Source organism: Actinobacillus lignieresii, assembly GCF_900444945.1.
GTDB lineage: Bacteria > Pseudomonadota > Gammaproteobacteria > Enterobacterales > Pasteurellaceae > Actinobacillus > Actinobacillus lignieresii.
Window position 1 is genome coordinate 1,340,954 of sequence record NZ_UFRM01000001.1, and the last position, 115,343, is coordinate 1,456,296.

Below are 115,343 nucleotides of genomic sequence, written 5' to 3' on the forward strand. Positions count from 1 at the left end.
CCAAAATAACCAAGACAAACATTCGGTACGTTCGCTGAAATCGGTCGGTAAGAACGCGTTAAATTTTTCCGCTAAATAAAGCAAAATCGCACCGCTTTCAAATACCGGCTGCGGTTTTTCACGGCTGTAATCGAGTAATGCCGGAATTTTTGAATTCGGGTTAATCGCCACAAAATCCGAACCGAATTGATCGCCCTGTCTAATATCGATCAGAAACAGATCATAAGCGGCTTTTTCGATGCCAAGTTCTAACAATTCCTCAAGCATAACGGTAACTTTTACGCCGTTTGGTGTACCGAGAGAATAAAGTTGTAAATCGTGTTCGCCTTTCGGTAAATGCTGTTCAAATAAAGCGCCTGAAGTCGGGCGATTGATATTAGCAAATTGTCCGCCGTTTGGTGCTTCCCATTGCCATACTTTTGGCGGTTGATATTCGATTGTCATTGCTTTTCTCCATTGAATTTGCAAAAAATTGTGTAAATTTTACCGCTTGTTAAGTTATAAAGGCTAATCACTTTTTCTGATGTTTAATATAAAACGGATTGATGTCTGGTTATATAGATCGAAGATAAAAATAGGCAGAGTTTCTGCCCATTTTGCTGATGAGAATGTGATTACTCTTGGAATGGATTAAACACTCGCACACCGGTTTTTGCAAAATCCGCCACATTGCGAGTGACTAAAATCAGATTGTGTTGAATTGCAGTCGCTGCAATCCACGCATCATTTTCAGGAGCATGATCGGGAATATGCAATTTGGCACAAATGCGAGCGGTTTCTTCATCAATGGTCAAGACTTTGCCTGCAAACGTCGGTTTAACCAGCTCATCAAACCAACGACGTAATACTTTACCTTGAGCAATATCTTTACGCTCCATTGATAAAATCCCTCGTTCAATTTCCATCATTACAATCGCATTGGTTTTTATCAATTCTGATGATGTACTCTCAACCCATTCCGCTACGCCCGCATTGCATTTACCTTGCTTCATCTTGCGAATTTCACTGATTAAATTAGTATCAAGTAAATACATTTTTCCCCCTAAAATTCTACCGGACGGCGTTGTCCACGGCTACGAGGTTGCAATTCAAGCTCAACATCGGCAGCTTCGGGATTAGGATCAGCTAATGCTTCCCCAATACTGCGAAAGGTTTTGGGTTGATATTGCTGTTCATAGTTTTTGTATGTCATCAACACAAACGCCGGCTCGCCTCGGTTGGTGATAATTACAGGGGCGGTAAGTGCGGCTTTTTGAGCTTTGCCAAGATTTTGATTAAATTCACGGCTGGTTATAATTTTCATATTATTTCTCCTTTTGTAGCTAAGTTGCTACAAAAATAATAGTCTATTTTATGAACATTCGCAAGCCTGTTAAAAAATGGTAGGGAAATTTTGAGAGAAGAAATTCGATAGGAAAAACAAAAGGGGCTTACGCCCCTTATATTATTAAATTAGAAATGAATCACCGTGCGGATTGATTTACCTTCGTGCATTAAATCGAAGGCTTTGTTGATGTCTTCCAATGGCATAGTGTGAGTGATGAAATCACGCAATTTAAATTCGCCTTTCATAAATTGGTCGATAATGCCCGGTAATTCGGTACGTCCTTTCACGCCGCCGAATGCCGAACCACGCCATACACGACCTGTCACTAATTGGAACGGACGAGTACGGATTTCCGCACCTGCCGGTGCGACACCGATGATGATACTTTCACCCCAACCTTTGTGGCAACATTCTAACGCTGAACGCATTAAATCCACGTTACCCACACATTCAAATGAGAAATCCACACCGCCATCGGTCATCTCGATAATCACATTTTGGATTGGCTTATCGTAATCTTTCGGGTTGATACAATCCGTTGCACCAAGTTCTTTAGCTTTCTCAAATTTAGCCGGATTAATGTCGATCGCAATAATACGGCCTGCGCCCGCCATTCTTGCCCCGATAATTGCCGCTAAGCCGATACCGCCTAAACCAAAGACTGCGACCGTATCGCCTTTTTTCACTTTTGCAGTACGGGTTACCGCACCGATACCGGTGGTAACACCGCAACCAAGTAAACACACTTCATCAAGCGGTGCATTTTCCTGAATTTTTGCTAATGAGTATTCGGAAACCACCGTATATTCAGAGAAAGTTGAAGTCCCCATATAGTGGAAAATCGGCTGACCGTCTTTAAAGAAACGCACCGTACCGTCCGGCATTAAGCCTTTACCTTGGGTTTCACGTACTGCCGAACAAAGGTTGGTTTTGCCCGATAAACAGAATTTACATTTACGACATTCTGCAGTGTAAAGCGGAATAACGTGATCACCCACTTTAAAATCGGTAACACCTTCACCGACTGCTTCCACAATCCCTGCACCTTCGTGACCAAGTACGCACGGAAACACACCTTCGCTATCTTGACCGGAAAGGGTATAAGCATCGGTATGACACACACCGGTTGCCACTAAACGGACTAATACTTCGCCTTTTTGCGGCGGCATTAAATCCAATTCTTCAATTTTTAACGGTTCATTCGGCGCCCAAGCGACCGCCGCACGAGTTTTGATAAATTCCATGATTGCTTTCCTATTATCGTAAAAAGTCTATTTTATTATTTTATCCTATACTGAGATATAAAATATAATCATCTTTTCTTATAAGGATTATAACTGTAAATGATGTCTAAACTTACTAAAAAATCAGCAAATTTGACCGCTTACGTTTACCGATCTACTCCGCCAATTCGGTCGGTTCATGTGACATTAACTCTTGACCGACATCGCGTAACAAGCTGAGATAACGCTCATAATGTTTCAGAATATCGGCAATGATTTCATTATGCGTCATATATTGCACGTCGTAGCCGTTACGTCCGTCAAAGAAATAACTTAACGGCTCGTAAGTGGTTTCGTTTTGAATATGCGGTAAATGCTCGTCATTGATTAATTGCTCGGAAACTTGATGACCGACCGAACGAATCCCATACATAAAGTCTTGTAACGATTCGGTATGAATCACAAACTCGACCGCCGGTTCGTCTTCATCGAATTTAGTAATCACATCCACATTCAGATCGTATTCCGCAATCAGTTCTCGGCGTAATTCTCGCATTGCCGGCAAAGCGGTATGTTTTAGGAATTTTAAAATATCCTTATCTTCAGTCTGGTTCAGCATTTGATTGAGGCGAGTTTTCCAATTTTCGCCGGACCATAATACCGTAGTCGGATTAAATTTCGCCTCGAAATATTTTTTATCCACCGCTAAGGCTTTCATTAAACTTACACATACGATTACCATCAATATTGCAAAAGGTAATGCGGTAATTAATGTCATTGTTTGTAAGGTCGCTAAGCCTCCCGAACCAAGTAAGGTAATAGCAACCACCGCCATTAATATGCCCCACATCATTGCTTGCCAACGTGGCGAAGCTAAACTTTTATCACGAGAGGCAATATTGTTCAGCACATAAATCCCCGAATCCGCTGATGTGATAAAAAATAACGCAATACTAACCAACGCAATAAAACTGGTTAAACCTGAAAACGGTAAATACTCAAGGAACTTAAACAGTAAGGTTTCCGGCGTTGAAATCAAACCGGATAACATACCCTGTGCGACATTGTTATCCAGCCAAATCGCACTGTTACCAAATACGGTAAACCATAAAATGCCGAATAAGCTCGGAATGGCTAACACGCCGAATACAAATTCGCGAATGGTTCTACCGCGCGAAATTCGAGCGATAAACAGTCCGACAAACGGCGCCCATGAACACCACCAAGCCCAATAAAGAATTGTCCAAGCATTAAACCATCCCGTTTGCTTACTCTCATAGGCATAAGTCTTAAAACTCAGTTGAACTAACTGGCTAAAATAAGTACCGATGTTCTCGCTAAACGCTGATAATAAATATAGTGTCGGACCGCTAATTAACACAAATAACAATAAGAATCCGGCTAATCCTAAATTGGTTTCGCTTAAAATTTTTACGCCTTTTCCTACGCCTGAAATCGCTGACAAAATCGCAAGAGTCATCACGGTGATAATTACACCGATTTGCAGCCCAAAACCGCTTTCGTTTAACCAACCCAGCGCAACCAAACCTGATCCTAACTGTGCCGCACCAAAACCAAGTGTAGTAATAATACCGAAGAGCGTAGCAACCAATGCCATAATATCGATCACATCACCTAAACGTCCGTTAATACGATCTTTTAACAGCGGATAAAAACAAGAACGTAATGCTAACGGTAATTTATAACGGAAACCGAAATAGGCAAGAGCCAGTGCAATCACACCGTAAATCGCCCAAGCGTGCATTCCCCAGTGAAATACCGTGTGTAATAAGGCTTGTTGCGCCTGCTGCTCGGTACTACCGCTACTGATACCGGACACATAATGCGAAAGCGGTTCGGCAACCCCGAAAAACATTAATCCCACCCCCATTCCGGCGGCAAATAACATTGCCATCCAAGACATAAAGTGAAATTCCGGTTCTTCTTCATTCGTACCTAACTTGATATTGCCGAAACTGCTCAACGACACAAAAATCAAGAAAAATAAAAATAACGATCCGACTAAAATATAAAACCAACTGAAATGTTGGAAAATTGTCGCTTTTAACCAATCCAATACCGTTTGGGTTTGGCCGGGTAAGAGCAAAGTAAAGGCAACAAGTAAAATAACAATGAATAAAGTGATACTCGTTACAAACGGATTAAATGATGATTTATCACGTAAAAATGCCGTGAGTTTCATAAATACTCCTTTGTCGATTTAAGATTAAAACAGTGTTCTATAACAGATGAAGAAGGTTCGAACGGAACCGAAAGAAAAGGCACAGACACCCTTAATTGACGAACAAGGATTGTTCAGACTGATTAAAACTGATATACCTTAGCACAAAATCTCATTTTTATGCAAATCTTTAGCATTTTAATTTATTTTTAGGGTTATTATCCGCGTTTAAATAGCGGTTAAATTCCTAAAACTTTTTGTAAAGCCAGTTATTTAGCTTTAGAATCGTCTTACTTTAGTTTTGCAAGGAACAACCGATGAGATATAACAAATTTAAGCAACCGATTGGTGATTCGATGGTTCACTTTACTGAGGGACAATCTCCACAAATTAAACAATTAATCGGACAATATGCCGTTGTCAAAAAATTGGATACGGAAATACTGAAAAATCCTCAATATCTTGAAGTCCTCTGGCAACTTTATGGTAGCGAAAGCCCCCTACAATACTGGACTTATCTTCCGATTGAACCCTTCTCAAATAAACAAACATTATACTCATACCTCACCGATATGGCTCAATCGCAAGATCCGTATTATTTCGCCATTTTCGATAAACAAACGGATAAATTGCTCGGCACTTTCGCTTTAATGCGTGTTGATAGACAAAATCGAGTCATTGAAATGGGTTGGGTAATCTATTCCGAACAGTTACAACGTAGCAGAATTGCAACGGAAGCTCAATTTTTAGTAATGCAATATGTATTTGAAACGCTGCAATATCGCCGTTATGAATGGAAATGCGATTCTCTTAATCAACCGTCTTATCGCTGTGCCGAACGTTTGGGCTTTCGTCACGAAGGCACATTCCGCCAATTAGTCGTCTATAAACAACGCAGTCGAGATACCGCTTGGTTTTCATTACTTGATTGCGAATGGCAAGCGAATAAACAAAGATTAGAAAAATGGTTAAATCCGAATAATTTCGATGAAAACGGACAACAAATTTTAGCTTTAGGAAAATGTTAATGCCGAAAATTTATCTCGGTACGGGCGGATATAGCGATACCGATCTGATCGGCACGCTTTATCCGCACGGTACGTCTAAAACCGATTTTTTAAATATTTATAGCCGCCATTATGACACTATTGAGATCAATAGTACTTTTCATGCGCCTATCGGCGAAAAAGCCTTACAAGGAATGACTGAGAAAGCGGAAGATAGATTAAAATTTTCGGCAAAATTGCATCAAGATTTCAGTCATCAACGCACGGCAAACGAAGCACAAGCAAAGCTGTTTTTAAATGCGTTACAGCCATTAATCGAACGAAATTGCTTGGCAAATCTGTTCGTGCAATTTCCACATACCTTTGAACGTACCACCGCCAATCGCTTATATTTGGCACAACTGACCAAATGGTTTAACGGTTTTCCGCTTGCCATTGAATTTCGACACAATAGTTGGCATATCTCGACAGTAAAACAAGCCTTTGCCAAACAGCCGAATTTAATTTGGTGTAATGTTGATTACCCGGCAAATATCGGACTACCGCCGTTCCATTTTTATAGTAATCAAAAAATTGCCTATTTGCGTTTACATGGACGTAACCCGAATTGGTGGAAAGCGGAAACTGCTCAACAACGACATGACTACCGCTATTCCGACCCGGAACTGCAACAATTGGCAAACTTACTTCATCAGCATCATTCATCATTTGAACAGCTGTATATCTATTTTCAAAACACGACGAACAACCACTCGTTTTACAATATCGCCACCTTAAAAGGCTATTTAGCCGAACTGAATTTTGAAGTAAAAACTGAAATTGATAAAACGGCGGGAGAACAGGGCGTACTATTTTGACGTAACAAAATAAACAAGCGGTTAAATTCGCAAATTTCTTTGCAAATCCGACCGCTTGTAAGCCAACTAAACACAATCCTATTTCAGTAAAAATCTGTTTGTGGCAATGAGCCGTAACGTCATTAAAGCTAACGCTAAAATTACTGTCGAGCCGATAATAAACATTACCATTCCTAGCACTGCAATCGGTTTAGCCGATAATTCGCGATAGAAATGTAGTCCTACGCCCGCCATTGAAGCGGCGCCGAACGAGAAAGACCAAAGCCCCATGGATATGCCGTTTTGCATAATCCACGGTAGTAATTTGGCTAACAATAGGAATTGTAAAAGCCCATAGCCGATAAGCAAATAAACGAAATTATCTATTTTACCGCCATTTAAGCTAAAGTACGCCGAGCAGCAGACGAAAGCCGGTGCGAACTGAATACCGAACACCGAACGGACTGCCGGCGGAACGGGTTCTAAATTACGTAAACGTTGTTGTACCGCCGGTTCTAAGCAGAACCAAGAAAATACGCCGGCACCGAGGAAAATCATCCCGAATTCATTTTGCCCCGCCATACCTAACGCATTGGCACTGACAAAATTCGCCGCCACCAACGGCAAATAAAGTACCGGTGTAGTAGCTTCGGTCGGATGATTACCTTGCCACAGCTTACCGATACGCAACATTGCAAAACCTACCTGCCCGATAATGCCGCCGACTAATAAAATACGACTGATTAATAAACTATAGGGCTGAATTGCAATCGCTATGAGTAATGAAGTAATCATCGTCAGACTGACAAAACAACCCATAATCGGGTGAGCCAGTTCCGCTTTGGCTAACTCGGGATACTTCAGCCATTTATAGAGATAAACGCTAATCAAACTTGCCCAAACTAAGCTTGCAACCGCTAAAATCGATTCGCCGATAAATGTCGGAATTGCCAAAATTGTCGCCGCATAACGCCACGCTAAACCGAGTCCGGCAAGCCCGAGCACCATTCCTAAGTAATTGACCGGAATGGGAAACGTTTTTGTCATCATGATTCCTTTTTAATCTCTCTGTTTTTCAAACCGAATAAATGCGCAAGCGGTCGTAAATTTTGCCAGATTTACGACCGCTTGCGACAAAATGTAAATTAAAGTTGCGCTAAAAATTGCTGATTGATTTCATTCATTTTCGCTAATTTAAAATCGGCTAACGCCCAATAATTTTCGTGAAAATCTAATTCATTAGGGATCACGATACAGCTCATCGAAGCGGCTTTCACTGAAATCATACCCGGTTTAGAATCTTCAATGCCGACACATTCGGCAGGCTCGATACCTAAACCTTTCGCCGCCTGTAAATAGACCGCCGGATGCGGTTTACTGTATGGCAATTCCGCACCGGAGGCGATATAGCTAAAATAGTCCGCAATACTGCAGCTTTCGATAATATTTTCCAACATATAGCGCGGCGATGCGGAAGCAATCGCGATTTTAATATCATTCTGTGCAAGCAATTCTAGGGTTTCCGCTACGCCGCTCATCAATGGTTTAGCTTTTAAAATATTGCTAATTGCCGCATCTAACAGCTCTTGAGCCACTTTTTCAATATCTAACGGTTTTTGGTATAACTCACTTGCATAACGTAATACCAGTACGGACGGCATGCCTCGTGTTCGAGCCAATTCCTGTTCGGTAATCGGAATACCGTAACCGTGTAAAAGCTCCAACTCCGTTTGTTGCCATAACGGCTCGGAATCAATTAATACCCCGTCCATATCAAAAATAAATGCCTTTTTCATCTCTTTCCCCTCACTGTAAATATCGCAAATGAAATATTGTACGAGATCCGACTCTTAAGGTTATAGCAATTATTTCGTATCTCTTGGCTACGATCAAAAAGCGGTCTGATTTATCGGATTTTTTGCAAAAAAATACCTTGCGATATACAAGGTATAAAATAAACAGAATCCGGCAGATTATTGCTTCATACAGCATTTTTGGTATTTTTTACCACTGCCGCACGGATAATATAAATATTACTTAACATCTAAACTTTCGCCAATCAGATAAAACTGTCCGCCGGCAACATAATGTAACGAGCGTAAGTCATTTGTCGCTTGATCAAAAATCCAATGATTATCTTTAAACACGCGATCATCAGCATAAGCCGCTAATACTTTTCCGATAAAAAGATCGTGATCTTGTTGGTTCTCCGGATTACGGATCAATTCGCATAAAATCCAACCGGCGCAACCTTTTACTAACGGAATATCAAAACCGTCTTGATAAAAAATCTCTACATTATCCAATTTATGCGGATCAGTACGGCGTGAAGTCGAACCGAGTTTCAGTACTAATTCCGCCTGATTTGCCACCGGAATTTGAATTGCAAATAAACCGCTTTTCTCTACTAATCCACGAGTAAATGCCTGCTTATCTAACACGGTCGTTACCTTAGAAAGCGGACCGTAATCCAAGGCACAAGACCAAGCTACCGCCATAACGTTTTCAATATTATCCGCTTTTGCCGACACCAAAGTTGTCGGTCCGATATTAAGTAAACGATATGATTTTTCAACCGGAACAGAAACAATCGCCATTTTTTCCTCGTGAATAAGCTTAAATCTAAGTGAATAAAACAAGCGGTCAGATTTACAAAATTTTCTACAAATCCGACCGCTTGCGATTAATGAATATCTTCGGCTAAAAAGCCACCGCTTTGGTGTGCCCAAAGTTTAGCGTAAACGCCGTTTTGTGCCAATAATTCTTCGTGGCTGCCTTGTTCCACAATTTCACCTTTATCCAACACAATCAGTCTATCCATCGCCATAATGGTTGAAAGACGGTGAGCGATTGCCACTACCGTTTTACCGTCCATTAACTCGGTTAAGTTTTCTTGAATAGCCGCTTCCACTTCCGAATCCAACGCACTGGTTGCTTCGTCCAATAATAGAATCGGCGCATCTTTTAACATCACTCGCGCAATCGCAATACGTTGGCGCTGACCGCCGGAAAGTTTTACGCCTCGCTCACCCACGTGCGCATCAAAACCGGTTCTGCCTTTCGCGTCTTGTAGATTCGGGATAAATTCCGCCGCTGCCGCTTTTTCTACCGCTTTCAGCATTTCTTCCTCGGTCGCATTCGGACGACCGTAAAGTAAGTTTTCACGTACCGAGCGATGTAATAACGAAGTATCTTGTGTCACTAAACCGATTTGTGAGCGAAGGCTCTCTTGGGTAATATCTCGTACGTTTTGCCCGTCAATCGTAATTGAACCGTTTTGAATATCGTAAAAACGTAGCAATAAGTTCGTGAGCGTGGATTTACCTGCACCGCTACGTCCGACTAAACCGACTTTTTCACCGGCTTTAATGGTTAATTCAAAATCTTTAAGTAACGGTTTTTTCGGATCATACGCAAAATTGACGTGTTCAAATTTAATTTCTCCTTTGCTAACTTCAAGTGGTTTTGCATCCGCTTTATCCACCACCGTATGCGGTTTTGATAAGGTTTGCATACCGTCTTGCACCGTGCCTAAGTTTTCGAATAAACGGGCAAACTCCCACATAATCCATTGTGATAAGCCTTTAATACGTAAAGCTAATGCGGTTGAAGTGGCAATCGCACCGGCAGTAACTAATTCTGCACCCCATAACCATAAACCGATACCGGCGGTTGCAACGATTAAACCGATACTCATTGCATTGGTAAGTGTTTCGATGATGGTCACCAAACGCATTTGTTTATGTACGGTAACCATAAATTCCTGCATTGATTCTTTCGCATAAGCCGACTCACGATTGCCATGCGAGAACAGTTTTACCGTGGCGATATTTGAATACGCATCGGTAATACGACCGGTCATTAAGCTGCGTGCATCAGATTGTTCTTGTGCAGCTTCCGCCAATTTCGGTACGAAAATGCGGATCGTCACCGCCAATGCAATCACCCATAGAATAAACGGTAAAAATAACCAACCGTCAAACTGTAAAAGGATAACACTGGAAGTCGTTAGATAAACCGCAACATAGACCAACATATCGGCACAGGTCATAATCACATCACGCACGGCAAGGGCGGTTTGCATCACTTTCGCCGAAACTCGTCCGGCAAATTCGTCTTGATAAAAGCCCATACTCTGACCGAGCATTAAGCGGTGGAAATTCCAGCGCAAACGCATTGGGAACACACCTTGTAACGACTGGAAACGGATGCTACTCGCTAAAAAGACGAATAAAATCCCTAACAAGGCGATGCAAAACATCGCAATAATACTACCGCTTTTCTCCGCCCAAAGTTGTGCCGGAGTATATTGCGCCACCCAATCGACTAATTCGCCCATAAATTGAAACAACACCGCTTCGATAATCCCGACTGCAGCGACTAACACGGTCAGCATAACTAAATAGCCTCGCATGCCTTTAGTCGCTTCAAAAATAAACGGGATTATTCCCGATTTGGGCGTTTTCGGCGGTGCTTCGGGGTAAGTCTCTACCCTTGCTTCAAACCAACTAAAAATTTTGTTGAACATCTTACTTTCCTGAAAAAACTAAAAGACGCCATAAGCGTCTGTCAAAGATTAAAATATATTTTTAAGAAGAAAAAGACGTAATAAACATTACGCCTTTTTGAAGGATTATGGATTTAATAATTTCTCATCAAGCGCTAAATCTTCGTTACGGTTTACGCCGATACCCTTGGCTAACACATCACGAGCGATTTGATGCGCTTCTTCAAGCGAATGCTCTTTATAAGAGCCGCATTGATATTCGTTTAATTCCGGAATTTTTGACACGTCCGGTACTTTATTTAAAGCATCTTCCATCGATTTTGTCCACGCCGAAACCACATCCGCTTCGCTTGGCGCACCGATTAACGACATATAGAAACCGGTACGGCACCCCATCGGCGAAATATCAATAATTTCTACACTTTCACTATTTAAATGATCACGCATAAAGCCGGCAAATAAGTGTTCCATCGTGTGGATACCACGCACCGGTAAAATATCAATATTCGGACGGCAAAAACGTAAATCGAATACGGTAATCGTATCGCCCTTCGGCGTCGTCATCGTTTTTGCAACACGCACTGCCGGTGCGTTCATACGAGTGTGATCCACTTTAAAGCTATCTAATAAAGGCATTTTTTACTCCAATTTAAAACTTAAAGGGGTAAGGTGATTACCCCATATCTGAAATTATTCTGCGATTCCTTGATCCCATTCAAGCGCTTCTTGCGGAATCTTACGTTGTAATAAGAAGTGGCGATTCGGTTTTGCTTGCGGCTGCACCACTCTGCCCGATGGCGTCGAGAATTCAATACCACCTTTTAATAACTGCGACATCGTTCCCGAATTCATACTCACCCCTTGTAGGCTGACATCCATGGTATAGCCGGAAGCCGCCCAGAATTCGGTATTATTACGCACCAAATGTTGGTATTTACTTTCGATACTCAAGTGAATCATCACTCTGTCGCCTAATTCACTTAGATTTAGACGTTTCACAATCCCCACTTGCATCCCTCGGTAAAGTACCGGCGCATCCGCTTCAATCCCACGCGCATCACTGGTTTCCACAATCACCGGGAAGCCGTTCGCATAAATGGTTTTGTTGGTATCGGTATCGCTTAAACTAAATTGCGTTTTACGATTGCCGTTGCCCGCATCGACATTAATGTAATTTTGTAACGCCGCATCAATATTTTTAACGCCGCTGGTGGTAATTTCCGGCGAGATTGCACTAAATCGGCTGCCTTCTTTCGCCACCAAAGCATAATATTGGCTATCAATGTAAGCGGTCGCTTTTATCTGTTTTTTTGCATTTTGCAACTCAAGCGATTCAATCTGACCGATGGTTAATCCCATATATTTGATGTCCATACCTTTTGAGAGTTTGGAGGCGTCTTTCGCAATTAAAGTAATACGGGTATTACCTGAAGTTGCTTTTGCTTGGCTGGCATATAAGGTTTTATCGCCTTTAGTGCCGCCGTTATCAAAGCTGATTGCACCTTTCAGAGTACGCATAAGCGGTGCGGCTTGCACGTTTAAACCTTTCATTGAAAGCTCGGCAGATACCGCCGGCTCAATCCAGAAACGGCTTTTATCACTGAGTAAATGGCGATATGCCGGCTCAACAAATAAATCGACATCAAATTTGTTTTTTTGCGGGCGTACTTTCAGCACTTCGCCGATTTGGAAATTTCGATAAAGCACTACAGAACCTTTATCAATGCCGGACAAATCGTTAGCCGATAAGGTTAAGGTCGTTTTTTTCTCATCATCAATAATACCGGCTTCAGCACTTTCAACATCTTTATAAAGCGGGTACTGCTTTTTCGCTTCGCCCTGCGCTTTGTTCGTCAGTAAACGAATACCGCCTTTTAACCAGTCGCTTGGCGAACCGGCTTGCACTCGCATCCCATCTAAGCCGACCGATACATCTAAATTTGAAATTGCCACAAATTTACTGTTAGCGGCAACTAAATGGCGATAAGGCGGATAAATAATCCCTTGGAAAGTAACCCCTTCTAACGTTAAAGTACGTTTGAGCAATTCGCCGATTTGTACGTCGTTATAGTAAATGCCTTGTCCTTGATCAACGCTATATGATTGCGGTGCGGTAAAAGTTAGTGCCAGTAAATTCGGGCGAGAAAGTAAATAATCCGCTTCCTTCTGCACTTCAAATTCGAGTTTAGGCTCGCCTTTGCCCGCACTAATATCAAAGTAAATCCCTCGTAGCAACTCTCCGACTTTACTGATTTGTTCTTTATTTAACGCAAACTTAGGTTCTTTTAGCAAAATTTTAGTACCGCTTTTAAATAAATCCACATGATTCGGATCAATTAACAGCGTACCTCGCGCCATACCTTTCGCTAACGGCTTACTTTCCATTTTGGCGTCTTTTTCATCACTCGGCGCCGATAAAGCTAAACCGGAAAGCACGCCGACTTGGATATTCTGATAGAAAACCGGCGTTTCATTCACTTTTAAATTCGGCATTATCGGCATAACGACATGGATTTCTTTACCTCGTTGCGCCGATTTTAAACTTTCGTATAGCGTAAACTTTTGTCCCTGCTCGGCAATCTTTGATTCATCCGGAGAATCAAAAGCTACCGCACCTTGTACTACCGAAGCAATACTATCGACATTTACCGATACGCCGGATAAACCGATATTGGCGTTAATCCCGCTGATATTCCAAAAGTGGCTATCTTGTTTTACTAAGTTGGCATATTTTTTATCAATTACGACATCAATTTCGACTTTCTTTTGATCAGTAGTAAAACGATAATCCGCAATACTTCCCACCGGTACTTTACGGAAATAAACGCTTGCGCCGACCGTAATCGAGCCGAGATCATCCGAAATCAAACGGATCAATAAATCGCCGTCGGTTACCGCCACTGTCGGCGGTTCTTCTTCCGCAATAAATTCGTTGCTGCTTTTTCCTTCGCCCGGTAACAGCGTAATATAGTTACCGGAAACCAACGCGTCTAAGCCCGATACGCCGGCAATCGAGGCACTCGGTTTTACCAACCAGAATTTGGTTTGTTCTCGTAATACGGATTTGGCTTCGGGATTCACTTCCGCTTGCACTTCGACTTTTTTAAGATCTTCTACAAAATAGACTTTTTTCACTTGCCCTATCTGCAAACCTTGGTAGCGAATGACGGTTTTTCCTGCGGTGATCCCGTCGCCTTCGTTGAAACGAATCGTGATCATTTCGCCCTGCTCTTTAAGGATCTGGAAAAATAGCAATCCGCCAATCACGAAAGCAACGATTGGTAGTAACCAAAAAGGTGAGATTTTACGAGGCTGTCGAACCTTGGCCTCTACAGGCTGTGAAATATTATCCGTCATTAAATCGAGGTCTCTTTCAGATAGCGGTCGTTTTTACTAAAAATTTTACAAAATCAACCGCTTAATTTCATGTCCTTTAGATAACACAAAACCGAAGGCCTGAAAAACCTTCGGTATATGTCTGCTTTATACTGAACGATAAGATAAATTATTTTTTATCTTTTGAAGAATCACAATGTGAAATATCGCTACATTTCGCATAGAGATATAAACTGTGCGTCGCTAATTTCATACCGTGCTGTTCGCTGATTTCACGCTGACGGCGTTCGATATCCGGATCTTTAAACTCGAATACCTTACCGCAATCCATACAGATAATATGATCGTGTTCTTGCTCTACGTTAAGCTCGAATACCGCTTTATTCGCATCAAAGTTATGGCGAAGTAAAATACCGACCTCTTCAAATTGGTTTAATACGCGGTAAACCGTTGCCAAACCGATATCGGAACCCTGCTCTAATAAAATTTTATAAATATCCTCGGCAGAAAAATGTTGCATTTGTTCGCGATGTTGCTGCATTAACGCAAGGATGGTCAAACGAGGCTCAGTAACTTTCAAACCTACACTTTTAAGAAGTTTTGCATTTTCTTCAGACATAACTTGTTACCCTTCTCTCTTATATTCATTATGCTAACTGATCTAAGCACATCTCATCAAAGATCTGTTTACACCAACGGTTTACACGTTCACCGGTTAATTCCGGTTGGCGATCTTCATCAATACATAAACCGACAAATGTATTTTCGTCCACTAACGCTTGCGATACTTCAAAGCTATAACCTTCCGTCGGCCAATATCCTACAATCACACCGCCGTTTTGCTCAACGACATCGCGAATGGTTCCCATCGCATCACAGAAATATTCCGCATAATCTTCTTGGTCACCGCAACCGAAGATACCGATGACTTTACCGCTAAAATCGATTTCTTTTAGCGTCGGCATAAAATCATCCCAATCCGCTTGAGATTCGCCGTAATACCATGTCGGAATACCTAAAAGTAAGAAATCGTACGCTTCAATATCTTCTTTAGCACTTTTTGCGATATCGCGTACATCGATTAAATTCGCACCGATTTCTTTTTGAATCATTTTTGCAATGTTTTCTGTATTACCAGTATCGCTACCGTAGAATAAACCTACTACTGCCATTTGAATTTACCTATTTTCTCTCTAATCAGTCTGATGACTATGAATATAGTCATTTAAAATAATTTCGATTAACTGTCCGCGTGTTACTCCGCGTTGCGACGCTTCATCCTCAAGAGTCTGGACTAAATCCGCATGTAATTTTAACTCTACACGTTTTAAGCCGGACGAACGATCTCGTTTCAGCTGATTACGTTTATTAATACGAACTTGTTGTTCTCTACTTAACGGATTGGTACGGGGTCGCCCGACTTTTGGCACGGTTGCGAACAGATCTAAGGTTATACAATCTGCATCCTGTTTTGCCATTTGTTCCACACGAAAAGATATTTGCCTATCATTCTAATAGACAAGTCTAATTGAGAATGAGAAGCTACTTACTAATAAGGCGACACTATATCACACTAATTTAATCTTGAAAATTGTACGCCCTAAATTTAATCCGGATTTTCAAAACTTTCCGTAACGATTATTATTCTTTATTTAAAATTACAAAAAACGGTAAAAATTCGACCGCTTATTCCTCCTTAATATCGGCAAAAGTTGCATTGAGCAAACTTGCCAAATCTTGCGGTGCAAGCTCTACGTCCAACCCGCGTTTACCGCCGGAAACAAACATCGTGGCAAATTGTTGTGCGGAACTGTCAATCACGGTGGTTAAACGTTTTTTCTGTCCGAGCGGGCTGATTCCCCCTAATAAATAGCCGGTTGTTTTTTGGGCGATATCTTTATCCGCCATTTCCACTTTTTTCACGCCGAGCGCACTTGCCGCTCGTTTTAAATTCAAGGTATGCGAAACCGGCACCACCATCACGGCTAATTTTTTCTGATCGCCGTTTTCCGCCACCAATAAGGTCTTAAATGTCTGATTGGCATCAATGCCCAATTTTTCCACCGCTTCTTGTCCGAAATTGGTGTTATTCGGATCGTGTTCGTAAGGATGAAGCCTATGTGCAATTTTTTGCTTTTTTAATAAATTTATTGCCGGGGTCATTAGTTTTTCCTCTTAAAAATATGTACAATTACTCCCTTTGTGTGCGTTACGCCAAATCAAGCGTATAAAAAGGAGCAACTACTTATGTCTGGTTCAATGACATCAAATATCCGTTTAGCGATTGCCGCTGATTTTACCCTGTCATCAAAATTACTTGAAGCGTTAGCTAAGAGTTATTTGCGCTTAGACAATATTTCTGCAATCGAAATCGAGCCGTTCGGTGAAGAACAATCCCTTTATATGGGCGGCAAAGCGATAGAGCAAATTGCACTTGATGAAGTAAATTGGGCGGATTTCAGCCATGTTTTCTTTGCCGGCAAAATGGCACAAGCCGAAATTTTGGCACAAGTGGTGCAAGCCGGCTGTATCGTACTCGATCTTTACGGCATCACTGCATTAATTGCCAATGTGCCGGTGGTCGTGCCAAGTGTCAATGACGAAGCGATCGCTAACTTACGTGAACGCAATATCGTTGCACTGGCAAATCCGCAAATCTCACAATTAGCTTTAACCCTCAAACCATTCTTAGCTCAGCCGTTAAGCCATATTTTTGTGACCTCATTGTTACCGGCAGCATATTTCGGTGATGAAAAAGTTAAAGAACTTGCCGGTCAAACCGCTCGTTTGTTAAACGGTATTCCGTTTGATGAAAATGCGGAACGCATTGCATTTGATACCGTTCCGGCAAACGTGCAAGGCGAAGAGAAAAAATTACCGTTCTCTCGTGTTTTCGAATTACAACTTGCAAAAGTTTTACCGAATTTAACCGCTTCCACCACTTTCCATTCTGTGCAAACACCTGTTTTCTACGGTATTTCACAAATGGTTACCTTACATTCGGAATATCAATTAGACGTTGAGAATGTTAGCGCAGAATGGCAACAACAAAATTGGTTACATTTCCATGAAGAAAGCGTAATGACACCGGTTAAAAACGGTGAAAACGAAGAAGAAAATAAACTTCAAATCAGCCAATTATTAGCAAAATCGGAAAACGAAGTGCAATTCTGGTCTGTTGCTGACGAACAGAAATTCAGTTTAGCGTTTTTAGCGGTTCAACTGCTCAACTTAGTGTTGAAATATTAATTTATCCGCCGCGAAATAAGTCAGTCTTTTCGCAGTTTCTTTCTTTTACCTGAGGTTTTTTATGTTAGAACGTTTGTTCCAATTATCTGCAAAAGGCTCTAATGCCAAAACAGAAATCGTAGCAGGTATTACTACCTTCTTCACCATGGTTTATATCGTATTCGTTAACCCATCTATTCTTGGTGTAGCAGGCATGGATACCCAAGTGGTTTTCGTCACTACCTGTTTAATCGCCGCATTCGGGACGATTGCGATGGGCTTATTCAGTAATCTTCCTATCGCACTTGCACCGGCAATGGGCTTAAATGCGTTTTTCGCTTTTGTGGTGGTACAAAAATTAGGTTACTCATGGCAAGTGGGTATGGGCGCTATTTTCTTAGGCTCGGTCGGTTTATTCTTATTAACGATTTTACAAATTCGTTATTGGTTTATGTCGGCGATTCCGCTCGGTTTACGTGTCGGTATCGGTGCGGGTATCGGCTTATTTATCGCCCTTATCGGTTTTAAAAATATGGGCTTAGTAGTAGCAAACCCGGCAACACTTGTTGCGCTGGGCGATCTGCACGATCCAAAAGTATTAATGGGCATCTTAGGCTTCTTTATTATTGTGGTGTTAGCCGCAAAAGGCATTCACTCAGGCGTACTTATTTCTATCGCTGTAGTCACTGCATTAGCGTTGATCTTTGACCCTGCGGTAAGTTTTAACGGCGTAATGTCGATGCCGCCGAGTTTAGATGCGGTCGTCGGTCAAGTGGATATTGCCGGTGCGTTAGACATCGGCTTACTGGGTATTATTTTCTCCTTTATGCTAGTAAACTTATTCGACTCGTCAGGCACATTAATTGCAGTAACCACCAAAGCCGGTTTTGCCGATAAACAAGGTCGCTTCCCACGTATGAAACAAGCTTTATTAGTGGACAGTACTGCGGCAATGGCAGGTTCGTTTATGGGAACTTCGGCAATCAGTACTTATATTGAAAGCGGCTCGGGCGTATCTGTCGGCGGTCGTACCGGTTTGACAGCAGTTACCGTCGGTATCTTATTCCTATTGACTATTTTCTTCTCGCCGCTTGCAGGCGTAGTTCCGGCTTATGCAACCGCCGGTGCATTAGTCTTCGTCGGGATTTTAATGGCTTCAAGTCTAATTGAAGTGAAATGGGACGACTTAACCGAAGCGACTCCGGCGTTTATCACCACCGCAATGATGCCGTTTACTTATTCGATTACCGAAGGTATCGCATTCGGCTTTATTTCATATTGCGTGATGAAGGCCTGTACCGGTCGCTGGAAAGAAATCAATCCGTCGGTAGCGGTAGTTTCTTTACTGTTTATCGCAAAATTCGTTTGGGTCGGCTAATCTCATCTCACTTAATTCGGAATAGACGAACAGTACGGTATTTTGTAAAAATTTAACAAAATCAAACCGCTTGTCTAGTTCGTGTATTCCGTATTTTTAAGGAAATCTTATGCAAAAACTTCTCTTTATTTTTAATTCGGCACCGTACGGCAACGAATCTTTCTTTAGCGGTTTACGTTTAGCATTACAGATTCAAGAACAGCATAAAGCACAACTTAAACTGTTCTTAATGTCCGATTCCGTTACTGCGGCATTAAGAAAGCATAATCCGTCGGAAGGATATAATTTACAGCAAATGTTGGAAATTCTGACCGCACAAGGGGCAACGATTAAACTTTGTAAAACATGTATTAATGCGCGAGGTATGAGCGAGTTACCGCTTGCGGACGGTGTGGAAATCGGTACGTTAATCGAGCTTGCCGATTGGACGATGGAAGCGGATAAGGTCTTAAACTTCTAATGCAACATTTTGATGTCGTGATCATCGGTGCCGGCGCATCCGGTTTATTTTGCGCCGCACAGCTCGGGCAAGCCGGCAAACGGGTCGCTGTGTTAGACTCAGGCAAGAAAATCGGGCGTAAAATTTTAATGTCCGGCGGCGGTTTTTGTAACTTCACTAATCTGGAAGTTACGGCAAATCACTATCTCAGCCAAAATAAACACTTTGTCAAATCGGCGTTAGCTCGTTATACCAACTGGGACTTTATCGCTTTAGTTGCGCAATACGGTATCAGCTACCACGAAAAAGAGTTAGGGCAATTATTTTGTGACGAAAGCTCACAGCAAATTGTCGATTTATTGCAAGCGGAATGCGACAAAGGCAAGGTCGAGATCTTTTTGCGACAAGCGGTCATTTTCGTCGAAAAATTTGCAAAAAATTTCCAAATTCAGACCGCTAGCGAAACCTTTGAAACCGAGCATTTAATCATCGCTACCGGCGGCTTATCTATGCCAGCGTTAGGCGCAAGCCCGTTCGGTTATAAAATTGCCGAGCAATTCAATATTCCGGTGATTCCGCCGCGAGCAAGCCTTGTACCTTTTACTTGGAAAGACTCGGACAAACATTTTGCGACACTTTCCGGCATTGCGTTACCGATTCGCGCTACTTGCGGGCAGCAAAGTTTTAGTAATCAAATGCTGTTTACTCATCGAGGTTTGTCCGGCCCGGCAATTTTGCAAATTTCTAATTATTGGGACTTGGGTGAAACAGTGGAAATTGATTTGTTACCTTCCGATGATATTTCAACAATTTTGAATGAATTGCGTCAATCTTCGCCGAAATTGCAGCTAAAAACCGTATTAAACCGTTATTTACCGAAAAAATTAGTCGAACTTTGGTTGGAACAAGGTGCTTTTAAAGATAATGTGATTGTTCAGTTAAGCAAAACGGAATTAGCTCGGTTAGAGCAACTGATTCACCATTGGCAATTTTTACCCAACGGTACGGAAGGCTATCGCACCGCAGAGGTCACAATGGGCGGTGTAGATACCGATTTTATTTCGTCCAAAACCATGCAAGCGAAACAGACCGAAGGGCTTTATTTTATCGGTGAAGTGTTGGATGTGACCGGCTGGCTCGGCGGCTATAATTTCCAATGGGCGTGGTCGTCCGCTTTTGCTTGTGCAGAAGCTATTATTGAAAAGTAACATTGATGATTGCTGCTACCCAAAACAAAAAACGGAAGCTGATTTCTCAACTTCCGTTTTTTGTTTTAAGCCTTTAATTAACGTGCGCGGAAAATAATACGTGCTTTGCTTAAATCGTATGGCGTCATTTCTACCGTGACTTTATCGCCGGTTAAAATACGGATGTAGTTTTTACGCATTTTACCTGAAATATGTGCGGTAACAACGTGACCGTTTTCTAATTCCACACGAAACATTGTATTTGGTAAGGTTTCTAAAATTGTACCTTGCATCTCAATGCAATCTTCTTTAGCCATTGATTCCTCTTTAAATTAGGGTTTGGATATAAATAAAAAAAACGGGGCTTATTATACTCTCATCAGCCTAAATTACAATCACTTCCAAGTGATTACTTGTGCCTAAACACTCGACGTTTCGAATGAAAACGCCGGGTTTGCGTTTTGCTCGAAATCAACGGTAATTTTACCGGAGTATGCACGATACTGATTCTACGGCGGAAGAAATAATGGTAACTGCTCGCAAGTAAACCGCCGGCTAATACCAAAATAATTAACTGCCCATATAATTGATGAAAAATGCGCTCCACTTTACTTTTAGTGGTTTGTCCGTATTGCGCATCAAAGGTAACGCGTAAGAAACCGACGAGATCTTGCTGAGAAAAAATCGGCTCGACGATTTGTTGAGTAGCCGGTTGCGCTTTATCTTGTTGAAGCAGAGATTTAAATTCTAACGCATTACGACTTTGTGCGATCAGTACGCCGGCAGGCGAATATAAATTGGCATCAATCACAAAGTCTTCTTTGGAAAAAGCATCCAACGCCTCGACCAAATCCTCGCTCTTCACGTTACGAACCAGCATCATAGAAAATAAGTTCGCCTGTTGTCTGACTAACAAATGTGAAAGATTAGACACTTGGTTTACGCTTGCCAACTGCGAACCCAATTTAAACTGGTTAATCCCGCTTAAAATGACACTTACAATCATTACGCATAACACGCTAATTCCGGCAAGTAAGCCGATTTTCATTAATTTTTCACGAGTTAAATACATAGATTAATTGCTAATACCTAATTGATAATAGATAATTCGAAAATACATTATCTATGCAGCACTCGAAAAAGTCTATTAAAAAGAGAATATTATGCCAAACACGATTTTTATCTTCGCTAAACGTCTGACAGAACAGCAAATCTCTCAATTTGTGGCGGAAACCGATTCGATATTACTAAAACAAGCGGTCTATTTAAGTTATGACATTGCATTTTTCGAGACAAATTTAACCGCTTGCGATTTACGAGAAGCGGCAAGCCAAATAGCAGCGGATGTGGCGGATTTGGCAATTGTACCCAATCTTACGGAAGCAGGCTTATTAGTGATGGATATGGACTCCACCGCGATTAAAATCGAGTGTATTGATGAAATTGCCAAACTTGCTGGCTCCGGTGAAATTGTTTCGGCGATTACCGCTCAGGCGATGCGAGGCGAGTTGGATTTCGAACAAAGTTTACGTAAACGGGTCGGCACTCTGGAAAATGCACCGGAAAGCATTTTGCAAACCGTTCGAGAAAAGTTACCGCTAATGGACGGTTTTGAGCAAATGGTCGTCGAATTAAAAGCACACGGTTGGAAATTGGCGATTGCTTCGGGTGGTTTTGATTATTTCGCCGACTATTTAAAAGAAAAATATCAATTGGATTATGCGGTTGCCAATCAATTGGAAATTATTGACGGTAAATTAACCGGTGTGGTGCTGGGTAAAGTGGTGGATGCACAATATAAAGCGCAAACTTTAACCAAATTGGGCGAACAATTTCATATTCCACAAACTCAATGGGTTGCAATTGGTGACGGGGCAAACGATTTACCGATGATCAAAACCGCCGCACTCGGTGTTGCGCTACACGCTAAACCAAAAGTTCAAGAACAAGCGAAATTTGTGATAAACTTCGGTGACTTAAGCGCATTATGCGTTTTACTTAATGCGAAAAATCTTTATGTCTAATCCGACTACGGCGAATGATGATAATAGTTGCCGTAGTTTCAATAATGAGGAATAAAAAATGCCGTCTTTTGATATTGTTTCTGAAATTACCATGCACGAAGTGCGTAACGCGGTGGAAAATGCCAACCGTGTATTAAGCACACGTTATGACTTCCGCGGCGTTGAAGCGGTTATTGAGCTTAACGAAAAAAATGAAAGTATTAAATTAACCAGCGAATCCGATTTCCAATTAGAACAATTAATCGAAATTTTAATCGGTTCTTGTGTGAAACGCGGAATCGAACACAGTTCGTTAGATATTCCGAGCGAAGCGGAACATCACGGTAAACTTTACTCAAAAGAAGTTAAGCTCAAACAGGGTATCGAAACCGAAATGGCGAAGAAGATCACTAAATTGATCAAAGATTCCAAAATTAAAGTGCAAACCCAAATCCAAGGCGAGCAAGTACGCGTAACCGGTAAATCTCGTGACGATTTACAAGCGACGATTCAATTGGTAAAAGGTGCAGAACTAGGTCAGCCGTTCCAATTTAACAACTTCCGTGACTAATTATGAATAAGTAAGCGGTCAAATTTAACCGATTTTTTGTAAATTCAATGAGGTGAAATATGTCAGACGAGCCAAAAGGGTGGTTTAAAAAAGCACTCGCTAAGTACGATAAATTTTGCGAAGAACTTGGCGTCAATCAAGGTGCGTGCCGAGGTTGCGTGCCGGTGGTGAAATTCGATCCGGAAAAAGAGCCGGATGATAAAAAAGCGACTGAAGAAAAATCGTCTTAATCCTACGTACGAATCCTCCTTGACTTATGCGAGTCGGGGAGGATTTTTTCATTTTCACGTATTTAGATAATAACTAACAACATTTCCTTTTATTTTTGGAGCATCCTATGTCCGTCACAACACAATTTTCAACGCTTTTTGAAACCTCCTTACAAAATTATTGTGCAGAACGTTCACTTAACCCACAACAATTATCCGACCAACAATGGTATCAGCTGGTGGCACAAGTCGCGCACCAAGCCGCTTTGCAATTTTTTCCGAAAAACGCACCGCTTATTGATACTCGCAAAGTCAATTACCTTTCAATGGAATTCTTAGTCGGGCGTTTACTCGGTAATAACTTACAGAACCTCGGCGTATATCAATATGTGGTAGATGAAGTGGCGAAATACGGCAAAACGTTAGTCGATATTTTAGAACAAGAAACCGATCCTGCATTTGGTAACGGCGGCTTAGGACGCTTAGCCGCCTGCTATTTAGACTCAATGGCAAGCCTTGCTCAACCGGCAGTAGGCTACGGTTTACATTATCAATACGGCTTATTCAAACAAAGCTTTGATTGGGCGGGTAGACAACATGAAGAAGGCGATGCGTGGGGACGTGATTTCTTCCCTTTACAGTCACATCGTGCGGATTTCCGCCAACCAGTCGGCTTTGCCGGTGAAGTTCGTCATATTACTGGCGATAAATACGAATGGCAACCGGCATGGACAATTTACGGTGAAGCGTTTGATTTACCGGTGGTCGGTTATAAAGGCGTACAACAACCGTTACGCTTATGGCAAGGCTACAGCGAAACTGCTTTTGATTTAGCAAAATTCAATGACGGCGATTATTTAGATTCGGAATCAATAGTAATTGATGCGTCAAAAATTACCAAAGTGCTTTACCCGAACGATAATCATCAAAACGGTAAAGAACTACGCTTAATGCAACAATATTTCCATTGTGCTTGTTCGGTAGCGGATATTATCAAAAATCACTTAACTAAAGGCAGAACTCTCGACCAATTAGCGGAATTTGAAGTGATCCAATTAAATGACACCCACCCCGCAATCGCGATTCCTGAGTTAATGCGTTTATTACTCGACCAATACGGTTACAGCTGGGAAAAAGCGTGGGCAATCTGTTCAAAAGTATTCGCTTATACCAACCACACCCTGTTACCGGAAGCGCTAGAACAATGGGATCAAAACCTTGTTGCTAAATTATTGCCTCGTCATTTGATCATCATTGAACGCATTAATCTTGAGCTTTACCAACAAGTCAAAGCTTGCTTTACAGAAGATGAATTAGCCAACGTATGGGACGAAACGGCAATCATCGCCAATAATCGTGTGCGTATGGCTAACCTTTGCGTGGTCGGTTCATTTGCGGTTAACGGTGTGGCACAAATTCACTCGGATTTAGTGATTAGCGATTTATTCCCTGCTTATGCAAAATTATTTAACGGCAGATTCCATAATGTGACGAACGGTATCACTCCACGCCGTTGGATCCGTCAAGCTAACCCGTTATTAAGCGCATTACTCGATCAACACATCGAAGGCGACTGGACACAAAATTTAGAGCTGTTACGTCAAATCGAACCGCTTGCAGAAAATTCGGCATTTCAGACCGCTTACGCTGAGATTAAGCAACAAAATAAACAGGCGCTGGCACAAGTGATTGAGGAAACACTGGGTATCCAAGTGAATCAAAATGCGATCTTTGACGTACAAATTAAACGCTTCCACGAATATAAACGTCAGCACCTCAATTTATTGAATATTATCGCCACTTATCAAGAGCTGAAAGCCAATCCGGATATGCCATTCGTGCCGCGCGTCTTTATTTTTGCCGGTAAAGCCGCACCAGGTTATTTTATGGCGAAGCAAATTATTCAAGCGATTAATAATGTGGCACACGTCATCAATAACGATCCGGAAATGCAAGGTAAATTACAAGTAGCATTTTTACCGAACTACAGTGTAAGTTTGGCGGAAAAAATCATTCCGGCGGCAGATGTTTCCGAACAAATATCCCTTGCCGGTAAAGAAGCATCCGGTACCGGTAATATGAAATTAGCTCTAAATGGTGCGATTACCTTAGGTACGCTTGACGGTGCGAATGTGGAAATTGCCGAATTTGCCGGCGAGGAAAATGTCGTGATTTTCGGTCATACGGTAGAATCCGTACGTGAATTACGAGAGAAAGGTTATGTATCGCGTGAATACTACGAACAAGACGAAGTATTACGTAAAGCGATTGATGCATTAGCGGACGGCTCATTTGCCGGCGGTAATCAAGAAATCTTCGAACCATTGGTTTATGATTTGCTAAACAAAGACTATTTCTGCGTATTAGCCGATTTTGCCAGCTACCGTGAAGCACAACAAGAAGTTGCAAAACGTTACCAAAATCAGACCGCTTGGTTAAAATCTACGATTCTGAATACCGCTCGTCTCGGCAGCTTTAGCTCAGATCGCTCAATTCGTGATTACCAAACCAGAATTTGGAAAAAATAACGAAAGAAATACCCCTCGCCCCTTGTGGGCGAGGGACAGATTTTTCTTCATTTAGAAGAAAAATCAGGGAGAGGGGTAAGCGGTTAAAAATATACGAAATTTTGCAAATTTTCCCATCTTTCTCCCACAAAAAGAAAGTTATCATTAGCGAATGTATTTTTCGTGAAAATTAACTATATCCCATCATTCTCAATAAACTGCGTGTATATTCAATCGCTTCACTACGATTCGCCACACCGATTTTTTGATATAGATTACGAATATGCGTTTTAATCGTAGTTATCGCTACCACCAATTCCTGTGAAATTTGTTCGTTACTGTAACCTGAATAAATTAAACCGAGCACCTGCCATTCTCTCGCGGTAAGCGGGCTAATTTTAAGTAACTCCGGTACTTGTGGATTCCTCAACAAGTTAGCGACAAATTCTTCATCAAAATGCGCAAATTTATGGCGATTATGCTGATTAATACTCCGCAAAATAAATTGTGCCTTATGGGTTGAAAGTTCATCCAACACATTGATTTGTAGCAATTGGCGAATTTGCTGTGCCATCAAATCGCCTTCAATCACAAAAGCACTGATAAAATTGGTTTGTTGGGTTAGATTTAACGCTCGAATCAAATCTTTTTGTGCAAGATCCATTCTACCTTGGCGATAAAACACTCGGTTACGCAAAATCAGCGCTCGTTGCGTATCGCTGATTAAATTAAAGGTTGCAGAAGTTTGTAACAGACTATTCAAAATATTCAACGCTTGTTCAAAGTTATCTTGTAGCAAATAACAACGAGCGATATTACGCCATTGACGTTGTAAAAAGTGATTATTGTCTTGTTCCGGAAAACTAACTTGCGTCAACCAGCTTTCTAAATGCGACTTATCATCACTGATTTGCCAATACAGCATTTGCACTTCGTCAAAAGTTGAACGCCAATCCCAATGCACCGCCTGAGCAATAATTAAATTGCGACATTGTTCTATCAAACGTCCGGCATTATTTAAATCGCCTTTAGTCAGCGAAACCTTTGCCAACAATGCCAAACAATGCGCTTGCTCGCCCTCTTTTTCTAAGACTTCAATACCGGCATTCGCCATCGCTTCCGCTTGATCTAAATGATGCCATTCCCACAAGATTTGTCCTTTTAAACGCAATAGAAATTCATGCATCGGAATTTGGTGTAAATGCTGCGCTTGTAAAGTGGTATCTTTTAGCAAATCATAGGCAGACTGCCAAAAGCCCTGTGCCGATAAAATTTCCGCTTGTTGCAGCTTCGACCATAACCATTGATGATAGGCCCTTTGCTCTAATGCCATTTTCTCCACTTTCTGCATTTGAACTAAGCCTTCTTTCAGATAGCCTCGACAATGTTGTGCTTCTCCAATAATGGAATTTGCAACAATTTGCGCATAACCGAAATCGGACGACAGATGAACAAGCGCCTGTTTTGCTAAATTATAGGCCTGCTCATCATTACCTTCATTAATTGCTACCTGTGCTTTTAGTGCATCAAAACGTGCTTGTAAATCAGCAACAAGCGGTTGATTTGGCTGAAATTTTTGCAAAATACCCGATACTTCTTGATGGCGGTGCTGGCTCTGTGCAAGCCACGCTTTTAACAGCACTAAGTTTGAGTCTTGCCAAAGTTGCTGCGCTGAAAGTAATGCCAAACAGTCTTCCAATAACTTAAGCTGACCTTGATGAAATAAAGACCAACCATGTTCTTGTAAAATGGTATAAAGCGTTTGAGAATCTTCCAACATCTGCGCATGATAAAGCGCCTCGGATCCATAGCCTAATTTCAGCCACATCATCGCTGCAATTTTATGTAGCTCTTGCCATTCACAAGGCAGTTCTAAACGACAACTTTGCGCAAGATAAGATGCTAAAATCGGATGAAATTTCCACCAAATTTCACCATCGTCATGCAATATCCGTTGAATAAAAAGCCCCATTTTTTCTAATTCATCGAGCTTTTTCACACCGTTTTCATCTTTGGTTAAAGCGAGTATCAATTTTTCATTCATCGAACGTAAAATCGCACAGCGTTGCATAAATAACTTAATTTCCGGCTCAACGTAATGGAATACTTCTTCATTCAGATAATCGGCAATATGTTGTTGATTAAGCTTGGCAAATAATTTTTCCGGAGAACGCAATAATTCAGGATTTTGCTTCACTGCAAAACTGACTAATTGCAATGCCGTTGCCCAGCCTTCAACCCGATCACAAAGCGAAAATACCTCATCATCTGTAAGTGGTTCATTAAATTTTAACGCTAAAAATTGACGAGTTTCGGTCGGCGTGAATGCCAGCTGATGCACATCAATTTCTAATAGTTGTTCATGAATTCGTAAATTGGTAATACTTAACGGAGGGGTTAAACGTGATAAGACAAGCAGGCTCATCGTCTGTGGTTGATGCTTTAACCAAAAACGAAGCGCATCATGAATTTCGCTATTTTCAATATGATGATAATCATCTATCACTAAGTAGAAATGGCTACGTACCTGAGAAAGCTGAACCAATAACTGAGAGAAATAATCTACCAAATTATTTTGGTAAACAATTCCGGAAAAAGAGAGGTCGGTCGCTTGCGAGAGTGCAGCGGTAAAATACGCGGAGAATTGTTCTGTTTTATTGTCACTTTCGTCAAGTGAGTACCAACCGATACGCTGGTTTTTCGCTAATTGTTTTTCCTTCCATTGGCAAACCAGCGTTGTTTTGCCGTAGCCTGCCGGGGCAATAACGAGCGTCATCGGGTAAAATTCCGCCCGATTTAATTTATTTAAGAGTAATGTTCGTTCAACGGTTTCTGTCTCTTTGACGGTTCGATTGACTTTACTAGAAATTAGCTTAGTTGGAATCAATCTTGAAAATGTTGCTTGCATTTTTCCTCCATTACATACGATATGAAGATTCTAACAATTTTCTCCTTATTTAGTTAGTGGAAATAAAAAAAGCCACTGACAATTCAGTGGCAAAAGGATAAAGATAAAAAACATCTATTTTTTAGCAGAAACTTGTTTTAAGAAGATTTGACGAGGTGAAGAAAGCCCTAGTTGCTCCGCTTCATTTACTAAATTCATTGCTTTACTAATATCATTATTTTTTAATGCTTGCGTAACCGCTTCATTAAAGTATTGTTCTGTGGTTTTCTCTACTGCTTTCGGTTTTGCATTTTTTTGCGGATTTTTAACCGCTTGTATTTCAGCCCCCACTGTTTGGGCAACTGTCGGTTTTGCTTCAAATAATGCCCCGCCATTAGCCACATTGCCTAAACCGACAAATTGAGTACTCTGAATGCCATCTACATTAATTTGAATTTGTCCTGAATTAGTGTGTTTTACTAATAAATCTGCAATTGCAGGCGGTTGGTTACCTTTTGCTTTTTCATATAATTTTACCGGGTGGGTAAATGTCGTTTGCCCTGCGAGATCTTTTTCAGTGGTGTAGATCAGTAAATAAATAAAATCTTGTTCGGTTGCCGGCGTTAAACTTAATTCCGCTTGAATTTGCCCGCCTTCAAAACCACGCTCTTCCACGACTTTAAATTGCGAAGCGGGGTATGTTAGCGACTCATTAAAATTCGCATCCAAAACTAAGACATTCGGTACAAAAATATGCTTATTATCTACCACTAAACTGCTGATTTTAATCTTCACGGTGCCTTGATTTGCCGGAATTTTATAACCGACTACCGCACTATTTGTGCCTGCCAACGTTTGGCTAAATGTACGGATTTGTTTTTCTGAAAGTTTATTAACAATCTTTTGTGAGAAAGTCACATCTTGCCAACCAAAACGGCTTAGCTCTGTTTTTGATGGCGTAGCTGCCATAGCAACCGATGCAAATAAAACACTTGGTAAAAATGCTGCAATTTTGGTTTTCATAAATGCCTCTCTAAAAAATTATCTGTTACATCGTATAAAGGGGCGTAATACATACGCCCCAAATGGCTCAATTACCACCATGCTTCAAATTGAACACCGCCGATAAACTCGCCGTCTTTCGCTTTATAACCAGCGTCTGTGCGATTTGCCGTGTTAAATTTGTCATTCCAGTGTGCGTAAGTGCCGAATACACGGATTGCAGGGCGAGCCCAAATGCTACTACCCGCTTGCCATTGTTGCGCAATGGTGTATTTCATTAGATCATTTTTCTTACCGCTTGCTTGATCTTTAATACGGTCATAACCTACTTCTAATAAGGTGCTCATTGTATCGTTCCATTTATACATCGGACGAATACCTGCTGAGTACCAAGTTTTACCTCGCTTATTATCTAAGTCTGTTTTTTCGTAGATTAACGCATACATTACTTCTACTTTATCGCTTGCTTGTACAACACCTTGGTTAATTAAACGAAGCATATCGCCTTTATTATTTGCAGAACCGCCTTGTGAGTGACCTGTACTCCATGATGTCATTGCATCTTTGGCATACTGTGCGGTAAATTTATTAAAACCGCCGAAGAAGTTACCTTGAGTGTGCTCAATAGTTGCCATATAGCCACGTTTAGTCGCATCTTTTTCATAGATTGCACCATCTTTAGTATGCGCATTACCAAAGTCAAAACCGATTTCTAATGAGCCATCTTTATTGGTTTCAATGCCTGCTAAACGAACATCGAATACATCGTTATAAACATCTTTGTCTTGATTATTTTTCCATTTTTTCTCTTTTGGATCATAACCCCAACTATATGCACCATCTTTTTCAGTATTACGAGTTACCGCTAAGGAGAGTTTACCGAAACCGACATCAATATTTTCAACCCCCGCACCCGGACCTGAAATATCCCAGTAGTAGAAGTCATTCATATGTACATCATGACGTTGGTAGAAACGTTTACCTGCCCATAAAGTAGCGCCCGGTAAGCTGTCTGCAAAATTTTTGAACTGAACATTCACTTCACGAAGTGCCGGATCCGTCGCTTCCCAGTCAACTTGTTGATTTACCGAATAAGCTACATTGGTATCTAAATAAATAGATTTCTCACCATTTTTATAAAGTTCTTGACCCAATTTTAATTCCGCATAAGTTTCTGCTTCATTACCTAAACGGTATTTAGAACCGCCACCATTCACAGTAAATGCCGATTGCTCGCCACCACCTGAAGTCCAGCCGATACCGGAACGTGCATAACCGTGGAAATCAACCGCTAATGCACTGGTTGAAAGTAAAGCACTTGAAACTAAAGTTGCTAACATCGTTTTATTGAGGTTCATAGGAAACTCCTTTCTCTTTTCAGACAGTTTTTTTCATTATTAAAATTTAAGGGAAACCCTTAAGAACATTTATACGCCTTGTTCGACAAATAAACGTTTACATGCCGTGCCATCTTCTCGGAAAAGATGACAACGATTCGGATTAATACCAATCGACATTGAATCGCCTTCTTTCACTAATACAATGTCATTTTGGCGATAGACCAAACTTTGTTTAATCGGTGGCATTTCAATATGAACTTGCGTTTCATTACCCAATTGTTCTACCACTTTTACCGTGCCGGAAATACAAACTTCACTTTGTTCACACGGTAATAAATGTTCCGGACGAATACCTAATGAAAGGTTATCTCCTAATTTTACGCCACCACTTTCAACCGGTACCCAGAAATTCAAATGGGTTGAGTCCGGTAATTCAATTTTCACTCCACCTTCACGTACATCTATCACTCGCACCGGTAAGAAATTCATCTTAGGTGATCCGATAAAACCTGCCACAAAACGATTTGCCGGATAATGATAAAGCTCTAATGGCTTACCCACTTGAGCAACGTTCGTTGTAAGATTGCTGCCTGCAGAAAGCGCTTGTAAAACAACAATTTTATCAGCGAGCGTCATTGCTTCGATTTGGTCATGCGTTACATAAATCATTGTTCTGCCAAGTTTTTTATGTAATTTTGAGATCTCTACACGCATTTGCACACGTAATGCCGCATCTAAATTTGAAAGTGGTTCATCCAATAAAAATACTTCGGGCTGTGAGACTAAGGTACGCCCAATTGCAACACGCTGACGTTGACCGCCCGACAATTCTTTCGGCTTGCGATTTAGTAAATGAGCGAGTTGTAGAATTTCTGCAACTTGGTTGACTCGCTGATTGATTTCTTCTTTTTTAGCACCAGCCAATTTCAAACCGAACGACATATTTTCTGCAACAGAAAGATGGGGATAGAGGGCATAAGATTGGAATACCATACCGATATTTCGATTCGCCGGCGGTACATCATTCATTCGTTTATCCCCGATGAATAAATCACCGGAGGTAATTTCTTCCAAGCCGGCAATCATACGTAATACGGTTGATTTGCCACAGCCTGACGGGCCAACAAAAACAACAAATTCGCCGTCTTTAATTTCTAAATTAACATCTTTAGAAATATGTACATTGCCATACGATTTGCATACATTTACTAATCGAACATCTGTCATTTTTTACCCTCACTTTCTTATTTAAGAATTATGAAGTTTTATTCACAATCCTGCTCTAACCTTGTACTTAGTTTACTTATTTATTTAATTTGCACATCATACTTCTGAAATTTTTTCAGTTCTTAACTCAATGTTTTTATTCGCTTTTTTCCGTTATTTTTTGTGACATTGATCACAAAAAAATAACAAAATTTGTGACCGAAATCACAAAAATAGAAAACATTAAGAATTCTGTGAACTATATCAATAAATTGAAAGGGAGGGCGTAGGAAGGGGGATGATGAAATAAAAGATAAATTTTCTCATTATGCGTTACGAAAATGACTAATCTCTAATTAGTCTATTGATTATTTAAAACCAACTGAGGGAAATCCTATGAAAAAATTAACTAAAACCGCTTTAGCTGTATTAGCAGGATTATGTATTGCTCAAGGTGTGAATGCCAAAATTGTCGAAGGACAATTAAATGTTTGGATTAACGCAGATAAAGGTTATAACGGTTTAGCTGAAGTGGGTAAAAAATTTGAGGCTGAAACAGGTGTTAAAGTCATTGTAGAACACCCAAGTAAACTCGAAGAATTATTCCCACAAGTCGCATCAACCGGTGATGGCCCTGATATTATTATTTATGCACATGACCGTTTTGGTGGTTATGCTCAAACCGGTTTATTAGCAGAAATTCAACCAAGTTCAGATTTTAAAGCGAAACTCTCAGATATTGGTTGGGAGGCGACTAAATATAATGGTAAACAAATTGCTTATCCTATTGCTGTAGAAGCTATCTCTCTTATTTATAACAAAGATTTAGTAGCAACACCGCCAAAAACATGGGAAGAAGTTGAGAAACTGGATAAAGAATTAAAAGCCAAAGGCAAAAGTGCGATCATGTGGAACTTACAAGAACCGTACTTCACTTGGCCGGTTATCTCATCTCAAGGTGCTTACGCATTTAAAGTTACGCCAAATGGCTATGATGTGAAAGATATCGGTGTAAACAATGAAGGCGCACAAAAAGGTTTACAATATGTTGTTAACCTCGTAAAAAACAAAGTAATCAGTGCAGATATGGACTATGCAGTTGCAGAAGCCGCCTTTAATAAAGGTAATACCGCATTAACCATTAATGGTCCTTGGTCTTGGGCAAATATTGAGAAAAGTAAAATTAATTACGGTGTAGCCGTTCTTCCAACTTTAAACGGTAAAGCATCAAAACCGTTTGTTGGCGTATTAAGTGCCGGTATCAACGCTTCAAGCCCAAATAAAGACTTAGCGAAAGAATTCCTTGAAAATCACTTATTAACCGATTCCGGTTTAGATACAGTAAATAAAGATGTTCCTTTAGGTGCTGTAGCGCTTAAATCTTTCCAAGAAAAACTAGCGAAAGATCCTCGCATTGCCGCAACCATGGCAAATGCGGAAAATGGTGAAATTATGCCGAATATTCCGCAAATGAGCCGCTTCTGGTATTCGGAAAAAGCAGCAATTGGTAATGCAACTACCGGTCGTCAATCCGTAAAAGCTGCACTTGATGAAGCTCAAGCAAAAATTGAGAAAGAATAAATATTCTCATCCCATAGGTGGGTCTTAAGACCCACCATTATCTTTACCGTTTTTCACAAAGAGGATGAGTTTAACCTCATCCCATTTTTGCTCCATTCTTAGGGGAAATTCTATGCAAGCACTAAAAACCGTTACCCCTTCTCAATCTTGGGCAAAACGCCTATTTATTGGGTTACTTTACCTACTCTCTTTTTATCTTGTTTTTACTATTTATTTACAAGGCGAAATCTTATTTGCATTACTTGTACTCGTAGTAGTTACCGCCGGTATTTATATTTTCTCTAACAAATCAACTTATCACTGGCGATATGTTTACCCGGGTGTAGCGGCAATGGGGATCTTTGTACTCTTCCCGCTCATTTGTACCGTTGTCATCGCATTTACCAATTATAGCGGTTCGAACCAACTAAGTTTCGAACAAGTGCTCAGAAACTTACAAAGCCAAACGTATGCCGCTGGAGAACGCTTAGATTTCAAACTTATTGAAGCGAATAACAACCAATATCAAATTGCTTTAACCAGTAAAGAATCGCAAAAAAATTATCTTTCCGACCCGCTTGTATTAAACGACTTAGCTTCGGAAATCACAGTAAATGAAGTAGAACAATTTCCGGCTGGTAATGTTGCTCCATTAAAAGCCATTACACAAAATCGCCAAAACTTACAGTCTGTGAAACTTATTCTTCCGACTGAGCAAAAACTCACTATGAGTTCTTTACGCCAATTTGCAGAACAAAAGGCTCGTTATACCTACGATGAGAACCCTGAAATCTTAACGAATAATGAAACTCAAGAACGCTATAAAGCTAATGATGAAATTGGTTTCTTCCAAAAAATAGATGCGCAAAATAATTTTCTAGATAGTAGATTGGAACCGGGCTATACCGTTACAACCGGTTGGCACAATTTTGTCAAAATCTTAACCGATGACGGTGTTCAAGAACCCTTTATTAAAATCTTTATTTGGACTGTTGTATTCGCACTGTTAACGGTTATTTTCACAACCTTACTTGGCATGATTTTTGCCTCCCTTGTGCAATGGGAAGCCCTACAAGGTAAAGCGATTTATCGTCTGTTACTCATTTTACCTTATGCCGTACCGGGCTTTATTTCAATCTTAGTTTTTAAAGGGTTATTTAACCAAAGTTTCGGTGAAATCAACCTTATTCTGAACCAATTATTCGGTATCCGTCCGGAATGGTTTAATGATCCGTTCTTAGCTAAGGCAATGTTACTGATTGTGAATACTTGGTTAGGTTATCCGTATATGATGATTGTTTGCATGGGCTTGCTAAAAGCGATTCCACACGATTTATATGAAGCTTCTGCGATTGATGGCGCAAGTGTATGGCAAAATTTCACGAAAATTACCATGCCATTGTTAATTAAACCGCTTATGCCGTTAATGATTGCCAGCTTCGCCTTTAACTTTAATAACTTTGTATTAATCCAATTATTGACCAACGGTGGCCCAAATATGGTAGGCACAACAACACCGGCTGGTCATACCGATTTACTGGTCAGTTACACTTATCGTATTGCCTTTGAAGGTAGCGGTACACAAGACTTTGGTTTAGCGGCTGCAATCGCTGTCATCATCTTCTTGCTAGTAAGCGGATTAGCATTATTCCAAATCAGAATGACGAAATTATCACAAGATTAATTGAAATTGCTCCCTCTACATACGGAGAAGGAGCAAAGAGGATATCAACTATGGCTATTGTTCAACCTAAATCAATGAAATTGCGTTTATTTTCCACGCATCTTTTTCTAATCTGTTTTTGCGCAATTATATTATTCCCGATGCTGATGATTATTGGCATTTCATTACGTCCTGGAAACTTAGCAATTGGTGAATTGATTCCAAGTGAAATTTCACTTGAACACTGGAAACTCGCCCTCGGTATTAGCGTTACTCATGCGGATGGAAGCGTAACGCCCCCGCCGTTCCCCGTTTTACTTTGGTTATGGAATTCAGTCAAAGTAGCTAGCATTACTGCACTCATTACCCTCACTTTGTCGACAACTGCAGCTTATGCATTTGCTCGCTTACGCTTTGCAGGTAAAAGTTTGTTGTTGAAATCAATGTTAATTTTCCAAATGTTTCCGGCGGTACTTTCATTGGTAGCACTATATGCCTTATTTGATCGTTTAAGCGATTATATTCCATTCTTAGGTTTAAATACGCACGGAGGAGTAATCTTTGCTTACTTAGGCGGTATCGCAATGCACGTTTGGACGATTAAAGGCTATTTTGAAACCATTGATAAATCGCTTGAAGAAGCTGCAGCACTTGATGGTGCAAGTCCTTGGCAAACTTTCCGTTTAATTTTACTTCCGCTTTCCGTACCGATTTTAGCGGTTGTATTTATTCTCTCCTTTATCTCAAGCATTATCGAAGTTCCGGTTGCTTCCCTATTGCTACGAGATGTTGATAACTACACCCTTGCAGTAGGAATGCAACAGTATTTACACCCGCAAAACTACCTCTGGGGCGACTTTGCCGCTGCGGCGATTTTATCCGCAATTCCAATCACGCTTGTATTCTTATTAGCACAACGTTGGTTAGTCGGTGGTTTAACTGCTGGTGGCGTAAAAGGATAGGTATCAGAGGAGCCTCCTCCGATTTGCAAAAAATAAATAAAAAATAACCGCTTATGAGGCTATGCTCACTAAGCCCAAAAGGAAGATCACAATGAAATCGCTTCACCCATACCTTAATTCTTATTTTTTTGATGAATATGGCAGACGCCGTTATGCCAACCAAGCTGTCTGTCGCAAAATTGCAAAACGCTTAGGTTCTCCTAAAAGTAAACCCATTATCCCTCCTGTAAAAGTAGCGACAGAAGGACAAGCGGTCTATATTCGACTAAATCTTGCAAATAGCAATAAAGCCTTACAAGCTCGCTGGCAACTTCACCTAGAAACCGGTGAAACTCGTTGTGGTAAAGTAAAGCGTAATGCGATCAATCTACCGAAAGATCTACCGATGGGCTATCATCAATTACAGCTTGAAAGTGAGCATCATTCGCTTAGTTGCCGTCTTATTATTACGCCAAAAACCGCTTTCCAACCGAAAGAATTACAACAAAAACAAAAATTATGGGGAGCTATTTTACAGCTCTATACGCTTCGTTCCGAACATAACTGGGGAATTGGCGATTTTAGCGACTTGAAAACCTTCCTCAATCGACTTGCTGAAAAAGGTGGTGATTTTATTGGGCTAAATCCAATTCACGCTATTTTCCCAGCCAATCCAGAAAGTGCCAGCCCTTATAGTCCGTCTTCTCGTTTATGGCAAAACATTATTTATATTGATGTAACCGCGATTGATGCCTTCCAACAATCTAGTGAAGCACAAGCTTGGTTTCATTCCGCAGAAGTTCAACAACAGCTTATTGAGGCAAGAACAAAAGACTACGTAGATTATTCGCAAGTAATGCGCTTAAAACTCGAAGGGCTACGATTAGCTTATGCCACTTTCATTCAGCAAGACCAACAAGCTTTCGAACAATTTATCAATGAATACGGCGAAAGCCTAAAAGTGCAAGGCACATTCGATGCACTACATTATTGGTTATCCAACCAATTTAGCGAGCAATGGGGTTGGAATTTCTGGGCGCAAGAATATCAAGACTACGCATCAAATGCGGTACAGGCATTCCAAACGGAACATAGCCAATTAGTTCGTTTTTATATGTGGTTGCAATTTGTGGCTCAACAACAATTAAAAGCGTGTAATCAATTGGCAAAAGCACTCAATATGCCTATCGGCTTTTACCGTGATTTAGCGGTGGGTGTTGCCGATAATGGTGCGGAAACTTGGGCGGATAAAGAGTTATTTGTGCTAAATGCCTCTGTTGGTGCACCACCGGATATTATGGCGCCAAACGGACAAAACTGGGGCTTATCTCCGATGCATCCGGAAGTATTGCAAAGCCGAGCATATCAGCCGTTTATTGATTTATTACGTGCTAATATGAAAGATTGCGGAGCATTACGAATCGACCATATTCTTGGTTTTGCTCGTATGTGGTGGGTCGCAAAAGGCGATTCGGCTAAAAATGGGGCGTATGTGCGTTATCCACTTGAGGATTTGTTAGCAATTCTAGCCTTAGAAAGCCAACGACATCAATGTTTAATCATTGCAGAAGCTCTTGGTACCGTGCCAAAAGGCATGCTACAAAAATTAGAAGACAAAGGTATTCTTGCCTATAACATTTTCTATTTCGAATGGGATCGACACGGCAGCAAACCATTAGCCGATTATCCATATCAAGCGATGACCACACTCAGTACACATGATTTACCAACCGTACAAGGCTACTGGAAGGGTTACGACTTTGATTTAGGCGAAAAATTCGGTGTTTATCCGAGTGAGAAAGTACTCAATATTCTGAAACAAAGCCGCCATTTCAATAAGGAAGCGATTAGACAAGCGGTCGAAAAAGCCCAAGATCTTGCAAAAGACAGCGAGGGCGTCAGCCTACAATTTGTACATCAGTTACAAAACTATGTAGCGGATACCAATTCTGCATTATTCGGCACTCAACCGGAAGATTGGCTAAATATGCTTGAACCGGTGAATATTCCTGGAACAAGTACTGAATATCCGAATTGGCGAAGAAAATTAAGCCATTCTGTCAGCGAAATTTTCAGCCACGCACAAATCAATCAACTGCTTGATTCTTTCGAATATAAGCGGAACAAATAAAGAAAATAGCCACAAAGTATTGTGGCTATTTTTATAAATTATAGGTTATTTAAAAGAGGAGGACTTGGATAAAACTTTGAAGTTATTCACATTTATTACATAAACACTCATTTATAGTAACGAACGGAATTTACTTTATTCACGTATATCACTAAAATATAACGCCGCTTGGCAATTTATAACTTCCAAATTTAAACTCTTATAAGGTTACCTTACTATGTTGTGGTTCTTCTTTTGTGTAGCAGTCCTTGTACTCGGCTACTTCGTTTACGGTAAAATCATTGAAAAGATTTTCGTGATTAACCCCAAAAAAGCAACACCTGCTTATACAATGAATGACGGTGTGGACTATATGCCAATGTCTAAAACTAAGATTTGGCTTATTCAGTTATTAAACATTGCAGGTACCGGTCCAATCTTCGGTCCGATTCTCGGTGCGTTATACGGCCCTGTCGCAATGCTTTGGATCGTAATCGGCTGTATCTTTGCCGGTGCGGTACACGACTACTTCTGCGGTATGTTAAGTATTCGTAACGGCGGTGCGACAATGCCGGCGTTAGCGGGTAAATTCCTAGGTCGCCCGGTTAAAGTATTTATCAACGTTATGGCGTTAATCCTTCTATTATTAGTAGGTGTGGTATTCGTTGCAAGTCCAGCGCAATTAATGGCAACCATTACAATGGATGTATTCGGTGCAGCCGGCGGGACGTTACAATTAAACGATGCCGAAGCCGTTCACCAAGCGGTTGAAGCCGGTGGTATTACAGTTTGGGGTATGGATAAAGCAACCGTTATTTCTGTTTGGACATTAATTATCTTCGGTTACTATATCTTAGCAACTTTACTTCCAATTGATAAAATTATCGGTCGAATCTACCCATTCTTCGGTGCATTATTACTGTTTATGTCTGTAGGTATGGTGTACGGTTTAATTACCGCTCACTTCAGTGCAACCGATCCAATCGAATTCTTCCGTACCGTTAATGCGGACGGTCAAGGCTTAACGTGGGAAAAATTCACTCAAAACTTCCAAGTGAAGGGCGATGTTCCGATTTGGCCTTTATTATTCTTAACGATTTCTTGTGGTGCGTTATCAGGCTTCCACGCAACCCAAACCCCATTAATGGCGCGTTGTGCGGAAAATGAAAGCGAAGGTCGTTTCATTTTCTACGGTGCAATGATTACCGAGGGTGTAATCGCATTAGTATGGTGTATGGTCGGTCTTGCATTCTATGAAAACCCGCAAGCGTTACAAGATGCAATTTCTGCAGGTTCACCGTCTAAAGTGGTTTATGACAGTTCATTACACTTCTTAGGCTTTATCGGCGGTATTTTCGCAGTACTCGGCGTAGTAGTATTACCGATTACTTCAGGCGATACGGCATTCCGTGCGGCACGTTTACAATTGGCTGAACTCTTTAAAATTGATCAACGTTCATTAGCTAAACGTTTAATGATTGCAGTACCGTTATTCGCATTAGGTTTCGTGGTATCAAAAATTGACTTCAGTATCTTATGGCGTTACTTCACTTGGGCAAACCAAATGACAGCAATGGTAATGCTTTGGACTGCGGCGGCATACTTATATCGCTACAAAAAATTCCACTGGGTATGTTCAATCCCTGCGTGGTTTATTACAACCGTATGTGCAACCTACTTGTTCTATAACAAAATCGGCTTCGGTTTAGATTATGAACTTTCGGTTTACTTAGGTTTAGCTTCAACCGTTGTTTGTATCGTGCTATTCTTCACAATGCTTAAACCGTTAGGCGAGCGTGACGAAGATGCTTATGCAACAAACTAACCTTGATTAAAACATTAAAAGCGAGGAAAATTTCCTCGCTTTTTTCTTTTATACGATTCTCTTATGCGCTTTTTTGATACCCATACTCATCTTGATTATCTATCGGAAGATCTTAAACTTAGTATTCCCCAATTAGTTGAAAACGCGAACGCTCAAAATGTGGAACGAATACTTATCGTCTCCGTATTTACAGAAAATTTTGCAAAAGTAACCGCTTGCGCCAAGCAAATGCCCAATAACTTAGTGTACGGTTTAGGACTTCACCCGCTCTATATTCAACAACATAAAACCAGCGATTTGGATTATTTGGAATCCTTATTAACCCGCCAAGACCCTCAATGTACCGCAATAGCGGAAATCGGTTTGGAAAGAGCGGTAGAATCGCTTTGTAGTGTCGAGCTTTGGCAAAAGCAATGTGAATTTTTAGAAACGCAACTCGCCTTTGCCAAGCGGTTTAATTTACCGGTAAATCTACATTCTCGTCGTAGCCATGATCAACTTTCGGTTTTTCTAAAAAAAGCAAAATTAACTACAACGGGGGTGGTTCACGGTTTTGCCGGCAGTTATGATCAAGCCAAACGCTTTGTTGATTTAGGTTATAAGATTGGAGTAGGCGGAACCATTACTTATGCAAGGGCGAATAAAACCAGAGAAGCTATTCGTAAGCTGCCTTTAGAAAGTTTATTACTGGAAACCGACTCGCCCGATATGCCGGTATTCGGTTTTCAAGGCGAGCCAAACCGTCCGGAACGGTTAGCGGTCACTTTCCAAATACTTTGCGAATTACGCAACGAACCGGCACAAGAGATTGCCGAAACAATCTGGAATACTGGCGAACGATTATTTTGGTATAAATAAAAAACGGATACCTTAGTATCCGCTTTTCAAATAAGTATAGCCTGCAAAGACTAGCGCATATACTTAGCGCATCGTCACAAACTCTTCCGAACCGGTCGGATGAATGGCTACGGTGTTATCAAAATCGGCTTTGGTTGCACCCATTTTGATCGCTACCGCAAAGCCCTGAATCATTTCGTCCACACCGAAACCGATACCGTGTAAACCGACTACTTTTTCGTCTTTACCGACACACACTAATTTCATACGGCATGGCTGGCGATGTTGAGTCACAGCGGTGTACATCGCGGTAAACGAAGATTTATAGACTTTCACATTCTCCGCACCGTATTGTTCAATCGCTTGCGGCTCGGTTAGGCCGACCGTACCGATCGGCGGATGGCTAAAGATAACGGTCGGTACTAAATTGTAATCCAAATGTTCGTTCGGTTTATTGTTAAATAAACGTTCGGATAAACGACGACCGGCAGCTACCGCAACCGGTGTTAATTCAATCCCGCCTTCGATAATATCGCCGACTGCATAAACATTCGGTACATTAGTATTTTGGAATTTATCGACAATAATCTGACCTTTCGCGTTAGTTTTTACGCCTACCGCATCAAGATTGATTTTATCGCACGCCGGTTCACGACCGATTGCCCAAATTAAGCAATCAACCGTAGCTTCACGTCCGTCCGCTAAGGTTAATACTAACGAACCGTCGGCATTTTTACATACTTCTTGCGGAATCGCTTGAGTATGTAGCGTGATACCGTCTTGCGCCAAGACTTCTAACAACGTATCGACAATTAACGGGTCTTGCATACGTAACGGTGCGTGTTGGCGTACAAATAAATGCGTTTCGGAACCTAAGCTGTTCAATACGCCGGCAATTTCAACCGCAATATAACCGGCACCGACTACCGCAACACGTTTCGGCACTTCGCGCAATGCGAAGAAACCGTCCGAATCAATCCCGTATTCCGCACCTTTAATTGCCGGAATAGACGGACGACCGCCGGTCGCAATTAAAATATGATCCGCCGTCACTTGCTCGGAGCTACCGTCCGCATAAGTCACTTCAACCGTTTTCGCGTCCACAAATTTTGCGAAACCGTTTAATACATCGACGTTATTTTTTGCTAATACGTTGTTATATGAAGTGTGAATACGAGAAATATAGGCTTCACGACTCTCAATTAATTTTACGAAATCAAAATTATTCACCGTTACGTCGAAACCGTAATCCGGCGCATAGCTATTAATCGCTTCGGCGATATGCGCACCGTAGAACATTACTTTCTTCGGTACACAACCGACATTTACGCAAGTCCCGCCTAAATGCTTCGCTTCAACAATCGCACATTTTTTGCCGTAGCTTGCCGCTCGATTAATAGAGGCGATACCGCCGCTACCACCGCCAATCGCTAGATAATCATAGTGTTTAGTCATAATCCTTTTCCTACATAAATAAAGAATAAAAGCGGTTCAATTCTAACCGCTTTTGGTAAAAATGCATTAAATTATTGTGATAGATTTAATGATGTTTTGTCGTAACCGAGTGGGAGATTTTATCGGTATAAGCCATTGCCACCGCCGAAATTAAGAAAGTTACGTGAATAATCACCTGCCATTGCATAGTTTTTTCATCCAAATTACCGGCATTAATAAAGGTTTATAGCAAATGAATCGATGAAATACTGATGATTGACATCCCCAATTTCACTTTTAGTACCGAAGCGTTTACATGGTTAAGCCATTCGGGTTGATCCGGATGATCATCCACTCTTAATCTCGAAACAAACGTTTCGTAACCGCCGACAATCACCATAATTAAGAGGTTAGCAATCATTACTACGTCAATTAAGTTTAACACCGTTAGCATAATGGTGTTTTCATCCATTACGCCGAGATTAACGATTAAGTTATAGAGCGATTTCATAAACTTATAAGCATAGATACCTTGCACTACGATTAAGCCTAAATAAATCGGCAATTGTAACCAACGGCTGGCAAAAATAATCTTACTTAAAATCGAATTATTAACAGGTTGCATACTTCCTCAAATATAAAATAGCACTAAAAAAGCGGTCTAATTTTAGCAACTTTTTGCAAAAGTTTTAAGAAATCAGACCGCTTGTTTAACAAATATTACAATTACTTTTTAAAGCCCTGCCCGCTATTCCAAGCAACGGTATATTCGAGCGGTAAACGACTGCTCGGCAGTGCCGCCGTTGCCGCCTTACCAATCGCTAATAGCATCACCGGTAAATAACGCTCCGCATCCACCTCAAGTGCGGCTAATACCGCTGGACGGTCAAATACACCGATAGCATGGGTATCATAACCTTTATCTTTGGCAATTAACATTAATTGCATGGCGGCTAAACTGGTATCGGTAACCACTTGGTCGCGAATATCCTGTTCGGTTGCCGCATTATGTACGCTAAGGAGAAAATCCAATGAACGTTGTTTAAATTGTTGATGTAAGCAACCGGTCTCAATCGAGCGATCCAAAATATCGTCCAGTAGCAGATGATATTGTAAATCCGCTAATACGAGAATCACCGCAGAAGCCGTTTCACAAGGCGGTACGTTGAAGGCAACCGAGCCGAGTAATTTACTTTTCTGTTCTACATCGTCCACCACGACAAAACGCCACGGTTGCAAATTTGCTTTAGACGGCGCAAGCTGTGCCAAGCCTAACATTTCCTCTAATTCTTGGCGTTCTATTTTTACATTCGGATTAAAAACTTTGACGGTTTTTCGTTGCTGAATCACATTTTTCAGTTCCATTTTTCATTCCTTCTATAGATTATTATTTATACCAGTGTACGTTTAGCCAATCTAAAGAGAAATAGTCTAAATGAGGTATTTAACACTTTTTATGCACTAGATCAAAAATACAACAAGCGGTTAAATTCGCTAAAAAATTTGCAAATTTAACCGCTTGCTCAACTAAAAGATTGCTCGCAATATGCCGGTTGAAACGATAGAAATCACGACGGTCGGAAATAACGAAAATTTCATCATCACCAAACAGGTGATAATCACCGCTAACGTATTGGCAAGATCGCCGGACATTATGATCGGAGCAATTACAGAAATTAACACGCAACCGGGTACCGCTTCCATCACTTTTTCGGTCGTTCGGCTTAATTTTCGGTTACGTAGCACCAGAAAACCGAGAACTCGCGTCAGATAGGTAGAAAAAGACATTAACACTATCGTAAGAAAAACACTCCATTCCATTATAATGTTTCTCCCTTATTCTCTCCCCTATGCCAAAAATAAGCGGATAAAATACCGGATAATGCGCCCGCAAGCACATACCAAGCACCGTCTATCGTGTGATAAACCAAGCCTGCGACCAATAAGCTGACAAACCACGGACGCGCCAATTTAAACGATTTCCACATACCTTTTAGCATCACTAAAAAGATGGCGGTAAACGACATATCGAAACCGTATTTTTCCAAATCGCCGACAAAAGGCCCGATATAAGCGCCGATCATACTGGAGCTAATCCACATCACATACAGGCTGAGTGCCGTCCCCATATAATAAGGAATGCTGATTGTCTTTTCAGAACGTTTTTGCGCATCCGCCAAGTTCATCGCCCAAACTTCGTCCGTCATAAAAAACAGTAAGCCCAGCGATTTTAACCGACCGATATTTTTCATATACAGTGACAACGCTGCCCCCATAATTATATGACGGCTGTTAATTAACATTGAAACTGCGACAATAACGCCGATAGCAAGCGGATGAGTCCAAAGATTCACGGCGGCGAATTCGGAACCGCCGGCAAAGTTCAGTCCGGTTAACAAGCCGATTTCATAAAACGGCATACCTTTCTGCGAGGCTTGTGCGCCTAACACTAAGCCTAAAGGAATAAAACCGAACATCATCGGGGATACTTCTTTGATTCCCCGTATAAATTCGTTGTGTTGCATATTTTTATCAGATTATTTTTTATTGATTTTAATAAGAGTCGCCCCATGCTTCCGGGGTCAATTTTTTGCCGAAATGACTTTCGATTAAACGTGCCGTAATCGGGCTTTGCGGATCTAACAAGACGTCTTTAGTTAAACCGTATTCGATAACTTCTCCCTCATGCATTACCATCAGTTTATCCGCAATATGTTTAATAATGCCGAGATGCTGCCCGACATAGATAAACGAAATGCCTAACCGCTCTTGCAAATTAAGCATTAGATTGGTGAGCTGCGTTTTAACCGAAAAATCCAAGGTACTTAGCGTATCGTCGGCAATAATAATTTCCGGAGAAAGAATCAAGGCTCGCGCTAAAGCGATACGTTGCTTTTGGCTGCTCGAAGTTTCGCGAATAGGAATTAAAGCGTGTTCGGGATACATACCGACTAAACGTAGCGTACTGAAAATTCGATCATTACGTTCGCTTTCATTCAGGTTTGTCGCTAAACGCAGAGGAGAATCTAAAATTTGACCGACATTATAATTCGGATCGAAAGCATCGTTCGGATCTTGGAACATCATCCGAATATGCTTCGCTCGAAAACGGTAATCGCCGAAATGAAGCGCCTGACCTTTAAAAACCATTTCACCGGAGGTAGGCTTGGTAATGCCGGCAATCATCTTGGATAAGGTCGATTTACCTGCACCGTTTTCACCGATAATTGCGATCGTTTCGCCCCGTTCCAGCGTAAAAGAAACATCTTTTACCGCATAAAAATCATGCTTACGAAACAGACCGATCCTGTCGGTAAAATGTTTATTCAGACGTTTAATATCAAGTAAAGGCATTTGATCATTGAATATGAATATTTGGAAAAACCATTATCAGTTATCCCTATACAATTATCAACGAAAAAGACCGCTAACAAGCGGTCTTTTTTACTAAAGTTTTTACAATCTGAAATTATAAAACGTTCACGCAGTTTAAGTCTTCGAAAGATTGTTCTAAGCGTTTAGACATAGATTCTTCCATTTTACGTAACCAAACACGCGGATCGTAGTATTTTTTATTTGGAGCGTCAGGACCTTCAGGGTTACCTAATTGACCTTGTAAGTATGCTTCGTTCGCTTTGTAGAATTGAAGAATACCGTCCCAAGAAGCCCATTGCGTATCGGTATCGATGTTCATTTTGATCGCACCGTAGCCGATTGCTTCACGGATTTCTTCACGGCTTGAACCTGAACCGCCGTGGAATACGAAGTCGATTGATTTCGCAGGAAGATTACGTTCTTTCGAAACGAACTCTTGTGACGCACCTAAAATAGAAGGTTTTAATTTTACGTTACCCGGTTTATAAACGCCGTGTACGTTACCGAATGCCGCCGCAACGGTGAAACGCGGGCTTACCGGATTTAATTGATCGTAAACGTATAATACGTCTTCAGGTTGAGTATATAATTTCGCTTCTTCAACATCAGAGTTATCCACACCGTCTTCTTCACCGCCGGTAATACCGATTTCGATTTCAAGCGTCATACCCATTTTGTCCATACGCGCTAAATACTCACGACAAATCGCCATATTTTCTTCAATCGGTTCTTCCGAAAGATCGATCATATGTGAAGAGAATAACGGTTTACCCGTTTCCGCAAAATGTTTTTCACCCGCATCTAACAAACCGTCAATCCACGGCAGTAATTTTTTCGCAGCATGGTCGGTATGAAGAATTACCGGCACACCGTATTCTTCCGCTAATGAATGAACGTGTTTCGCACCGGCAATCGCACCTAAAACATCCGCACGCGTACCGCTTGTCGGTTTAATACCTTTACCGGCGTAGAATTGCGCACCGCCGTTAGAGAACTGAATAATCACAGGTGATTTTACGCGTGCAGCCGTTTCCAATACCGCATTTACAGAGTCAGAACCTACGCAGTTTACCGCAGGGATAGCGAAGTTGTTTGCTTTAGCGTAAGCGAATACTTTTTGAACGTCATCGCCTGTTACTACACCCGGTTTTACGATGTCTAATAATGCCATTTTTGAGTTTCCTTTAAATAAATGATTCAGTAGGGGCGTATTACATACGCCCTTAATGGAGAGTTTTAGGACGTATGCAATACGCCCCTACACAAGATCAATTAGCCGTTTGCACGTTTTTCTAAAATTTCGACCGCCGGTAATACTTTACCTTCTACGAATTCTAAGAAGGCCCCGCCGCCGGTTGAGATATAAGAAATTTTATCCGCAATACCGAATAAATCGATTGCCGCTAAGGTATCACCGCCACCTGCGATCGAGAATGCGCCGTTTGCGGTCGCTTCTGCGATAGCGTTTGAAATCACTTCGGTACCTTTACGGAAGTTAGGGAATTCAAATACACCGACCGGACCGTTCCAAAGAATGGTTTTTGCCGATTTGATGATATTTGCCAATTCTTCTGCAGATTTGTCACCGATATCGAAAATTGATTCGTCCGCTTGAACTTCAGATACCGCTTTTTCCGTTGCCGGTGCGATTTCAGAGAATTCGGTACCGACACGCACATCAACCGGAACAGGAATATTGGTTGCCGCCGCTAAACGTTTCGCTTCAGGAATTAAATCCGCTTCGTATAACGATTTGCCTACCGGGTGACCTTCCGCAGCAATGAAGGTATTTGCGATACCGCCGCCAACGATTAATTGGTCTGCGATTTTTGAAAGGCTGTCTAATACGGTTAATTTAGTAGAAACTTTTGAACCGCCCACGATTGCTAACATCGGACGTTGTGGTTCTTTTAAGGCTTTACCTAGCGCATCCAATTCCGCCGCTAATAGAGGACCCGCACAAGCAACCGGTGCGTATTCCGCAACACCGTAAGTCGAACCTTCCGCACGGTGTGCCGTACCGAATGCATCCATCACGAATACGTCACAAAGCGCTGCATATTTTTTCGCAAGTTCAGGATCGTTTTTCTTTTCGCCTTTGTTGATACGAACGTTTTCAAGTACTACGATTTCGTTTTCCGCAACTTCAACGCCGTCTAGGTAATCGCGTACTAAACGTACAGGTACGCCTAAATCCGATGCGTTTAAGTAATCAACCACAGGTTGTAAAGAGTTTGCTTCTTCGAATACACCTTCAGTAGGACGACCTAAGTGAGAAGTCACCATTACTTTAGCACCTTTTTGTAAAGCTAATTTTAAGGTAGGAATGGTTGCACGGATACGTGCATCAGATGTCACTTTGCCATCTTTTACCGGTACGTTTAAATCGGCACGGATAAATAAACGTTTACCGGCAAGATCAAGGTCTGCCATTTTAATCACTGACATAGTAAGTTCCTCTTTTTTAAGTTTCAAAAATAAAACAGGGCAATTATATCATTTTCTACCTATTTTGGGCGAATGTAGATCAAATTCTTGCTTAATTTTGCAAAAAACCATCGATTTTGAACCGCTTAAACCGCCCAAAACGCTCCAAATGGAGCTTTTACCACCATGTCGTCCAGAAGAAATATGACATACAGCCTAAAATCGCAACACATAATAAATTCAGAATCAGCCCGACTTTAACCATTTCGCTTTGCTTAATATAGCCTGTTGCAAACACAATCGCATTCGGCGGCGTAGCAATCGGCAACATAAAAGCGGCAGACGCACCGCAAGCGATAATCGCCGCCAATGAAATCGGCGGCAAGCCAAGTGAATTGGCGACGGAAATAAAAATCGGCATCATCAACGCCGCACTAGCCGTATTAGACGTGAACTCGGTTAAGAAGACAATAAAGGCCGCCATCGAAACAGTCATAATCAACCAATGTTTATTACCGATATAGTTTACGATACCGTCCGCCAAAATTTTACTCGCACCGGTATCTTTCAACACGATACCAAGAGTCAAACCGCCGCCGAATAGCATTAATACGCCCCATTCGGCACGTTCTTGAATTTGCGACCATGTCGCAGTATTGGTAATACAAAGCACGACAACCGCAACCATAGCAATCACCGCATCGAAACTTTTAATCGATTCTTTTAGTTCTAAGACTTGGCGTACAATCGGTTCAATCGCACTACTGAAAGTTAATAAAATCGCCGTAACACAAAATACAACCAACGTAGTTAAACGTTTAGGCGTTAATGGAATATTTTCCACTTTCGCTTCAAACGGCACGTTAAAATTCGGGCGAAGTACCGCAAGTAATGCAATGACCATTGAAATCATTAATAGAATTGCAACCGGCATCCCATAAGCGAGCCATTCTGAGAAAGATACTTTAATATATGAAGCCAAAATCGCATTCGGTGCCGAGCCGACGACCGTTCCCATCCCGCCGATACTGGAGCTGAACGCAATACCAAGTAATACGAAAACGTAGATTTTACGATGTTCCTTAAAATCCAATTGATGCAGGATTCCTAACGAAAGCGGCAACATCAAAGCGGCAACTGCGGTGTTATTAATAAAAAGAGAAAGCCCGGCGGTTACCGCAAATAAGTAAATGATGGTGCGTTTTAAATTGCCTTTCGCTAACCGTATTACGTGGTTGGCAATCCAAAGATCGATTTGATGGATATTTAAGACGGCAGCAATAACAAAGCCGCCAAAAAACATAAAGATGATAGGTTCGGAAAAAGGTGCGAAAGCCGCTTTAGTGGATAAGACGTTCAGGAAGATGGCGAAGATAGGTACCATAAGAGAGGTAACCGTAATATTAAACGCTTCCGTCAGCCAAAGTATGCCGACAAAAATTAACAATGCCAATCCTCTATTTTCTTGCGGAGAAAAAGGTAACCATTTCAACAAGAGAAAAAACAAAATTAAATCGAGCGTCAAGATAATAACGCCCCGCATAGGGCTCTTTGTAGTTTTTGACATAATAACACCTCTAATTGTTTGCATATCGGTCTTTTTAGACTCTAAATTCGACAATAACCGATTTTCTGCAAAAGTAAATAGGGTATATATCAGAAACAATGAAATTTATCAATTTATTAACAATTTTTTACAACTTTATATAGTGAAAGAAAAAGCGGTTAAATTTCCGAAAAACCTTGCAAGTTCTTATGAAAATTCAACCGCTTATTTAATCTGTTAGAGTTACCGCACTAAGAGAAGAACGGGAACAATATCGGTAATAACACCATACTTACGGCGATAGTAATCGCAATTAACGGTACGCCCGCTCTTGCATAATGAGCGAATCGGTAATGACCGACGGAAAGAATCATCGTATTCGCCGGCGTACCGATTGGCGTTGCAAATGCACAAGAAGAACCGACTACAATCGCCATTAATACCGCTCTCGGATCAGCCCCTAACGAATTAGCAATCGAAAGTCCTATCGGAGCGAGCAATGCGGCAGTCGCCGTATTAGACATAAAGTTAGTCAATAAGCAACTCAATAACAAAATGGTAAACAGAAGCGCGTTGGCACTCGGATGATCACCCAATAACCCTAAAATGGAATGCGCGATATCCGCACCGGCGCCGGTACGTTGTAAAGCGTCAGCCAATGCCAAAGTGCCGGCAAAAAGGAATACTACTTGGCTATCAATCGCCTGATACGCCTGCTTCTCGGTAATCACGCGCATAATGACCAGAATTAATGCGCCGACGCAAGCGGAAATATACAGTTTGATCCCGATAGCGTCTTCAAATACCATCGCAAGTAACGTCGCTAATAAGACGACAAGGGAAACCCATTGCTTCCATCTCGGAATATGATTGTGGTGGTTATGGAATGCATTGTATTCCTCTTGTTCCACATGCGTATTCAATTGTTTAAGTAAAAAACGATAACCGATAAACACAAAATAAAGAACACCGACGATTAAAAGAGGTAAACCGATTTTCGCATATTCAAAAAAACCGAATTTCAGACCGGTTTGCGCTAACACACCTTGAACGACAAGATTATTCGGCGAACCGATTAACGACAAATTTCCGCCTAATGTCGAAGCGAATGCCATCGGCATTAATAATCTCGAACGAGCAAAACCCGATTTGGTTGCAATACCTAAAATGACAGGAATTAAAATCGCCGCCGTTCCCGTATTTGATAGAACGCCCGACATTAAGCCGGTGATCACCATCAATACCACCATAAGTTGGCGTTCGCTTTTAGCAAACTTGCTGACCACTCCGCCAATTTTATTCGCCATACCGGTTTCAAATAATGCTCCGCCGATGACAAACATCGCAACAAACAAAATCACATTAGTATCGACAAAGCCTAAAAAGGCGTCTTTGGCAGGTAATACGCCGGTAATCGCTAAACCGACGGTGACAATCATTGCGGTCACCGCGAGAGGCAATTTCTCTAAAGCAAACATCACGATCGCAAATACTAAAAAGCAGAGTGTAATTGCACTCGGGGTCATAAAGGCTCCTATCATAAGTTTTGAATATAGCGAATTAGAATACGATACATATTTCTTATTCCAAAGTAAGCTATAATCTACCTGAAAAGGTTATTCCCGTGCAAAATAAATGTCACTTATATGAATTAGATCAAACAAATTTCAATCGTTTTTCACATAAATAATACAAAACATAGCAAAAAATGCTCAATAATTTCCATTACAAATAAAATACAAATAAAAAAAGGTGCATTTTGTTAGTTCTAACAAACGCACCTTTTTTATTCCGTTTAGTTATTTAAAATTCATTTAAGTTCTGAATTCTACTTCCCTTTAAAATTAACGCCAGAAGAAATATCCCACGGTCGCAATTACAAATACACATAGGATGTTCAACCAGAAACCGGCTCTAACCATTTCACTCTGTTTAACTTGCCCCGTACCGAATACGATAGCATTCGGCGGTGTCGCCACCGGTAACATAAAGGCACAAGACGCCCCTAAACCGATAATTAACGCTAATCCAAGCGGCTCTACATTTAACGCCTGAGCGATAGAGATAAAGATTGGCACTAATAACGCCGCACTTGCCGTATTGGAGGTAAATTCGGTTAAGAAAATAATGAACGCCGCAACGATTAAGCCGATAACATAATAGTGACCGCCTTCGATTAAGCTAACGATGCCGTCCGCCATAATCTTACTTGCACCAGTTTGACCTAATACGCTGCTTAAGGTCAAGCCGCCGCCGAATAGGAACAATACGCCCCATTCCGTACCTTCTTGGATTTGTTGCCAACTTGCAATACCGGTAATACAAATCAGCGCAGCCGCTACCATTGCCACCATACTGTCAAAGCTGCCGATCTTACCTTTTAAACCGAGTAATTCGGATAAGAGCGGATTTAAGTAGGAGCTGAATACCCAACTTAATGCGATTAATACGAAAATCACTAAAGTAAGAATACGTTTTTTATCCAATTCAATGACTTCGAACGATTGTTCGAATTGCACGTTAAATCTCGGTTTAAATACTATATAAAGCGTACCGAGCATTAACGGCATTAAAATAAGCATGATTGGTAAGCCGTATTTCATCCAATCGGCAAAGGTTAAATGGAGTTGTGAAGCTACAATCGCATTCGGCGGACTGCCGACTAACGTCCCCATACCGCCGATACTTGCACTGTACGCAATACCGAGTAACACGAACACATAAGTATTATGATCTTCTTTCTGATCAAGTTTGCTTAAAATCCCCATCGCAAGCGGTAACATCATCGCCGCTGTTGCGGTATTACTCATCCACATCGAAAGGAATGCCGTAACTAAGAATAAATATAAAACCGCTACGGAAAGTTTACCTCTTGAAAGTGCCATAATCTTATTGGCAATCAAGCGGTCAAGCTTCTGAATATGTAATGCGGTCGCTAGGGCAAAACCACCGAAGAAAAGGAAAATGGTCGGATCGGCAAAAGCGACCAACGCCTCTTTCGATTTCACCAAACCTAAAGCCACCGACAGAATCGGAATAAGTAGTGCGGTTACCGTAACGTGTAACGCTTCCGTTAGCCATAAAATCGCTACAAAAACTAATAAAGCCAAGCCTTTATTCGCTTCAGGCGCAAAAGGTAAGGTACTTAATAAAATAAAAAAGAGCACAACATCGGCGAGAAAAATTATGCCGTTACGCATACTCGCTTTGTTTGACGGAGTTGAATTGCTTCCCATAAGAACACCATTATCGTTAGGTTAAAGAGTAGCTTGCACTATACCTAAAATTATTCAGAAAAAAATAAAAATGTTATAAAAATGTGAACTTCTTCAAAAAATTTTTAACGAAATTCACATAAATACAAGCGGTCGTTTTTCAGCATATTTTTGCAAAAAATCTAAAAAAACCGACCGCTTGAATATTCTATCAAATTAAACGCTTAATTCCGCCTCATCGCCTCGATTTTGTAGCCATTGTTTACGGTCTTCCGCACGTTTCTTCGCCAGTAACATATCCATAATTTCAAAGGTATTCGGCTCGTTTTCTTCGGTTGTATCCAACTCATCCAATGTCAGTTGCACTAAACGACGCGTACTCGGATCCATTGTGGTTTCACGTAATTGGCTCGGGTTCATCTCCCCCAAACCTTTAAAACGCTGTACGTTCGGTTTACCTTTTTTCTTGGCTAAGCGGGCTAAAATCGCTTCTTTTTCCGCTTCATCAAGCGCGTAATGTACTTCGTCTTTACCGATATCAATCCGATAAAGCGGCGGCATTGCCACATAAACGTGGCCGTTTTTGACTAAATTCGGGAAGTGGCGCAAGAATAATGCACATAATAAAGTTGCAATATGTAAACCGTCCGAATCCGCATCGGCGAGAATACATACCTTACCGTAACGCAATTCCTCTAAACTATCGCTATCCGGATCAATCCCAAGTGCTACCGCAATATCGTGAACTTCTTGAGAGGCAAGCACTTGATCGGAAGACACTTCCCAAGTATTCAGAATTTTACCTCGTAACGGCAAAATCGCTTGATAATCTTTATCACGCGCCTGTTTCGCCGAACCGCCGGCAGAATCCCCTTCCACTAAGAACAACTCGGTACGGCTTAAATCTTGCGAGGTACAATCGGCCAATTTGCCCGGTAATGCGGGGCCGCTCACTAACTTTTTACGCACTACTTTTTTCGCCGCACGTAAACGACTTTGCGCCGATGAGATCGCCATTTCGGCAATCAATTTACCGGTTTGCACGTTTTGGTTTAACCATAAACTGAACGCATCTTTAATTGTGCTATCCACATAGCTTGAAGCCTGACGAGAGGAAAGACGCTCTTTGGTTTGCCCTGCAAATTGCGGTTCTTGAATTTTCAACGAAAGCACATAAGCGCAGCGATTCCACACGTCATCGGCGGTTAATTTCACGCTTTTCGGCAGTAAATTATGAATTTCGCAGAATTCCACCATTGCTTTTAATAAGCCGTTACGTAAACCGTTTACGTGCGTACCGCCTTGTGCGGTCGGGATTAAGTTCACATAACTCTCGGCAACTAACTCACCGCCTTCCGGCAACCAAGTTAACGCCCAGCTTACCGCTTCAGTTTCGGATGTGACATCGCCGATAAACGGCGGATTCAGTAAACATTCGAATTCTTTTAACGCTTCGCTTAAATAGTCTGATAAACCGTCTTCGTAATACCACGTTTCGCTATTATTATTGATATGATCGACAAAATTGATGGTTAATTTCGGGCAAAGCACCGCTTTCGCACGCAATAAATGGCGTAAACGGCTGACCGAGAATCTCGGCGAATCAAAGTATTTCGGGTTAGGATAGAAACGAACGGTCGTACCGGTTTGTTTTTTCGGACAGCTGCCAATCACGGTTAATTCTTCGACTTTTACCCCGTTTTCAAAGGCAATCGTATAAATTTCGCCGTTACGCTTAATTTTGATTTCCACCCGTTGCGAAAGGGCGTTTACCACCGAGATCCCTACCCCGTGTAAACCGCCCGAGAAGGTGTAATTTTTATTGGAAAATTTACCGCCTGCATGCAGTTTGGTCATAATCAATTCCACACCGGAAATTTTTTCGGTAGAGTGGATATCAACCGGCATTCCTCGGCCGTTATCAATCACTTCCAACGAATTATCCGCATGCAGGATCACATCAATTTGAGAGGCGTAGCCGGATAACGCTTCATCGACACTGTTATCGATAACTTCCTGCCCTAAATGATTCGGACGAGTAGTATCGGTGTACATTCCGGGACGAAGTTGGACGGGTTCAAGATCTTTTAAAACGGTAATTTCATCGGCACCGTAGCGTTTATCAGACATGACTGGCTCTCTTTATGGACATAAAAACAGGCATTTTACTGGCAAATTCACGATTTGTTGAGTAAAAAATACTGTTTTAATGATTTTTTGTTTCACCAAGCAGCGATTTTTTGATGATAAAGCTAAACCGGCTGCCTTTGCCGAATTCACTTTTAATTTGTAACTGCGAGCTGTGTTGTTCCAACGCATATTTAACAATCGCCAAACCTAAGCCGCTGCCGCCGGTTTGATTGCTGCGCGACTCGTCCACTCGATAAAAACGCTCGGTTAAATGCGGTAAATGCTCGTCTTCAATACCGATACCGTTATCTCTGACGCTAAATTCCGCCCCTTCTTCACACCAATGCCAATCCACCTCAATGGTCGCACCGTCACCGGCATGTTTAACCGCATTGTAAATCAAGTTGGAAACTGCACTTTGCAACTGGATTTCATCACCTAATACGGTAATATTCGGCGTGATATTAAAAATAATTTGTTGCTTGCTCTGATTTAAAAAATCCGCATTTTTTTGTAAAGCGGAAATCATCGCCGACATTTCAACCACATAATGTTCTTTACTGGAAGACGTCTCAATTTTTGCCAATAAATTAAGCTGATCCAATAAATTTCCCATCCGTTTCGCTTGGGATTGCATCGCATGAATACTTTTTTGTTGTAACTCGGTTTTCGCTTGCCCTTCCAATAATTCCAAATAACCTCGTAATACGGTCAGCGGCGTGCGCAATTCGTGGTTCATATTGGTTAAGAACGTTTGTCTGGAATGTAATAAGCGAATCATTTGCGTCACGTCACGCGCAATAATTAAATAACTTTCGCTGTCATAATCGTTTAAATGAAATTCGATATATCGCCCGTCACTGTCCATTAAGACAAGCGGTCTGTTTCTCTTATGTTGATGAAAATATTTTTTAAACTCTTCATAAAAAATCACGTTAAACACGCTTTTTTCCAGCTTTTTATCCCAATAAAACTTTAAGATTTCTTGCGAAGCGTTGTTACACCATAAAATAGTACCGTCATGGCGACAAATAATGATACCGTCCGGCAAATATTGAATATTTCGATTTAATTTCGAGAGTAAGCGTAAGGTTTTGATTTTCTCGCGACGATTACGTTTTTGATAAAAAGCCACGGTTTGAGAAATATGCTCCCATGTCGTTAATACTTTGCGACTGCTATCACGATTCGGATCAATCAGGTGTAATAAACGTTGTTCGTTATAATGATACCAAACCAATAGCAGCACTAAAATCAACACGAACCAAGTCAGGAAATCCCAAGCAAATAAGCTGAATAGAAAAGCGGTTGCCACGGCAAGAATCGCTTCAATAAAAAAATGCTTGAAAGAAAGGCTAAATTTTTTCATTAGTTATCCTGAAAATGGTTGGAAAAACGATAACCGGATCCGCGAACCGTTTGTACATAACGCTCGAAACCGCAGGGTTCCAAACTTCTTCTTAACCGGCGAATATAAGAATCGACCGTTCTGTCTTCCACATAAATATCGTTGCCCCAAACAAAATCCAGTAACTGTTCTCGGCTATAGACTTTTTCCGGATGGGTCATAAAAAAGTGTAGTAATTTATATTCGGTACTGCTTAAGCTAATTTCTTTTTTCTGAAAAGTGACACGTTTGGCATTTTGATCCAAAACTAAATCGTCAATATTGATAATATCGTTATTTTGATAGGTTCGTCTAAGTAAGGCTTCGATTCGGGCAATTAACACTTTTGGCGAGAAGGGTTTGGTCACATAATCGTCCGCACCGGTATTTAGGCAAGTAATACAATCGTCTTCCGAACTACGAGCGGTGAGCATTAAGATAGGAATTTGTGCGGTTTCTTCCGATTTTTTTAAATATTGAATAAATTGAATACCCGAACGCCCCGGTAACATCCAATCCAATAAGATTAACTTCGGTTTATCGCTTAGTTTTTTAACCGCGCTTTGATAATCCTCGGCTTCAAGCACCTGATAATTTTGCTGTAGTAAAAACAGAGAGATCATTTCTCGGATAGCTCTTTCATCTTCAACAACCAGAATTTTCTCATTCATCTTATGCTCCTAATCCTTTGCTGCGAATAAGCGGTCAAATTCCACTAAAAATTTGCAAAATTTTAGCAAAATCCGACCGCTTGCGTCGATTCATTTTAGTGAAATTAACCCATTCTACCTCGAATGTAATCTTCGGTACGTTGGAATTTCGGTTTATCGAAAATTTGTTTGGTTTCACCAAATTCGACTAATTCGCCTAAATACATATAAGCGGTGTAATCCGAGCAACGAGCCGCCTGTTGCATATTATGGGTCACAATCGCCACCGTATAATCGTGTTTCAACTCGCTGATCAATTCTTCTATTTTCATGGTTGAAATCGGGTCGAGCGCCGAACAGGGTTCGTCTAACAATAACACTTCCGGTTTTACCGCAATACCGCGTGCAATACATAAACGCTGTTGCTGGCCGGCGGATAAGCTGTCGCCGCTTTGATTTAATTTATCTTTCACTTCGTTCCACAATGCGGCTTTGGTTAATGCCCATTCGACACGATCATTTAATTCCGATTTCGGTAACTTTTCAAATAAACGGATACCAAACGCTACATTATCATAAATTGACATCGGGAACGGAGTCGGTTTTTGGAAAACCATACCGATTTTAGCTCGAATTAATGCAATATCGGTTTCGGTCGTTAATAAGTTTTCACCTTCAAACAGGATTTCCCCTTGCGCACTTTGGTTCGGATATTGTTCATACATTCGGTTTAAGGTACGTAATAAAGTTGATTTACCGCAGCCGGAAGGGCCGATAAATGCGGTAACTTTATTTTTCGCAATGCGCAAATTGATATTTTTTAAGGCATGAAAATCACCGTAGAAAAAGTCTAAGTTATTGATGGCGATTTTAGTGTCTTGTAGTGAAATTAATTCGTTACTCATTGCATTTCCTATTGTTGTTTCGGTTTGAAAAAGATACGGGTGAGAATATTTATACATAACACAAACCCGGTAATTAATGTTGCGCCAGCCCAAGCAAGGCTATTCCAATCTTGGAACGGACTTGCCGCATATTGATAAATGACCACCGGTAAGTTTGCCATCGGTGCGTTCATATCCAGCGAGCTGAATTGGTTTGAAAGTACGGTAAATAATAACGGTGCGGTTTCCCCCGAAATACGCGCCACCGCCAATAACACCCCGGTAATAATCCCTGAACGAGCCGCTTTATAACAAACCATCGTAATCATACGCCATTGCGGACAACCTAATGCCACAGCGGCTTCACGTAAGTTATTCGGAATCAGATTCAGCATACTGTCGGTAGTACGTACGACCACCGGAATCACTAAAATAGCGAGCGCAAAAGAACCCGCCCAACCTGAATAATGCTTCACATGCGAAACGTAAATCGCATAGATAAATAAACCGATAATAATCGACGGTGCCGAAAGTAAAATGTCGTTAAGGAAGCGGGTAACTTTTGCCAACTTACTGTAACGTCCGTATTCGGCTAAGTAAGTACCGGCTAAAATACCTACCGGCGTACCGATTAAAGTGGCGAAAACCAACATCATAAAGGAACCCATAATCGCATTACTTAAACCGCCAGTTTCATTCGGTGCCGGCGTCGGTAAGGTAAACAGGCTTAAAGAGAGTTCCGGAATTCCTTTATGAATTAGGGTAAATAAAATCCAACCTAGCCAAAACAGCCCGAACCCGACCGCAAAGAAAGAACCCGAGAGCATAACTTTGTTTACACATTTACGGCGGTAAAAACGCCCGTTTTTATTACGATACATTATTTCTTTCCTTCTTTTTGGGTCATTCTTAAAATCATTAAGCGAGAAATACTGAGTACGACCGTAGTAATTAAGAATAAGATTAAACCTAATTCCATCAATGCCGATTTTTGTAATCCGGTCGCCTCATTAAATTCATTCGCAATTGATGAAGCGATTGAAGCGGACGGTGAGAAGAGTGATTCAGGTAAGTTAAATGCATTACCGATTACGAAAGTGACCGCCATCGTTTCACCCAATGCGCGTCCGAGTCCTAACATCATACTGCCGACCACACCGGCTTTGGTGTAAGGCAAGACGATTTTCCATACCACTTCCCAAGTAGTTGAACCTAAGCCGTACGCACTTTCTTTCAACATCGGCGGAACTACGCCGAATACTTCTCGCATCATTGAAGCTATGTAAGGAATAATCATAATCGCCAGCACAAGTCCTGCGGTAAACAGCCCGATACCGAAAGGCGCACCGGAAAATAACACGCCGATCAGCGGTAAATCGCCCAATACTTCAATTAAAGTCGGTTGAATATATTCTTGGAACAGCGGTACAAAGACGAATAAGCCCCACATACCGTAGATAATCGAAGGAATCGCAGCCAACATTTCTACCGCTACGCCAATCGGCCGTTTCAACCATTCCGGTGCAAGTTCCGTTAAAAAAACCGCAATTCCGAAAGAAATCGGTACAGCAATCAATAACGCGATTAACGCAGAAATCAAAGTACCGATAACCGGTACCAGCGCACCGAAATTCTCATTAATCGGATCCCAATCGTTTGTCCATAAGAAACTTAGACCAAAGCGTGTTAATGAATCCCAGCTGCCAATAACTAATGAAATCAAAATGGCTGCCAACATCGCAAAGACAATCCAAGCAAAAAATTGTGTTGTATGCTTAAATAACCCTTCCGCTAAAGGATGATTTAAACAGCCCGGTTTATGAATATTCGACATAAAAAACTCCAATGTTTTATCTTGGTGCTTATTTTAAAAAAAGAATATGACAGTTTTATGACATTGCCGTCACACAAAAACAAAAGCGGCTGAATCTAAAGTTTACAAAAAACACTTCAAATTCAACCGCTTATTTCTTATTTAACGATTAGCGAACCGCTTTACCGTCTTTATCTTTTACTTCGTTTTGCCATTTTTGTTTGATTTTAGCAACTACTTCATCCGGTAACGGCACATAATCTAACTCCGACGCCGCATTTTTACCTTTTTCAAATGCCCAATCGAAGAAATCAAACACCGCTTTGGTTGCGGTCGGATTATCCGCTTGTTGATGGACAAGGATAAAACTTGCCGCCGTAACAGGCCATGAGTTATCGCCGCTTTCATTGGTTAGCACAATGCCCATACCTTTCGCTTTATCCCACTGCGCATTTGCAGCCGCCGCCATAAAACTTTCGCGTGACGGTTGTACAAATTTACTCGCTTGGTTTTGTAACGAAGCCCAAGCTAAGTTATTTTGTTTCGCATAAGCATATTCCACATAACCGATAGAATATTTAAGTTGTTTCACATAAGCGGCTACACCTTCATTACCTTTACCGCCTTGACCGGTAGGCCATTTAACCGATTTACCTTCACCGACTTTTTCTTTCCATTCCAGTGACACTTTTGATAAATAGTTAGTCCAACCGAATGTTGTACCAGAACCGTCCGAACGACGTACTACAACAATACTTTTATCCGGTAAATTTAATGAACCGTTCAACGCTTTAATCGCAGGGTCATTCCATTTGGTAATTTTACCGAGGAAAATATCCGCTAATACCGCACCGGATAATTTTAATTCACCCGCTTTAAATTCCGGTAAATTTACCACCGGTACCGTACCGCCGATAATTGCCGGGAATTGTAACAATTTATGTTGATCCAATAATTCCGCTTTCATCGGGTCGTCCGACGCACCGAAATCAATCGTTTTTGCAATAATTTGTTGCTGACCGCCGCCGGAACCGATAGATTGATAATTAACTTTATTGCCTGTTTCTTTCTCATAAAGTGAAGCCCATTTCGCATAAATAGGATATGGGAATGAAGCACCTGCACCGGTAATCGTTTCAGCATAGCTTGATGCCATTACGCCTAATGAAAGTCCAATTACAACGAATTTTTTAGCTGCTTTTACCAATAACATATTGTTCTCCTCATTGATGTTTGAACTAGCTGTTTGGAATAGATTATTTGGTTTACGCGCATTCTAAAAAAACAATATGACGATTTGATGACAATTTAAAAAATAATAAAACACCGACTGGTTGCAAAAAATTTAACGTTTTAAACCGCTTAATATCGAACATTCCGGACTGTCGTTACCGCAACAGGACTTACTCCAACTTTTTAATAATGTCAGCATTTGCTGTAAATCGGTAATTTTCTGCTGAAGTTCTTCAATATGTTGTTCGGTAAGTTTCTTTACTTCGCGACTGGTGCGATGCGGATCATCATTTAGTTTTAATAATTCGCTGATCTGCACTAAAGAAAATCCAACCTTACGCGCATTACTAATAAAGTGTAACCGTTCTAAATCCGCCGCCGAATAAATTCGATAGCCGCTACTTGAACGAGTTGCTTGCGGCAATAAACCGGCTTTTTCATAATCCCGAATTTGTTTTGCCGATAATTCGGTATGTTTTGCTGCTTGACTAATATTCATTCTGTTACCTCTTGACCTTAACCTAGGGTTAAGGATTAGCATATAAAGAAATTCAGTATTCGTCATTCTTTTTTATGAGGTAACTATGAAATTTCATCTGTTAAAAGCCGTTTCACTTTGTGCAATGCTTGCGACTCCTTCTTTTGTTTATGCAGTCAATAATATTGAAGTATGGAAAAGCCCGACTTGCGGTTGCTGTAACTTTTGGATTGATCATTTAAAACAGCACGGTTTTAACGTAACGGCAAATGACACCGGCAATGCTCATATACACAATACATTACAATTAAAACCCAAGTTGCAAGCCTGCCATAGTGCGGTAGTGGACGGTTATTTGATTGAAGGTCACGTGCCGGCACAGGACATCGAACGTTTACTCAAAGAAAAACCGGCTGATGCGGTAGGTCTAATCGTACCGGAAATGCCGCTTGGCTCGCCGGGTATGGATCAGCCGAAACATATGGGGCATAAAGATAAATATGATGTGCTGTTACTTAAAAAAGACGGCACAACCACCATTTTCAATTCATACAACTAATCATTAGGAGAAACAAAATGTCAATTACACTCAAACTTGACGGCTTACATTGCGGTAACTGCGTAAAAAGCGTTGAAAAAGCCTTAAATGCTGTAGAAGGCGTGACTAAAGCGACCGTAACTTTAGATCCGCAACAAGCGATTGTAGAAGGATCCGCTAACGCAGACGTACTGATTGCCGCCGTTGATGATATTGGTTTTGAAGCGGAAGTTATTTAATCCTGATCATTATTGGTATTCAAAGAAAATCCCCTCTTTACTAAAGAGGGGAAAAAAATATAAAGACCACTATTTCCGTGGTTAAACTTACCGGAAAGAAACGATATGGCTAAAGAACAGCAACTTTTAATTGACGGTATGCACTGTGCCGCTTGCGTGCGTCGGGTTGAAAAAATCTTGATGAAAGTGGACGGCGTCACTTTTGCTTCGGTCAATCTTGCCGATCAAACCGCATTTGTACAAGGCGAAGCTGATCCTCAGGCAATGGTGCAAGCGGTCGAAAAAATCGGTTTCGGTGCGGGGATTTTAGAAAGCGAACAAGAACGCCGAGCCAAACAACAAGCCCAAACCCAGCGCACTTTAAGCCATAAAAAATGGCAATTTATTATGGCGTTAATTGTCGGTTTCGGCTTAGTCGTATTGGGACTGGTTATCGGTATGATCCCAAACTCAACCAATTTAATGTATTGGTTTATCGCCGCAGCCGTCAGCTTATTTACAATGTATTTTGCCGGTAAAGATTTCTTTATCGGTGCATGGGTCAGCCTTAAAAATAAAGCCTCCACTATGGACACCTTAGTCGCTCTCAGTACCGGTGTCGCTTGGCTCTACTCCTTCTGGCTAACACTCTTTCCTCAACCACAAGCACACGTTTACTATGAAGCCAGCGTGATGATTATCGGCTTTATCAATCTTGGTAAATTTCTTGAACTAAAAGCCAAACAACGTTCCTCACTTGCCTTAGAAAAATTACTCGATCTCGCTCCGCAACAAGCGGTCGTTTTTGATCAAAATAATGCAACACAAACCATTCCGGTCAAAGGCATCAAGCCGGAAATGCGTGTGCAGGCACTCACCGGCGATCGCCTTGCGGTGGACGGCAGATTGGAAAGCGGTTCTATTTGGGTCGATGAATCAATGCTGACCGGCGAAGCGTTACCGATTGAGAAAAAAGTCGGCGATAAAGTACGTGCCGGAACGCTAATTCAAGACGGAGCGGGTATCTATATTGCCGAACAAGTCGGTAGCCAAACCGCCCTTGCTCGTGTGATTAATGCCGTGCGTCACGCACAATCAAGTAAACCACCGCTCGCCCAGTTTGTCGATAAAGTGGCAAGTGTTTTCGTACCGGTTGTGGTTTCAATTGCGTTGATAAGCGGTCTAGTTTGGCTATTCTTAGGCAAAGACTTTTCATTTGCCCTCTCGATTTTTACCACCGTATTAATTATCGCTTGCCCCTGTGCGCTCGGTTTGGCAATTCCGCTTTCCACCATTGCCGGCGTGGCTCGTGCCGCTGAATTCGGCGTATTAGTACGGAATATCGAGGCTTTGCAAGCCAGTTCTGAAATTGACACACTGGTGTTCGATAAAACCGGCACACTTACTACCGGCGAGATGACGGTTTCGGATATCCAAACTTTTAACGGTTTCGAGCCGAATCGAGTGTTGCAACTGGCAAAAAGTTTAGAAGTCCACGCTTCTCACCCGATTGCCAAAGCGATTGTAAAATTTGCTGAAAATCAGACCGCTTGTGAAGTTACAAACGTGCAAGTAGTTAAAGGAGCGGGGATTGTTGCCAACTTAGGCGAAGCTCAAATCAAAGTCGGTAATGCGAAGTTTGTCAATTTTTCCGGGAATTTAACCGCTTCTCGATCCACGCAAATTTTTGTGGCGGTAAATGAACAATTAGCCGGTATTCTGTCGGTGGAAGATCAGCTGCGTGACGAATCCAAAGCGATGATTGAAAAATTTAAAGCTCAAGGTTATCAATGCTTAATGCTTACCGGCGACCGCCAATCAACCGCCGAATATTTCGCGCAACAACTCGGTTTAGACGGTGTGATCGCCGAAGTTTTACCGGAGCAAAAAGCGGATAAAATTCGTGAGTTACAAGCACAAGGTAAAAAAGTGGCGATGATTGGTGACGGGATTAACGATGCGCCGGCTCTTGCTCAAGCAAATGTGGGAATTGCGATGCACAACGGCTCGGATATTGCGGTCGAAACTGCTGATCTCTCGCTGATGCAACACGGCTTAATACCGGTAGTACAAATTCTACCGTTTGCCAAACAAGTCTTACGCAATATGAAGCAAAGTTTGCTCGGGGCATTTATGTATAACGTGATTGCCATTCCGATTGCCGCCGGTGTACTTTACCCGTTTACCGGCTGGCTGCTCAACCCGATGATCGCCGCCGTTGCGATGACAATGTCTTCTATCACCCTAGTGCTGAATAGTCAGAGATTGTTGAAGTAGTTAGTTTCCCCCACGCACTAAGCCGTACGTGGTTACAATCAGCCTTCGGCTGAGTGAGCCACTCTGTGGCTCTATATTTTCTCTAACTTCCAGCCCTAGCAGGGCTGAATTATGCTTAACCTAGTACGGCTCTGCCGTGCTAGGGTTTTGGCAAAAAATTAACCACGGAATACACGGTTCAACTCGGAAATATTATTCGGGGTAATCCGTGTATTCCTTGGTTTCATTTGCTACTAACCACCGGACTTACGGCACACAAAATCAAACCATGTAGTCGGTAAAATGCGTCTTAGCCACCAGAACAGTTTAGTTGGGAAAGTGACTTGATAGCGAGCTTTCGGTTTACTATCGCTTAAGGCTTTCAGGCAGGCTTCCGCCACCGCTGATGCCGGTTTAGCAAACGGGTTATCATTCTTTTTAGTTGCCAAACGCTGATATTGTTTTTGGTTAAATGCCGTTTTAGCGGTATGTTCCACATTAATATATTTATTAAGTTTATCCAAAGAATTAGAACGGAAATCGCTTAAAATCGGGCCCGGTTCAATCAAACTGACATAAATATTCGAGCCGTGTAATTCGTGACGTAACGTATCCGCCATGCCTTCCACCGCAAATTTAGAGGCATTATAAGCACCTCGAAAGTGCATTGCGGCAAAGCCTAGAATACTGCTGGTGAGTAAAATACGTCCGTGATTCTGCGCTCGGAAAATTTTAAGTGCGTGATTCATCACTTCCCACACACCGAATACATTGATTTCAAATAACTCACGTAACGCCTCACGCGGTAAATCTTCCACGCAACCCGGCTGTCCTTGCCCTGCATTGCAAAATACTGCATCCAAGCCACCGCTTGCTTTTATATATTCAAAGGCTTGGGCAATTTGTGCCGAATCTTGCACGTCAAGCCGAATGCATTCGAAGCCTTCCGATTGCAAGCGGTCGATATCCGCCGATTTTCTGCAACTGGCAATCACTCGCCAGCCGTTTTCTTTCAATAATTTGGCGGTCGCATAACCGATACCGGAAGAACAACCGGTGATTAGAATCGTCTTCATACTTTCCTCTAATACGCCCTGCAATCGTTAGCGAATCACGCTCACAAAGCCTTCCGTTTCTTCCGCTTCTCGTGCCAACGAAATACCGTCATCTTCCTTCGGAGATCCGACTAACAATAAACCGATTACTTTATCACCGGCACGGCAACCGAACATTTCACGCAATAGTGAGCCTTCCACCCATTTTTTGCTAATCCAAACCGTTTCAAAGCCTTGAGCATTAGCGGCTAGCTGCATCGCATAAGTCGCACAGCCGGCTGTCACAATTTGCTCCCACGCCGGTACTTTCGGTGATTCGTGATTAATTTTTGCCACAATGCCGATCACCATCGGCGCTTGGCCGGAAAGTTTTTCCGCCTTAGCCGCATTTTTCTCATCCATATTAAATTCCACTGCGGCAGCGGCTAAACATTCGCGTAATTTCGGCATTCCGCTTTTTTCGATCACCACAAAATGATAAGGCTTCATTTTGCCGTGATCCGGCGCACGCAACGCGGCTTTAATCATATTTTCAACTTGCTCCGCAGAGGGGGCAATTTCACCAAATTTTTTATTTGAACGGCGGCGATGTAATAAATCTAAAATTTCCATAGTCTGCTGTACTTTATGTAAAAATTGGCTTAAGAATAACATATTTTATTAATTCTAAGCCGTTTTTATGGTAGCTTATCCCACAAAATACTTACACTCATTAGGACTAATATGTTAAAAATGTTGAAAGGGCTTTATCAGATTTTCCGCTGTATTCGAGAATTTGTCTTAAGCCTATTCTTTATTATTTTCGTACTGATTTGTTTTGCACTTACCACATTATTACAACAAGAATCAAAACATCAAAATCAACAACCTTTTTTCGAAAAAGGGGCATTACAACTCAATTTAGACGGTTACTTAGCCGATAATCATGACGAATACGGTGATTTACACCGCTTAATTCAAAACGAGTTAGGCAATAATGAACCGATAAAAATCTCAACCTTTGATGTAGCTCGTAGCATCAATAAAGCCATGAAAGATGAACGTATTACCGGTTTAGTATTGGATTTAGGTTATTTCCAAGGTGGGGATGTTGCCTCACTACAATTTATTGGCGCTCAAATCGAATACTTCAAGCAATCGGGTAAACCGGTTATTGCTATTGGTGAACAATACAGCCAAGCACAATATTATTTGGCAAGTTTTGCCGATAAGATTTACCTGAATAAAGCCGGTTTTGTTGATATTCATGCACTCAGCTATAGCAATATCTATTTCAAAGCCTTGCTCGACAAAATTGAAGCTGTTCCACATATTTTCCGTGTCGGTACTTACAAATCGGCTGTAGAGCCGTTCATTCGTGATGATATGTCACCAGAAGCAAAACAAAACGCACAAACATGGCTCACATCAATCTGGAATAATGTCCGCCAAGACATTGCGCGCAATCGCCAAATTCAGCCGGAACAAGTTCTACCGGATAGCCAAACTTATATCGCAAAATATAAAGCATTAAAAGGCGACGATGCGCAATATGCATTAAATCAAAAATTAATTACGGAAGTTACCACACCAAGTCAAATTCAAACCACTTTAATTCAACAATTCGGAGCAGATAAAGAGGGTAACTATAATCACATTGATTATTTTGATTATGCTCACGGGCTTACAGATCGTTTTCATGTTAAAGCCGAAAACAAAATTGCAATTATTAACGTAGAAGGTCAAATCGTTAGTGGCAAAAGCTCTCAAAATTCAGCGGGCAGCGACACCATTGTTAAACAGTTACGCAAAGCACGTGAAGACAAAAATGTGAAAGGCGTTATTTTACGAGTAAATAGCCCTGGCGGTAGCGCAATGGCTTCGGAAATTATTCGCCAAGAATTAGAAGCAATTCAACTTGCCGGTAAACCGGTAGTGACATCAATGGGCGGTATGGCGGCTTCAGGCGGTTATTGGATTTCAGCGACCAGCGATAAAATTATCGCCAGCCCGACTACCATTACTGGCTCTATCGGGATTTTCGGCTTAGCAACCAGCTTTGAAAAAACCGCTAAAAATTTAGGTGTAACAGAGGACGGTATTTCACTTTCACCATTTGCCTCTTCCAGCCCGTTAAAAACGCTGCCGAAAGAACAAGCGGAAGTAATTCAAATCAGCATTGAAAATGGCTACGACCGATTCCTAGAATTGGTCAGCCGCGGACGAAATATCCCTAAACAGGCAGTAGATAAAATTGCACAAGGACAAGTTTGGTCAGGTGAAGATGCACTAAAACACGGTTTAGTGGATGAATTAGGTGATTTTGACACCGCTTATGACGTTATCACCGAATTAGTCAATCAACAACGCAAAGCAAAAGGCGAAGCCGCAATCGAACACTTTAGAGCGCAATGGTTTATTGACAGTGATGATAGTCTACTAGGTTCATTCCTAAAAGGCTCTAAACTCAAATTCCAATTGAGTTCATGGTTAGGGCTTCCAGTTGCAACTCAAGCCCAACAATCGCTCGAATTACTGCAACAGTTTAACGATCCTAAACATGCCTATTTATATTGCCTCAGCTGCGGCACGATAAAATAGCCTGTTACAAGCGGTTAAATTTGCAAATTTTTTCGCAAATCCGACCGCTTATTTTTTCTTCCCTCACCTCTCTTTTTTGTTTATAGTAGCGCCCTTTCCAATTATCTAAATTAGCATTTCTAATCCCATTAAATATGAACCAAAAGCAACTTATAAAACTAGCCGTGTTACTGATTATTGCGGCAATCTCTTATTTTTTCGGTAATCAAAGTAATAAGTCAGAACCGGTTAAGCAGCCACAGCCGCAGCAACAAAACGACTACGCAACGGAAACCGATACGCCGATTGCCAAAGCACCACAAGCACAATCAGCCTCTGTGACTCAAGCCGCGCTTTCGATGAATTATGATTCCAAAATGTATGAAGATAAAATCGGGCAAAATAAGCACGCACCGGTTGATTACTATATGTTAGCGCTTTCTTGGTCACCGGCTTTTTGTGAATCACAACGCAATAAAAACCAAGGTGATGTGCCGCAACGTTTAGCTTATCAATGCGCCGATAGTCAAAACTTCGGCTGGGTTATTCACGGTTTATGGCCACAAAATGCTAAAGCTCGTTCGGTTGATCAACATCCTCGTTATTGCCAAGGCGATTTACCGGAAGTTTCCGCAAAAACTATTGAGCAATATCTACCGGAATCACCGGGAGCGGCCTTATTACAAGGCGAATGGGAAAAACACGGCAGTTGCGCTTTCGATAGTGCAGAAAGCTATTTTGCCAAACAAAAAGAGTTGTTTTACAGCCTGAAACTACCGGCAAAAAATCTACGCCGAAATGATTTATTCCAATGGATGCGTAAACATAATCCGCAGCTACGCGGTGTTTATTTAGGCGCAAGCAAAACCGAACTCTACGTTTGCTACGATAAAAAATGGCAACCAATGGACTGCCCGAAATAAATGACGGAATCAGTCTCAAATACTGCTCTCATGCGTCAGCTCAAGATGCAAGTTCAGCGTCAGCTAAAACGCAATTTGGAGCAAGCCAATACTCACTTCAATAAAACTTTTATACCGCCTACGGTCAGCTATGCCGTGCGTGGTGTAAAAGCCGGTGTCGCCTATCTGCAACGTAATGAAATTCGCTTTAATCCCGTTTTATTGGCGGAAAACGGGCAATCCTTTATTCAACAAGTGGTACCGCACGAACTTGCTCACGCTTTGGTTTATCAACAGTTCGGGCGAGTTCAACCGCACGGCAAAGAATGGAAAATGATGATGGAGCAAGTTTTCGGCGTACCGGCGGAAACCTATCATTGTTTCGATACGCAAAATGTCGTCGGCAAACAATTTGCCTATCAGTGCGGTTGTCAAACGCATCTACTCTCTTTACGTCGTCATAATGCCATCGTACGAGATGGTCGCCGCTATCTCTGTAAGCAGTGTAAACAAATCCTCACTTCCAAAGACAATTTGTAACAATCGTTAAAATAACGTTAAAAGGTACTAGACATTATTCTATAAGCGCCTAAAATTAACGCAATTTTTTGACTTTTATCAATTTATTATCATTTGGAGTATTTTATGACAATGGAAACCATCGTGGTCGTGGGTGGTGGAGCTGGCGGTTTAGAGCTTGCTACCTACCTTGGCAATAAATTAGGTCGTAAGAATAAAGCGAAAGTCATTCTTATCGATCGTAATGCAACCCACCTTTGGAAACCTCTTTTACACGAAGTTGCAACTGGTTCTTTAGATGAAGGCATCGATGCGCTTAGCTATCGTGCGCATGCCAAAAATCATGCTTTCGAGTTTCAACAAGGGACTTTAACGTCGGTTAATCGTGATAAAAAAGAAATCACGCTTGCACCGATTTATAACGAACAGAATCAGTTATTGGTTAAAGAACGTCATATCGCTTACGATAAATTAGTGATTGCGATCGGCAGTAAATCGAACGATTTCAATACCAAAGGCGTAGCGGAACACTGCATTTTCTTAGATGGCTCGGAACAAGCGAAACAATTCCAAAAACGTATGATGGAATTATTCTTACATTTCTCGCACAGCGAAGATCAAGATGTAAAAATTGCGATCGTCGGCGGTGGTGCAACCGGTATCGAACTTTCCGCCGAGCTTTATAATACGGTTAAACATTTAAACGAATACGGTTTCGGTAAATTACACCGAGCCAGTTTGAAAGTGACGTTAATCGAAGCGGGTCCTCGTTTAATTCCGGCATTAACCGAAAAAGTATCCGCTTCGGCTTTAGCGGAATTGCGCAAAGCCGGCGTGGACGTTCGTTTAAATACGATGATTACCGAAGCGGTGGAAGACGGCTTAATCACCAAAGACGGCGAAAAAATTGAAGCCAATCTGATGGTTTGGGCGGCAGGGATTAAAGCGCCCGAGTTTGTCAAGGAATTCGGTTTTGAAACTAATCGTCTCAACCAAATTGAAATCAAAGAGACCTTACAAACCACGGTAGATGATTCGGTATATGTTATCGGCGACTGCGCCTCATTAATCCAAGACGGCAAAGCGATTCCGCCGCGTGCGCAAGCCGCACACCAAATGGCGACCCAATGCGGTAAAAACATTGTTGCCTTACTTGAAGGTAAAGAGCAAAAACCGTTTAAATTCAATGATAAAGGCTCTCTGCTTTCGTTCTCTCATTTCGGCACGGTCGGTAACTTGATGGGTAACTTAATGAGCGGCGATATGTTTATCGAAGGTAAAATCGCACGCCTTGCATACCTCTCTCTATATCGTATGCACCAAGTCGCTTTACACGGTTGGGTAAAAACCGCTCTGATTTTATTCGTCGGTCAAATTAACCGCTTCCTCAGACCGTCAATGAAATTACACTAAGCAAAACAAGCGGTTATATTTCCGCAAAATTTTGCAAAAATTAACCACGGAATACACAGACTACTCGGAAATTTTATTCAGTGTAATCAGTGTGTTCCGTGGTTTTATTTAAGCTATATTCTACTCTCTCCCCTTGTGAGAGAGAGACAGCTTGTTGCAGCGTTTAGTGAAAACAAGCAGAGAGAGGGAATTACTTCTTCCAACCTTTTAACGCATCGGCAAACGCATTGTTGGCGAACTGATTACGTTGCGATTTATTGCCTGATAAGCGGTCGGATTTTTCGTTATTTTTGCGATTTTCTTGCGGATTTCGACCGCTTGTCGGTTTGTCGGTCGGCTTGTCTTCTAAACGCATAGTGAGCGCAATACGTTTACGCTGTATGTCCACTTCCAACACTTTCACCTTCACCAAATCGCCAACTTTCACCACTTTGTGCGGATCTTCCACGAAGCTGTTCGATAACATTGAAATATGCACCAAACCGTCTTGGTGTACGCCAATATCCACAAAAGCACCGAAATTTGCCACATTAGTTACCGTCCCTTCTAAGATCATACCGACTTTCAGATCTTTAATATCTTCTACGCCGTCCATAAAGGTGGCGGTTTTAAATTCACCACGCGGATCGCGCCCCGGTTTTTCCAGCTCTTTGAAAATATCGTTTACAGTCGGTAAACCGAATTGCTCGTCCACGAAATCTTTTGCATTCAACTGATGCATACGAGTCGCATTGCCCATTAATTCAGCAAGAGTCGAATCGGTTGCTTGGAGAATTTTTTCCACCACAGGATAAGCCTCCGGATGCACACTCGAAGCATCTAACGCATTTTTACCACCGACAATTCGCATAAAACCGGCACACTGTTCAAAGGCTTTCGGCCCTAAACGAGGTACTTTTTTCAGGTCGGAACGTGCATTAAAACGTCCGTTTTCATCACGAAACGCTACGATATTTTGCGCTAGTGTTTTGCTCATACCGGCAACACGAGCCAATAACGGTGCGGAAGCGGTATTAAGATCCACCCCAACCGCATTTACACAGTCTTCAACCACCGCATCAAGTTTGCGAGCCAGTTGCGACTGGTTTACATCGTGCTGATACTGCCCAACACCAATCGCTTTCGGTTCGATTTTTACCAATTCCGCAAGTGGATCTTGTAAACGGCGAGCAATCGATACCGCCCCACGTAATGAAACATCCAATTCAGGGAATTCATTTGCCGCTAATTCGGAAGCTGAATAAACCGAAGCGCCTGCCTCACTGACCACCACGGTTTGCGGAATCAACATCTCCGGTTTGCTTTCTTTGATCTGCTTTAAAACGTCCTTGGCAAAACGTTCCGTTTCACGAGAAGCCGTACCGTTACCGATCGCAATCAGCTCAACATTATGCTGCTTAATTAATTTATACAGCGAAACTTCCGCCGCTGCTTTGCCTGTTGTGTGCGGATAAATGGTGTCGGTCGCCAATAATTTACCGGTATTATCCACCACAGCCACTTTCACACCGGTTCGTAAGCCCGGGTCTAAGCCCATGGTATTTTTTGCGCCTGCCGGTGCCGCCATTAATAACGCAGACAGATTGCGAGCAAATACGTCAATCGCTTCTTCTTCCGCTTTCTCGCGCAATGCGCCCATTAATTCGGTTTCCAAATGAAGTGCAGCTTTAATTTTCCAAGTCCAAGCAATCACTTGTTCACGCCATTTGTCTGCCGGTTGTTGATTGAATACCACACCTAAATGCTGGCGAATAATTTCTTCGCAATGGCTTGTTCGAGCGCCTTCTTCCGCTTCAGGATCCGCATTTAACGAAAGCGATAATACGCCTTCGTTTCTGCCTCGGAACATCGCTAACGCACGGTGCGAAGGTACAGATTTAAACGGTTCGCTATGCGCAAAATAATCGCGGAATTTTTCGCCTTCTTCTTCCTTACCTTCAATTACTTTTGATTCTAGCGTTGCGTAAGCGGTCAAATATTGGCGTAATTTTGCAAGTAATTCGGCATCTTCTGAAAAACGCTCCATCAGAATATAACGTGCACCGTCTAACGCAGATTTAACATCAGCTACACCTTTTTCTGCATCAACAAAAGTTTCCGCTAACACTTCCGGTGATTGGCTCGGATCATTCCATAAGCTATCAGCCAGCGGCTCAAGACCTGCTTCAATCGCAATTTGCCCACGAGTACGGCGTTTTGGTTTATAAGGCAGATAAAGATCTTCTAATTCGGTTTTACTTTCGGTCGTTTCGATCTTTGCTCGTAATTCATCCGTCAATTTACCTTGTTCTTCAATTGATTTAAGGATCGTTTGACGACGATCATCTAACTCACGTAAATAAATTAAACGTGTTTCAAAATGACGTAATTGAGTATCATCTAAACCGCCGGTGACTTCTTTACGATAACGAGCGATAAATGGAATGGTATTACCCTCATCGAGTAATTTGATTGCAGCGAGGATTTGGTGTGAGCCAACAGAAAGTTCTGTGGCAATAATCTGGCTAATTTGTGTATTGAGCTCTGACATTGCGTTTTCCTAACAAATAAAATTCGCTTTATTTTAGCAGTAAAAAAGACAATGCCCAAAAATAAAAGTTCGAGCTAGCGCAGTACCGCCGCTCTTGCTTTATCCAGCTTTTCTAATTGGCTTAACGCTTCGTTTACTTTAGCTAAATTCGGCTCTTGTTTGGCACACAACACGATATTTTCCAAGCTATCCGCTTGATGATAGTAAGGCTGCTCACTTTTCACCGCTTGCTCAAACTGCTGATATGCCTGATCAAATTTGGCTTGTTTACATAGAAAAGTACCGTAATTATTTAAAACATCCGGACGGTTATTACTCAGCTTCAATGCTTGCTGATACTCTTGTTCCGCATGAGTTTGATCACCGATTTGCTGATAGTAATAAGCTAAAACGGAATGAGGTAAGTAATCGTTTTGATCATGGCTTAGCGCTTTATCAATATTCTCTTTCGCTTTGGGTAAATCATGTTGATCGAGATACGCTAAGGCTAAATTGATACGGGCTTTAACCGCTTCCGAACGATTAAAGGTAGTTTGGGAGGTTGGAAGCTGAGAAGAACAACCGAACAGCACAGATAACAGCATACAAGCGGTCAAATTTCGCAAAAATTTTGCAAAGTTCATATTGTTCTCCTCAAGATATACTCCCTTCGCTTAGTTGCTTAGGGAGAAATTGATTAATGGTTTTGCACCGCGATACCTTTGCCAAACTTACGTTTTTCCATAGTACGTTTGGTTCGGTCGATGACATCACCGGCAAGCTGACCGCAAGCGGCATCAATATCATCACCACGTGTTTTACGTACAATTACCGTAAAACCGTATTCCATTAACGTTTTTTGGAAACGATCCACTCGGCTATTTGAACTCTTACCGTAAGGTGCTTCCGGGAACGGGTTCCATGGAATGAGGTTGATCTTACACGGTGTATTTTTTAATACTTCGGCTAACTGATGCGCGTGTTCCGTACCGTCATTAACGTGATCTAATAACACGTATTCAATCGTTACTTTACCGTGGTTCGCATTCGACACTTCAAGGTATTTATGCACTGAATCCATCAACATTTCGATATTATACTTTTTGTTAATCGGCATAATTTCATCACGCAATTCATCATTTGGTGCATGCAATGAAATCGCTAATGCTACGTCAATTTTTTCACGCATAATATCAAGCGCCGGCACGACTCCCGCAGTTGAAAGTGTTACACGGCGTTTTGATAAACCGTATGCAAAGTCATCCAACATAATTTCCATTGCCGGAATCACGTTATTTAAGTTGAGTAACGGTTCGCCCATCCCCATCATTACCACGTTGGTAATCGGACGCACACCGGTTATCCCGAAGTTACCAATGATTTTCGAAGCTCGCCATACCTGACCGATAATCTCGGAAACGGTTAAGTTACGGTTAAAACCTTGTTGAGCGGTTGAACAGAATTTACAGGCTAACGCACAACCAACTTGAGAAGAAACGCATAAAGTCGCACGGTCATCTTCCGGGATATATACGGTTTCGATTTGCTGATCACCCACCTGCATCGCCCATTTGATTGTGCCGTCGCTTGAACGCTGTTCGACAGAGACTTCCGGCGCTTTGATTTCTGCAATTTGTTTTAATTTTTCACGCAATACTTTATTGATATTGCTCATATTATCGAAATTGTCTTCACCGAAATGGTAAATCCATTTCATTAATTGGTCGGCACGAAACGGTTTTTCACCCATTTCGGCAAATAACTCACGCATCTCTTGGCGCGTTAAGTTCATTAGATTAATTTTTTCTGATTTAGGGTGTTGTACGGCGACATTCGTTGCTTGAATTTCGCTCGCACAAGTTTGGGTTTGTTCTGACATGAGAGTAAAAGCCTCGTTGTTACACGGTTTACGGCAAAAGGATTAGTTTTGCAGGTTGATAAAATAAAAAAGACCGCAAATTTTACTCGTCAATCAGTATTAAGGCTAGTGATTTTTAAACGAAATAGGAAGTTTTTAATTTGATGTTTGCGATCAAGATCGCAAAAAAGCGACAAAATATAAGAATAAAAAGCAAAACAGCCAATTTTAAATACTATTTGATGGTGAATTATAAAGATAAGGAAATAGTGGTGGGCGATACCGGTCTCGAACCAGTGACCCCCTCCTTGTAAGGGAGGTGCTCTCCCAACTGAGCTAATCGCCCTCATGATATAACATTTTGCTATAACTTGAAGTTTATGATGAGAATCTAAAGTGGTGGGCGATACCGGTCTCGAACCAGTGACCCCCTCCTTGTAAGGGAGGTGCTCTCCCAACTGAGCTAATCGCCCACTTGAGATTTCATCAAAGGGAATTGAAAAACGGAACACTTGTTGAAAAGTGGTGGGCGATACCGGTCTCGAACCAGTGACCCCCTCCTTGTAAGGGAGGTGCTCTCCCAACTGAGCTAATCGCCCGTTTTCAATTATTTAGATTGTAATCAACACGAAACACTTATTGGAAAGTGGTGGGCGATACCGGTCTCGAACCAGTGACCCCCTCCTTGTAAGGGAGGTGCTCTCCCAACTGAGCTAATCGCCCGTGTTGTGGAGTGGCATTATAGAGATTTTTCATTGATCGTCAAACGCTTTTTTAACATTTCGGCGTGTTTGTTGAATTTTTCGTCCAAAACCTTTATTTTTTACGTTTTTTAACCTTCAACCACCGGATTAACCGTAGTAGAATAGAAAAATCTTTTGTTTAAAAAAGCCAATCACGGCAAATCATTTAATAGGCTCACAATAATGAATATCGAAACTCTTTTCCCCTTAGCTCCGAATGTAAAAGTGCGTACCCGTTTTGCGCCTAGCCCGACCGGCTATTTACACGTTGGCGGCGCACGTACCGCTTTATATTCTTGGTTATATGCAAAACATTTTAACGGTGAATTCGTATTACGTATTGAAGATACCGACTTAGAACGTTCAACACCGGAAGCTACCGCTGCTATTCTTGAAGGCATGGAATGGTTAAATCTTGCTTGGGAACACGGTCCGTATTATCAAACCAAACGTTTTGACCGTTATAACCAAGTTATCGATCAAATGATCGAACAAGGTTTGGCGTACCGTTGCTACTGCTCAAAAGAACGTTTGGAAAACTTACGTCACGAACAAGAAGCGAATAAAGAAAAACCTCGTTACGACCGTCATTGTTTAGCTCATCACGATCAACCTGCGGATGCGCCGCACGTTGTGCGTTTTAAAAATCCGCAAGAAGGTTCGGTAGTGTTTGACGATGCGGTACGCGGTCGTATCGAAATCAGTAATAGCGAATTAGACGATTTAATTATTCGCCGTACGGACGGTTCGCCGACTTATAACTTCTGTGTGGTGGTAGATGACTGGGATATGGGGATTACCCACGTTGTTCGCGGTGAAGATCATATCAACAACACACCTCGCCAAATCAATATTTTAAAAGCATTAGGCGCACCGATTCCGACTTATGCACACGTTTCCATGATTAACGGTGATGACGGTCAAAAATTATCGAAACGCCACGGTGCGGTAAGTGTTATGCAATATCGTGACGACGGTTATTTACCGGAAGCATTAATTAACTATTTAGTACGTTTAGGCTGGGGTCACGGCGACCAAGAAATTTTCAGTCGCGAAGAAATGATCGAATTATTCGACATTCACTCGGTAAGCAAATCGGCAAGTGCTTTCAATACCGATAAATTACAATGGTTAAACCAACACTATATGCGTAGCTTACCGGCTGAACACGTGGCAAAATATTTAGCGTGGCATATGAATGATCAAGCAATCGATACTTCAAGCGGCCCGGCGTTAGAAGAAATCATTCCGGTGTTAAGTGAACGTGCGAAAACATTAAAAGAGTTAGCTGCTGCAAGCCGTTATTTCTATCAAGAATTTGACGGTTATGATGAAAAAGCTGCGGCGAAAAACTTTAAAGCGGAAGCGGTTGCACCACTTGCAAAATTATTGGAAAAATTAACCGCTTTAACCGATTGGAGCGTAGAAGCGATTCATGATGCGATGAATGCGACTGCGGCTGATTTAGAAATCGGTATGGGTAAAGTAGGGATGCCGTTCCGTTTAGCGGTAACCGGTTCCGGTCAATCGCCGTCAATGGATATTACTGCAAAATTAGTCGGACGTGAACGTACTTTAGCTCGTATCCAAAAAGCGATTGAGTTTATTCAAGCGCAAGCATAATTTCCTATTGACAGTTACAGTGGCTGCATTTATTATGTCGCCACTTTTCGGGGATATAGCTCAGTTGGGAGAGCGCTTGAATGGCATTCAAGAGGTCGTCGGTTCGATCCCGATTATCTCCACCAATTCAAAATAAACTGATGTAAATAAACGTCTACGCAAGCCTTATAGCACAACGCTTTAAGGCTTTTTTATTATCTCTACATGCCTTGCGTATCCTGAAATCATTATTAATGATAGGAACATAACTAACCGGCTCTATTTTGTTGTTTACCGTTGTCTTTTATTGTTTCTATATGTACAATATATTGTACATATAAATCAAAAGGAGTAATAAATGCAAGCAATAACCTACACAGAAGCACGCCAAAATCTAGCCGGTACAATGTCAAAAGTAGCAGAAGATTTTGAGCCTATTTTAATTACAAGAAGCAAGGGCGGAAATTGCGTACTTATGTCGTATGAGCAGTATAGTTCACTTGAAGAAACCGCCTATTTAATGCGTTCCCCGGCTAACGCTCAAAGATTACTAGACAGCATGGCAGAATTGAAGCAAGGGAAAGGCATTGAAAGAGAGCTAATCGAATGAAGCTAACTTTCTCGTCTAATGCGTGGGAAGATTATTTATACTGGCAAAAAACCGATCAAATAATTTTGAAACGTATAAACAGTCTGATTAAAGATATTCAACGCCAACCATTCGAAGGTATAGGAAAGCCTGAACCGCTAAAATTCAATCTTTCGGGCTTTTGGTCAAGGCGAATCAATGAAGAACACCGCTTAATTTACACCGTGGAAGATGAAACAATTTTAATAGTAGCGTGTAGATACCATTATGATCAGTAATTTAAAACGCCTTATTCAGAAATGGATAGGGCTTTTTTATTACCAATAAATATGGCTATGATGACCGTAGTCGTAATCGCAAGCGGTTAAATTTCAACGATTTTTTGCAAAAAGTCCGTAAAAATTGACCGCTTGTGCTTTAAATTTTTAAGACATTTAGTCTTCGAGCTTTTCGCCTGCTTCCGGTAATAAAACCGGAATACCGTTTTCAATTGGATAAGCTAATTTTGCTTCACGGCTAATCAAGCGATTATTGGCTTTATCCCATTCCAGTCCGGTATTGGTTACCGGACAAGCAAGATGATTAATTAGTTTTTCGTTCATATTATTTTCCTAATCGTTTTAAAATCGGTTCGAGTAAACAAGCGGTCGATTCCAGAGAAAATTTTGCAGAAACCGGTACATACCACCAATTTTGCTGAGCAAAAGTTCGGCATTTTACCGCATCTTTTTCCGTCATAAGTAATGGAATTTGTTCGGCTGCAAGCGCTTTAAGTTGAGCTGGTTCAAATGCTTGGTGATCGGCAAAGCCTTGTGTTTTAAGTAATTTAACGCCTAAATTTTCAAGCATATTAAAAAATCGGGGAGGATGCCCGATTCCGGCAATCGCCACACATTCTTGCCCGATAAAATCAGTTATCGGCTTTTGCTCGCCCGTTCTTAGATTAACAGCAAATTCAGGCTCGAGAGTCATTAAATGTTCATTCTGATGAGCAATACCACCGTTACAGATAATCGCTTGTACCGTTTGTAAACGGCTTGGCAGCTCACGCAAGCCGCCGGCGGGCAAAACAAAACCGTTACCAAAACGGCGCACGCCATCAACCACAACCCATTCGATATCTCGCTGTAAGGCGTAATGTTGCAAGCCGTCATCGGTAACAATTAAATCCAGCTCAAATTGATTCAATAATAATTCGATACTTTGCTGACGATTAGGTGAAATTGCCAGCGGTACACCGGTTCGTTGCACAATCAACACAGGTTCATCGCCCACCATTTCCGCTGAACTCTGGTTGGTGACTAATTGAGGAAAATCCTTACTTTTGCCGCCATATCCGCGCGAAATCACACCAACTTTCACACCACGTTGTTGTAGCTGTTCCACAAGCCACACAACCACAGGCGTTTTTCCGTTACCACCCACCGAAATATTACCGACCACTAACACCGGCACCGGAGAGCGGTAAGATTTTAAGATTTTTTTGCGAAACAAAAACAAGCGGATTTGACTAACCAGCCAAAACAACAATGAAAACGGCGCAAGCAGCCAAGTGATAATTGAGGTAGATTGCCAAATATTCATATAATTTCTTTAAAGATACTGTCGTTTGCGTAACGGCGATGCCTACAGATAAAACAAATGGACAATGAAGAACATTGTCCATTTTAGCGATGCTTATTCTACTTTCGGCTTATCACCGCTTTCAACACAACCTTTACCAATCGTCACTTTTTTCACATCTTTTTCTGCTTTAAGTGTCGGTAGGTTATACATCGTATCTAACAGTAGATTCTCAACAATCGAACGTAAACCACGTGCACCGGTTTTACGTGAAATAGATTTCTGCGCGATTGCAATTAACGCCTCTTTGGTAAATTTCAGCTCAACACCTTCCATTTGGAATAATGCTTGATATTGCTTGATAATCGCATTTTTCGGTTCGGTTAAAATTTGAATTAACGCTTCTTCATCCAGTTCTTGTAACGGAGTCACAACAGGTAATCGACCGATAAGCTCCGGAATTAAACCGAATTTAACCAAGTCTTCCGGCTCAACTTGTTTGAATAACTCGGTGAGATCTTCACGTTCTTTATCTTTTTTCAATTCTGCGCCAAAACCGATTCCGCCTTGCTTGTTACTACGAGCCTCGACAATCTTATCTAAACCGGCAAACGCTCCGCCACAAATAAAGAGGATTTTAGAGGTATCGACAGGGATCGTTTCGCCTTTCGGGTGTTTACGGCTGCCTTGCGGATTGATATTCGCTACCGTGCCTTCGATTAATTTTAATAACGCCTGTTGCACGCCTTCACCGGATACGTCGCGGGTAATCGACGGGCTTTCCGACTTACGGGTGATTTTGTCAATCTCATCAATAAAGACGATACCGCGTTCCGCTTGTTCCGCATCAAAATCACATTTCATCAGTAATTTTTGAATCACGTTTTCTACGTCTTCACCAACATAACCGGCTTGGGTCAAGGTAGTTGCATCCGCAACCGCAAAGGGTACGTTTAAACGGCGCGCTAACGTTTCCGCCAATAAGGTTTTACCGCTACCGGTCGGGCCGATTAATAAAATGTTACTTTTACCCAACTCTACGCCGTTGGTTTCTTTATGACCGGAAAGCGCGTTACGTAAACGTTTATAGTGGTTATAAACCGCTACGGACAACACTTTTTTCGCATGCTCTTGACCGATAACATACTCATCTAAATGCGCATTGATCTCGTGTGGCGTCGGCACATTTTCAAAAAACTTCTGTTCGTCCTGTTTTTCATCGATTAACGGTTCTTCTTCGCCGTTTAACAAAGCGTAAGACTCTTCAATACAGTGATTACAGATATAGCCTTCCGTACCTTCAACCAGCTGATCCACTTCAGTACGTCTTTTGCCACAAAAACTACAATGCGGTTCTTTCTCGAAATTTGCCATTATTTTATATCTCTGTGCGTTAAAACTTTATCAATTAGACCGTATTCCATCGCTTCAACCGCCGACATAAAATTATCTCGCTCGGTATCCGCCGCCACTTTCTCAAACGGCTGTCCGCTATGTTCCGCCATTTTTCGAGTCAGCATTTCTTTTAATTTTAAAATTTCTTGCGCTTGAATTTGAATATCGGTCGCTTGCCCTCTCGCACCGCCTAGAGGTTGGTGAATCATTACGCGAGCATTCGGTAATGCGAAACGCTTACCTTTCGCACCGCCTGATAATAAAAACGCACCCATTGAACAAGCCTGTCCGGTACAAAGCGTTGCGACGTCCGGCTTGATAAAATTCATAGTGTCGTAAATTGCCAAACCGGCGGTTACTACGCCGCCCGGTGAATTAATGTATAAATAAATATCTTTTTCAGGATCTTCAGCTTCTAAGAAAAGCATTTGAGCGACAATCAAATTCGCCATATGATCTTCCACTTGCCCCGTTAAAAAAATAATACGTTCTTTAAGCAAGCGAGAATAAATATCATACGATCTTTCGCCTTTTGAGGTTTGCTCAACCACTATCGGTACTAATGCCATTTTTGTATTCCTATATATAAAATCAAAAAACGAGTAATTCTATCAAACTTTAAGAAAATCATTAACAATAAGCGGTCAGATTGTTAAAATCTTTTGCAAAATTTAGAGGTAATCAATAAAAATATGACTTTAACTGACATTTATCAAAAATTCGAAATTTGCAAATCTTGGGAGGAAAGATACCGCTTGCTGATTCAATTAAGCCGTCAGTTAGCTAAACCGACTGAAGAAGAGTTAGCGCAATTGCCTGAAATTCACGGCTGCGAAAGTCGTTTATGGTTTGAGTTTCAAGCGACACCACGTAAGGTTCGCGCCTATAGCGACGCCCGTTTAATGCAAGGGATTTTATTTATTGTCACTATTGCGTTGTCGGAAAAATCCATCAGCGAATTACAAACATTCTCAATTCCAAAACTTTTTGAAACATTAAAAATTTCCCAAAATTTGACCAGTACTCGTCTTAACGGCTTGCAACAAATCCAAGCGGTTATTTCACGTTTATGTCAAAGCGAATAAATGATTGATTCTATAAAACGAAAAAAGCCTCTGATTTCTCAGAGGCTTTTTCTTGAAAAAGTGGCGGAACGGACGGGACTCGAACCCGCGACCCCCTGCGTGACAGGCAGGTATTCTAACCAGCTGAACTACCGCTCCACACGGTATTATCGAATTAAATTCAATAATTAAAAAATTAATTGGCGGAATGGACGGGACTCGAACCCGCGACCCCCTGCGTGACAGGCAGGTATTCTAACCAGCTGAACTACCACTCCGCAACTGGTAATCCGAATCATACGGATTTATACCGCAACCGTCAAACAATTTTTCACGAAACGAATTTATTTGCTTATTTTAAAATCAAATAAATCAAGCAATTAGTGAATTTGCTCCGATTCCATTTCATTCGAGCGCATCCAAATACAATTCCCCTTAGATTTTTTATCAATCAGTTTGAGATATTCTTCGTGTGCCGTTTGCTCTTCTTCACTCAGAGATAACACAATTAAACCGCTTGTTTCAAACTTCGTTATTGTGCCTAAACCGAGATCCGCAACATTTTCGTGATTCGAAGTGGCATCTTCTTCACCTAATAAAGCCAGCTGCCCGCCGGTCATCATTAGGAAAACGTCCGCCAGAATCTCCGCATCCAGTAACGCCCCGTGAAGCACACGTTTACTGTTATCAATGCCTAAACGGTCGCACAAAGCATCTAAATTATTTCGCTTACCTGGATACATCTTTCGTGCCATTTGTAGGCTATCGGTAACTGTACACATTTCAGATGTTTTAGCCGGAGGATTAGGCAGATAAGAAAATTCCTGATCCATAAATGCCACATCGAAGGGTGCATTATGAATAATCAGCTCAGCTCCTTTGATGAAATCTAAAAACTCATCGGCGATGTCAGCAAAAACAGGTTTATCCTGCAAAAATTCATTGGTAATTCCGTGAACTGCAATCGCTTCTTCAGCGACTTCACGCGGTGGCTTGATATAAACGTGGTAAGTTCGCCCGGTCAAACGGCGGTTAATCACTTCAACCGCTCCGATTTCGATAATATTATGCCCAATTTGTGGCGGTCCACCTGCCATATTCATTCCTGTGGTTTCAGTATCCAGAACCACTTGGCGAATAATTTTTTCTTCTGTCATATTTTCCCTTTCTATAATTTGATCTTGTAAAATTTTACCAAAATTGAACCGCTTGTAGAGAAATTTTTACTTTGAGTTTTAAAAGTAGATTAAATGCACAAAAACCATACATTGAATGTGGTTAAATTGCTTTCGTTAAAAGATGATTTTTAATATAATATAAAAGCTTTAATTTTAAAGGAGACAAAATATGAAAAATATAATGAAAATTTTTGCAGTTGTATCTGTTGTTGCAACATTAGCCGCTTGTACAGGTGTGCGTGGACACGACGGTTCAGGTCCTGTATGTGAAAATGCAACCTTTATGGGCATTTCTATTATTGAAGCGGTTTCTCCGTGTAAAAAATAAATTCTATTTTTATACGTAGAGATATGAAAAAGCTCAAATCTGATGGCAGATTTGAGCTTTTTTAGTTTATTACGCTTTATTTCGCAATTCGTTTATATTTCATACGATGTGGCTGAGTAGCTGCTTCACCGAAGGTTTTCTTCTTCCACTCTTCGTATTCGGAGAAGTTACCTTCGTAGAAGGTTACTTTGCCTTCATCGCCGTAATCTAAAATGTGGGTGGCGATACGGTCTAAGAACCAGCGGTCGTGCGAGATAACCATTGCACAGCCAGGGAATTCTAAGATCGCATTTTCCAACGCACGTAGGGTTTCTACATCAAGGTCGTTGGTCGGTTCGTCCAATAACAGTACGTTACCGCCACGTTGTAGAAGTTTCGCTAAGTGTAAACGACCACGTTCACCGCCTGATAATTCGCCCACACGTTTTTGTTGATCCACACCTTTGAAGTTGAAGCGTCCAACGTAAGCACGGCTTGGGATCTCAAAGTTGCCGATGGTTAAAATATCTTGTCCGTTTGATACTTCTTCCCACACGGTTTTCTTATCGTCCATTGCATCACGGAACTGATCCACAGAAGCAAGCACCACGGTTTCACCCATTACAATAGAGCCGCTATCCGGCTGTTCTTGTCCTGAAAGCATACGGAATAAGGTCGATTTACCTGCACCGTTTGCCCCGATAATACCAACAATCGCCCCTTTCGGAATGCTGAATGAGAGATCATCAATCAAAGTACGTTCGCCATAAGATTTGGTTAAATTTTGCACCTCAATTACTTTATCCCCTAAGCGTGGACCAGGTGGAATAAAGAGCTCGTTGGTTTCGTTACGTTTTTGGTATTCGCCACTATTAAGTTCGTCAAAACGTGCCATACGTGCTTTACTTTTCGCTTGGCGACCTTTCGGGTTTTGACGCACCCATTCCAATTCTTTCGCAATCGATTTTTGACGTGCGGATTCCGCCGCCGCTTCTTGTTCTAAACGTTTCTCTTTTTGCTCTAACCAAGAAGAATAGTTACCTTCCCAAGGAATACCTTCACCACGGTCAAGCTCTAAGATCCAGCCTGCTACGTTATCTAAGAAGTAACGGTCGTGGGTAATCGCTACTACCGTACCTTCATAGTCATGTAAGAAGCGCTCTAACCACGCTACCGATTCCGCATCCAAGTGGTTGGTCGGTTCATCTAACAATAACATATCCGGTTTTTCGAGTAATAAACGGCAAAGCGCCACACGACGGCGTTCACCACCCGATAAATGTTCGATTTTCGCATCCCATTCCGGTAAACGTAACGCATCCGCCGCACGTTCTAATTGGTTATCAAGATTATGGCCGTCATGCGCTTGAATAATCGCTTCTAAATTCGCTTGCTCTGCGGCTAACTTATCGAAATCCGCATCCGGATCCGCATATAACGCATAAACTTCGTCTAAACGCGTTAGCGCATTTTTAACTTCCGAAACCGCTTCTTCAATCGCTTCACGCACGGTTTGTTGCGGATCTAATTTGGGCTCTTGCGGTAAATAACCGATTTTAATCCCCGGTTGCGGACGAGCTTCACCTTCGAACTCTTTATCCACGCCCGCCATGATACGTAATAAAGTTGATTTACCCGCACCGTTTAAACCAAGCACACCGATTTTTGCACCCGGAAAAAAGCTTAAAGAAATATCTTTAAGGATATGACGCTTCGGCGGCACGACTTTGCCGACACGATGCATTGTATAAACAAATTGTTGGGACATTTTTATTCCTCATTTCTCTTATGAAAATCGCTAGTTATTCTACTTGAATTTCCGGCGGAAATATAGGTTTGCAAAATTTCTTAAAAATTTCACCGCTTATTGTAATATTCTTTAAAATCTATCGTCCAAAACTCCGTATCCACATTCAAGTAAGAGGAAAATTTTATGTTTCAAGACTGGAAAGCTCATACGGCGCACGTAAAAAAATCATTCGGCGCATTGGGTGCAAAGCATCCTAAAATGTTTGAAGCTTATCAAGCTTTAGGTGAAGCGGCGGCAGCGGAAGCGCTTGATCACAAAACGCGTGAACTAATTGCGCTTGCCGTAGCGGTAACCACTCGTTGCGACAGCTGTATTAGCGTACATGCGGAAGAAGCGGCAAAAGCCGGTGCAACGGAAAGTGAGATTGCGGGCGCATTAGCAACCGCTATTGCGTTAAATGCAGGTGCGGCTTATACCTATTCTTTAAGAGCTTTAGAAGCAGTGGCGGTTCAAGATGAATAAATTAACTTACCTTTTAGGCGCTTTAGTGTTAGCTACTCCCGTCCTAACGCAAGCGGCGGAAATGAAAGAGACGGAGCAAACAATGCAAAATGCACCGCTAAAAGCTAAAGGTATTTGGATTGACGTCCGTACTGCGGACGAATTTCAACAAGGGCATTTAGACGGTTCGATTAATATTCCTTTCGAACAAATTGCGGATCATATTAGCAAAGTAAGCCCGAATAAAGACGAACCGGTACATCTGTATTGCCGTTCCGGACGTAGAGCGGAAACCGCATTACAAACGTTAAAACAACTCGGCTATAACAATGTAACTAACCACGGAGGCTATCAGGAACTGATCGAAAAAGGTTATAAATAAATAAATAGAAACTAGATTTCTTATTAATGATTATTACACACTTTTAAGTACAAAAATTAACCCAACAGATTTCTTTAATTTTTACTTTCTAAAAGGAGAACTTCATGAAAAAATTAACTCTACTTTCTTTATTATTCGCATCAGTTTCAATGCCTGCATTAGCGAATGCGGCGGATATGAAACATGACGACATGATGAAAGCCGATTCGATGAAACACGACGGTATGATGAAAGATGACGGTATGAAACATGACGGAATGATGAAAGATCACGCCATGAAACATGATGGCATGATGAAAGATGACAAAATGATGCACGATAAATCAATGTCGAATAAAAAAATGAAAGACGGCAAAAAATCACATAAACAGAAAAAAGATTCCGGTATGTAATTTTGCCTATAAAAATGACCGCTTGATGCGGTCATTTTTATTTAAAACAGTAGGAAATTACTCTTCAAACTTAGTTGAAAATCTCTCGATTTTTGCCCCGATTCCACGTAATTTATCTTCAATATGTTCGTAACCCCGGTCAATGTGATAAATACGATCCACAATAGTTTCACCTGAAGCGATACAACCGGCTAATACTAAGCTAATTGATGCGCGTAAATCCGTCGCCATCACTTCCGCCGATTTTAATTTTTCGACACCGTGGCAAATTGCGGTATTACCCTCAATTTCACCTTTTGCCCCCATACGATTTAGTTCGGGAATATGCATAAAACGATTTTCAAAAATCGTTTCGGTAATACGGCTTGTTCCTTCCGCTACAACGTTAAGCAAAGTAAATTGCGCTTGCATATCGGTTGGGAACCCTGGATGCGGCATAGTACGAATGTTTACCGCTTTCGGACGCTGACCCTTTGAGTCTAACGTAATCGTATCTTCGGTTACGGTGACTTCCATACCCGCTTCACGTAATTTTTCAATTACCGCTTCTAAAGTATCCGCTTTGGTTCCGCGACAAGTAATTTTACCGCCGGATACCGCTGCGGCGACTAAGAATGTGCCGGTTTCAATGCGGTCGGCAACGATACGATGCTGGCAACCGGTTAAACGTTCCACACCTTCGATAGTAATCGTATCAGTACCCGCACCAGAGATTTTTGCTCCCATTGCGTTTAAGAATAATGCGGTATCTACGATTTCAGGTTCACGCGCCGCATTTTCAATTGTCGTTGTACCTTCCGCTAAGGTCGCCGCCATCATTACCGATAATGTCGCACCTACGCTGACTTTATCCATATAAATACGCGCACCGTGTAAACGACCGTTTGAAGTCGCCTTCACATAACCTTCATCCAATTCGATAAGCGCACCCATTTTTTCTAAACCGGAAATATGCATATCGACGGGACGAGCTCCAATCGTACAACCACCCGGTAATGAAACTTGCCCTTCGTGGAAGCGAGCGACAAGCGGTGCCAACGCCCAGATCGAAGCACGCATGGTTTTGACCAATTCATAAGGCGCAACGTAGTGATCGATTTTACTTGCATCAATTTGTACTGCGCCGCTTTCGTCACGTTCAACCACTACGCCTAATTTACGTAAGATTTTAAATGTCGTGTCCACATCTTTAAGATCAGGAACATTAGTTAAAGTCACAGGTTCTGTTGCCAAAACGGCAGCAAAAAGAATCGGGAGTGCCGCATTTTTAGCACCTGAAATATCAACGGTTCCGCTTAATGTAAAAGGACCGTGAACACGAAATTTTTCCATTATAAAATCCTTCGAAAATAAATAATTGACGATTGATAACCGAATAACTCAAAATACAAGCGGTCATTTTTGCAAATTTTTTTACAAAAGCGACCGCTTAATCATTCATTATCTTTCACTTATTGCAATCTTTAGCCGGCAATATTGAGTAGGCGATCTTTTTTCCACTGCTCTGTTGAAAATACTTTAATGGTTAAAGCATGGATGGCATTCGTTGCAAAATATTCGCCTAACGGCGCATAAACGGCTTGTTGCTGTTTTACTTTTGATAATTGTGCAAGCTCGTCACTCACCACAATCACACCATAATGCGAATTCTCACCTTGTGCATGAATTTCACTTGCATGAGGCAACGCGTTTTTCAGAATTTCTTCAAGTTGTTTTGGTTCCATTTAGGTATATCCTCAATACTGACAACATTTTTTATTGTCACAAACTAAAAAAGTATTTAACCAATCCGTTAAATCAAAAAGATCCGCTAAAGTTTTTACGACTTCGGGAACATGAATCAAGCAATTTGGCGTTTGTTTTTGATAATAATTCAGTAATTCGGCAAGTAATGTAAAACCGGCGGAATCAACACGCTCAAGATATTTTAAATCCCAGTAAATATGCTGATTACCTTTCGGCGATAAAAAAGAAGCACGCTGCTTCCAAAGCGGAAGCAACGTGTCTCGAGTTAATTCACCGGATAATTTTACAAATAAGCTTTCATTATTTTGCTGAACGCCCCATTGTAATATTTTTTGTGGTTTCATAAAACTATATTATTTGCTTAATGTAATAGGTTGTTTAGCCGATTTAGCCACTTGAGCGGTAAGCGCATCAATACCTTTTTGGCGCAATACGCCGCTCCATTCGTTTTGTTTAGTCGCAACCATACTTACCCCTTCGGCAGCCATGTCATAAGCCTGCCATTCACCGGATTTACTGTTTTTACGCCATTTGAAATCTAATTTCACCGGTTGTGCGCCGTTTGATTGGATTAAGTTTACACGAATACTTACGATCGTTTTTCCGTCCGTCGGTTTCTCATTTTCAACTTGTACTTGTTGATCCGTATATTGCGTTAATACTTGCGCATAAGATTGCTCGACAAATTGACCGAAAGCGGTAAAAAACGCTTCGCGTTGTGCATCGGTTGCCGATGATAAATTTTTACCTAACACTAATTGACCGGCATATTTTACATGTACGTGAGGCATTAAATCGTTACGTACAATCGTACGTAGATATTCTGGATTTGCTTTAATTTTACCTTGATTCGCTTTAATATCACCGAATAATTTATCCGCTGCTTGTTGTGTTAAAACATACGGGCTTGTTTCAGCAAATGCTTGAGCTGAGAATAACGTTACTACTGCAACAAAACCGGTTACGATTACTTTTTTGATATTTTTTAACATTTAAAATCTCCAAATGTAAGGCGGTCGTCCCACCCGAAATAAAATCTTACTTACCGTATAACATTAAGTAATTATTGTGCTTTAGGCTCTTCTTCCTTACCTTCCGCATTTTCTCCGTCAGCTTTATCCGATTTTTTATCACCGTATAAGAACTGACCGATCAAATCTTCCAATACCATTGCCGAATTGGTATCGACAAAACTACTGCCTTCTTTCATATATTCCGTTTCGCCTTCCAACATAAAACCGACGTTTAACGCAATATATTGTTCACCCAATAAACCTGACGTTTTAATCGAAAGCGAACTGGTATCCGGAATTTTATTAAAATCTTCATTTACCGCTAACGATACTTTAGGCGTATAAGTTTGGGCGTCCAAACTAATATCCGAAACTCGCCCTACGACTACCCCGCCGACCTTAATCGGCGCACGCACTTTTAGTCCGCCGATATTGTCAAAAGTTGCATAGAGCGTATAAGTTTTTTCCGAAGTAAACCCTTGTACGTTCGCTACTCGTAAACTTAAAAATACTAATGCGGCTAAGCCGAATAATACAAATAGACCTACCCAAAATTCATATTTAATTGATTGACGCATTATCTTTTCCTTTGTGAATTAACCGCCGAACATAATCGCGGTTAAAATAAAATCCAATCCGAGTACGACTAATGAAGCGTGTACTACCGTTCTGGTCGTTGCTTGGCTAATTCCCTCTGAAGTCGCTACGGAATCATAACCGTTAAATAACGCTATCCAGACGACCGCAAACGCAAAAATAATACTTTTGATAAAACCGTTAATCAGATCGCTCCAATCTACGGAATTTTGCATTACCGACCAAAAACTGCCGCCGTCAACACCTTTCCAATCAACCCCGACTAACGAACCGCCCCAAATACCGATAGCGGTAAAAATTGCGGCTAAAATCGGCATGGAAATCACACCCGCCCAGAAACGCGGTGCAATAATGCGTCTTAACGGATCAACCGCCATCATTTCAAGGCTGGAAAGCTGCTCGGTCGCCTTCATTAAACCGATTTCGGCAGTTAATGCGGAACCGGCTCGACCGGCAAATAATAACGCGGTTACAACCGGACCAAGTTCTCTTAAAAGCGAAAGAGAAACCAAAGTACCTAAGCTCGTTTCCGCTGCGAAATCTACTAGTACTACATACCCCTGCAAGCCGAGTACCATCCCGATAAACAACCCAGAAAGCATAATAATCAGTAAGGATTGTACACCTAAAACATATAATTGTTTAATTAATAGTGGCATATGTTTACGAAACTGCGGTTTACCGATAAGGGCGCCGAACAACATAAAAGTCGCTCGCCCGAAAGCTCGGATAAAACCGATAACAGTGGAGCCGATACCACTAATAAAGTTAATCATTAAATAGCTCCTCGGTATAATCTTTAGCCGGATAATGGAAACGCACAGGTCCGTCCGCTTTTCCCGCCAAAAATTGAATCACTTGCGGATCTTGGCTCGCCTTTAATGCTTCCGGCGAGCCTTCGGCAATCACACGTTTATCCGCCACAATATAGGCATAATCCGCAATACTCAGCACTTCCGCCACGTCGTGCGAAACTACGATAGAAGTCAAATTAAGCGCCTGATTTAATTTTTTAATCAGTTCGACAATCACACCCATACTAATCGGATCTTGTCCGGTAAAAGGCTCGTCATACATAATTAATTCTGGATCGAGTGCAATCGCACGCGCCAAAGCAGCACGTCTTGCCATCCCGCCCGACAATTCCGCCGGCATCAGATCCGCCGCACCTCGCAAGCCGACCGACTCTAGTTTCATTAGAACTAATTTGCGAATGAGCTGTTCAGGTAATTTTGTATGTTCACGAATAGGGAAAGCAACGTTATCGAAAGTGGATAAATCCGTGAACAAGGCTCCCGACTGAAATAACATTCCCATTCGTTGGCGAATCGCGTATAACTGGCTATTTGACGCTTTGCACACATCTTCACCGTCAAATAATATTTCACCGGATTCAGGGACAATTTGTCCGCCAATTAAACGAAGCAAGGTGGTTTTACCAATACCGGACGGCCCCATAATTGCGGTAATTTTCCCTTTCCGTACTTTCAAATTTAAGTTGTCATAAATGACTCGCTCACCTCGTCTAAAGGTAAGATTCTTTACTTCAACCAAGTATTCATGAGCACGCATTGGAATTTTCTTTATTTATACAAAACATAATAAAATGGTTGGCAATACTCTATTAACTGCCCTATAAAGTCAAAGGATTTTTAACTTTTGACAGAAAATGAACAATTTCATGACAATCTTTTGCAGATTTTTTGTCTGAGTAAAGGGTGATTTTTTATAAAGACACTTGCTTTTTTAAGGAACCGTCACCAAATTAAATGGTCTGAGGAAACGCGAGTAACAATGCGAACTCGTTTTATTGTTGCACACAACTTAAAAGGATAAATATAAATGAATAGAGTAATGAAAAAATCAATTTTAGCTTCATTATTATTAGGTCTAGGTTTATTTTCAACGCCGGCGACGACTTTTGCCACTTTACCGATTGCCATTGACGGGCAAACAATGCACAGCCTTGCGCCGATGATAGAAAAAGTACGTCCTGCGGTAGTAAGTATTGCGGTTGAAGGAAAAACACAGGCGGGAAAAACCCAATATCGTCGTGATATTCCGGAAGAATTCGAATTTTTCTTTGGACCGGATATGTTCGGTGAACGCAGTGCGCCACGTAATTTCCGAGGGCAAGGATCCGGCGCGATCATCAATGCTGAAAAAGGTTATGTGATTACCAATAACCACGTAATCAAGGATGCGGATAAAATTACCATTAAACTTGAAGACGGTCGTGAATTTAAAGCGAAATTAGTCGGTGCGGATCCGTTATCCGACGTGGCATTAGTACAAATGGAAAACCCGAAAGATTTAATCGAATTAAAATTTGCCGACTCGGATAAATTGCGCGTCGGTGATTTTAGTGTAGCTATCGGTAACCCGTTCGGTTTAGGTCAAACCGTTACATCCGGCATTATTTCTGCGTTAGGACGTTCGACCGGTAGTATCGACGAAGGTTATGAAAGCTATATTCAAACGGATGCTGCGGTAAACCAAGGTAACTCTGGCGGTCCGTTAATCAATTTAAACGGTGAATTAATCGGTATTAATACGGCGATTATCTCTCCGAGCGGTGGGAATGCGGGCATTGCTTTCGCAATTCCGAGTAATATGGCGAATAGCCTTGTACAACAAATTATCGAATTCGGTGAAGTGAAACGCGGTATGTTGGGTATTAAAGGCGGTGAATTAAATGCCGATCTTGCAAAAGAGTTTAATATCAGCGCACAACAAGGTGCATTTATCAGTGAAGTGTTTGCTGATTCGGCTGCAGCTAAAGCCGGCTTAAAAGCGGGCGATGTTATTACTGAAATTAACGGTCAAAAAATCCGTAGTTTCAGTGAATTACGTGCAAAAGTTGCAACGTCCGGCGTAGGTAAAGAAATCGAGCTGACTTATTTACGTGACGGTAAAACGGAAAAAGCGAAAGTGACTTTACAAGCGGAACAAGGTAAAAGCGTAAGCGCAACCACGAAGGACATTCTCCCCGGACTTAAAGGGGCGGAATTAACTAACTTCGATAAAGATCGCGTTAAAGGCGTCGCGATTGCGAAAGTAGAAAAAGGCTCGTTAGCGGAACAACGCGGTTTGGCGGAAGGCGATGTGATTGTCGGGGTAAACCGCATTGCTGTAGAAAATCTTACGCAATTACGTCAAGTCTTAGATTCAAAACCGTCTGTCGTTGCCCTTAATATTTTACGTAACGGCGCAAACTTTTACTTAATTCTTCAATAAAAACGAAGCATAAAAAATCCCACCGTTGGTGGGATTTTTTTATTTAAGCATTTGTACAAAGTCTAATATTTCATATTTAAATTTAAAACCCGCATCCTGTAATTTCTTAGGAATAAGCGGTTGATTATCCAATAATAATTGCGCACGTTCTCCCAATACCAGTTTTAAGATAAAGCCCGGTACGGGGAAAATCGCATATTTTCTTAAAGCGTCTGCTAAACGGCGATTAAATTCGGTATTCGTAACCGGTTGCGGTGCAACAAGATTAAAAGCTCCTCGACATTTTGTATTTTTCAGCAGAAATAACACCGCTTGTATATGATCTTCCAAGCTAATCCACGCCCAATATTGCTTACCGGAACCTAATCTACCGGCTAAATTAAGACGATATAGCGGTAACATCTTCGCTAAAGCACCGCCGTGCTTGGCGAGTACCATTCCGGTTCTAATTAAGCAAACTCTCGTCACATCATTCGCTTTCAGCGCCGTTTCTTCCCATTGTCGGCAAATTTGTGCCGTAAAGTTTGTACCGCTGCTTGCCGATTCGGTATAAAAATTATCCGATACGGCCAAATCACCGTAAAATCCGCTTGCCGATCCGGAAATAAAGGTATGAGGAGGATTCGAACTCGCTTTTATTAAGCGCACTAATTCGGCGGTAATATTTACCCTGCTATCAACTAAAACCTTTTTCTGCTCGGCTGTCCAAGCCTTATTAAAAATAGGCTCGCCGGCAAGGTTGATCACCGCATCAAATTGATTAAAATCTTTAAAACTTGTTAAATCTCGGCAAAATTCGACCGCTTGCGGCAATGTTGCGGGCATCGCTTGACGAGTTAAAATCGTCAAATTATGCCCTTCCGCAACTAATGCTTTCACTAAAGCCTGTCCGATAAAGCCGGTACCGCCGGTAAGAAAAATGTTCATTAGAAAGAAGACTCGAATAATTCGGTGACATTCTGCATCAGAACTTCCACCGGAGTAACCTTAGTCGGTGTGATAAAAATCGTATCGTCACCGGCAATCGTGCCTAAAATACCTTCGCTTTTTCCCATCGAATCAAGCAAACGCGCGATAAGCTGTGCCGCACCTGGGCTGGTTTTTACCACAATCAACACATCATTATGATCAATATCCACCACTAAATTTTTTAGCGGACTGGACGTTGTCGGCACGCCTAATTCCACAGGCAACTGATAAACCATTTCCATCTTGGTATTACGCGTTCTGACCGCGCCGAATTTTGACAACATACGAGAAACTTTGGACTGATTAATATTCTCAAAGCCCAGCTCTTGTAGTGCGGTGACGATCTCACTCTGTGAACCGAATTTTTCTTGCTTTAATAATGCTTTAAACGCTTCGGATAACTTATCAAGCTTTTCCATTTTCACCCTTTTTTATTTAATGATAAATACTAATTTATGACCGATTCTTGCTTACTTATACCAAAAAATCAATCTAAATCAAACATTAGAAAAATTTTTTATAAATATTAGTTTATTAAGCATCAATCCGAATAAATGTTTGGTAAACTTAGCCCAGTTCTATTTTTTAACTATTATTGATTAGGAGTTATTTATGAAAGTTGCACTTTTAGGCGCAGCGGGCGGGATTGGTCAAACCTTAGCCCTATTATTAAAACTTCGTTTACCTGTCGGCACCGACTTAGCATTATATGATATTTCCCCCGTAACGCCGGGGATTGCGGTCGATATCAGCCACATACCGACTTCGGTTAGTGCGGTAGGTTACTCCGGTGAAGATCCGAGTGAGGCGTTAAAAGGCGCAAATCTTGTGATTATTACCGCCGGCGTAGCGCGTAAACCGGGTATGACGCGTGCGGATTTATTCAATATCAATGCGGATATTGTAAAAAATTTAGTTGAAAAAGTGGCGGAAGTTTGCCCGAAAGCTTGTATCGGTATCGTAACCAATCCGGTCAATACCCTTGTGCCGATTGCAGCGGAAGTACTACGTAAAGCCGGTGTTTATGATAAACGTAAATTATTCGGTGTAACAACGCTTGACGTGGTTCGCGCCAAAACATTTACTTCCGAATTAAAAGAGAAACATGTCGAAACGGTTAAAGTTCCGGTAATCGGCGGTCATTCAGGTCCGACTATCCTTCCTCTTCTTTCTCAAGCATTGTCCGAAGGTCTTCCGCTTTCATTTACTCAAGAAGAAATCGAGGCTTTAACTTACCGTATCCAAAATGCCGGTACGGAAGTGGTTGAAGCGAAAGCCGGCGGCGGTTCGGCAACACTTTCTATGGCGGAATCCGGCGCACGTTTTGCCGTTGCGGTATTTAAAGCGTTATTAGGTGAAGATTGCGTACGTTACGCCTATGTAGAAAGTAAAGAGGGTTCCGGTTATCCCGAATTCTTTGCTCATCCAGTACGTTTCGGATTAACCGGTGTGGAAGAACTGTTACCTATCGGCAAATTAAGCGAATATGAACAAGCAAAACTGGACGAGTTAAAACCTGTGCTTGAAGCGGATATTGCTCTCGGTAAAAATTTTGTAAATCCATAATGAAATATAAATAAAGGGTTGAGTTATTCAACCCTTTTTTATATGCTCAAAGCGGTTGCTTATTTTTTAACTCTATAAGGATTTTAATTATGCGTAATCGTCACGTATTTTCTCTATTGGTTCTATTAACTACCGTTACCGCCTGTTCCTCTCATCAAAAGGTTCAAGTAGTTAAAGTTCCGGCAACAAAGACCGAATATACACAAGTGCAAAATATGCCGAATATTGATAGCAGTAAAATTCCTGCAAATGTAACCGCAATTTGTGTCGATGGCAGTTATTCCACTTCTCCTATTGCCGAAGCTTGCCTAGGTAACGGAGGTGCAAAACAAATTATTTCTCGTCATCATTCCTACTAAGATATAAAAAAACAAGCGGTTGATTTTTTATTAAAATCAACCGCTTTTTCATATTTATTTAGGAAGATTAACCTAAAATTTTCGCTAATTCCGCACTCACTTCTTCAACCGGTTTTGTACCGTCTAAACGCTCGTAACGCGTATTACCCGCTTCCGCTTCCGCCGTATAGTAAGCAATTAACGGCTTGGTTTGTTTGTGATAAATCGCTAAACGTTCTAATACGGTTTCAGGTTTATCATCTTGGCGAATAATTAAATCTTCGCCGGTTACATCATCTTTGCCTTCCACTTTCGGCGGGTTGTAAACCACGTGATAAGTACGACCGGAAGGCTGGTGTACACGACGACCGCTCATACGTTCAACAATCACTTCGTCCGCGACATCAAACTCTAAGACTAAATCAATTTTCACACCCGAATCTTTTAATGCGTCCGCTTGCGGAATCGTGCGAGGGAAACCGTCTAATAAGAAGCCGTTTGCGCAATCCGGTTGTGCGATACGATCTTTAACTAATGCAACGGTTAATTCGTCCGGTACTAATTTACCTTCGTCCATTAACGCTTTTGCTTGTTTACCAAGCTCCGTGCCTTCTTTAATTGCCGCACGGAACATATCGCCGGTTGAGATTTGCGGAATACCGAATTTGTTCATCATAAATTGTGCTTGCGTGCCTTTACCTGCACCCGGCGCACCTAAAAGAATAATTTTCATAGGGAAAACCTCTAAAAAATGAAAATATAACGAATAAAAAAGCTAAGGCAGTGACCTTACCGATTACTGCCTGAAATTGCAAATTTTTTATGAAAAATAACCGCTTGCAAGAAGCCCTCACAAGCGGTTATTTATACACTTATTTTAGCAATTAGAAAATGTAATTTACATTTACACGGAAGTCACGACCTGCAGACGGTAGGCTAGTAGCACCTGCACGTTGGCTATGGCTCTTATAATTTTTATTAAATGCGTTATTTACCGCAAAGTTAAGTGTTAAGTTTTTATTTGCATCCCAACTTGCGTAGAAATCATTTACACCATAGCCTGACTGTTTAACCGGAGCTGTTGTCGCATTTGAACCACGGCTTGGCGTACCGGTTTCACCTTCAACAAAACGACCTTTCCAACCGATTTCTAAACTTGGATTTTCAAACTTATAAGAAAGACCTGTAGTCCACGTACGTCCGGTTGCTACCGCATATACTGTACTATCTAAACTTGCATCATTGAAAACCCAAGTTTCAGGCTTACTGTCCGCCACACCTAAGCGGAAAGTGAAGCCGCTATATTTATAAGCTGCACCTAATTCATAACCTTTATTACGTAATAAGGCTGAATTAACTAAAGTATTATTTAATACTGCATGAGCATCTTTCACTTTTTGCCAGAAGTAGCTACCATTAAGTGAAATTTGATCATTAAAATCATAGTTAAAACCAATCTCCGTATTACGTGCTTTTTCCGCTTTTAAGTCATCAGCAACACTACGAGCGGTACTACCGCTTAATGCTACTTCGTAGAAACGTGGGCTACGTGTCGCATAGTTTAAGTTTGTATTTAAGCTTAAACCTTGAACGACTTCCCAAATTAAACCGACGCTTGGACTAAATGCACCGTCACTGACTTTTTTACCGTCATTGGCTTTAAAGTCAAAATGGTCATAACGTAAACCGGTTGTCATGGTCACCGGACCAAAGCCCCAAATACCTTCTACATAGGCACCAATATCTTCTTTTTCTTGGTTATTCGTTACGCCTGTCGCTTCTAATTTTCTCGTTCTACGATTTTCGGCAAAGGCTTCTAAGGAATTTGGCTTACCTTCTTGATGGCGATAATTTACACCATATTTTACAAAGTGATCGCTACCGATTTCAGAATCAAAATTGATATTCGCCCCTTTGGTTACCACTTTCGTTTTTGAATTAGTATCGGTTTCTTCACGTGAGTTTTCTAATAAGTAAGCGTTTGCTTTTACTTCATTAATAAGACCTAAATTTTTACCAATATATTCAAGGTTAGTGGTATTTTGAGTCGTAATACGGTAACGAGGATCGTTATTTGCATCATTTGCAACTAAAGCACCATTTTTATCAAGTAAGTAACGAGTTGGACGACCATTACGATCCACTCCAGCAGCAGCCCCTAATTGATATCCGGCAGCACGTTGTTCAGACGTTAAACTTGCTGTTGTTGTCCAGTCCTGAGAGAAATCAAATTCTTCACGTAATGCACGCTCACCGTGATAACGCTCTTGGCGATGGCTTAATACCACACGATGATCTTCGTTAATATCTACACCGAATTTAGCTAATAAACCACGCTGACCTAATGCACTGTTTTTAACCGTGTCGCTACCCTCTTTATTGGAATAACCTTTACCGCCTTTGTAATTTTCAGCTGTTTCCCAATTACCGCTTAATAACGCATCAAATGCACCGGATTTACCATAAACGCTCGCACCTTGCGAATGACCTTTATTGCTACTTACACCGGCATTTAATTTAAAACCAAAATCTTGTCCTTCTCTTAATAGATCTTTTGCATCCACAGTTGTCGCTTCGATCGATCCGCTAGTTGCACCAATACCGGCACTTGCAGAACCTGCGCCCTTACGCACGTCAATACGTTTAATTAATGACGGATCTAACATAAAACGGCTTTGATGGTGGAAAATCTGAGCATCGGAATAAGTATTATCCACTTTAATATCGATTTGGTCTTGCCCCATTCCACGAATAGTTGTCCATTGTGAAGTACCTCCCGTACCACCACCGAAATTGATAGCAGGTTCAGCACTTAAAACACCACGTAAATCTTCTTTTGTACCTTTATTTAAATCTTTTAAAGTTACAACATTCGTTCTACTTTTTGCACCGGCATTTTCCGAAACAACAGAAACAACATCTAAATTTACTGTATTTTCTTGGGCATAAGCCAAAGATGTTGTTGCAAGAAATACTGCCATAGAGAGTTTTGATGGAGAGAATCGCATTTGACCGCCTTATTAATTTTGAGAATTAATCGTATTTGTAATAAAGTTCTGTAAATATACTTAAATCTATAATACGAGTCAATCTCATTTTTGAATAAAGTTATAACTAAAACATATAAAAATGCCCTCTTATAAAAAATATAAGAGGGCATTTTATAAGTAACTAGTTAATTACATTATTTATTTTGCCACGGCGCAACCTTAATCAACATCAACATTCCCGGAATAGCTACAAAGAAGCAAATCCAGAAAAACTGATAATAGCCGAAGGCTTCGACCAAATGTCCGGTATAAGCGCCTAAGAATTTACTTGGTAGTGCCGCAAAACTAGTAAAAATGGCTAATTGCATTGCAGTGTACATCGGGTTGGTTTCTCGAGCCATAAAGGCAACAAGCGCAGCCGTCCCCAAACCGACCCCAAGATATTCGCCCGCCATTACGATGCCTAATTTAAATAATTCGGCAGAGCCGATAGAAGCGGTCGGAAAATACTCAAAACTTGCAAGATAGGCAAAGCCTAAAATCGTAATCAGCTGTACCGAACCAAAAATCCACAAGGCTCGGTTTACGCCTAATTTCAACATTGCGACCCCGCCGATAATACCGCCGCCGATACTACACCAAAGCGAGGTGGTTTTTACCACCGCCGCGATATGCGACTTGGTAAAGCCCATATCCAAGATAAATTTGGTTTGCAATGAAGTTGCTAACGAATCACCAAGTTTATATAAGAAAATAAACAGAATAAGCCCCAATGCGCCCCATACGCCTTTACGGCTGAAAAATTCCTTAAACGGATCGACAAATGCCATATAAAACGGTTTGCTTTTATCAATCGGTGTACTTTTAGGCTCTTGAGCAAATAGCGTAACAAATAGGCATGGCAACATAAATGCGGCAGTAATAAGGAATACCGTTTGCCATGGGTAATGATCGGCTAAGAAAAGCGATAAACCGCCCGGTATTAGCCCGGCGATACGATAAGCATTCACATGAATGGAATTACCTAAGCCTAATTCATTGTCCGATAAAATTTCTCGGCGGTAAGCGTCCACCACAATATCTTGCGTAGCAGATAAAAAAGCTAAAATTACCGAAAGCACAGTAATAATACCGATATCCGTTACCGGATCAAAAAAGCCGAATCCGGCTAAAATTACCAATAAACCTACTTGAGCAAGAAAAATCCAGCTACGGCGGCGTCCTAAAAACGGTGGAAAATAGCGATCTAACAACGCAGCCCATAAGAATTTCCACGTATAAGGAAGTGACGTTAAAGTAAAGGCGGCAATGGTTTTAATATCAAGATTTGCCGAGGTAAACCAAGCCGGCATTAATTGGATAAGGACAAATAAAGGCAAACCGGAACAAAATCCGGTATAGATACAAAGCAACATATTTTTGGTAAAAATTTGTCGCCAAATTGAGGTTTGAGGGGATGAATGAGAAGCGGTCATTTTTTCCTTTTCTTTTGCAAATGAAATAAGCATCCACCAACTTTATGTTAGCTTAATTATCAAACATCATAACAGAAATTTTCAGAGATAAAAAAGGCACAAACCTAAACGCTTGTGCCTTCATTTAATTAATGCTTGTTAGCCTTTATAACCGTTCGGGTTATTTTTTTGCCAATTCCAAGTATCTTTCATCATTTGCTCTAAACCGCGTTCGGTTTTCCAATCTAGCTCTTTTAACGCCTTAGACGGTTCAGAATAGCAAACGGCAATATCCCCCGGGCGGCGATCAACCAATTTATAAGGTACTTTAATTTCGTTTGCCGTTTCAAACGCTTTTACCATATCAAGCACCGAGTAACCTGTTCCCGTACCTAAATTATACACGTGGAAACCGGCATCATTTTGGTGCTTATCCAACGCTTTTAAGTGTCCAAGCGCTAAATCTACCACATGGATATAGTCACGCACACCGGTACCGTCGTGTGTTTCGTAATCACTACCGAATACTGAAAGCTCTTTTAATTTGCCCACTGCAACTTGGCTGATATAAGGCAATAAGTTATTTGGAATACCGTTCGGATCTTCGCCGATTAAACCGCTTTCATGCGCTCCGACCGGATTAAAATAACGTAACACGACCGCACTTAATTGTGGGAACGCTTTTACCGTATCTTCCAATATGCGCTCAACCATATATTTTGATGTGCCGTATGGATTTGTCGTACCGCCAACCGGGCAAGATTCTACAATTGGGATAATTTGCGGGTCGCCGTAAACTGTTGCAGATGAACTGAATACAATCGTATTCACACCCGCCGCTAACATTTCTTCGACTAAAACGATAGAACCGGTTACATTATTTTGATAGTAACGGAGTGGCTCACGCACGCTCTCGCCTACCGCTTTTAAACCGGCAAAGTGGATAACAGATTCAATTTTATTTTCTGCAAAAATTTTACGCAGAATATTACGGTCTAAAATATCACCTTGATAAAAAGTTACCGATTTACCTGTAATCTGTTTTACTCGCTCTAATGAAACTTCACTGGAATTAGATAAATTATCTAATACGACAATTTCACGATTTGCATTTAATAATTCGACAAGCGTATGCGAACCGATATAACCCGCACCGCCAGTTACTAAAATAGCCATTTGTAAATCCTCTTAGAAATTCGACCGCTTGTATTTTACGCTTTTTTGCGTACAAACGATAATTTAATTTTCACCGGTTAAAGCGATAAATTCTTGTTCGGTTAAGACTTTAACCCCCAATTCTTGCGCTTTTGTCAATTTTGATCCCGCCTTTTCGCCGGCAATCAAATAATCGGTTTTACTTGAAACCGAGCCGGATACTTTACAACCGAAACTTTGTAACAATGCTTTTGCTTGATCTCGAGTTAATTGAGTCAGCGTACCGGTTAAAACCACGCTTTTACCTTTTAGCGGGTTATCCGCAATTTCAACTTGCACCACATCTTGCCAATGTATGCCTTGTGAAATCAGATCTTCGACCACCGTAACATTGTGAGGTTCTTGCCAGAAGCGCACGATACGATTTGCCACCACTTCGCCGACATCCTGTACTTCTTGTAATTGCTCGAAAGTTGCCGCACGAATCGCATCTAAATTATGGAAGTGATTCGCTAAATTTTGTGCGGTGGCTTCGCCGACATCACGAATGCCTAATGCAAATAAGAAACGTGCCAAAGTGGTATTTTTCGCTTTTTCGATGCTGTTCAACGCATTTTGCGCAGACTTCTCACCCATTCTCTCCAAACGCATTAAAGTAGTTTGATCAAGTTTAAACAGATCCGCCGGTGTATGCACCAGCTCACGCTCCATTAACTGCTCGATCAACTTCTCGCCGACACCATCAATATCCATCGCTTTACGCGAAACAAAATGTTTCAACGCTTCTTTACGCTGTGCGCCACAGAATAAACCGCCGGTACAGCGAGCAACCGCTTCGCCTTCAACACGCACCACCGCCGATTCACAGACCGGACAAGCGGTCGGAAATTCGATTTTTTTTGCATTTTCCGGACGGCGTTCCATTACTACCCCAACAATTTGCGGAATCACATCACCGGCACGACGAATAATCACCGTATCGCCGATGACAATGCCTAAACGCTCAATTTCATCACCGTTATGTAAAGTGGCATTACTCACCGTCACACCGGCAACAAATACTGGTTCTAATTTCGCTACCGGGGTAATCGCCCCGGTTCTACCCACTTGAAATTCCACATCATTCAACACCGTCATTTCTTCTTGTGCCGGGAATTTATAAGCAATCGCCCAACGCGGCGAACGAGAAATAAAGCCGAGCTGTTCTTGTAAGCCAATGTCATTCACTTTTAGCACCGTGCCGTCAATGTCATAACCGAGCGTCGGACGCTTGGCTTGAATATCCGCATAAAACGCAAGTAACTGCTCACGCCCTGTTGCCAAGCGAATTTCATTATTGACCGGAATACCGATAGACTTCAGCCATTGCAAACGTTCAAAATGAGTTGCCGGTAATTCATCATCCGATTCATACACACCGATTCCATAGGCATTTAACACAAGCGGGCGCTGACGAGTGATTTTCGGATCTAACTGACGTAATGAGCCTGCCGCCGCATTACGCGGATTAGCAAAGGTTTTCTCGCCTTTTTCCAACGCACGTTCGTTCAGTGCTTCAAAGCCTTTCTGCGGCATAAACACCTCGCCGCGTACCTCTAAACGTGCCGGCGGGTTATCCATATTCAGTTTTAACGGAATATTGCGAATGGTACGAATATTTGAGGTAATATCCTCGCCGGTGGTACCGTCACCACGGGTTGCCGCTTGGCTTAACACACCGTCCACATACAAAATACTGACTGCTAAACCGTCTAATTTAGGTTCGCAACAAAAAGCAAGCGTATGCGGTTCTTCAGTAATATAACTTTCCATACGGCGTAAAAAACCGTCTAATTCTTCGTCGGAAAAGGCATTATCCAACGATAACATCGGAATTTCGTGCGTCACTTGTGTAAAACCGTCCAGCGGTTTCGCCCCGACACGTTGGGTCGGCGAATCTGCGGTAATCCACTCCGGATGTTGCCATTCCAGATTTTTTAATTCGTTCATTAAACGGTCGTATTCCGCATCCGGCACTAACGGATTATCCAATACGTGATAATGGTATTCGTATTCTCTTAATTTTTGGCGCAACGCTTCTAATTGTGCGAAAGTCGTGTCCGATTGATCTTGCATTTGTGATAATAAAGGCATTAGGAAATTCTCGATAAAAAAGACCGCTTAACAAGCGGTCGTTTATGCTAAAAGTTTTACAAATTAGCTGACACGAGCTAAATAGGCTTGGCGTGAGTTCTCATCAAAGATTTCTCGATGTTCGTTTAACACGAAACCGCCGAGTGCTTGTGCGAGATTTTCCGTCGTTTTTAATAATAATTTGAGATTTACAACATCATTACCTTCTGACGGTAAATGCATAAATAATACTAAACCGACCGTTGAAAAATGCTCGATTTTCGTTAAATCGAAGATACCCGGTTGCATCATATTCGCTACGCTGAAAATTACCGGCGAAGCGCTGTTGCCCATATGTTGGTGACGGTGGAAAATTTGGTATTCACCATATTGAAAACCTAACGCTTCGAGGCTTTGCACGACATAATCGCCGCGGAACTGCTGGCCTTCCGGCGCAACCACATAAAGAGTAAGCATATTATTTTCGGCAACCGGTTTTTGTTCCGCTACCGAATCCGCCTGCATGGAATTTTTCGCCAATTCGACTCGTACCGAAGCATCGGAATAAATATCCACATCTCCTTGCGCCGCTTGACGTTCCAATTCTTCTACCGATTGTTCTAACACGGAAGTAGCTTCCGCAATCGGTGATTGCGGCGCTTGAGTAAATGCCGGCTCAATATGCTGCGGTTGCGTTTGATATTGCACTTGTGTCTGGTATTGAGGCTGCGCTTGTAACGGCTGACCGCTATAAATCGGAGTTTCTTCTACTTTACTTTGATAAGCGGCGGAATCTTGTCCCGGTAAATTAATTTTTATTTCACGCAATGAGTTTTCCACTTCTTGCTGAATTTGCACCGGATTATCCGCTTCCGTTTCGCCGTGTTGTCCTGTTGTCTGCGCGTAAGACTGCGGATTAAACGAAGGCGGCACGTCCGAAACAATGTTATTAATCGGCGTTGAAGGCGGGCGGGTCGAGAAAGTATTCGAGAAAATACGTGATTTTTCACGACGAGCCGACCATAAACTGAAACCGATTAATACGGCGATTAATAAGCCCGCTAAAATAAAGAAAAGAATATGAAGCTCCATTTGGGGTCCTCTTTCATTTGAAATAATCTACAAAATTTAAATTTCACTATTTGCGAAAATAATGTGTCTAGCTTACCATATTTCTGATAAAAATTTGAGTTATTAAGGATAGATTAATTATGTCATCTGCATTCAACGAACCGCAAAGTGAATTAGGCTTAGGTTTCCACTATTTTATTTACGGCTGGCGATTAATGTTACAACGCCGGTTAATGCCGTTTGTCCTGATACCGGTAGCGATTAATGCGGTGTTAATGATCGCATTACTTTGGTTCTTTATCAGCCATATTGCCGGCTGGGCGGATTGGATCGTCAGCTTTATGCCTTCTTGGCTGGATTGGCTGACTATGATTTTAGTACCGCTTGCCGTGCTTTCATTAATTATGCTGTTTTATTTTACCTTTACCACCATTACCAACTTTATTGCCGCCCCGTTTAATGCGTTGCTGGCGGAAAAGGTCGAATTACAACTGACCGGAGAACAGCTTAATAATATGACGGTAGCGGAAATGTTAAAAGACGTACCGCGTATGCTAAAACGTGAATGGCAAAAAATGGCGTACAGTATTCCTCGTTTTATTGCACTGTTTTTATTAAGTTTCGTACCGGTTGTCGGGCAAACCGTGGTACCTGTTCTAACCTTTGTGTTCGGCGCTTGGTTATTAGCGATTCAATATTGCGACTACCCGTTCGATAACCATAAAATCAGTTTTAAACGTATGCGCAACGCTCTCGGGCAACGCAAAATTTTAAATTTCACCTTCGGTACATTCGTCAGTATTTTTACCGCTTTACCTTTTGTGAATTTAGTCGTGATGCCGGTTGCCGTCTGCGGCGCAACCGCTATGTGGGTCGAAGAATATCGCAACTTTATGTTAGGTAAAACGTCCGATTTTGACGGCGCGGACTATACCAATAAAACCGGCAGAGAAGTCAGTACGGAAACCCGTTCCGGTGCAGTAAATCCTAACGTACGTAACGGTGACATTAAGCCTCATTAAGCGGTCCGATTTCTCCCGTTTTTTGCAAAAAGAAGCCTCTCTTTCGAGAGGCATTTTAGTTATTTGGTTTTAGTGCTTTTCACTTTTTTAACTGCTTTTTTAGCTTCCGATTTTACTGCCGTAGCGTTTTCCTTTACCGTTTCTTGCGCTTGCTGTACAACCTGTTCCTGCTGCGCCGGTCTTTCAAAACCTTTTTCTTTCATACAAGCGTCAAATTTAATTTGATCTTTGCTTTCACCGACAGATTCTTGGCAAGCTTTTAACGCTTCTTCTACTTTAGTAAGCGAACTCGCTTCCGTAACTTGAGAGACCTGAGTAGGATCATTTGGTGACGAACACGCTGCTAATAATACCGCCAAAGTAGAAATACCGAGTGATTTTTTCATAGTGAAGTCCTAATTTGAGTTAAAAAAAGCGGGTAATTCATTTATTACCCGCTTTTTAGAAGCTTCTCTAAGCAATTAGTTCAGCAATATCTTACACATCATAAGTGGTTGAAGCTGTGTTACCGCCGCGACCTGTCCAGTTGGTGTGGAAAAACTCGCCGCGCGGTTTGTCGGTACGCTCATAAGTGTGCGCCCCGAAGTAGTCACGCTGTGCTTGCAACAAGTTTGCCGGCACACGCTCTGAAGTATAACCGTCTAAGAACGTGATCGCAGATGCCATACACGGCATTGGGATACCTACTTCGATAGACTTCGCCACCACTTTACGCCAGTCTGCCATTGCATTTTCTAAAATGCCTTTGAAGTAATCGTCCGAGCCTAAGAATACTAAGTCCGGATTCGCTTCATACGCATCACGAATATTGCCTAAGAAACGGCTACGGATGATACAACCTTCACGCCATAAAAGTGCGGTCGCACCGTAGTTGATATCCCAACCGAAGTTTTCTGACGCTTCACGAATAAGCATAAAGCCTTGTGCGTAAGAAATGATTTTTGAAGCAAGTAACGCTTTGCGAACCGCTTCAATCCACTCTTTTTTATCGCCTTCAACCGGCGTAATAGTTTTGTTGAATAATTTTGACGCAGCAACACGTTGATCTTTAAATGAAGATACGCAACGAGCGAATACCGATTCAGTGATTAAGGTCAATGGAATGCCAAAATCTAACGCATTGATACCTGTCCATTTACCTGTGCCTTTTTGACCTGCAGTATCTAAGATTTTCTCAACTAATGGCGTACCGTCTTCGTCTTTATAGCCTAAAATATCGGTGGTGATGTCGATTAAGTAGCTGTCTAATTCGGTTTTTTTCCACTCTTGGAAAATCGCTTGCATTTCATCGTAGCTTAAACCTAAACCGTCTTTTAAGAATTGGTATGCTTCACAAATTAATTGCATATCGCCATATTCGATACCGTTGTGAACCATTTTCACAAAGTGACCAGAACCTTCTTTGCCCACCCAATCACAGCAAGGCTCGCCTTTGTCGGTTTTCGCTGAAATCGCTTGTAAAATCGGTTTAACGTGTTCCCACGCTTCAATGTTACCGCCCGGCATAATTGAAGGCCCGTGACGCGCACCTTCTTCACCGCCCGAAACGCCGGTACCGATAAAACGAATACCTTTCGTCGCTAAATCTTTAACACGACGGTTTGAGTCAGGGTAATTTGAGTTACCACCATCAATAATGATGTCGCCTTCTTCTAAATGCGGAAGTAGTGCTTCAATAAATTGATCCACCACTTCACCGGCACGCACCATTAACATCACTTTACGCGGTTTTTCTAATTTCGCCGCTAAATCTTCTAACGAATAAGCACCGATAATATTTGTGCCTTTCGCCGCACCTGCTAAGAACTCATCCACTTTTGAAGTAGTACGGTTATACGCTACCACTTTAAAGCCGTTGTCGTTCATATTTAAAATTAAGTTTTGACCCATTACCGCTAAACCGATAACGCCGATGTCGCCTTTTACTGACATTGTTTTCTCCTGTTGGTTTTGATTCGTTACAAGCGGTCGAATTTGTAACATTTTTTGCAAAATTGACCGCTTGCCGATCCCCACACTACTAATGTATGGGGTTATAAATTGTGTGGTTGCCTTGCAACCAAGTTAATCTGCCCTCTGCAACAGCGTGGAAACACTATGTGTAATCTAGTATGTAAGTGCTAGATTATCATTCTGCTATTTTTCAAACTGCTGCTCAAAAATTATCTTCTGCTGTTCAATCTCTCGCACCAGCTCTTCTTCGCTTGGTAAATATGCCATATATTTGCTGGCAAACAGTTGTGAGCTGTCATTTAACACGGAATATTTCGCTACAACGCTATCCGCTTCGGTACAAAGCAACAAACCGATTGTAGGGTTATCATCAGAGCGTTTTTGAAAATCGTCATACATTCGCACATACATATCCAGCTGCCCGATATTTTGGTGCGTCAGCTTTTCGGTTTTGAATTCCACTATCACAAAACATTTTAGAATGTAATTATAGAACACTAAATCAATAAAGAAATCGGAAGTTTCCGTACGAATATGTTGCTGACGAGCCACAAAAGCGAAACCTTTACCAAGCTCCAATATAAATTGTTGTAAATTATCAATCAGAGCTTTTTCCAGCTCCGCTTCGCTATAAGCCAAATGAGTCGGCAGATTCAGAAATTCTAATACGGTCGGCGATTTAATAAAATCACTTGCTTGTAACTTTTGTGTTTTTTCTTGCATTTCCGCCTGCACAAGCTCTTTATCTTGGCTTGCAAGTAAACGCTCATAATAGAGTGTGGAAATATTACGATCTAGAGTTCGTACCGACCAATGATTTTCCGCCGCTTCTGTCAAATAATACAAACGAGCTTTATCGTTTGTAATTTTTAATGTTCGTTGAATATGTGTCCAAGTTAATTTGGAAATCACTGATTTCCAAATCTCCAAATCGGAAAACATTAAATAAAATTGACGGAAATTACAGGTATTCCGTTCGCCGAATCCTGAACCAAATTCATTCGTGAGAGTAACGGAAAGATTTTTAATAATCTCTTTGCCATATTCCGCACGCCCCTCACCATTCTGTTCTTCCAATACGATTCGCTCACCGATTTTCCAGTAGGCTTCCACCATAGCGGAATTTACCGCCGCATAGGCTTGCTGACGAGCGGAATGTAAAATCTGTTTAATTTCGTTAAGATAAGATGTTGTCAGCTTATTTTTCATATATTCTCCTTTATTAAAAAATAAAACATACTTATACACGCAAGCGGTCGAATTTGCAGAAAAGTTCGCAAATTCGACCGCTTATGATTTATAGGAAAAGTGCTTGCGTCCGTGAAACACTATGAATACTTAATATATTCCTACAATCAAATTTTACTTTCACGTTTGAAGGCTAATGCTAGGGTTGATAGTAACATCACGCCCGCCACGGCGATATATAAATCTTGTTTCGCCAAACCGCCGTCAAGCAATATTCCCGCTACTGTCGGCGCAAGAATCGAGCCTGCACGCCCAGCACCAATCGCCCAACCCACACCGGTATTACGGATATCCGCATCGTAACTCGCCGGATTGATAGTGTATAAACCGCTGATACAGCCGTTTACTAACGCCCCGACAACCACTCCCATTGCCATCGCCACGCCGAGTGCCGAAGATGAAAGGATAAACACCACAATCGCAATCGCCGATAATACGGTAAACAGCATTAATACCGCTCTTGCCTGCCAACGGCTGGCGATTAAACCGTAGATTAACGAACCGCCCGCACCGCCGATCGAAATCGCCATGCCTACATTGATACTGTCTTCCACCGTCATTCCCGCTTCTTTGAGCAATGCCGGAGTCCATGAGCTGATAAAATAGAAGCTGAACATAATGGCAAAGAACGAAAGCCATAATAATAAGGTTGAACGGCGATATTTATCATTAAACAGCTGAGAAATCGGCAGCTTGGTTTTCACCGCTTCAACTTTTTTCGGTAGCTCCCAATCACCGTTAAAACCAATTTTTTTCGCAATGTGATTTAAGCGTGCTTTGGCGTTTGCCGGTTGCTTCATGGTTAAAAAGTCAATCGACTCCGGTAACCAAATAAATAACACAACCCACACGACCGCCGTCATTGCCGCACCGGCAAAATACACCGCATGCCAGCTATAAGTCGCTTGCAACTCTTTCGCCATTATACCGCCGATCATCGCACCGATACCGAAGCCTGCCGCATAAACGCTGATCGCAAAGCTACGCCATTTTTTTGACGAATATTCGCTAGTGATCACATTGGTGCCGACTAAAATACCGCCCACTCCCAAACCGGTAATTACACGTGAAAAACCAAGTACAAACGGTGTGGTCGCTAATCCCGAAAGTAACAAACCAATCGCCGATAACGCTACGGAAAGTAATAATAACGGACGACGACCGAATTTATCCGCCAATGGCGCAAGGAAAAGCGAACCGATCGTCATACCGGCTAAACCGGCACTGATTAACACACCGAACTCAGTTTTAGATAAACCGAACTCTTTAGAAATATTGGTGGCGGTAAAGGCAATCGCCAATACGTCGAAACCGTCTAAAAAGTTCATCACGGCAGCCATAATTACGATTGCCCATTGATATACGCCCATACGTCCGTGATCAATCGCGAACCTTAAATTATTCGTATATTGTGGCGTTTGAATTGTCATAGGTATTCCTCATTAAAGATTTTCATTTAATAGGAATCCTAAATGAAACAATTGCAAAGAACAATGCAAATCTGCAATAACGGCATTGAAAAATATTAAGCTAAATTATGAATTTCATTCATAATCTACAAACTATAACAATTTTGCCGCTTCTCGATCTAAATACCACTCGGTCACACCGCTTTTAGCTTTAATACGAGCTGCCGGATACGGTAGTTTTTCCGCCTCGGTTTCATTAATTTCTTTTAAAATTTCCGCTTTTGCCGCACCTGTTACCAAGTAAGTGATACGCTTCGCCTGTTCAAGCAATTTAGCGGTTTTTGAAATACGAATTTGACCGCTTTCAGGATGTTTGGCAATAACCGCCACATTCTGGTCATTAAAATCGGTTTGATAAGGGAAAAGCGAAGCGGTATGACCGTCATTGCCCATACCGAGAATGATCCAATCAAAGGCTAAATCAGGTACGCAAGCGGTCAATTCTTGCGAAAATCTTGCAAGCTCTTGTTCTACCGGCTCTTCACCGCGAATACGGTGAATATTTTGTTGAGGAATTTGAATATGATCGAAGAGTAACTTTTGCACTTCACCATAATTACTTTCCGGATCAGTCGGCAGTACCATACGATCATCGCCCCACCAAAAGTGCAGATTTTGCCATTGAATTTCGCTATTGAACGGTGCTTGCGCTAACGTTTTAAACAGTAATTTAGGGGTTGAACCGCCGGATAAGGAAATATGTACCGGACGGTTTAATTGACTGTATAACACAAATTCTTGTGCGATTTTTTCCACCGCTTGTTGAGCGGATTGGAAGGTGATGTAATTCATTAACATTTCCTTTTAATTCATACTCAAATCTCCCCCTCTTTAGTAAAGAGGGGGAGATTTATTTGCTAAATTTATACTTTTTTCTTCATCACACCTGAAGGTTTACGCCAAACTTTACCGTGTTTGGCGATAAGTTTATCCGCTTCGGTCGGCCCCCAAGTGCCGGCTTCGTATTCATAAACTCTGCCTCTTTCCGCTTTATAATCTAAAATCGGCTGAACGAATTTCCAACAAGCGTGTACCGCATCGGTACGCGCGAATAAAGTCGCATCGCCTTTCAACGCATCTAATAATAAACGCTCATAAGCGGTTAATAGGCTGGAAGCCGAACTTAAATCGGAATAACGGAAGTCCATGGAAACTTCTTTCGCCTCAAAGCCTGCACCCGGTTTTTTCAAGCCGAAACGCATTGAAATCCCCTCGTCCGGTTGCACTCGGATAATTAATTTATTTTCCGGCGCATTTTGGCTGAATACCGGATGCGGCGTGGTTTTAAAATGAATTACCACTTCGGTGACACGGGTCGGTAAACGTTTACCGGTACGCACATAAAACGGCACACCCGCCCAACGCCAGTTATCAATCTCACACTTAATCGCCATATAGGTTTCGGTATTCGAATCCGCCGGTACGCCTTTTTCTGCTAAGTAACCGGCAACCATCTGATCATCCACTTCACCCGCTACATATTGTCCGAGTACCACATTATTTTTTACATCTTCAGCAGTAAGCGGATGTAAGCAATGCAGCACTTTCGCCACTTCGTCACGCATTGAATCGGCATTAATAATTGCCGGCGGCTCCATCGCAACCATCGCCAACACTTGTAATAAGTGGTTTTGGAACATATCGCGCATTGCGCCCGAACCGTCATAATATCCGCCGCGTTCTTCTACACCGATCGCTTCCGCACCGGTAATTTCTACGTAATCAATGAAATTACGGTTCCATAAAGGCTCGAATAAACCGTTTGAGAAACGAAGTACAAGTAAATTTTGAACCGTTTCCTTACCTAAATAATGGTCGATACGGTAGATTTGATGTTCTTCAAAGTAATGATGAATTTTCTCGTCTAATTCTTTAGCGGTTTTAATATCGTAACCGAACGGTTTTTCGACGATGATACGTTTCCAGCCGTATTCTTCGGTGGTTAAACCGTGTGCGGCTAAACATTCCGGAATCACGCCGTATAAACTCGGCGGCGTAGAAAGATAATAAAGCGTATTACCGCAACTGCCGTATTTATCGTGCAATTCGTCTAAGCGAGGTAATAATTTGGCATAGTCCAAGGCATCGGACGTATTTACCGCTTGATAATACAAATGGGTACAGAAGTCTTCTAACTCCTGTCCTTGCGCTTTCTCAAATTTAACTAACGCATCACGCATTTTGGTACGGAAAGAATCGTCCGTTAATTCGGAACGCGCTACGCCCAATACCGAGAAATGCTGCCCTAAGCGACCAACTCTAAACAAGTTATAAAGTGCCGGAATTAACTTACGAAAAGTTAAATCGCCCGATGCACCAAAAATAACAATACAACTATTTTCAATATTCATTTTTTTCTTTTTATCCTAAGTGTATGAATTATTTAACCAATATGTAACATTTTAAAAAGGATTACAAATAACTATTGTGCATTAAATCTAAAAATTTGTTCCCAAGCCAAATGCTTATCCGCCACCATCACGAAATAGGGGTTGATAAAAGTTGAACGCCGATTATAAGTAAGCGGTTCAAACTTCAAATTAAAAATTTTGCCGCCTACTTCCGAAAGTAATACTTCGGCAACCGCCGTATCCCATTCTCCGGTATCGCCGAAACGTACGTAACAATCCGCTTTACCTTCGGCAAGTAAACCCGCTTTTAGACTGCTTGAACCGTATTGGAAGATTTCCGCTTGATAAGATTTATCTACCGAATTTAATACCGCCTGCTGCGCAGATGCCCCCATCGTAATCTTCAAGCGATTATCCTGAAGTAAGCCCTGATGTCCGACAAGCGGTCGAATTTCGCCGTTTTCTTGCAAAAATGCGCCCTTTCCCGCCATAGCAAAATAAGTCTTCGCTAAAATCGGAGAATGGATCACACCTAACACCGGGCGATGATCTTGCACCAAGCCGATTACCACAGAAAATTGATCGGTACGATCAATAAATTGTTGCGTCCCGTCTAACGGATCAATGATCCAATATTCTTGCCAAGTTTGTCGATCCGCTAATGCGATATTACAATTTTCTTCGGATAAAATCGGCACGTCCGGCGTTAATTGACGAAGTTTTTCCGTTACGAATTGGCTGATAAACAGATCCGCCTCCGTAACCGGTGTATGATCCGCTTTGATTTTGACCTGTACCGAACACTGATAAAAACGTTTAAGGTGTTCTCCCGCTTCTATCGCAATCCGTTTAACCGCTTCCAACAGCGTTGAATTTAATGGTTGCATACTAAAATTCCCTTATTTCCGACCGCTTGCCAGATAATCTCTTAGCATAAACAGAGCGGATAAATTTCTTGATTCCGCAAAATTCGGATCAGCCAGTAATTCGTCTATATCGGCTAACGGTATGCGTACGATTTCTAACGGCTCCGGCTCATCACCCGCTAATTTGGACGGATAAAGATCTTGAGCAATAAATAAGTGCATTAAACCGAACATATGGCTCGGACCGCTATAAAGCGAACGTAAAAATTCGATCCGTTTTGCGCCGAAGCCGATTTCTTCTTGTAATTCTCGATTGGCACTAACTATCGGCTCTTCGCCCGAATCAACGATCCCTTTCGGAAAACCTAACTCATAACGTTCGGAACCTACCGCATATTCTTTGACAAAAATAAGATGCTGATCTTGAATCGGTATGACCATCACGGAAGAACGACGTTGCGGCGTTAAACGCTCAAATCGACGTTCTTCACCGTTTGAAAAACGCAAATCGACCGCTTGTACTTCAAAGATACGTGTTTTAGCGATCGTTTCTACTGAAAGAATTTCCGGGAGCTGACGTGCTGTGGTCATAAGATATTCTCATTACTACTATTTAATTTTCTAAAGATACCATATTTTATGATAAAATTTATTTAAATTTATGCAGTAAATTCCGTATAAATAAAATCATTTACGTTCAAATTGATCTAAGTATCTTAATTAGGTGTTTTTCATGAAAAATACAGCGGAACGAGATAATGAAGTTCGCCTTGATAAATGGCTATGGGCGGCTCGTTTTTACAAAACGCGTTCGATCGCCAAAGCAATGATTGAAGGCGGTAAAGTGCATTATAACGGGCAACGAGCGAAAACCAGCAAAACTGTCGAAATCGGCGCAACTATCAAGCTACGCCAAGGTAACGATGAAAAAGAGATCATCGTCACGGCACTCAGCGACCAACGTCGAGGCGCACCGGAAGCGCAATTGCTTTACCAAGAAACCGAAAAAA

Annotated in this window: 109 protein-coding genes, 7 tRNA genes and 2 pseudogenes (2 of these 118 running past the window's edge); 37 read left to right on the forward strand and 81 right to left on the reverse strand. The window is 41.6% G+C overall.

Annotation, left to right across the window (positions count from 1 at the left end; all coding sequences use genetic code 11):
• From yghU to DY200_RS06150, 5 genes are all read right to left on the reverse strand, one after another.
• On the reverse strand, nt 1-444 hold the 5' portion of the coding sequence (gene yghU, locus DY200_RS06130; protein WP_115587339.1) for a glutathione-dependent disulfide-bond oxidoreductase. It extends 351 nt beyond the left edge of the window; only the first 444 of its 795 coding nucleotides appear in the window; its start codon is at nt 442-444; its stop codon lies beyond the left edge, outside the window.
• Nucleotides 445-614: 170 nt separating this feature from the next.
• Nucleotides 615-1,034 (reverse strand): type II toxin-antitoxin system VapC family toxin, encoded by a 420-nt coding sequence (locus DY200_RS06135; protein ID WP_115587340.1) that lies wholly within the window; start codon nt 1,032-1,034, stop codon nt 615-617.
• Between the two features lie 8 nt (nt 1,035-1,042).
• Nucleotides 1,043-1,303 (reverse strand): type II toxin-antitoxin system Phd/YefM family antitoxin, encoded by a 261-nt coding sequence (locus DY200_RS06140; RefSeq protein ID WP_115587342.1) that lies wholly within the window; start codon nt 1,301-1,303, stop codon nt 1,043-1,045.
• A 149-nt stretch (nt 1,304-1,452) separates the two neighbouring features.
• A complete protein-coding gene (locus tag DY200_RS06145; RefSeq protein WP_115587346.1) occupies nt 1,453-2,571 on the reverse strand; it encodes an S-(hydroxymethyl)glutathione dehydrogenase/class III alcohol dehydrogenase in 1,119 nt (372 codons plus the stop codon).
• 154 nt (nt 2,572-2,725) lie between these two features.
• Nucleotides 2,726-4,753 carry a BCCT family transporter gene (locus tag DY200_RS06150; RefSeq protein WP_115587349.1) on the reverse strand — a complete coding sequence of 676 codons (2,028 nt, stop codon included), beginning with the start codon at nt 4,751-4,753 and terminating at the stop codon, nt 2,726-2,728.
• A 296-nt stretch (nt 4,754-5,049) separates the two neighbouring features.
• Here DY200_RS06150 and DY200_RS06155 point away from each other — a divergent pair, with 296 nt between their 5' ends.
• Both DY200_RS06155 and DY200_RS06160 read left to right on the forward strand, forming a co-directional pair.
• Nucleotides 5,050-5,760 carry a GNAT family N-acetyltransferase gene (locus DY200_RS06155; protein ID WP_115587352.1) on the forward strand — a complete coding sequence of 237 codons (711 nt, stop codon included), beginning with the start codon at nt 5,050-5,052 and terminating at the stop codon, nt 5,758-5,760.
• Nucleotides 5,754-6,596 (forward strand): DUF72 domain-containing protein, encoded by an 843-nt coding sequence (locus DY200_RS06160; protein WP_115587356.1) that lies wholly within the window; start codon nt 5,754-5,756, stop codon nt 6,594-6,596. The genes DY200_RS06155 and DY200_RS06160 overlap by 7 nt, the downstream gene beginning before the upstream one ends.
• Nucleotides 6,597-6,674: 78 nt before the next feature.
• On the opposite strand, the gene tehA is transcribed toward DY200_RS06160, so the two are convergent.
• The 11 genes and pseudogenes from tehA to ybaK form a co-directional block, all read right to left on the reverse strand.
• The gene (gene tehA, locus DY200_RS06165) at nt 6,675-7,625 is read right to left on the reverse strand and encodes a dicarboxylate transporter/tellurite-resistance protein TehA (RefSeq protein ID WP_115587358.1); all 951 of its coding nucleotides are present in this window, start codon (nt 7,623-7,625) and stop codon (nt 6,675-6,677) included.
• A gap of 95 nt (nt 7,626-7,720) precedes the next feature.
• A complete protein-coding gene (gene hxpB, locus DY200_RS06170) occupies nt 7,721-8,371 on the reverse strand; it encodes a hexitol phosphatase HxpB (protein WP_115587359.1) in 651 nt (216 codons plus the stop codon).
• A gap of 177 nt (nt 8,372-8,548) precedes the next feature.
• Nucleotides 8,549-8,596: pseudogene (locus tag DY200_RS10905) on the reverse strand (SEC-C metal-binding domain-containing protein); the annotation flags it as partial.
• 12 nt (nt 8,597-8,608) lie between these two features.
• A complete protein-coding gene (locus DY200_RS06180) occupies nt 8,609-9,172 on the reverse strand; it encodes a flavin reductase family protein (RefSeq protein WP_115587360.1) in 564 nt (187 codons plus the stop codon).
• 86 nt (nt 9,173-9,258) lie between these two features.
• Complete coding sequence (locus DY200_RS06185) at nt 9,259-11,103, reverse strand: ABC transporter ATP-binding protein (protein WP_115587361.1); 1,845 nt, start codon at nt 11,101-11,103, stop codon at nt 9,259-9,261.
• Between the two features lie 105 nt (nt 11,104-11,208).
• Entirely contained in the window at nt 11,209-11,718 is a 510-nt protein-coding gene (gene luxS, locus DY200_RS06190) for an S-ribosylhomocysteine lyase (protein ID WP_005598178.1), read from the reverse strand.
• A 54-nt stretch (nt 11,719-11,772) separates the two neighbouring features.
• A complete protein-coding gene (locus tag DY200_RS06195; RefSeq protein ID WP_115587362.1) occupies nt 11,773-14,439 on the reverse strand; it encodes a PqiB family protein in 2,667 nt (888 codons plus the stop codon).
• A gap of 148 nt (nt 14,440-14,587) precedes the next feature.
• Nucleotides 14,588-15,037 carry a ferric iron uptake transcriptional regulator gene (fur, locus tag DY200_RS06200; protein WP_005598183.1) on the reverse strand — a complete coding sequence of 150 codons (450 nt, stop codon included), beginning with the start codon at nt 15,035-15,037 and terminating at the stop codon, nt 14,588-14,590.
• A gap of 28 nt (nt 15,038-15,065) precedes the next feature.
• The gene (gene fldA / locus DY200_RS06205; RefSeq protein WP_115587363.1) at nt 15,066-15,590 is read right to left on the reverse strand and encodes a flavodoxin FldA; all 525 of its coding nucleotides are present in this window, start codon (nt 15,588-15,590) and stop codon (nt 15,066-15,068) included.
• Nucleotides 15,591-15,611: 21 nt separating this feature from the next.
• Entirely contained in the window at nt 15,612-15,896 is a 285-nt protein-coding gene (ybfE, locus tag DY200_RS06210; protein WP_005620439.1) for a LexA regulated protein, read from the reverse strand.
• A 208-nt stretch (nt 15,897-16,104) separates the two neighbouring features.
• On the reverse strand, nt 16,105-16,581 hold the full coding sequence (ybaK, locus tag DY200_RS06215; RefSeq protein WP_115587364.1) for a Cys-tRNA(Pro)/Cys-tRNA(Cys) deacylase YbaK: 477 nt from the start codon (nt 16,579-16,581) through the stop codon (nt 16,105-16,107).
• 84 nt (nt 16,582-16,665) lie between these two features.
• On the opposite strand from ybaK, the gene DY200_RS06220 reads away from it, so the two are divergent.
• The 4 genes from DY200_RS06220 to DY200_RS06235 all read left to right on the forward strand — a co-directional run bounded on the left by DY200_RS06220 (nt 16,666) and on the right by DY200_RS06235 (nt 20,671).
• Nucleotides 16,666-17,667 (forward strand): oxidoreductase, encoded by a 1,002-nt coding sequence (locus DY200_RS06220; protein WP_115587365.1) that lies wholly within the window; start codon nt 16,666-16,668, stop codon nt 17,665-17,667.
• Nucleotides 17,668-17,728: 61 nt separating this feature from the next.
• Nucleotides 17,729-19,024 carry an NCS2 family permease gene (locus DY200_RS06225; RefSeq protein ID WP_115587366.1) on the forward strand — a complete coding sequence of 432 codons (1,296 nt, stop codon included), beginning with the start codon at nt 17,729-17,731 and terminating at the stop codon, nt 19,022-19,024.
• Between the two features lie 109 nt (nt 19,025-19,133).
• Nucleotides 19,134-19,484, forward strand: a complete 351-nt coding sequence (locus tag DY200_RS06230) for a DsrE/DsrF/TusD sulfur relay family protein (protein ID WP_115587367.1) — start codon at nt 19,134-19,136, stop codon at nt 19,482-19,484.
• On the forward strand, nt 19,484-20,671 hold the full coding sequence (locus tag DY200_RS06235) for a BaiN/RdsA family NAD(P)/FAD-dependent oxidoreductase (protein ID WP_115587368.1): 1,188 nt from the start codon (nt 19,484-19,486) through the stop codon (nt 20,669-20,671). The genes DY200_RS06230 and DY200_RS06235 overlap by 1 nt, the downstream gene beginning before the upstream one ends.
• Before the next feature lie 77 nt (nt 20,672-20,748).
• Here DY200_RS06235 and infA read toward each other — a convergent pair whose 3' ends face one another.
• Nucleotides 20,749-20,967, reverse strand: coding sequence for a translation initiation factor IF-1 (gene infA, locus DY200_RS06240; RefSeq protein WP_005598198.1), 219 nt, complete (start codon nt 20,965-20,967; stop codon nt 20,749-20,751).
• 92 nt (nt 20,968-21,059) lie between these two features.
• Complete coding sequence (locus DY200_RS06245; RefSeq protein WP_115587369.1) at nt 21,060-21,722, reverse strand: YtjB family periplasmic protein; 663 nt, start codon at nt 21,720-21,722, stop codon at nt 21,060-21,062.
• A gap of 91 nt (nt 21,723-21,813) precedes the next feature.
• Here DY200_RS06245 and serB point away from each other — a divergent pair, with 91 nt between their 5' ends.
• From serB to glgP, 4 genes are all read left to right on the forward strand, one after another.
• A complete protein-coding gene (gene serB / locus DY200_RS06250; protein WP_115587370.1) occupies nt 21,814-22,674 on the forward strand; it encodes a phosphoserine phosphatase SerB in 861 nt (286 codons plus the stop codon).
• A 58-nt stretch (nt 22,675-22,732) separates the two neighbouring features.
• On the forward strand, nt 22,733-23,224 hold the full coding sequence (locus tag DY200_RS06255; RefSeq protein ID WP_115587371.1) for a YajQ family cyclic di-GMP-binding protein: 492 nt from the start codon (nt 22,733-22,735) through the stop codon (nt 23,222-23,224).
• 59 nt (nt 23,225-23,283) lie between these two features.
• Nucleotides 23,284-23,454, forward strand: coding sequence for a DUF5363 domain-containing protein (locus DY200_RS10685; protein ID WP_005601752.1), 171 nt, complete (start codon nt 23,284-23,286; stop codon nt 23,452-23,454).
• Nucleotides 23,455-23,561: 107 nt separating this feature from the next.
• The gene (glgP, locus tag DY200_RS06260; protein ID WP_115587372.1) at nt 23,562-25,961 is read left to right on the forward strand and encodes a glycogen/starch/alpha-glucan family phosphorylase; all 2,400 of its coding nucleotides are present in this window, start codon (nt 23,562-23,564) and stop codon (nt 25,959-25,961) included.
• Between the two features lie 169 nt (nt 25,962-26,130).
• Here the strand turns inward: glgP and malT are convergent, their stop codons facing one another.
• The 4 genes from malT to malK form a co-directional block, all read right to left on the reverse strand.
• Nucleotides 26,131-28,848, reverse strand: coding sequence for an HTH-type transcriptional regulator MalT (malT, locus tag DY200_RS06265; RefSeq protein ID WP_115587373.1), 2,718 nt, complete (start codon nt 28,846-28,848; stop codon nt 26,131-26,133).
• Nucleotides 28,849-28,962: 114 nt separating this feature from the next.
• On the reverse strand, nt 28,963-29,850 hold the full coding sequence (gene malM, locus DY200_RS06270) for a maltose operon protein MalM (protein WP_115587374.1): 888 nt from the start codon (nt 29,848-29,850) through the stop codon (nt 28,963-28,965).
• A 71-nt stretch (nt 29,851-29,921) separates the two neighbouring features.
• On the reverse strand, nt 29,922-31,187 hold the full coding sequence (locus tag DY200_RS06275) for a maltoporin (RefSeq protein ID WP_115587375.1): 1,266 nt from the start codon (nt 31,185-31,187) through the stop codon (nt 29,922-29,924).
• A gap of 69 nt (nt 31,188-31,256) precedes the next feature.
• The gene (malK, locus tag DY200_RS06280) at nt 31,257-32,396 is read right to left on the reverse strand and encodes a maltose/maltodextrin ABC transporter ATP-binding protein MalK (protein ID WP_115587376.1); all 1,140 of its coding nucleotides are present in this window, start codon (nt 32,394-32,396) and stop codon (nt 31,257-31,259) included.
• A 375-nt stretch (nt 32,397-32,771) separates the two neighbouring features.
• Between malK and malE the strand changes: the two genes are divergently transcribed.
• The 6 genes from malE (at nt 32,772) to DY200_RS06310 (ending at nt 41,332) form a co-directional block, all read left to right on the forward strand.
• A complete protein-coding gene (gene malE, locus DY200_RS06285) occupies nt 32,772-33,956 on the forward strand; it encodes a maltose/maltodextrin ABC transporter substrate-binding protein MalE (protein WP_115587377.1) in 1,185 nt (394 codons plus the stop codon).
• Nucleotides 33,957-34,068: 112 nt separating this feature from the next.
• Nucleotides 34,069-35,619, forward strand: a complete 1,551-nt coding sequence (gene malF, locus DY200_RS06290; protein WP_115587378.1) for a maltose ABC transporter permease MalF — start codon at nt 34,069-34,071, stop codon at nt 35,617-35,619.
• A gap of 50 nt (nt 35,620-35,669) precedes the next feature.
• A complete protein-coding gene (malG, locus tag DY200_RS06295) occupies nt 35,670-36,560 on the forward strand; it encodes a maltose ABC transporter permease MalG (protein ID WP_005601772.1) in 891 nt (296 codons plus the stop codon).
• A 91-nt stretch (nt 36,561-36,651) separates the two neighbouring features.
• Complete coding sequence (gene malQ / locus DY200_RS06300) at nt 36,652-38,670, forward strand: 4-alpha-glucanotransferase (protein WP_115587379.1); 2,019 nt, start codon at nt 36,652-36,654, stop codon at nt 38,668-38,670.
• Nucleotides 38,671-38,887: 217 nt separating this feature from the next.
• Entirely contained in the window at nt 38,888-40,474 is a 1,587-nt protein-coding gene (locus DY200_RS06305) for a carbon starvation CstA family protein (protein WP_115587380.1), read from the forward strand.
• A 63-nt stretch (nt 40,475-40,537) separates the two neighbouring features.
• Nucleotides 40,538-41,332: a TatD family hydrolase gene (locus DY200_RS06310; RefSeq protein ID WP_115587381.1), complete on the forward strand. Its 795-nt coding sequence runs from the start codon at nt 40,538-40,540 to the stop codon at nt 41,330-41,332.
• A gap of 63 nt (nt 41,333-41,395) precedes the next feature.
• Here DY200_RS06310 and gorA read toward each other — a convergent pair whose 3' ends face one another.
• The 19 genes and pseudogenes from gorA to cueR all read right to left on the reverse strand — a co-directional run bounded on the left by gorA (nt 41,396) and on the right by cueR (nt 61,904).
• The gene (gorA, locus tag DY200_RS06315; protein WP_115587382.1) at nt 41,396-42,766 is read right to left on the reverse strand and encodes a glutathione-disulfide reductase; all 1,371 of its coding nucleotides are present in this window, start codon (nt 42,764-42,766) and stop codon (nt 41,396-41,398) included.
• Nucleotides 42,767-42,851: 85 nt separating this feature from the next.
• Nucleotides 42,852-43,370: pseudogene (locus DY200_RS06320) on the reverse strand (TIGR00645 family protein).
• A 101-nt stretch (nt 43,371-43,471) separates the two neighbouring features.
• The gene (locus DY200_RS06325; protein WP_115587383.1) at nt 43,472-44,110 is read right to left on the reverse strand and encodes a nitroreductase family protein; all 639 of its coding nucleotides are present in this window, start codon (nt 44,108-44,110) and stop codon (nt 43,472-43,474) included.
• Nucleotides 44,111-44,272: 162 nt separating this feature from the next.
• Complete coding sequence (locus tag DY200_RS06330) at nt 44,273-44,566, reverse strand: AzlD family protein (protein WP_009875257.1); 294 nt, start codon at nt 44,564-44,566, stop codon at nt 44,273-44,275.
• Nucleotides 44,566-45,270 (reverse strand): AzlC family ABC transporter permease, encoded by a 705-nt coding sequence (locus tag DY200_RS06335; protein WP_147290948.1) that lies wholly within the window; start codon nt 45,268-45,270, stop codon nt 44,566-44,568. The genes DY200_RS06330 and DY200_RS06335 overlap by 1 nt, the downstream gene beginning before the upstream one ends.
• A 28-nt stretch (nt 45,271-45,298) precedes the next feature.
• Nucleotides 45,299-46,099 carry a peptide ABC transporter ATP-binding protein gene (locus DY200_RS06340; protein WP_005598241.1) on the reverse strand — a complete coding sequence of 267 codons (801 nt, stop codon included), beginning with the start codon at nt 46,097-46,099 and terminating at the stop codon, nt 45,299-45,301.
• Nucleotides 46,100-46,214: 115 nt separating this feature from the next.
• Nucleotides 46,215-47,291 (reverse strand): class II fructose-bisphosphate aldolase, encoded by a 1,077-nt coding sequence (gene fbaA / locus DY200_RS06345; protein WP_005598244.1) that lies wholly within the window; start codon nt 47,289-47,291, stop codon nt 46,215-46,217.
• Between the two features lie 101 nt (nt 47,292-47,392).
• The gene (locus DY200_RS06350; RefSeq protein ID WP_005612697.1) at nt 47,393-48,568 is read right to left on the reverse strand and encodes a phosphoglycerate kinase; all 1,176 of its coding nucleotides are present in this window, start codon (nt 48,566-48,568) and stop codon (nt 47,393-47,395) included.
• A 157-nt stretch (nt 48,569-48,725) separates the two neighbouring features.
• Nucleotides 48,726-50,114 (reverse strand): SLC13 family permease, encoded by a 1,389-nt coding sequence (locus DY200_RS06355; RefSeq protein WP_164550517.1) that lies wholly within the window; start codon nt 50,112-50,114, stop codon nt 48,726-48,728.
• Nucleotides 50,115-50,344: 230 nt separating this feature from the next.
• On the reverse strand, nt 50,345-51,619 hold the full coding sequence (sdcA, locus tag DY200_RS06360) for a sodium/C4-dicarboxylate transporter SdcA (RefSeq protein ID WP_115587386.1): 1,275 nt from the start codon (nt 51,617-51,619) through the stop codon (nt 50,345-50,347).
• Between the two features lie 318 nt (nt 51,620-51,937).
• Nucleotides 51,938-53,329: a DASS family sodium-coupled anion symporter gene (locus DY200_RS06365; protein WP_115587387.1), complete on the reverse strand. Its 1,392-nt coding sequence runs from the start codon at nt 53,327-53,329 to the stop codon at nt 51,938-51,940.
• 195 nt (nt 53,330-53,524) lie between these two features.
• Nucleotides 53,525-55,438 carry a DNA topoisomerase IV subunit B gene (gene parE / locus DY200_RS06370; protein ID WP_115587388.1) on the reverse strand — a complete coding sequence of 638 codons (1,914 nt, stop codon included), beginning with the start codon at nt 55,436-55,438 and terminating at the stop codon, nt 53,525-53,527.
• Nucleotides 55,439-55,514: 76 nt separating this feature from the next.
• On the reverse strand, nt 55,515-56,807 hold the full coding sequence (gene phoR / locus DY200_RS06375; RefSeq protein WP_115587389.1) for a phosphate regulon sensor histidine kinase PhoR: 1,293 nt from the start codon (nt 56,805-56,807) through the stop codon (nt 55,515-55,517).
• Nucleotides 56,807-57,496, reverse strand: a complete 690-nt coding sequence (gene phoB / locus DY200_RS06380) for a phosphate regulon transcriptional regulator PhoB (protein WP_115587390.1) — start codon at nt 57,494-57,496, stop codon at nt 56,807-56,809. The genes phoR and phoB overlap by 1 nt, the downstream gene beginning before the upstream one ends.
• 104 nt (nt 57,497-57,600) lie before the next feature.
• Nucleotides 57,601-58,380, reverse strand: a complete 780-nt coding sequence (gene pstB / locus DY200_RS06385; protein WP_115587391.1) for a phosphate ABC transporter ATP-binding protein PstB — start codon at nt 58,378-58,380, stop codon at nt 57,601-57,603.
• An 8-nt stretch (nt 58,381-58,388) separates the two neighbouring features.
• On the reverse strand, nt 58,389-59,240 hold the full coding sequence (pstA, locus tag DY200_RS06390) for a phosphate ABC transporter permease PstA (RefSeq protein ID WP_115587392.1): 852 nt from the start codon (nt 59,238-59,240) through the stop codon (nt 58,389-58,391).
• Nucleotides 59,240-60,193 carry a phosphate ABC transporter permease subunit PstC gene (gene pstC / locus DY200_RS06395; RefSeq protein ID WP_115587393.1) on the reverse strand — a complete coding sequence of 318 codons (954 nt, stop codon included), beginning with the start codon at nt 60,191-60,193 and terminating at the stop codon, nt 59,240-59,242. Before pstC ends, pstA begins: the two co-directional genes overlap by 1 nt.
• Nucleotides 60,194-60,341: 148 nt before the next feature.
• Nucleotides 60,342-61,385, reverse strand: a complete 1,044-nt coding sequence (pstS, locus tag DY200_RS06400) for a phosphate ABC transporter substrate-binding protein PstS (RefSeq protein WP_115587394.1) — start codon at nt 61,383-61,385, stop codon at nt 60,342-60,344.
• Between the two features lie 132 nt (nt 61,386-61,517).
• Nucleotides 61,518-61,904, reverse strand: coding sequence for a Cu(I)-responsive transcriptional regulator (cueR, locus tag DY200_RS06405; protein ID WP_115587395.1), 387 nt, complete (start codon nt 61,902-61,904; stop codon nt 61,518-61,520).
• 85 nt (nt 61,905-61,989) lie between these two features.
• On the opposite strand from cueR, the gene DY200_RS06410 reads away from it, so the two are divergent.
• The 3 genes from DY200_RS06410 to DY200_RS06420 all read left to right on the forward strand — a co-directional run bounded on the left by DY200_RS06410 (nt 61,990) and on the right by DY200_RS06420 (nt 64,916).
• Nucleotides 61,990-62,442, forward strand: a complete 453-nt coding sequence (locus tag DY200_RS06410) for a DUF411 domain-containing protein (RefSeq protein WP_115587396.1) — start codon at nt 61,990-61,992, stop codon at nt 62,440-62,442.
• Nucleotides 62,443-62,459: 17 nt separating this feature from the next.
• Nucleotides 62,460-62,660, forward strand: coding sequence for a heavy-metal-associated domain-containing protein (locus DY200_RS06415; protein ID WP_115587397.1), 201 nt, complete (start codon nt 62,460-62,462; stop codon nt 62,658-62,660).
• 105 nt (nt 62,661-62,765) lie between these two features.
• Entirely contained in the window at nt 62,766-64,916 is a 2,151-nt protein-coding gene (locus DY200_RS06420; protein WP_115587398.1) for a heavy metal translocating P-type ATPase, read from the forward strand.
• A 233-nt stretch (nt 64,917-65,149) separates the two neighbouring features.
• On the opposite strand, the gene DY200_RS06425 is transcribed toward DY200_RS06420, so the two are convergent.
• Complete coding sequence (locus DY200_RS06425; protein WP_115587399.1) at nt 65,150-65,971, reverse strand: SDR family NAD(P)-dependent oxidoreductase; 822 nt, start codon at nt 65,969-65,971, stop codon at nt 65,150-65,152.
• Between the two features lie 27 nt (nt 65,972-65,998).
• The gene (locus DY200_RS06430) at nt 65,999-66,562 is read right to left on the reverse strand and encodes a nitroreductase family protein (protein ID WP_172539927.1); all 564 of its coding nucleotides are present in this window, start codon (nt 66,560-66,562) and stop codon (nt 65,999-66,001) included.
• A gap of 111 nt (nt 66,563-66,673) precedes the next feature.
• Here DY200_RS06430 and sppA point away from each other — a divergent pair, with 111 nt between their 5' ends.
• The 4 genes from sppA (at nt 66,674) to DY200_RS06450 (ending at nt 71,343) form a co-directional block, all read left to right on the forward strand.
• Nucleotides 66,674-68,530, forward strand: a complete 1,857-nt coding sequence (gene sppA, locus DY200_RS06435) for a signal peptide peptidase SppA (protein WP_115587401.1) — start codon at nt 66,674-66,676, stop codon at nt 68,528-68,530.
• 134 nt (nt 68,531-68,664) lie between these two features.
• Nucleotides 68,665-69,432, forward strand: coding sequence for a ribonuclease T2 family protein (locus DY200_RS06440; protein ID WP_115587402.1), 768 nt, complete (start codon nt 68,665-68,667; stop codon nt 69,430-69,432).
• A complete protein-coding gene (locus DY200_RS06445) occupies nt 69,433-69,951 on the forward strand; it encodes a SprT family zinc-dependent metalloprotease (protein ID WP_172539913.1) in 519 nt (172 codons plus the stop codon).
• 105 nt (nt 69,952-70,056) lie between these two features.
• Nucleotides 70,057-71,343 (forward strand): NAD(P)/FAD-dependent oxidoreductase, encoded by a 1,287-nt coding sequence (locus DY200_RS06450; RefSeq protein WP_115587404.1) that lies wholly within the window; start codon nt 70,057-70,059, stop codon nt 71,341-71,343.
• Between the two features lie 190 nt (nt 71,344-71,533).
• Here the strand turns inward: DY200_RS06450 and DY200_RS06455 are convergent, their stop codons facing one another.
• From DY200_RS06455 to DY200_RS06485, 7 genes are all read right to left on the reverse strand, one after another.
• A complete protein-coding gene (locus DY200_RS06455) occupies nt 71,534-73,873 on the reverse strand; it encodes a Tex family protein (protein ID WP_115587405.1) in 2,340 nt (779 codons plus the stop codon).
• A gap of 74 nt (nt 73,874-73,947) precedes the next feature.
• Nucleotides 73,948-74,496 carry a type IV pilus biogenesis/stability protein PilW gene (gene pilW / locus DY200_RS06460; RefSeq protein WP_115587406.1) on the reverse strand — a complete coding sequence of 183 codons (549 nt, stop codon included), beginning with the start codon at nt 74,494-74,496 and terminating at the stop codon, nt 73,948-73,950.
• A gap of 53 nt (nt 74,497-74,549) precedes the next feature.
• A complete protein-coding gene (rlmN, locus tag DY200_RS06465; protein WP_115587407.1) occupies nt 74,550-75,731 on the reverse strand; it encodes a dual-specificity RNA methyltransferase RlmN in 1,182 nt (393 codons plus the stop codon).
• A gap of 249 nt (nt 75,732-75,980) precedes the next feature.
• A tRNA-Val gene (locus DY200_RS06470) sits at nt 75,981-76,056 on the reverse strand.
• A gap of 51 nt (nt 76,057-76,107) precedes the next feature.
• Nucleotides 76,108-76,183: transfer RNA gene (locus tag DY200_RS06475), tRNA-Val, on the reverse strand.
• Nucleotides 76,184-76,233: 50 nt separating this feature from the next.
• Nucleotides 76,234-76,309: transfer RNA gene (locus DY200_RS06480), tRNA-Val, on the reverse strand.
• 48 nt (nt 76,310-76,357) lie between these two features.
• Nucleotides 76,358-76,433, reverse strand: a tRNA-Val gene (locus DY200_RS06485).
• 203 nt (nt 76,434-76,636) lie between these two features.
• Here DY200_RS06485 and gltX point away from each other — a divergent pair.
• From gltX to DY200_RS06505, 4 genes are all read left to right on the forward strand, one after another.
• Nucleotides 76,637-78,076 carry a glutamate--tRNA ligase gene (gene gltX / locus DY200_RS06490; protein ID WP_115587408.1) on the forward strand — a complete coding sequence of 480 codons (1,440 nt, stop codon included), beginning with the start codon at nt 76,637-76,639 and terminating at the stop codon, nt 78,074-78,076.
• Nucleotides 78,077-78,125: 49 nt separating this feature from the next.
• A tRNA-Ala gene (locus tag DY200_RS06495) sits at nt 78,126-78,201 on the forward strand.
• Between the two features lie 212 nt (nt 78,202-78,413).
• Nucleotides 78,414-78,665, forward strand: a complete 252-nt coding sequence (gene yefM, locus DY200_RS06500) for a YoeB-YefM toxin-antitoxin system antitoxin YefM (protein ID WP_005605062.1) — start codon at nt 78,414-78,416, stop codon at nt 78,663-78,665.
• The gene (locus DY200_RS06505) at nt 78,662-78,922 is read left to right on the forward strand and encodes a Txe/YoeB family addiction module toxin (protein WP_115587409.1); all 261 of its coding nucleotides are present in this window, start codon (nt 78,662-78,664) and stop codon (nt 78,920-78,922) included. Before yefM ends, DY200_RS06505 begins: the two co-directional genes overlap by 4 nt.
• A 156-nt stretch (nt 78,923-79,078) precedes the next feature.
• On the opposite strand, the gene DY200_RS06510 is transcribed toward DY200_RS06505, so the two are convergent.
• The 4 genes from DY200_RS06510 to clpP form a co-directional block, all read right to left on the reverse strand.
• Nucleotides 79,079-79,246: a Trm112 family protein gene (locus DY200_RS06510; protein ID WP_009875287.1), complete on the reverse strand. Its 168-nt coding sequence runs from the start codon at nt 79,244-79,246 to the stop codon at nt 79,079-79,081.
• A 1-nt stretch (nt 79,247) separates the two neighbouring features.
• On the reverse strand, nt 79,248-80,228 hold the full coding sequence (gene lpxK / locus DY200_RS06515; protein WP_115587410.1) for a tetraacyldisaccharide 4'-kinase: 981 nt from the start codon (nt 80,226-80,228) through the stop codon (nt 79,248-79,250).
• Between the two features lie 93 nt (nt 80,229-80,321).
• Nucleotides 80,322-81,581 carry an ATP-dependent protease ATP-binding subunit ClpX gene (gene clpX, locus DY200_RS06520; RefSeq protein WP_115587411.1) on the reverse strand — a complete coding sequence of 420 codons (1,260 nt, stop codon included), beginning with the start codon at nt 81,579-81,581 and terminating at the stop codon, nt 80,322-80,324.
• Entirely contained in the window at nt 81,581-82,171 is a 591-nt protein-coding gene (gene clpP, locus DY200_RS06525) for an ATP-dependent Clp endopeptidase proteolytic subunit ClpP (RefSeq protein ID WP_005601821.1), read from the reverse strand. The genes clpX and clpP overlap by 1 nt, the downstream gene beginning before the upstream one ends.
• Nucleotides 82,172-82,294: 123 nt before the next feature.
• Here clpP and DY200_RS06530 point away from each other — a divergent pair, with 123 nt between their 5' ends.
• Nucleotides 82,295-82,687: a SufE family protein gene (locus tag DY200_RS06530; RefSeq protein WP_005618838.1), complete on the forward strand. Its 393-nt coding sequence runs from the start codon at nt 82,295-82,297 to the stop codon at nt 82,685-82,687.
• A 61-nt stretch (nt 82,688-82,748) separates the two neighbouring features.
• On the opposite strand, the gene DY200_RS06535 is transcribed toward DY200_RS06530, so the two are convergent.
• The 3 genes from DY200_RS06535 to dnaQ form a co-directional block, all read right to left on the reverse strand.
• Nucleotides 82,749-82,825, reverse strand: a tRNA-Asp gene (locus DY200_RS06535).
• Nucleotides 82,826-82,867: 42 nt separating this feature from the next.
• Nucleotides 82,868-82,944 (reverse strand) — tRNA-Asp (locus tag DY200_RS06540).
• A gap of 102 nt (nt 82,945-83,046) precedes the next feature.
• Entirely contained in the window at nt 83,047-83,823 is a 777-nt protein-coding gene (gene dnaQ / locus DY200_RS06545; protein ID WP_115587412.1) for a DNA polymerase III subunit epsilon, read from the reverse strand.
• Nucleotides 83,824-84,013: 190 nt separating this feature from the next.
• On the opposite strand from dnaQ, the gene DY200_RS10690 reads away from it, so the two are divergent.
• Entirely contained in the window at nt 84,014-84,172 is a 159-nt protein-coding gene (locus DY200_RS10690) for a hypothetical protein (RefSeq protein ID WP_155930789.1), read from the forward strand.
• A gap of 76 nt (nt 84,173-84,248) precedes the next feature.
• Here the strand turns inward: DY200_RS10690 and ettA are convergent, their stop codons facing one another.
• Nucleotides 84,249-85,919: an energy-dependent translational throttle protein EttA gene (gene ettA, locus DY200_RS06550; protein ID WP_115587413.1), complete on the reverse strand. Its 1,671-nt coding sequence runs from the start codon at nt 85,917-85,919 to the stop codon at nt 84,249-84,251.
• Between the two features lie 165 nt (nt 85,920-86,084).
• Between ettA and DY200_RS06555 the strand changes: the two genes are divergently transcribed.
• From DY200_RS06555 to DY200_RS06565, 3 genes are all read left to right on the forward strand, one after another.
• Nucleotides 86,085-86,423, forward strand: coding sequence for a carboxymuconolactone decarboxylase family protein (locus DY200_RS06555; RefSeq protein WP_115587414.1), 339 nt, complete (start codon nt 86,085-86,087; stop codon nt 86,421-86,423).
• Nucleotides 86,416-86,784 carry a rhodanese-like domain-containing protein gene (locus tag DY200_RS06560; RefSeq protein ID WP_005598332.1) on the forward strand — a complete coding sequence of 123 codons (369 nt, stop codon included), beginning with the start codon at nt 86,416-86,418 and terminating at the stop codon, nt 86,782-86,784. Before DY200_RS06555 ends, DY200_RS06560 begins: the two co-directional genes overlap by 8 nt.
• A gap of 104 nt (nt 86,785-86,888) precedes the next feature.
• Nucleotides 86,889-87,176: a hypothetical protein gene (locus DY200_RS06565; protein ID WP_005605079.1), complete on the forward strand. Its 288-nt coding sequence runs from the start codon at nt 86,889-86,891 to the stop codon at nt 87,174-87,176.
• Between the two features lie 57 nt (nt 87,177-87,233).
• Here the strand turns inward: DY200_RS06565 and murA are convergent, their stop codons facing one another.
• The 7 genes from murA to mlaF form a co-directional block, all read right to left on the reverse strand.
• Nucleotides 87,234-88,508: a UDP-N-acetylglucosamine 1-carboxyvinyltransferase gene (gene murA, locus DY200_RS06570; RefSeq protein ID WP_005601833.1), complete on the reverse strand. Its 1,275-nt coding sequence runs from the start codon at nt 88,506-88,508 to the stop codon at nt 87,234-87,236.
• Nucleotides 88,509-88,639: 131 nt separating this feature from the next.
• Entirely contained in the window at nt 88,640-88,900 is a 261-nt protein-coding gene (locus DY200_RS06575; RefSeq protein WP_005601835.1) for a BolA family protein, read from the reverse strand.
• A 12-nt stretch (nt 88,901-88,912) separates the two neighbouring features.
• Nucleotides 88,913-89,266 carry an STAS domain-containing protein gene (locus tag DY200_RS06580; protein WP_115587415.1) on the reverse strand — a complete coding sequence of 118 codons (354 nt, stop codon included), beginning with the start codon at nt 89,264-89,266 and terminating at the stop codon, nt 88,913-88,915.
• A gap of 9 nt (nt 89,267-89,275) precedes the next feature.
• Entirely contained in the window at nt 89,276-89,914 is a 639-nt protein-coding gene (gene mlaC / locus DY200_RS06585) for a phospholipid-binding protein MlaC (protein ID WP_115587416.1), read from the reverse strand.
• A gap of 71 nt (nt 89,915-89,985) precedes the next feature.
• Nucleotides 89,986-90,513 (reverse strand): outer membrane lipid asymmetry maintenance protein MlaD, encoded by a 528-nt coding sequence (mlaD, locus tag DY200_RS06590; RefSeq protein ID WP_115587417.1) that lies wholly within the window; start codon nt 90,511-90,513, stop codon nt 89,986-89,988.
• An 18-nt stretch (nt 90,514-90,531) separates the two neighbouring features.
• Nucleotides 90,532-91,308, reverse strand: a complete 777-nt coding sequence (mlaE, locus tag DY200_RS06595; protein WP_115587418.1) for a lipid asymmetry maintenance ABC transporter permease subunit MlaE — start codon at nt 91,306-91,308, stop codon at nt 90,532-90,534.
• Nucleotides 91,301-92,104 (reverse strand): phospholipid ABC transporter ATP-binding protein MlaF, encoded by an 804-nt coding sequence (mlaF, locus tag DY200_RS06600; RefSeq protein ID WP_115587419.1) that lies wholly within the window; start codon nt 92,102-92,104, stop codon nt 91,301-91,303. The genes mlaE and mlaF overlap by 8 nt, the downstream gene beginning before the upstream one ends.
• 270 nt (nt 92,105-92,374) lie before the next feature.
• Between mlaF and DY200_RS06605 the strand changes: the two genes are divergently transcribed.
• Complete coding sequence (locus DY200_RS06605) at nt 92,375-93,769, forward strand: DegQ family serine endoprotease (RefSeq protein WP_115587420.1); 1,395 nt, start codon at nt 92,375-92,377, stop codon at nt 93,767-93,769.
• A gap of 39 nt (nt 93,770-93,808) precedes the next feature.
• Here the strand turns inward: DY200_RS06605 and DY200_RS06610 are convergent, their stop codons facing one another.
• Both DY200_RS06610 and argR read right to left on the reverse strand, forming a co-directional pair.
• Nucleotides 93,809-94,696 (reverse strand): TIGR01777 family oxidoreductase, encoded by an 888-nt coding sequence (locus DY200_RS06610; protein ID WP_115587421.1) that lies wholly within the window; start codon nt 94,694-94,696, stop codon nt 93,809-93,811.
• Nucleotides 94,696-95,157, reverse strand: coding sequence for a transcriptional regulator ArgR (gene argR, locus DY200_RS06615; RefSeq protein WP_115587422.1), 462 nt, complete (start codon nt 95,155-95,157; stop codon nt 94,696-94,698). Before argR ends, DY200_RS06610 begins: the two co-directional genes overlap by 1 nt.
• Nucleotides 95,158-95,350: 193 nt before the next feature.
• On the opposite strand from argR, the gene mdh reads away from it, so the two are divergent.
• Together mdh and DY200_RS06625 are read left to right on the forward strand one after the other, a co-directional pair.
• Complete coding sequence (gene mdh / locus DY200_RS06620) at nt 95,351-96,304, forward strand: malate dehydrogenase (protein WP_005598352.1); 954 nt, start codon at nt 95,351-95,353, stop codon at nt 96,302-96,304.
• A gap of 89 nt (nt 96,305-96,393) precedes the next feature.
• Nucleotides 96,394-96,663, forward strand: coding sequence for a DUF3761 domain-containing protein (locus tag DY200_RS06625; protein WP_005598355.1), 270 nt, complete (start codon nt 96,394-96,396; stop codon nt 96,661-96,663).
• 67 nt (nt 96,664-96,730) lie between these two features.
• Here the strand turns inward: DY200_RS06625 and adk are convergent, their stop codons facing one another.
• From adk to zipA, 6 genes are all read right to left on the reverse strand, one after another.
• Nucleotides 96,731-97,375, reverse strand: coding sequence for an adenylate kinase (gene adk, locus DY200_RS06630; protein WP_005598358.1), 645 nt, complete (start codon nt 97,373-97,375; stop codon nt 96,731-96,733).
• A gap of 151 nt (nt 97,376-97,526) precedes the next feature.
• A complete protein-coding gene (locus DY200_RS06635; RefSeq protein ID WP_115587423.1) occupies nt 97,527-99,650 on the reverse strand; it encodes a TonB-dependent receptor domain-containing protein in 2,124 nt (707 codons plus the stop codon).
• Between the two features lie 176 nt (nt 99,651-99,826).
• On the reverse strand, nt 99,827-101,107 hold the full coding sequence (locus DY200_RS06640) for an AmpG family muropeptide MFS transporter (RefSeq protein WP_115587979.1): 1,281 nt from the start codon (nt 101,105-101,107) through the stop codon (nt 99,827-99,829).
• A gap of 138 nt (nt 101,108-101,245) precedes the next feature.
• Nucleotides 101,246-102,262 (reverse strand): UDP-glucose 4-epimerase GalE, encoded by a 1,017-nt coding sequence (gene galE / locus DY200_RS06645; RefSeq protein ID WP_005601862.1) that lies wholly within the window; start codon nt 102,260-102,262, stop codon nt 101,246-101,248.
• Between the two features lie 63 nt (nt 102,263-102,325).
• A complete protein-coding gene (gene ligA, locus DY200_RS06650) occupies nt 102,326-104,374 on the reverse strand; it encodes an NAD-dependent DNA ligase LigA (protein WP_115587424.1) in 2,049 nt (682 codons plus the stop codon).
• 63 nt (nt 104,375-104,437) lie between these two features.
• Complete coding sequence (gene zipA / locus DY200_RS06655) at nt 104,438-105,445, reverse strand: cell division protein ZipA (protein ID WP_115587425.1); 1,008 nt, start codon at nt 105,443-105,445, stop codon at nt 104,438-104,440.
• Nucleotides 105,446-105,564: 119 nt separating this feature from the next.
• Between zipA and cysZ the strand changes: the two genes are divergently transcribed.
• Nucleotides 105,565-106,446, forward strand: a complete 882-nt coding sequence (gene cysZ / locus DY200_RS06660; protein WP_115587426.1) for a sulfate transporter CysZ — start codon at nt 105,565-105,567, stop codon at nt 106,444-106,446.
• Between the two features lie 59 nt (nt 106,447-106,505).
• Here the strand turns inward: cysZ and DY200_RS06665 are convergent, their stop codons facing one another.
• The 8 genes from DY200_RS06665 to nudE form a co-directional block, all read right to left on the reverse strand.
• Nucleotides 106,506-106,832, reverse strand: coding sequence for a hypothetical protein (locus tag DY200_RS06665; RefSeq protein WP_115587427.1), 327 nt, complete (start codon nt 106,830-106,832; stop codon nt 106,506-106,508).
• A gap of 91 nt (nt 106,833-106,923) precedes the next feature.
• Nucleotides 106,924-108,378, reverse strand: a complete 1,455-nt coding sequence (gene gnd / locus DY200_RS06670; protein WP_115587428.1) for a decarboxylating NADP(+)-dependent phosphogluconate dehydrogenase — start codon at nt 108,376-108,378, stop codon at nt 106,924-106,926.
• Nucleotides 108,379-108,582: 204 nt separating this feature from the next.
• Nucleotides 108,583-109,608 (reverse strand): PDDEXK nuclease domain-containing protein, encoded by a 1,026-nt coding sequence (locus DY200_RS06675; protein ID WP_115587429.1) that lies wholly within the window; start codon nt 109,606-109,608, stop codon nt 108,583-108,585.
• A 146-nt stretch (nt 109,609-109,754) separates the two neighbouring features.
• On the reverse strand, nt 109,755-111,077 hold the full coding sequence (locus tag DY200_RS06680) for an MFS transporter (protein ID WP_115587430.1): 1,323 nt from the start codon (nt 111,075-111,077) through the stop codon (nt 109,755-109,757).
• 132 nt (nt 111,078-111,209) lie between these two features.
• Nucleotides 111,210-111,908, reverse strand: a complete 699-nt coding sequence (gene pgl, locus DY200_RS06685) for a 6-phosphogluconolactonase (RefSeq protein ID WP_115587431.1) — start codon at nt 111,906-111,908, stop codon at nt 111,210-111,212.
• 71 nt (nt 111,909-111,979) lie between these two features.
• Nucleotides 111,980-113,467, reverse strand: a complete 1,488-nt coding sequence (gene zwf, locus DY200_RS06690; protein WP_005601875.1) for a glucose-6-phosphate dehydrogenase — start codon at nt 113,465-113,467, stop codon at nt 111,980-111,982.
• 71 nt (nt 113,468-113,538) lie between these two features.
• A complete protein-coding gene (cysQ, locus tag DY200_RS06695; protein WP_115587432.1) occupies nt 113,539-114,354 on the reverse strand; it encodes a 3'(2'),5'-bisphosphate nucleotidase CysQ in 816 nt (271 codons plus the stop codon).
• 12 nt (nt 114,355-114,366) lie between these two features.
• Complete coding sequence (gene nudE, locus DY200_RS06700) at nt 114,367-114,924, reverse strand: ADP compounds hydrolase NudE (protein ID WP_005601877.1); 558 nt, start codon at nt 114,922-114,924, stop codon at nt 114,367-114,369.
• 142 nt (nt 114,925-115,066) lie between these two features.
• Between nudE and hslR the strand changes: the two genes are divergently transcribed.
• A protein-coding gene (hslR, locus tag DY200_RS06705) for a ribosome-associated heat shock protein Hsp15 (RefSeq protein WP_005598394.1) crosses the window boundary here: on the forward strand, nt 115,067-115,343 show its 5' portion. The gene runs 128 nt beyond the window's last position; the window shows 277 of its 405 coding nt (coding positions 1-277); it begins with the start codon at nt 115,067-115,069; the stop codon falls past the right edge of the window.

What these genes read in the sequence shown, in the direction of transcription:
- DY200_RS06135 (WP_115587340.1), bottom strand. Translation starts at nt 1,034, where the DNA reads ATGTATTTACTTGATACTAATTTAATCAGTGAAATTCGCAAGATGAAG.
- DY200_RS06140 (WP_115587342.1), bottom strand. Translation starts at nt 1,303, where the DNA reads ATGAAAATTATAACCAGCCGTGAATTTAATCAAAATCTTGGCAAAGCT.
- DY200_RS06145 (WP_115587346.1), bottom strand. Translation starts at nt 2,571, where the DNA reads ATGGAATTTATCAAAACTCGTGCGGCGGTCGCTTGGGCGCCGAATGAA.
- DY200_RS06150 (WP_115587349.1), bottom strand. Translation starts at nt 4,753, where the DNA reads ATGAAACTCACGGCATTTTTACGTGATAAATCATCATTTAATCCGTTT.
- DY200_RS06155 (WP_115587352.1), top strand. Translation starts at nt 5,050, where the DNA reads ATGAGATATAACAAATTTAAGCAACCGATTGGTGATTCGATGGTTCAC.
- DY200_RS06160 (WP_115587356.1), top strand. Translation starts at nt 5,754, where the DNA reads ATGTTAATGCCGAAAATTTATCTCGGTACGGGCGGATATAGCGATACC.
- tehA (WP_115587358.1), bottom strand. Translation starts at nt 7,625, where the DNA reads ATGATGACAAAAACGTTTCCCATTCCGGTCAATTACTTAGGAATGGTG.
- hxpB (WP_115587359.1), bottom strand. Translation starts at nt 8,371, where the DNA reads ATGAAAAAGGCATTTATTTTTGATATGGACGGGGTATTAATTGATTCC.
- DY200_RS06180 (WP_115587360.1), bottom strand. Translation starts at nt 9,172, where the DNA reads ATGGCGATTGTTTCTGTTCCGGTTGAAAAATCATATCGTTTACTTAAT.
- DY200_RS06185 (WP_115587361.1), bottom strand. Translation starts at nt 11,103, where the DNA reads ATGTTCAACAAAATTTTTAGTTGGTTTGAAGCAAGGGTAGAGACTTAC.
- luxS (WP_005598178.1), bottom strand. Translation starts at nt 11,718, where the DNA reads ATGCCTTTATTAGATAGCTTTAAAGTGGATCACACTCGTATGAACGCA.
- DY200_RS06195 (WP_115587362.1), bottom strand. Translation starts at nt 14,439, where the DNA reads ATGACGGATAATATTTCACAGCCTGTAGAGGCCAAGGTTCGACAGCCT.
- fur (WP_005598183.1), bottom strand. Translation starts at nt 15,037, where the DNA reads ATGTCTGAAGAAAATGCAAAACTTCTTAAAAGTGTAGGTTTGAAAGTT.
- fldA (WP_115587363.1), bottom strand. Translation starts at nt 15,590, where the DNA reads ATGGCAGTAGTAGGTTTATTCTACGGTAGCGATACTGGTAATACAGAA.
- ybfE (WP_005620439.1), bottom strand. Translation starts at nt 15,896, where the DNA reads ATGGCAAAACAGGATGCAGATTGTATAACCTTAGATCTGTTCGCAACC.
- ybaK (WP_115587364.1), bottom strand. Translation starts at nt 16,581, where the DNA reads ATGACCCCGGCAATAAATTTATTAAAAAAGCAAAAAATTGCACATAGG.
- DY200_RS06220 (WP_115587365.1), top strand. Translation starts at nt 16,666, where the DNA reads ATGTCTGGTTCAATGACATCAAATATCCGTTTAGCGATTGCCGCTGAT.
- DY200_RS06225 (WP_115587366.1), top strand. Translation starts at nt 17,729, where the DNA reads ATGTTAGAACGTTTGTTCCAATTATCTGCAAAAGGCTCTAATGCCAAA.
- DY200_RS06230 (WP_115587367.1), top strand. Translation starts at nt 19,134, where the DNA reads ATGCAAAAACTTCTCTTTATTTTTAATTCGGCACCGTACGGCAACGAA.
- DY200_RS06235 (WP_115587368.1), top strand. Translation starts at nt 19,484, where the DNA reads ATGCAACATTTTGATGTCGTGATCATCGGTGCCGGCGCATCCGGTTTA.
- infA (WP_005598198.1), bottom strand. Translation starts at nt 20,967, where the DNA reads ATGGCTAAAGAAGATTGCATTGAGATGCAAGGTACAATTTTAGAAACC.
- DY200_RS06245 (WP_115587369.1), bottom strand. Translation starts at nt 21,722, where the DNA reads ATGTATTTAACTCGTGAAAAATTAATGAAAATCGGCTTACTTGCCGGA.
- serB (WP_115587370.1), top strand. Translation starts at nt 21,814, where the DNA reads ATGCCAAACACGATTTTTATCTTCGCTAAACGTCTGACAGAACAGCAA.
- DY200_RS06255 (WP_115587371.1), top strand. Translation starts at nt 22,733, where the DNA reads ATGCCGTCTTTTGATATTGTTTCTGAAATTACCATGCACGAAGTGCGT.
- DY200_RS10685 (WP_005601752.1), top strand. Translation starts at nt 23,284, where the DNA reads ATGTCAGACGAGCCAAAAGGGTGGTTTAAAAAAGCACTCGCTAAGTAC.
- glgP (WP_115587372.1), top strand. Translation starts at nt 23,562, where the DNA reads ATGTCCGTCACAACACAATTTTCAACGCTTTTTGAAACCTCCTTACAA.
- malT (WP_115587373.1), bottom strand. Translation starts at nt 28,848, where the DNA reads ATGCAAGCAACATTTTCAAGATTGATTCCAACTAAGCTAATTTCTAGT.
- malM (WP_115587374.1), bottom strand. Translation starts at nt 29,850, where the DNA reads ATGAAAACCAAAATTGCAGCATTTTTACCAAGTGTTTTATTTGCATCG.
- DY200_RS06275 (WP_115587375.1), bottom strand. Translation starts at nt 31,187, where the DNA reads ATGAACCTCAATAAAACGATGTTAGCAACTTTAGTTTCAAGTGCTTTA.
- malK (WP_115587376.1), bottom strand. Translation starts at nt 32,396, where the DNA reads ATGACAGATGTTCGATTAGTAAATGTATGCAAATCGTATGGCAATGTA.
- malE (WP_115587377.1), top strand. Translation starts at nt 32,772, where the DNA reads ATGAAAAAATTAACTAAAACCGCTTTAGCTGTATTAGCAGGATTATGT.
- malF (WP_115587378.1), top strand. Translation starts at nt 34,069, where the DNA reads ATGCAAGCACTAAAAACCGTTACCCCTTCTCAATCTTGGGCAAAACGC.
- malG (WP_005601772.1), top strand. Translation starts at nt 35,670, where the DNA reads ATGGCTATTGTTCAACCTAAATCAATGAAATTGCGTTTATTTTCCACG.
- malQ (WP_115587379.1), top strand. Translation starts at nt 36,652, where the DNA reads ATGAAATCGCTTCACCCATACCTTAATTCTTATTTTTTTGATGAATAT.
- DY200_RS06305 (WP_115587380.1), top strand. Translation starts at nt 38,888, where the DNA reads ATGTTGTGGTTCTTCTTTTGTGTAGCAGTCCTTGTACTCGGCTACTTC.
- DY200_RS06310 (WP_115587381.1), top strand. Translation starts at nt 40,538, where the DNA reads ATGCGCTTTTTTGATACCCATACTCATCTTGATTATCTATCGGAAGAT.
- gorA (WP_115587382.1), bottom strand. Translation starts at nt 42,766, where the DNA reads ATGACTAAACACTATGATTATCTAGCGATTGGCGGTGGTAGCGGCGGT.
- DY200_RS06325 (WP_115587383.1), bottom strand. Translation starts at nt 44,110, where the DNA reads ATGGAACTGAAAAATGTGATTCAGCAACGAAAAACCGTCAAAGTTTTT.
- DY200_RS06330 (WP_009875257.1), bottom strand. Translation starts at nt 44,566, where the DNA reads ATGGAATGGAGTGTTTTTCTTACGATAGTGTTAATGTCTTTTTCTACC.
- DY200_RS06335 (WP_147290948.1), bottom strand. Translation starts at nt 45,270, where the DNA reads ATGCAACACAACGAATTTATACGGGGAATCAAAGAAGTATCCCCGATG.
- DY200_RS06340 (WP_005598241.1), bottom strand. Translation starts at nt 46,099, where the DNA reads ATGCCTTTACTTGATATTAAACGTCTGAATAAACATTTTACCGACAGG.
- fbaA (WP_005598244.1), bottom strand. Translation starts at nt 47,291, where the DNA reads ATGGCATTATTAGACATCGTAAAACCGGGTGTAGTAACAGGCGATGAC.
- DY200_RS06350 (WP_005612697.1), bottom strand. Translation starts at nt 48,568, where the DNA reads ATGTCAGTGATTAAAATGGCAGACCTTGATCTTGCCGGTAAACGTTTA.
- DY200_RS06355 (WP_164550517.1), bottom strand. Translation starts at nt 50,114, where the DNA reads ATGTCAAAAACTACAAAGAGCCCTATGCGGGGCGTTATTATCTTGACG.
- sdcA (WP_115587386.1), bottom strand. Translation starts at nt 51,619, where the DNA reads ATGACCCCGAGTGCAATTACACTCTGCTTTTTAGTATTTGCGATCGTG.
- DY200_RS06365 (WP_115587387.1), bottom strand. Translation starts at nt 53,329, where the DNA reads ATGGGAAGCAATTCAACTCCGTCAAACAAAGCGAGTATGCGTAACGGC.
- parE (WP_115587388.1), bottom strand. Translation starts at nt 55,438, where the DNA reads ATGTCTGATAAACGCTACGGTGCCGATGAAATTACCGTTTTAAAAGAT.
- phoR (WP_115587389.1), bottom strand. Translation starts at nt 56,807, where the DNA reads ATGAAAAAATTTAGCCTTTCTTTCAAGCATTTTTTTATTGAAGCGATT.
- phoB (WP_115587390.1), bottom strand. Translation starts at nt 57,496, where the DNA reads ATGAATGAGAAAATTCTGGTTGTTGAAGATGAAAGAGCTATCCGAGAA.
- pstB (WP_115587391.1), bottom strand. Translation starts at nt 58,380, where the DNA reads ATGAGTAACGAATTAATTTCACTACAAGACACTAAAATCGCCATCAAT.
- pstA (WP_115587392.1), bottom strand. Translation starts at nt 59,240, where the DNA reads ATGTATCGTAATAAAAACGGGCGTTTTTACCGCCGTAAATGTGTAAAC.
- pstC (WP_115587393.1), bottom strand. Translation starts at nt 60,193, where the DNA reads ATGTCGAATATTCATAAACCGGGCTGTTTAAATCATCCTTTAGCGGAA.
- pstS (WP_115587394.1), bottom strand. Translation starts at nt 61,385, where the DNA reads ATGTTATTGGTAAAAGCAGCTAAAAAATTCGTTGTAATTGGACTTTCA.
- cueR (WP_115587395.1), bottom strand. Translation starts at nt 61,904, where the DNA reads ATGAATATTAGTCAAGCAGCAAAACATACCGAATTATCGGCAAAACAA.
- DY200_RS06410 (WP_115587396.1), top strand. Translation starts at nt 61,990, where the DNA reads ATGAAATTTCATCTGTTAAAAGCCGTTTCACTTTGTGCAATGCTTGCG.
- DY200_RS06415 (WP_115587397.1), top strand. Translation starts at nt 62,460, where the DNA reads ATGTCAATTACACTCAAACTTGACGGCTTACATTGCGGTAACTGCGTA.
- DY200_RS06420 (WP_115587398.1), top strand. Translation starts at nt 62,766, where the DNA reads ATGGCTAAAGAACAGCAACTTTTAATTGACGGTATGCACTGTGCCGCT.
- DY200_RS06425 (WP_115587399.1), bottom strand. Translation starts at nt 65,971, where the DNA reads ATGAAGACGATTCTAATCACCGGTTGTTCTTCCGGTATCGGTTATGCG.
- DY200_RS06430 (WP_172539927.1), bottom strand. Translation starts at nt 66,562, where the DNA reads ATGGAAATTTTAGATTTATTACATCGCCGCCGTTCAAATAAAAAATTT.
- sppA (WP_115587401.1), top strand. Translation starts at nt 66,674, where the DNA reads ATGTTAAAAATGTTGAAAGGGCTTTATCAGATTTTCCGCTGTATTCGA.
- DY200_RS06440 (WP_115587402.1), top strand. Translation starts at nt 68,665, where the DNA reads ATGAACCAAAAGCAACTTATAAAACTAGCCGTGTTACTGATTATTGCG.
- DY200_RS06445 (WP_172539913.1), top strand. Translation starts at nt 69,433, where the DNA reads ATGACGGAATCAGTCTCAAATACTGCTCTCATGCGTCAGCTCAAGATG.
- DY200_RS06450 (WP_115587404.1), top strand. Translation starts at nt 70,057, where the DNA reads ATGACAATGGAAACCATCGTGGTCGTGGGTGGTGGAGCTGGCGGTTTA.
- DY200_RS06455 (WP_115587405.1), bottom strand. Translation starts at nt 73,873, where the DNA reads ATGTCAGAGCTCAATACACAAATTAGCCAGATTATTGCCACAGAACTT.
- pilW (WP_115587406.1), bottom strand. Translation starts at nt 74,496, where the DNA reads ATGAACTTTGCAAAATTTTTGCGAAATTTGACCGCTTGTATGCTGTTA.
- rlmN (WP_115587407.1), bottom strand. Translation starts at nt 75,731, where the DNA reads ATGTCAGAACAAACCCAAACTTGTGCGAGCGAAATTCAAGCAACGAAT.
- gltX (WP_115587408.1), top strand. Translation starts at nt 76,637, where the DNA reads ATGAATATCGAAACTCTTTTCCCCTTAGCTCCGAATGTAAAAGTGCGT.
- yefM (WP_005605062.1), top strand. Translation starts at nt 78,414, where the DNA reads ATGCAAGCAATAACCTACACAGAAGCACGCCAAAATCTAGCCGGTACA.
- DY200_RS06505 (WP_115587409.1), top strand. Translation starts at nt 78,662, where the DNA reads ATGAAGCTAACTTTCTCGTCTAATGCGTGGGAAGATTATTTATACTGG.
- DY200_RS06510 (WP_009875287.1), bottom strand. Translation starts at nt 79,246, where the DNA reads ATGAACGAAAAACTAATTAATCATCTTGCTTGTCCGGTAACCAATACC.
- lpxK (WP_115587410.1), bottom strand. Translation starts at nt 80,228, where the DNA reads ATGAATATTTGGCAATCTACCTCAATTATCACTTGGCTGCTTGCGCCG.
- clpX (WP_115587411.1), bottom strand. Translation starts at nt 81,581, where the DNA reads ATGGCAAATTTCGAGAAAGAACCGCATTGTAGTTTTTGTGGCAAAAGA.
- clpP (WP_005601821.1), bottom strand. Translation starts at nt 82,171, where the DNA reads ATGGCATTAGTACCGATAGTGGTTGAGCAAACCTCAAAAGGCGAAAGA.
- DY200_RS06530 (WP_005618838.1), top strand. Translation starts at nt 82,295, where the DNA reads ATGACTTTAACTGACATTTATCAAAAATTCGAAATTTGCAAATCTTGG.
- dnaQ (WP_115587412.1), bottom strand. Translation starts at nt 83,823, where the DNA reads ATGACAGAAGAAAAAATTATTCGCCAAGTGGTTCTGGATACTGAAACC.
- DY200_RS10690 (WP_155930789.1), top strand. Translation starts at nt 84,014, where the DNA reads ATGAAAAATATAATGAAAATTTTTGCAGTTGTATCTGTTGTTGCAACA.
- ettA (WP_115587413.1), bottom strand. Translation starts at nt 85,919, where the DNA reads ATGTCCCAACAATTTGTTTATACAATGCATCGTGTCGGCAAAGTCGTG.
- DY200_RS06555 (WP_115587414.1), top strand. Translation starts at nt 86,085, where the DNA reads ATGTTTCAAGACTGGAAAGCTCATACGGCGCACGTAAAAAAATCATTC.
- DY200_RS06560 (WP_005598332.1), top strand. Translation starts at nt 86,416, where the DNA reads ATGAATAAATTAACTTACCTTTTAGGCGCTTTAGTGTTAGCTACTCCC.
- DY200_RS06565 (WP_005605079.1), top strand. Translation starts at nt 86,889, where the DNA reads ATGAAAAAATTAACTCTACTTTCTTTATTATTCGCATCAGTTTCAATG.
- murA (WP_005601833.1), bottom strand. Translation starts at nt 88,508, where the DNA reads ATGGAAAAATTTCGTGTTCACGGTCCTTTTACATTAAGCGGAACCGTT.
- DY200_RS06575 (WP_005601835.1), bottom strand. Translation starts at nt 88,900, where the DNA reads ATGGAACCAAAACAACTTGAAGAAATTCTGAAAAACGCGTTGCCTCAT.
- DY200_RS06580 (WP_115587415.1), bottom strand. Translation starts at nt 89,266, where the DNA reads ATGAAACCACAAAAAATATTACAATGGGGCGTTCAGCAAAATAATGAA.
- mlaC (WP_115587416.1), bottom strand. Translation starts at nt 89,914, where the DNA reads ATGTTAAAAAATATCAAAAAAGTAATCGTAACCGGTTTTGTTGCAGTA.
- mlaD (WP_115587417.1), bottom strand. Translation starts at nt 90,513, where the DNA reads ATGCGTCAATCAATTAAATATGAATTTTGGGTAGGTCTATTTGTATTA.
- mlaE (WP_115587418.1), bottom strand. Translation starts at nt 91,308, where the DNA reads ATGATTAACTTTATTAGTGGTATCGGCTCCACTGTTATCGGTTTTATC.
- mlaF (WP_115587419.1), bottom strand. Translation starts at nt 92,104, where the DNA reads ATGCGTGCTCATGAATACTTGGTTGAAGTAAAGAATCTTACCTTTAGA.
- DY200_RS06605 (WP_115587420.1), top strand. Translation starts at nt 92,375, where the DNA reads ATGAATAGAGTAATGAAAAAATCAATTTTAGCTTCATTATTATTAGGT.
- DY200_RS06610 (WP_115587421.1), bottom strand. Translation starts at nt 94,696, where the DNA reads ATGAACATTTTTCTTACCGGCGGTACCGGCTTTATCGGACAGGCTTTA.
- argR (WP_115587422.1), bottom strand. Translation starts at nt 95,157, where the DNA reads ATGGAAAAGCTTGATAAGTTATCCGAAGCGTTTAAAGCATTATTAAAG.
- mdh (WP_005598352.1), top strand. Translation starts at nt 95,351, where the DNA reads ATGAAAGTTGCACTTTTAGGCGCAGCGGGCGGGATTGGTCAAACCTTA.
- DY200_RS06625 (WP_005598355.1), top strand. Translation starts at nt 96,394, where the DNA reads ATGCGTAATCGTCACGTATTTTCTCTATTGGTTCTATTAACTACCGTT.
- adk (WP_005598358.1), bottom strand. Translation starts at nt 97,375, where the DNA reads ATGAAAATTATTCTTTTAGGTGCGCCGGGTGCAGGTAAAGGCACGCAA.
- DY200_RS06635 (WP_115587423.1), bottom strand. Translation starts at nt 99,650, where the DNA reads ATGCGATTCTCTCCATCAAAACTCTCTATGGCAGTATTTCTTGCAACA.
- DY200_RS06640 (WP_115587979.1), bottom strand. Translation starts at nt 101,107, where the DNA reads ATGACCGCTTCTCATTCATCCCCTCAAACCTCAATTTGGCGACAAATT.
- galE (WP_005601862.1), bottom strand. Translation starts at nt 102,262, where the DNA reads ATGGCTATTTTAGTAACTGGCGGTGCGGGTTATATCGGTTCGCATACG.
- ligA (WP_115587424.1), bottom strand. Translation starts at nt 104,374, where the DNA reads ATGCCTTTATTATCACAAATGCAAGATCAATCGGACACGACTTTCGCA.
- zipA (WP_115587425.1), bottom strand. Translation starts at nt 105,445, where the DNA reads ATGGAGCTTCATATTCTTTTCTTTATTTTAGCGGGCTTATTAATCGCC.
- cysZ (WP_115587426.1), top strand. Translation starts at nt 105,565, where the DNA reads ATGTCATCTGCATTCAACGAACCGCAAAGTGAATTAGGCTTAGGTTTC.
- DY200_RS06665 (WP_115587427.1), bottom strand. Translation starts at nt 106,832, where the DNA reads ATGAAAAAATCACTCGGTATTTCTACTTTGGCGGTATTATTAGCAGCG.
- gnd (WP_115587428.1), bottom strand. Translation starts at nt 108,378, where the DNA reads ATGTCAGTAAAAGGCGACATCGGCGTTATCGGTTTAGCGGTAATGGGT.
- DY200_RS06675 (WP_115587429.1), bottom strand. Translation starts at nt 109,608, where the DNA reads ATGAAAAATAAGCTGACAACATCTTATCTTAACGAAATTAAACAGATT.
- DY200_RS06680 (WP_115587430.1), bottom strand. Translation starts at nt 111,077, where the DNA reads ATGACAATTCAAACGCCACAATATACGAATAATTTAAGGTTCGCGATT.
- pgl (WP_115587431.1), bottom strand. Translation starts at nt 111,908, where the DNA reads ATGAATTACATCACCTTCCAATCCGCTCAACAAGCGGTGGAAAAAATC.
- zwf (WP_005601875.1), bottom strand. Translation starts at nt 113,467, where the DNA reads ATGAATATTGAAAATAGTTGTATTGTTATTTTTGGTGCATCGGGCGAT.
- cysQ (WP_115587432.1), bottom strand. Translation starts at nt 114,354, where the DNA reads ATGCAACCATTAAATTCAACGCTGTTGGAAGCGGTTAAACGGATTGCG.
- nudE (WP_005601877.1), bottom strand. Translation starts at nt 114,924, where the DNA reads ATGACCACAGCACGTCAGCTCCCGGAAATTCTTTCAGTAGAAACGATC.